A 92544-nucleotide genomic window follows, 5' to 3' on the forward strand; every position below is an offset into this window, starting at 1 on the left:
GTCACCCTCGCCCCGGAGCTGCCCGGCGGTCTGGACTCGGTGCGGATGCTCGCCGACCTCGGCGTGATCGCGGCCGTCGGCCACACCGACTCCGAATACGCGACCACGCTGGAGGCGATCGACGCCGGTGCGAGCGTCGCCACCCACCTGTTCAACGCCATGCCCGGCATCGCCCACCGCGCCCCGGGCCCGATCGTGGCGCTGCTGGAGGACGAGCGGGTCACCGTCGAGCTGATCAACGACGGCGTGCACCTGCACCCGTCCGTGCTCGACCTGGCCTACGGCACCGCCGGGGCGTCCCGGGTCGCCCTGATCACCGACGCCATGGGCGCGGCCGGCATGGGCGACGGCCGCTACCCGCTCGGCCCGCTCCAGGTCGAGGTCAGGGACGGCGTCGCGATGCTCCCGGACGGCAGTTCCATCGCGGGTTCCACCCTCACCCTGGACGTGGCGTTCAAGCGCTCGGTCACCGTCAACGGCCTGACGCTGGACCAGGCCGTCGAGTCGCTGTCCGCCACCCCGGCCCGCCTGCTGGGCCTCGCCGACTCGATCGGCTCGCTGGAGGCGGGCAAGCACGCCGACCTGGTCGTGCTCGACTCCGCGGGCTACGACCTGGTCGCCGTCATGCGCCGCGGCCGCTGGATCGCCGGAGCACAGCGCCTGGGGCGTGTCTCATAGTTCCCGCCGGGCGCGCGAATTCATGAAACACGCCCCGGCGCCCCGGCCCGGTTGACCGGCGGGGTGGCGGAGCCGCGGTCCGCGGCCTGCCGGTGTCCGCAGAGCTGTTGGAATCCCGGGTGGGTGCGCAGGAGTTCGGCGTACGGTCCGGTGGCGGCGGCCGTGCCGTCCGAGAGCATGACGACGGTGTCCGCCGCTTCGATGGTGGACATCCGGTGGGCGATGACGAGCAGGGCGCACTCCTTGCGGAGGCCGTGCAGGTTGACCGTCAGGGCGGCTTCGCTGGCGGGGTCGAGGTGGGCGGTCGGTTCGTCCATCAGCAGCAGGCGGGGGCGGGCCAGCACCGCTCGGGCGATGGCGATCCGCTGGCGTTCGCCACTGGACAGGCGTACCCCGCGTTCCCCGACCTCGGTGTCGAGCCCCGCCGTCAGGCCGTGCACCTTCTCGGTGAGGTTGACGAGGTCGAGGACCTCCCAGAGCCGGTCGTCGGTGACGTCCGGGGCGGCGTAGCAGAGGTTGTCCCGCAGGGTGCCGTGCAGGATCGGGCAGTCCTGTTCGACCCAGCCGAGGTGTGAGCGCCACTCCTTGAGGCCGAGGTCCGCGGCGGGCCGCCCGTCCAGGCGGATGCTGCCGCTCCACGGCTCGTAGAACCGGTTGATCAGGGCGAAGGCGGTCGACTTGCCGGCCCCGGACGGGCCGACCAGGGCCACGAGCGCGTGCGCGGGAACGGTGAGTGACAGCCCCCGGAGGACCGGTGCGTCGGGGCTGTAGCCGAACCGCAGATCGCGGATCTCCAGCGAAGCGGCCGACGGCGGGCCCTGGTCCGGCTGCCGACCCGGTGTGCTGCGGCCGGCCGTGGTGGCGCTGGTGCCGTCCTCGCCGGTGCTGTCCTCGCCGGTTCCGTCCTCGGTGGGGAGCGCGTAGACCTCGTGGATGCGTTCGTTGGAGCCCTTGGCCCTGTGCACCGAGGCGATGCCCGCCATCAGTTCGGTGACGGGCCCCGTGAGCTGGGTGGCGTACAGCAGCATCGCCACGAGGGCGCCGAGCGAGAGGGCGCCTTGGTCGATCCGGGCCGCACCGCCCAGCAGCACCAGGACGAAGGCGGCGTTGATGGCCAGTTGGGCCGTGGGGGCGATCACGGCCGTGAGCCGGGCGCTGCGCAGCGCGGCGTCGTAGGCGCGGTGGGCCAGTGTGTCGAGGTGGTCGATCTCCCGTTGTTCGGCACGGTTGGCCCGGACGGTCCGCAGGGCCGACAGGGCTCGTTCCAGTCCGGCCGAGATCGCTCCGACGGCGGTCTGCAACTCCGTCGACGAGCGGCCGACCTCCGCCGACAGCCGGTTGATCACGAGGCCGCACCCGAGGAGCACGCCCAGGACGAGCAGCATCAGGACCGGATCCAGCACGAACATGGCGACGACGCTCCCCAGGGCGACGCACAGGTTGGTGGCGATCTGGACGGAGACGTGCGTCAGCGCCTCGCGCAGGACGACCACGTCCGTCGAGGCGCGCGCCATGAGGTCGCCGACGCGCAGGCGGTCGAAGGTGTGCAACCGGACCCGCAGCAGGTGCGAGCTGAGCCTGGTGCGCATGCCCAGGACGAACCGCTCGCCCGTGCGCTCCAGCAGGAAGACGGCGAAGGCGCCGATCGACGCCTGGGCCAGCAGGAGCAGGACGAGGACGGTGACGGGCAGGAGGAGCGGTCGGTGCGCGGTGAGCGCGTCGACCACGCCCTTCGCGGCCAGGGGCTGCGCGACGCCCACGGTGGCGGCGATCAGGGTGAGGAGCAGGGCGGCGGCCAAGGGGCGCCGCTGCCCCCGGGTCAGGGCCCACAGCTGTCGCAGCATCGGGTGTGCGGCTCCGTTCCGTCCCCGTGGCCCGGGAGTCAGCCGGTCTCGACCAGCCCGGACGACCGGAGTTGTCCGGTCATCGCGGTGAGGTCCTGCTGTGCCTGGGCCGGGGCGATGCCGAAGTGGGCCGCGAACTCCTCGGCCACGTGGTCCAGGGTGCAGCCGTCCAGGAGGCGTTGCAGCGCGTAGGCGCCGGTCTGGTTGAGCTGCCAGTAGTGCCCGGTGCGCTGGTTCAGCAGGACGCGACGACGCTGGGCTTCAAGAAGCCGCGCTAGCCTCGGCCCTGCGCGACAGCGGTCCTGTCCGACAGCCCGCCAGCTCTGCTGGCGGGCTGTTCCGCTGTCGGGGGCTCGGGGCGGTTCCGGTGGCGGCGGCCGTGCCGGTCACAGCTCCGTCGGGTAGCCGCTCCGGGGAGGCTTGGCGCTGGCGAACTGCCGTCGGGGCGCGCGCGGGGGGCGGGAGGGGGACTCGCGGGACAGCGAACGCGGCGGTGTCCGGGCCGGGGTGGCGGTGGAGGCCTCGGGGCAGGCGGGCTGGCCGCGCAGGGCCTGGGTCTCGACGGCTTCGGCGAGACGCCGCAGGGCGGTCCGGACCTGTGAGCTCTGTTCGTCGCCGAGTGCCCCGAGGACCCGTTGCTCGATGGCCAGGCGCTTGGGCATGACGTCGTCGACGGCGGCCGCGCCGGCCTCGGTGATGGAGACCAGCGCGGCGCGCCGGTCCGCGGGGTTGACCGTCCGGACCACGAGGGCGCGCCGTTCCAGCTTGGCCAGCGCCTTGCTCAGCGCGGCTGGCGACCTTCCCATCGAGGTGGCGAGACGGCGCGCGATCGTCGGCTCGGTCGAGTGGCGGAGGTGGTAGAGCACGTCGAACTCCGACGAGCTGACGGCCGCCGCTTCGAACACAGGTTCAAGCAGGAACTCCAGCATCGCGTGTGCGTGCCGGAGGCCGCCGATGATCTCCATCGACGATAAGTCGAGGTCAGGACGGCTCTGCACCCACAGCTGCCATACCGCCTGCGTTTCATCCATTCGTGCACTTGCTCCAACTTGTTAACCGGTAACCTTTCAGTTACCGTGTGACACGTGGCCCGCTTCCAGCTGGGCAACCTGGGCACGCTCATCGGAGACTTGTCCGCTTTTGTGCTCTCTGTGTATGTGATCTGCTCATGTCACGTGAACCTGGACTGCGACATCCCGCCCGATAGCTTCTCGTCTCTGACGGAGCTGAGGAAAGTGTCACCATGGTCAACGCACATGTCCCCGTCACCCCGTTCCCTGGAGCGATTCCGGGATTGGGCTACCTCCGGCAGATAATACTGGACCGGAATAGCTCGGTGTCTAGCCGTTTGCGCGCGTCGGCGTCAAGGAGACCGGACCCGGCCGCTAGCCGGGCCGCGTCGCCCGGTACCGGGCCGAGAAAGTCGAGTTGACGCCGCGGCGGGTATGAACTCGCCGTACCGCTCGAACACTTCGAACGACCCGAGGCCGAACGCGTCCGGGTGGCCCGCTCCGCAGGGGCGGCCGCCGTGGCGGCTGCCGACGGGTTTCACCCTGCGCACCGAGGCCTGCTTCCCGTGCCCCGGCGCGCTGTTCACGGATCCGCCGCGGGCTGATCGCCCGTGGTTCGTCACCGAATTTCAGGACTTCTCCGGAGTTGGCGCCGCCAACCCCGAAAATCCGCATGGTCAGACTCCGGGAAAAGGTTTCCGCGCACTATGACCGATCGTTTGGGATTCAGCCTCACTCAATTGCGCTACTTCGTCGTTTCCGCCGAGATCGGCAACATATCGGAGGCGGCGGAGAAGCTGTGCGCCTCGCAGTCGACGGTCTCGTCGGCGATCATGCGGCTGGAGCGCCAGCTCGGTGTTCAGCTGTTGCTCCGTCACCATGCCCGCGGGGTCTCCCTGACGCCGAGCGGCCGCCACCTGGTGCGGGAGGCACGCGCGTTGCTGGGGCAGGCCAGCAGCCTCAAGGCGCAGGGCGATGCGCTGGCGGGCGACACCGCCGGTCAGCTCGACGTCGGGTTCTTCCTCCCGATCGCCCCGTTCCTGCTGCCCCTGGTCCACCGGATGGCCCGGGAGCGGCACGGGGCGCTGAAGCTGAACATCCACGAGGCGTCCGCGGACCGGTTGTTGGAGTTCCTCCAGGACGGCCGCTGCGAACTGGCGGTGACCTACGACTTCCTGTCGGGCGAGTCCAGGTTCCACCCGCTGGTCGAACTTCCGGTGCACGCCCTGCTGGCGGATGACGACCCGTTGGGCCTGGCCGGTCCGCTCACCCTGGACGAGCTGGCCGGTAGACCGCTGGTCGCCCTGAACGTCCCGACCGTGCTCCGCCACGTCGAGCGGATGTTCTCCCGCGCGGGCGTCCGCCTGCCGCGGGTCGTGACGACGACGAGCCCCGAGACACTGCGCGGCCTGGTGGCCGCCGGTGCGGGGTTCGCCCTGATGTATCAACGCGCCCGGACCGCAACGACGTTGGACGGGGGCAGGGTCCGCGAGGTGGAGCTGGTCGGAGACCTGCCGACCGCTTCCCTGGGCGCGGCCATGATGCCCGATCTGGCCATGAGCAGCCGCGGTAGGGCGTTCCTGGACGTGCTCGGATCCGCGGTCGCGGTCGGGGCGCGTCGGGCGCGGATCAGTACAGGTCAGCAGATAGCAGCGGGTTGAGGGAGAGTCGTGCTGGCGGTCATCTTTGCTGGTCAGGGAAGTCAGGAAAAGGGAATGGGGGGAGAGGTCTTCGAACGATATCCAGGGCTGGTCCATTTCGCCTCCGACGTGCTGGGGTACGACCTGGTCTCCTTGTGCACGGAGGACCCGGACGGTCTGCTGGGCCGTACGGAGTACACCCAGCCGGCGCTGTTCGTCGTCAACGCGCTGCGGACCTTCGAGCGGGTCCACCGCGAGGACCGGCCGGCGGACGTCTACCTGGGGCACAGCCTGGGCGAGTACAACGCCCTGCTCGCGGCCGGCGTCTTCGACTTCGAGACGGGGCTGCGGCTGGTCGCCAAACGCGGCGAACTGATGGCGGCGGCCTCCGGGGGCGGCATGACCGCGGTCATGAACACACCGCCCGCGCGACTGCTGGAGATCCTCGCGGAGGACGGCGTCGACGGCGTCGACATCGCCGGCCTCAACACCGGCTCGCAGGTGGTCATCGCGGGCACCCCGTCCGTCCTGGAGGCGGCGCACGCCTGCCTGGAGGGCCGGGAGATCCGCTTCGTACGGCTGAAGGTGAGCGCGCCGTTCCACTCCCGGTACATGGAGCCGGCCAGGGCGCGGTTCGCCGAGTTCCTGACGGAGTTCAGTTTCGCCGAACCCGGCACGCCCGTCGTCTCCAACGTCACGGGCCGGCCCTACGAGCCGGGGCAGGTGACGCGCATGCTCACGGAGCAACTGGTCGCCCCGGTGCGCTGGACCGACAGCGTCCGCGGGCTGCTCGACGACGACGCCGGGCTGGAATTCACCGAAATCGGGGGCCTGGCCCTCACTCACATGGTGTTCAAAATCAGGGCTGGAGTGTGACACATGACAACCACGACGGACACGATCCGGCAGTACCTGGAGGACCGTTTCCTCTTCGAGTTCGACGAGGTGATCACCCCGGACACCGACCTGTTCAAGGCGGGGGTCATCGACTCGTTCGGCTACGTCAGGATGATGAAGTTCCTGGAGTCCGAGTTCTCCGTCGAGATATCCCCGGAGGACATCCTCGTGAACGTCTTCGTCTCGCTCACCGCGATCGACGAATTCGTCACCAAGAAGATCTCCGCGAACTAGAAGGACACATCATGTGCGGGCTGGCTGGTTTCCTCTCGACCTCGCTGCACCCCGGTGCCACCGCCGAGGTCATCACCTCGATGTTGTCGAACATCCATCACCGCGGGCCGGACGAGGCGGGCTACTACCTGGACGACGGCATGGCCATGGGGGCGGTGCGGCTGGCCATCGTGGACCTCGCCGGTGGCTCGCAACCCATGTCCGACCCGTCCGGGCGCTACTGGATCTGCTTCAACGGCGAGATCTACAACCACATCGAACTCCGCGCGGAACTGGAGCGCCTCGGCCGCCCGTTCCGCACCGACCACTCCGACACCGAGGTCGTGCTCCAGGCCTGGATCCAGTGGGGGTCGGACTGCTTCGCCCGGTTCAACGGCGCCTTCGCGGTCGCCATCAGGGACGCGGCGACCGGTGACCTGGTGCTGGCCCGTGACCGCTACGGCAAGCGCCCGCTGTTCTACGCCGACGAGGGCGGGGACTTCCTGTTCGCGTCCGAGATGAAGGCGTTCCGCGCCTTCCCCGGCTTCCGTTTCGAGTTCGACCCGAGGGAGCTGGCCACCACCTACGCCGTGTGGACGCCGCTGCCCGACCGCACGCCGTTCCGGGGCGTGCGCCAGCTGCCGATGGGCTCCGTGCTGACCGTCAGCGGGGGCCGCCGCTCGCTGCGCCCCTACGAGGACCTCGACTTCGACGTGCCCGGCTTCGACGGCACCGAGGCCGAGGCGATCGACATGCTCCGGCAGACCCTGCGCACCAGCGTGGACCTGCGCCTGCGCTCCGACGTCGAGGTCGGCGTCTACCTCAGCGGCGGCCTGGACTCCTCGATCGTGACGAGGCTGGCCACCCAGCTCTCCCCGCACGAGGTCCGCACCTTCTCGGTGGCGTTCCAGGACAAGGCCTTCGACGAGTCCGACAGCCAGCGCCTGGTCGCCGAGCACCTGGGCACCCTGCACACCGCCGTCCCGATCACCAGCGAGGACATCACCGACAACTTCCCGAGCGCCGTGTACCACGCGGAGGTTCCGACCTTCCGCACCTCGTTCGTGCCGATGTTCCTGCTGTCCCGGCACGTCCGCGACGCCGGGATCAAGACCATCCTCAGCGGCGAGGGCGCCGACGAGGCGTTCCTCGGCTACTCGCTGTTCCGCGAGACCCTGCTGCGCGAGCGGTGGAACGGACTGTCCGACGGCGAGCGCCGCACCGGGCTGGCCGGCCTGCACCCGGAGCTGGAGCACTTCGGCTCCGCCCACCAGGCCCATCTGCTCGGCCTCTACCAGCAGTTCTCGGTGGAGCGGCTGCCGGGCCTGTTCTCCCACGAGATGCGGTACCAGAACGGGAAGTTCGCGGCCCGGCTGCTCGCCGACCGGTTCGACCCGTTCGCCGACCTGCTCGACCTCGTCGCCGGGACTCCCGGCTACCCGGACATGCCCGCGGTGCACAAGGCGCAGTGGCTGGAGTACAAGACGCTGCTGCCCGGATTCCTGCTGTCCACCCAGGGGGAGCGGGCCGCGCTGGCGCACAGCGTGGAGAACCGCTGCCCGTTCCTCGACCCGGCGGTGGTGCGCGCGGCCGCGTCGGTGAACCTGCGCTACGACGACGGCCGGATCGAGAAGGCCATCCTGAAGAAGGCGTTCCGCGCCGAACTCCCGGAGTGGACCACCAGCCGCCCCAAGCAGCCGTACCGCGCGCCGGGCAGCGCCGCCTTCAAGGACGGCCGCCCGGACTACCTCGAACTGCTGCTGTCCGACCGTGAGTTGGCCGGGATCGACTGCCTGGACGGGAAGTTCGCCCGCCGCCTGGTCGACAAGGTCATGACCTCGCCGGTGGAGGAGGTCAGCACCAAGGAGGACCAGACCTTCCTCTACCTGCTGACGACCGCCGTGCTCCACCAGCAGTTCGTGCGGGGCGGCGGTACGGCGCCGGCCGGCGCGTCGAGCGCCGTGCTGAACCTGCGGGTGACCGTGGACAACCGCCGTGCCGTGCAGCGAGTGGGGGAGAGCCGATGAGCACCGACGACATCGCGATCATCGGGCTGGCCCTGCGCTTCCCCGGCTCCGACACCCTGGTCGAGCTGTTCGACCACCTCGCGGCCGGGCGCTCGCTGATCACCGAGGTGCCCGCCGAACGGTGGTCCAAGGAACGCTACTTCGGCGATCCGCGCAGCGGCGAGGAGAAGACGTACAGCGTCTGGGCCGGGTTCGTCGAGGACGCCGACCGCTTCGACGCCGCCTTCTTCAACATCTCTCCGCGCGAGGCGGAGACGATGGACCCGCAGCAGCGGTTCGCGCTGGAACTGGCGTGGAAGGCCATCGAGGACGCGGGCTACCGGGCGGGCGAACTCGCGGGCAGCCGCACGGGCGTCTTCATGGGCCTGTGCCACGGCGACTACGCCGAGCTGATAGAACGCGACGACGTGCCGACCGACGCCTACTTCCCGACCGGCACGGCGTACTCGATCGTCGCCAACCGGCTGTCCTACTTCTTCGACTTCCACGGCCCCAGCATCGCCAACGACACCGCCTGCTCCAGCTCCCTGGTCTCGCTCTACGAGGCCGTCGCCGCCCTGCACAACGGCGACTGCGACCTGGCGCTGGCCGGCGGCGTGAACCTGTGCTGGTCGCCGAAGCTGTTCGTGGCGTTCAGCAAGGCGAGCATGCTCTCGCCCACCGGCCGCTCGCACGCCTTCGACCAGGACGCGGACGGCTTCGTCCGGGGTGAGGGCGGCGCCGTCCTGCTGCTCAAGCCGCTGGCCAGGGCGCTGGCGGACGGCGACCCCGTGCACGCGGTGATCAAGGGCGTCGGCACCAACCACGGCGGCAAGACCAACTCGCTGACCGTCACCAACCCGGCCGCCCAGGCCGCGCTGATCGAGGACGTCTACACCCGCGCCGGGGTCGCGCCCGGGACGGTGAGCTACATCGAGGCCCACGGGCCCGGCACGCCGGTCGGCGACCCGATCGAGATCGTCGGCCTCAAGCGCGCCTTCCAGAGCCTGCACGACGCCCACGGGACGGCACCACGGCCGGACAGCACCGGCATCGGCTCGATCAAGACCAACATCGGCCACCTCGAATCGGCCGCGGGCGTGGCCGGCGTGGTGAAGGTGATCGGCGCGATGGCCGCCGGGACCCTCCCGGCGACGGTCAACTTCCGGACCAGGAACCAGCTGATCGACCTGGACGGCAGCCCGTTCTACATCGTCGGCGACACCCGGCCGTGGCCGGGCGGCGACGGGGCGCCGCGCCGGGCGGGCGTCAGCTCGTTCGGGTTCGGCGGGACCAACGCGCACGTGCTGCTGGAGGAGCACGTCGGCGGGCCGGCGCGACACACCGATGAGCCGGGACCGTACGTCGTCCCGCTGTCGGCGAAGAACCTGGAGCGGCTGCGGGTGCTGGCCGGCGGGCTGCGGGACCACCTACTGGCACCGGAGACCGCGCTGCGGCCGCGCCAGTCGCTGGCCGACATCGCCCACACGCTCCAGGTCGGCCGCGAGCCGATGCGGGTCAGGGCCGTGTTCCTGGTCTCGGACCGGGAGCAGCTCGCGGCCGCGCTGGAGTCCGTCGCGGACGGCGAGGTGCGCAACCCCGCCGGGGCCGGGGCCGAACTGGTCGCGGCGGCGCAGGACTGGGCGAGCGGGGGCGGCGCCGACTGGCCCGGGCATCCCGGGGCGCGTCGCGTGCGGCTGCCGACCTACCCGTTCGCCCGGGACCGGCACTGGTACGTCACGCCACCGGCCGAGGCGCCGGGCGCCGCGCTGCTGCACCCGCTCGTCCACCGCAACACCTCCGACCTGGCGCAGCAGCGCTACACCTCCACGTTCACCGGGGCCGAGCCCTTCCTGGCCTCGCACCTGGTCCGCGGCCGGCGGGTGCTGCCCGCCGTCGCGTACCTGGAGATGGCGCGGGCCGCGGTGGAGCTCGCGGCGGCCCGGGAGGGGGCGGTCCGGCTGCGCGACCTCGCGTGGCTGCGGCCGATCGTCGTCGGCGAACCGGTCGACGTCGACCTCGCCCTGACACCGCGCGGGGACGCGATCGCGTTCGAGTTCCGGCTGGGCGAGACCGTCCACAGCACGGGCACCGCAGGACTGGTCACGCTGCCGGACCCACCGCCGCTGGACCTGGACGCCCTGCGCGCCGCCTGCCGCACCACCCGCGGCACCGACGAGGTCTACGCCGACTTCCGCGCCCAGGGCCTGGAGTACGGCCCGGCCATGCGCGCGCTGCGCGGGCTCCGGCTGGGGCGCGACGAGGCGATCGCCCGCATCCAGGCGACCGGCGCCGACGGCTGCGTGCTGCCGCCCAGCGTCCTGGACGCCGCCTTCCAGACCTCCGTGGTCCTGACGGGCGCCGGCGCCGGCCCAACCCTGCCCTTCACCCTCGACGAGCTCCAGGTGTACCGGCCCTGCCCGGCCGAGACCTGGGCGTGGGTCCGACGGAGCGCGGACTCCGGGGCGCTCGCCACCTTCGACATCGACCTGTGCGACCGCGACGGCGTGATCAGCGCCAGCCTGCGGGGGCTCGCCCAGCGCACCACCGACGCGGGCCCGCGCGTCGTCACGGCGACCACCCGGTGGACCGACCGGCCGCTGGACGCGGACGGCGGTGGCTCCCGCACCGCGCACCGCCTGACGCTGCCGGAGATCACCCGGGCGACCCCGGCCGACGGCGTCGACGCCGCGACGGAGCAGGTGTTCGCCGAGGTCCAGCAGGTGCTCGCGTCCTCTCCCAAGGCCGGGCACCGCTTCGTGGCCCTGGTCGACGCCCGGGTGCCGGCGCACTTCCACGCACCGCTGGCGGGCCTGTTCCGCACCGTCGCCCTGGAGAACCCGCTCGTCTCGGGCCGGGTCGTCCGGGTCGCCGGCCTGGACGCGGCCTCCGCCGAGCAGCTCGCGCGGATCGTGCGGGAGGAGTGCGCCGACGACTCCGCCGACACCGAGGTCCGCTACACCGCTGACGGCACCCGGCAGGTGCTGGAGCCCGTCGAGACGCGGCTCGACGCCGGACCGCAGGTGCCCGCACTGCGGGCCGGCGGCGTGTACTGGGTCACCGGCGGCCTGGGCGGCATCGGCCGGCACCTCGCCCGCTACCTGGGCCGCGCGGGGGCGACGGTCGTCCTGAGCGGGCGCTCCCCGGCGGGCTCGGTGGAGGCCCTGCGCGCGGAAGGGGTCGACGCCCACTACCTGCCGGTCGACGTCGCCGACGCCCGGGGCGTGCGCGCCGCGGTCGACACGATCGTGCGGGAGCACGGCTCGCTCGACGGCGTGGTGCACGCGGCCGGCGTGCTGCGCGACCAGTACCTGCTGCGCAAGGACCTCGCCGACGTCCGGCTGGTGACCGCGCCCAAGGTCCGCGGCACGCTCAACCTCGACGCCGCCACCCGGCACCTCGACCTGGAGTTCTTCGCGCTGTTCTCCTCGGTCGCCGGTGTCTACGGCAGCCCGGGGCAGTCCGACTACTCGGCGGCCAACGCCTTCCTGGACGCCTTCGCCCGGCACCGCCGGACGCTGGTCGACGCGGGCGAGCGCAGCGGCCGGACCGTCGCGATCAGCTGGCCGCTGTGGGCCGACGGCGGCATGGCGCTGGACGAGGTCACCCGCGAATCCCTGCGCCGCGAGCGCGGCTGGGAGGCCCTGCCCACCGAGGACGGGCTGCGCGCCTTCGGCCGGGCCCTGCTCGCCGACGCCCCCGCGCACCTCGTCGTCGCCTACGGCGCCAAGGCCACCCTGGCCGCGCGACGCCGGGCGGCCCCGGCCCCCGCGGCCCCGGCCACCGCCTCGTCCGCCACCGCTGCTCCGTCAGGCGGCGCGGGCGAGGGCGACCTGCTGCAGCGCACCGAGGAACTGCTCAGGGGGGTCGTCGCCGAGGTCCTGCGGCACGACCCGGAGCACATCGAGTCGGCCACCAACCTCATCGAGTACGGCATCGACTCGCTGAGCATCCTCGGGGTGACCGCCCAGTTGGAGAAGGTGTTCGGGCCGCTGTCCAAGACGATCTTCTTCGAGTACCTGAACATCGCCGAGGTGGCCGCGCACTTCGTGGAGACCCGGCGGGAGCAACTGGAGGCGGTACTGGGGGAGAGCGGGCAGGCCGAAACCCCGGCCGAAGAGCCGGAGGCCCCGGTGGTGCAGCCGGAAGCCCCTGCGGCACGGCCTGAGGCCCCGGCCACGCGGTTCGAGGCCCCGGCCGCCGCCGCCGTCACCGAGGTCCGCGAACCCGCGCGCGACGACCGGCACGACATCGCGATCATCGGCGTGTCCGGACGCTACCCCGGCGCCGACACGATGGACGAGCTGTGGGAGCTGCTGGAGAACGGCCGGCACACCTTCGAGGAGGTCCCCGCCGACCGCTGGGGCCACGAGGCCATCTACGACAGCGACCGGTCCGTCCACGGCAAGAGCGTGATCCGGACCGGGACCTTCCTCCGCGACCTCGACAAGTTCGACCCCCGCTACTTCCGCATCTCCAAGCGCGAGGCCGAGCAGATGTCCCCGGAGGTGCGGCTGTTCCTCCAGGCGGGCGTGGAGGCGCTGGAGGACGCCGGCTACTCGCGGCAGACCATCCACCGCCGCTACCAGGGCGACGTCGGCGTGCTCGTGGGGACGATGAGCAACCACTACAACCTGTACGGCTTCCAGAACAGCCTGACCCGGGGCGCGCCGCAGAGCGGCAGCTACACCGGGACGCTGCCCAACATGCTGTCCTACTTCTACGGCCTGACCGGGCCGTCGATCTTCCTGGACACCATGTGCTCCGCCTCGTCGACCTGCGTGCACCAGGCCGTGCAGATGCTGCGGGCCGGCGAGTGCCGGATGGTCGTCGCGGGCGGCGTCAACCTGATGCTGCACCCGTACAACCTGATCACCTCGTCGGAGGAGCACTTCACCACCGGTACCTCCGACGTGATCCGCAGCTTCGGCCACGGCGTGGACGGCACCATCCTCGGCGAGGGCGTCGGCGCGGTCGTGCTCAAACCGCTGGTCGACGCCGAGCGCGACGGCGACCACGTGTACGCCGTGATCAAGGGCACCGCCCTGTCCAACGCCGGGACGCGCAACGGCTTCACCGTGCCGAACCCGGGCATGCAGGCGGTCGCGATCCAGAAGGCCATCGCGGACGCCGGCGTCGACCCGAGGACGATCGGCTACGTCGAGGGCCACGGCTCCGGCACCGCGCTGGGCGACCCGATCGAGGTCCGCGCCCTGACGTCGGCGTTCCGCAAGTACACCGCGGACCGCCAGTTCTGCGCCCTCGGGTCCGTCAAGGCGAACATGGGGCACCTGCTCGCGGCGGCCGGCATGATCGGGCTGGCCAAGGTGCTGCTCCAACTGCGGCACGGCAAGCTGGCGCCCTCCCTGCACAGCACGGAACTCAACCCGGACATCGACTTCACCGACACGCCCTTCCAGGTGCAGCAGACGCTCGCCGACTGGCAGCCGATGGTCACCGTGGTGGACGGCCGTCAGATCACCCACCCCCGGCGGGCCGGCATCACCTCGATCGGCGCCGGCGGCATGAACTCGCACATCATCCTTGAGGAGTATCCGGAACGGCCGGTGCGCCGAGAGCCCTTCGGCGAGCAGCTGTTCGTGTTCTCGGCGATGAACGAGGCCGCGCTCGGGCGCTACCTGGCCATCTTCCGCGACCACCTCGCGGGGGCGCGGGAGGCCGACCTCCCCGACATCGCGTTCACCCTGCGGGTCGGAAAGAACGAACTGCCCCACCGCTGGGCGTTCGTGGCGGAGGATCGGCGGTCCGCGCTGGCGGCCGTCGACGGCTACCTGGCCGGGCGGCGGGAGCTGCCCGCGCACGAACTCGCCACGACCTGGGCCGCCGGCAAGACCGTCGACTGGGACCACCTGCCGACGGCACGCCGGGTGTCGCTGCCCGCCTACCCGTTCGAGAAGGTGCGCTGCTGGATCGAGCAGACCGACGGCGCGCCGTCCGTGCTGGCCCCGCTGGCGCTGCGCGAGCGGCTGCACCCCTTCCTGGGACGCAACGAATCCGACGTCCGGGGCCTGCGCTACGCCCTGGACGTCCACCTCACCGACCTGCTCGACTACGGCTACCGCCTGGCCAAGGCACCGACCATCGTGCCCACCTTCGCCGTGGACCTCGCGCTGGCCGCCGCGAAGGTCAGCGGGTTCGCCGCCGAGGCGTCGGTCCACGACCTGCGCGTACTGCGGCCGATCGACTGGTCCACGACCACGCGGCTCGTCACGGAGTTCGCCGACGGCCACGGCACCGTCCGGACCGGGGACGGCGCGGCGGCGGTCGAGTTCACCGTGCGCACCGCCACGGCGCCGTCCGGCCGGGTCGAGCTGGCCGGACTGCGGGAGGTCCTCACCCGGGAGTCGTTCCTGGCCGAACTGGCCGAGGGCGGGCTGGACTACAAACCGGCCTCGTGCGCGGTCGAGGGCGTGTTCCGCGCGCCGGACGGCCGGACGGTGCTGAGCATCGGCAGTCCCGCGTTCCAGCAGGACCACGTCCGGCGCAACGTCACCGTCGAGCCGTTCGTGCTCGCGGCGATCGCCCAGGGCGTGCAGTGGGAGGCCAAGCGCGCCGGGGCGCCGGACTGGACCTTGGTCGCGCTCAACCAGGTCGGGGAGATCCGGGTGCGGGCCGGTTCGCCGGTCACGCACGTGGTCCTCGGTGACGACCGGATCCTGCTGCTCGGGGGCGCGGGCGAGGTCGTCGGGGAGCTGGCCGGGGTGCGGCGCGGGGTCGAAGGGGTGGCGCCCGCCGACCGTCCGGCGCCGCGGGCCCGCCCCGTGCGGAGCGAGCGGGAGCCGGTCGTACCGGCTGCGCCCGCCGTGCCGGCGGTACCGGCCGTACCAGCGGTATCGGCGGTGTCGGGTGTCGTGGACGTGCTGCGCTCCATCGCCGCCGAGATCCTCAAGTTCGAGCCGGAGGAACTGGACCCCGGTACCGGCCTGGACGCCTTCGGCTTCGACTCCATCTCGCTGGTGACCTTCGCGAAGGAGATCCACGAGCGGTTCGGGGTCGTGGTCAGCCCGGCGGTGTTCTTCGACGTCAGCACGCTGGAGGCGCTGGGCGTCCACCTGGTCGACGAGCACGGTGCCACGGTGAGGGCCGAGGCAAAGGTCGAGGCCGAGGCAGCGGCAGAGGTCAAGGTCGTCGAGCCGCAGCCGCAGCCGCAGCCGCAGCTGGCGCCCCGGCCGGAGCCGGTTCGCGCCGAGGCCGACCCGCGCCAGCCGATCGCCGTCATCGGCGCGGCCGGGCGCTTCCCGGGCGCCCGCGACCTGGACGAGTACTGGGCGAACCTGCTGGCGGGCAAGGACTCCGTCACCGCCTTCCCGCTGCACCGGTACGACGAGGACCAGCGCAAGGCCATCGAGGCCCAGGACTTCCCCCAGCGGATCGGAGCCCTGGACGACATCGACGCCTTCGACGCGGGCTTCTTCCGCATCCTGCCGCGCGAGGCCGAACTGATGGACCCGCAGCACCGCCTCGTCCTGGAGACGGTCTGGCAGGCGCTGGAGGACAGCGCGTACCGGCCCGCCGACCTGCCGACCAACACGGGCGTGTTCATCGGCGTCACCGGCAACGACTACGCGACGCTGCTCGCCACGCTCGGCGTGCGGCCGGACGCCTTCACCTCGACCGGCACCACGCACTCGATCCTGGCCAACCGCATCTCGTACCTGCTCGACGTGCGCGGCCCGAGCGAGCCGATCGACACGGCCTGCTCCAGCTCGCTGGTGGCGGTGCACCGCGCGATCGAGGCGATCCGCTCCGGCACCTGCGACCTGGCCGTCGCGGGCGGGGTCAACGTGCTGCTCAGCACGGACACCTTCGTCAGCGCGCACCGCGCGGGCATGCTCAGCCCGGACGGCCTCTGCAAGACCTTCGACGCGGGCGCGAACGGCTACGTCCGGGGCGAGGGCGTCGGGGTGGTCGTGCTCAAGTCGCTGGCGGCGGCGGAGCGCGACGGTGACGCGATCCTCGGCGTGATCCGGGGCAGCGCGTACAACCACGGCGGCCGGGCCAACTCGCTGACCGCGCCGAACGCCGACGCCCAGGCCGAGCTGGTGACGGCCGCCGTCGGCGACCTCGACCCGGACACCATCGGCTACATCGAGACCCACGGCACCGGCACGGCCCTCGGCGATCCGGTGGAGGTCCGGGCGCTGCGCACCGCGTTCCGCCGGCTGGGCCGCAGCGACGACGGGGCGTGCGGCCTCGGTTCGGTCAAGACCAACATCGGCCACCTGGAGTCGGCTGCGGGCATCGCCGGGCTGTTGAAGGTGCTGCTCGCGCTCAAGCACGGCGTGCTGCCCGCGACCCAGCACCTCCAGGAGGTCAACCCGTACATCGAACTGGCCGGCGGCCCGTTCCACCTCGTGCGGGACAACGAGGCCTGGCCGCGCCCCCGCAGTGGTGACGGCGGCCCCGTGCCGAGGCGTGCCGGGGTGAGCAGCTTCGGGTTCGGCGGCGTCAACGCCCATGTGGTCGTCGAGGAGTACGTGCGCGGCGGCCGGGACGGGGAGGACGGCGACGGACCGGTCGCGGTGCCGCTGTCGGCCCGCACCGCCCGGCAGTTGACAGACCGGGCCCGGGACCTGCTGTCCCACCTGGAGTCCCCGGAGGCGGCGGAGGTCTCGCTGCGGTCCATCGCGTGGAGCCTCCAGGTCGGCCGCGAGGAGATGGCGGAGCGGGCCGGCTGGGTCGTCTCGTCCCGCGCCGAACTCGTCGACGCGCTACGGGCGTTCGTCACCACCGGCGAGCGCGGAGCCGAGCCGGAGCCGATCGGGCGCTGGGTCGGTGGAGGCACCGTCGACTGGCGCTCGTCGTCCGGCGGCGGCACGCCCCGGCGCGCGCAGCTGCCCGGATACCCGTTCGCCCGGGACCGGTTCTGGTTCCCCGGCGCCCGGCCGGAGAGCGGCACGACCCTGCTGACCGCCCGGTGGACGCCGATGCCCGCCGCCGCGACCGGCCGGTACGACCGGCACGTCGTCGTGCTGTGCGGGGTCGACGGCGAGGTGCCCGACGCGATCCGCCTCGACACGGCCAGGCAGCGGCCGGAGAGCCGGTTCCGGGACCTGTCGTGGCAGCTGCTGGAGACCGTCCGCGGCCTCGACGCCCGGGACGGCGGCACGCTCGTCCAGGTCGTCACGGCGGACCTCGCCCTGGCGGGCCTGCTGCGGACCGTCACCAAGGAGGACCCGCGGATCGTCGGCCAGGTCATCGCGGTCGAGGGTGCCGAGGGGCTCGACCTGGCCGCCGTCCTGGCGGAGAACGCCCGGGCGGCCGACGACCTCGTCCTGTACCGCGGCGGCGTCCGGCACACCCGCAGCTGGGCCCCGGCCGAACTCCCGGGCACGGCCTCCGGCCGGCCCTGGCGGGACGGCGGCGTGTACCTGATCACCGGCGGGGCCGGCGGAATCGGCGCCTCGACGGCCCGGCGCATCGCCGCCGACGTACGGCGGCCGACCATCGTGCTGGCCGGCCGCTCGCCGCAGAACGGCCGGATCGACCGCCTGCTCGCCGAGTTGCGGCAGGCTGGAGCGGTCGCGCGGTACGTGCGCGCCGACGTCTCCCGCTGGGAGGAGGTGCGGCACCTCGTCGCCGAGGCGGGCGGGATCACCGGCATCGTGCACGCCGCCGGTGTGGTGCGGGACTCGCTGCTCGCGGACAAGACCGCCGCGCAGTGGGACGAGGTCCTCGCGACCAAGGTGGACGGTCTCGTGCACCTCGACCGGGCCACCGGACACTGCCCGCTGGAGTTCGTGCTGACCTTCTCCTCGGGCGCCGCGATCACCGGCAACCCCGGGCAGTCCGACTACGCGACCGCCAACGCCTTCCTCGACGAGTTCGCCGCCGTGCGCAACGCGCGGGTCGCCGAGGGGCTGCGCCGCGGGCGCACCCTGTCCATCGCCTGGCCGCTGTGGGAGGACGGCGGCATGCAGGTCGGCGAGCGGACCCGGGCCTACCTGTGGGAGGACCGGGGGCTGGCGCCGATGCCCACGGAAGCCGGGCTCACGGCGCTGGTCGACGCCTGGAACGCGGGGGCGGACCAGGTGTGGGTGCACCACGGCGACCCGACGCGGGTGCCGACCGGAACACCGGCCCCGGCCGCCGCGCCGACAACTCCCGCGCCGACGGCTCCCGTTCCGGAGGCTCCCGTCCGTGGCGCCGACCCGAACGTCCTCGGCCACCTCCTCGCCCTGTTCGCCGAGGTCAGCGGGCTCGCCCCGGGCGCGGTCGACCCCGACCGCCCGCTGGTCGACATCGGCCTGGACTCGGTGATGGTCATCCAGCTCAACCGGGAGCTGGTGCGGACCTACCCCGAGGTCTCCTCGACGATCTTCTACGAGCACCCGACCCTGCGGGCCGTGGCCGGTCAACTCGCCGGCCTCCGGCGGGAACCGGCGCGCCCGCAGGCGGCCACGGCCGACCAGCCGGTGGCGGGCGACCAGCCGGCGGCGACTGCCGAACAGCGGGCCACCAGCGTTCGGCCGACCGCCGTCCCCGACCGGCCGGCGCCCGGCGCCGACGAGCCGATCGCGGTGATCGGGCTGAGCGGCCGCTACCCGGGCGCCGCCGACCTGGACGAGTTCTGGGAGAACCTCACGGCGGGCCGCGACTGCGTCCGCGAGGTGGACCGCTGGTCGCTGGACGGCTTCTTCGAGCCCGACCGCAACACGGCGGTGGCCACCGGCCGCAGCTACAGCAAGTGGGGCGGCTTCCTGGACGACTTCGCCGCGTTCGATCCCCGGTTCTTCGGCATCGCCCCGCGCGACGCCTACGCCATGGACCCGCAGGAGCGGCTGTTCGTGCAGGCGGCGTGGGAGGTGCTGGAGGACGCCGGGTACACGAGGGCGCGCCTCGCCGAGCGCCACGGCCACGGGGTCGGAGTGTTCGCGGGCGTCACCAAGGTCGGCCACGCCCGGCACGAGGTGGGCCAGCTGCCCTCGGGTGAACTCGTGGTGCCCGGCCTGTCGTTCGCCTCGCTGAGCGCCCGCGCCTCCTACCTGCTCGACCTGCGCGGGCCGAGCCTGACGATCGACACGATGTGCTCGGCGTCACTGACCGCGATCCACGAGGCGTGCGAACAACTCCGGCACGGCGACTGCGAGGTGGCGATCGCCGGCGGCGTGAACCTCTACGCGCACCCGCTGGACTACGTCGAGCTGTGCCGTTCCGGCATGCTCTCGCCCGACCAGCACTGCCGCAGCTTCGGCACCGGCGGCGCCGGTTTCGTGCCCGGTGAGGGCGTCGGGTGCGTGCTGCTCAAGCCGCTGTCCCGCGCGCTGGCCGACGGGGACCGCGTGCTCGCGGTGATCCGGGGCTCCAGCGTCAACCACGGCGGCCGCTCCACCGGTTACACCGTGCCGAGCCCGGTCGCCCAGGCCGACGTCGTCCGCCGGGCGCTGGACCGGGCCGGGGTCTCCGCCCGGCAGGTCGGCTACGTCGAGGCGCACGGCACCGGCACCGAACTGGGTGACCCGATCGAGATCACGGGCCTGACCAAGGCCTTCGAACAGGACACCGCGGACCGGCAGTTCTGCGCGATCGGTTCGGTGAAGTCCGGCATCGGCCACCTGGAGGCCGCGGCCGGGGTGGCCGGCCTGACCAAGGTCCTGCTCCAGCTCAAGCACCGGCAACTCGTACCGAGCCTGCACGCCGAACAGCTCAACCCGAACATCAGCTTCGAGCGGACCCCGTTCCGGGTCCAGCGCGAACTGAGCCCATGGCACTCCGACGGCCCGCGGATCGCGGCGGTGTCCTCCTTCGGTGCCGGCGGCTCGAACGCACACGTGATCGTCGAGGAGTATTCCGTGCAGCCCACCGACGGCGCGAACAACGGCGCCGAACAAGCCCGACAACCCCAACAGGCCGAACAGGCCGAACACGTCGTCGTCCTCTCCGCGAGGACTCCCGACCAGCTCACCGCGTCCGTCGACCGGCTGGCCGGATTCCTCGACCGCAACCCGGACACCGCCCTCGCCGACCTGGCCTTCACGCTCCAGGTCGGGCGGGAGGCGATGGCCGAGCGGTACGCGGTCGCCGTCTCGTCGACGGCGGAGCTGAGGGCGGCCCTGCGGGCCGGCCGGGGGCACCGGGGCACCGCCGGGGAATCCGGCGGACTGCTCGCCGAGATCGCCGGTGACGGCGACCTCCAGGAACTGCTGGTCCGGCAGTGGATCGCGGCCGGCAAGCTGTCCAAGCTCGCGGCGCTGTGGGCTGCCGGTACCGAGGTGGACTGGGAGCGCCTGCACCAGGGCGCGCCGCGCCGGGTGGTGTCGCTGCCGACGTACCCGTTCGCCAAGGAGCGGTTCTGGATCGGCGACCTGACCCGGCAGGCGCCGGCACCCGCGCTCGCGGTCGTACCCGAGCCCGTGCCGACGCCCGCGCAGATCGCGGCACCGATCGCGGCGCCGATCGTCCAACCCGCTGTCGCGCACAGGGGACTGGACGAGATCGTGCCCGCCGTGGTGCGGGAGAAGATCGCCCGCGCGCTGGCGATGGAGGTCGAGGAGGTCGAGGGCGGGCTGGCGTTCGCCGACTACGGCCTGGACTCGATCCTGGCGATCCGCGTGGTGGACCAGCTCAACGGCGCGCTGACGCTGGACCTGCCGACGAGCGTGGTCTTCGACTTCAGCACGGCCGACCGGCTGGCCGAGCACCTGCTCGCCGAGTACCGGGGCGTCATCGTCCACACGGAGGGAGCGACGGAGCCCGCCGACGAACGGGAGAGCGCCCCGCCACCGGTCGTGCGGCCCGTGCAGCCCGTGCAGTCCGTCCAGTCCGTGGCGGCCGGGCAGCCGCACAGCGGCACCGGGAGCGCGGAGCGCGGACCGATCGCGGTGATCGGCATGAGTGGCCGGTTCGCCGGCGCCGACTCGCTGGACGCCCTCTGGACGCACCTGGCCGACGGCGACGACCTGGTCACCGAGACGACCCGGTTCGACCTCGACGGCCTGAGCACCTGCACCCGGGGCGGCTTCCTCGACCGCATCGACGAGTTCGACGCGATGTTCTTCAACATCTCCGGCACCGAGGCCGCGGTGATGGACCCGCAGCAGCGGCTGCTGCTCGAAGAGTCCTGGAAGGCGTTGGAGGACGCGGGGTACGCGGGCCGGATGGGCCGACGGCGCTGCGGCGTCTACGTCGGCGCGTGGGCCGGGGACTACCAGGGGCTGCTGGACCAGGAGGCGCCGGCGCAGACCCTGTGGGGCAACATGACCTCGGTCATCCCGAGCCGGGTGTCGTACTTCCTCGACCTCAAGGGTCAGGCCATCGCCGTCGACACGTCGTGCTCCAGCTCGCTGGTGGCGATCGACCTGGCGTGCAAGGACCTGTGGTCCGGCGAGACCTCGATGGCGTTGGCGGGCGGGGTGTTCCTCCAGTCCACGCCGCGGCTGTACCGGCTCGCGGGCCGCGCCGGGATGCTGTCGCCGACCGGCCGCTGCCACACCTTCGACCACCGCGCGGACGGCTTCGTGCCCGGCGAGGGCGTCGGAGTCGTGGTGCTCAAGCGGCTCGCGGACGCGCTGGCCGACGGCGACCACGTCCACGGCGTGATCAGGGCCAGCGGCGTCAACCAGGACGGCGCCACCAACGGGATCACCGCGCCGAGTTCGGTGTCCCAGGAGAGCCTGCTCGGCGAGGTGTACGAGCGGTTCGGCGTCGACGTGGAGCGGATCGGACTCGTCGAGGCGCACGGCACCGGCACCAAGCTCGGCGACCCGATCGAGTTCCAGGCGCTGAACCGGGCGTTCCGCGCCCGCACCGACCGGGCGGAGTACTGCGCGGTCGGCTCGCTGAAGACGAACATCGGCCACACCCAGTTCGCGGCCGGCATCGCGGGCGTGCTGAAGGTGCTGCTGGCGCTCAAGCACCGGAAGATCCCCGCCTCGCTGCACTTCGAGACCGCCAACGAGGCGATCCCGCTGGCGGGTAGCCCGTTCTACCTGAGCACCCGCACCCACGACTGGGAGAGTCCCGCCGGGGTGCCGCGCTGCGGGGTGGTGAGCTCCTTCGGCGCCAGCGGGACCAACGCGCACGTGGTGATCGAGGAGGCCCCGCCCGTCGCGCGGACCGTCTCCGCACCGGGGGCGGACCACGTGGTGGTCCTGTCGGCGCGGACGGAGGAGCAACTCCTCGAACAGCGGCGCCGGTTGGCGCTCCACGTCCGGGCCCACACCTCGATCGACCTCGGCGACCTCGCCTACACGCTGGCCGTCGGCAGGGCGCGCTTCGCGCACCGGTTCGCCTGCGTGGTCCGTGACCGCGACGAGCTGATCCGGGTGCTGGACGGCACGACCCCGGCCCGGGTGCCCGACGACGACCGGGGGCCGGCCGAGGGCCGACGGATCCCGCTGCCGACCTACCCGTTCGCCCGCGACCGCCACTGGGCCGTGACCGGCGGAGACGGCGGTGGCGAGAGCGAGAGCGAGAGCGAGAGCGAGAGCGAGAGCGAGAGCGACGGCGTGACGCTGACCCGCACCGACGGCCTGCTGCGCGACCACGTGGTGCAGGGCCGCCACATCCTGCCCGCGGTCGCCTACCTCGAACTGGCCCGCAAGGCGCTGGGCGCCACCCGGGTGCGGATGCGCAACGTCACGTGGGTGCAGCCGCTGGAGGTCTCGGACACCCCGGTCGACGTCCGGGTCGAGGTGCGCGCGAGCGAGCAGGGCGGGCACCGGTTCGAGATCGGCACCGGCCCCACCGTGTGCTGCGAGGGCGGCATCGCGCCGTCCGACGCCCCGCGCCCGGCACCGGTCGACCTCGCCGCGCTGCGCGCGGACTGCCCGGAGACCGTGTCCGGCGAGCGGATCCACGAGGCCCTGGTGGCGATGGGCATCGACCACGGCCCGACCCTGCGGGCGATCCGGCAGGCGCACGTCGGCTCCGGTCTCGTCCTGGCCGAACTGGTCCTGCCCGGTTCGGCGGAGCCCGGACCGCTGACGCCCGCGATGCTGGACTCGGCGATCCAGGCGGCGGTCGCGCCCCACCTCACCGGCATGCGGGACACCGCCGTGCCGTTCGCCCTGGACCAGCTCGACCTGTTCGCCCCGTGCCCGGCGGCGATGTGGGCCGTGGTGCGCGGCGGCGCGGCCGGGCCGCTCGACAAGCTCGACATCGACCTGGTCGACGCCGCCGGCGAGATCTGCGTGCGGCTGACCGGCTACACCTCGCGCCGCACCGTCCAGAGCGAGCCCGCGCTGTACGCGCCCGTCTGGGACCCGATCACCGCGACCGACGCGCCCGTGCCCGCCGGCACCGACCGGGTCCTGGTCGTCGGCGGACCGTCACCGCTCGACGGCGCCCTGACCTGGCCGCTGCCGCCGGCCGCCTCCGTCGAGGAGGTGACCGCCGCACTGCGCGACCTCGGACCGGTCGACCACCTGGTCTGGACGGCGCCCGAGCCCAAGCTCGACCCCGTCGACGCCACCGGGTACACGGCCGCCCAGAACGACGGCGTCGTCGCGGCGTTCCGCCTGATCAAGGCGCTGATCGGAGCCGGGTACGACGCCCGGCCGCTGGGGATCACGCTGGTCACCACCCGCGCGCTCGCCACCCACGCCGACGACCCCGTCCAGCCGGCGCACGCCGGGCTGCACGGCCTGTTCGGGTCCCTGGGGCGCGAGTACGAGCAGTGGACCGTCCGGCGCGTCGACCTCGACGGCCCCGACTGGCCCGCCGACCTCACCGCCCTGCCCGCCCGGTCGCCCGAGGACGCCTGGGCCCGGCGGGCCGGCCAGTGGCTGGCCCGGCACTGGGCGCCGTGCGAGGCGCCCGCGAAACCGGTCTACCGCGAGGGCGGCGTCTACGTGGTGATCGGCGGCGCCGGCGGCCTGGGCACCGCCTGGACCCAGCACGTGGTGCGGCAGTACGGCGCGCACGTCACCTGGATCGGCCGCAGCGCACCCGACGCGGCCATCGAGGACCGGCTCCGCTCCGTCCAGGGGCGCGGCACCGTCCGCTACCTCAGCGCCGACGCCGGGGATCCGGCCGCGCTGCGCCGCGCCGTCGCCACGGTCAAGGAGCGCCACCCGCGGATCGACGGGGTCGTGCAGGCCGCGCTCGTGCTGCGGGACAGCACCTTCGCCAGGATGGACGAGGCCACCCTCCGGGCGGGACTGGCGGCCAAGGTCGACGTCACGACCGCGATGGCCGAGGTCTTCGACGGGGAGCAACTGGACTTCGCGGTGCTGCTGTCGTCGATGCAGTCCTTCACGACGGCGGCCGGCCAGGGCAACTACGCGGCCGGCTGCACCTTCAGCGACGCCTACGCGCACGCGCTCGGACAGCACTGGGACACCCCCGTCAGGGTCATGAACTGGGGGTGGTGGGGCAACCTCGGGAGCGTCACGTCCGAGTTCTACCGGGAGCGGCTGAGCCGGGTCGGCCTGGTGTCGATCGAGCCGCGCGAGGGGCTCGCCGCCCTGGACGCCCTGCTCGGCGGGGAGCAGCGGCAGCTGGCCTTCGTGAAGACCAACCAGCACAACACCCTGGCGAACTTCGACCGCGCCACCCAGGTCACCGTGCACGGCCGGACGCCGTCCCGGGTCCGCGGCGAGCTGCTGCTCGCGTCGGAGAGCGTGGACGGCCTGATGGACGAGGTCGTGCGGTGGCGCCGGACCGAGCGGGACCCGTGGCTGGCGAAGGTCCTGGCGGCCCAGCTGGCGACCGTCGACCACGCCGCGATCCTGCCGGTGTACGCCGACTGGCTGGAGCACGCCCGGCGGGCCACCGTCCCGGCCGGGCCGGCGGAAGGCGTGCTCGCGGAGACCGTGCTCGCGCAGTGGGACCGGCAGTGCGAGTCCTGGTCGGCCGACGCCGACCGCAAGGCCGAACTGCGGCTGGCCTCCGCCATGCTCCGGGCACTGCCGGACATCGTGACCGGCCGGACCAGGCCCACCGACGTCATGTTCCCGCGCGGTTCGGTGGAACTGGTGGAGGGCTGCTACCGGAACAACCACGTCGCGGACGTGTTCAACCGCGCCATGGCCGGCGCCGCCGTCGCCGTCGTGTCGGAGCGGCTGCGCCGCGAACCGGGCGCGCGGCTGCGGATCCTGGAGATCGGCGCCGGCACCGGCGGTACCAGCGTCGGGATGTTCGCCGCGCTCAAGCCGTACCAGGAGAGCATCGAGACGTACGTCTACACGGACCTCTCCAAGGCCTTCCTCAACCACGCCCGCGCCACCTACGGGCCGGGCGTGCCGTACCTGGACTGCCGGCTGCTCAACATCGAACGGCCGCTGGCCGGGCAGGACGTCGGCGAGGGCGGGTTCGACCTGGTGATCGCCGCCAACGTGCTGCACGCCACCAAGGACACCCGCAACACCCTGCGCAACGCCAAGGCCGCGATGCGGGCCGGCGGATGGCTGCTGCTGAACGAGCTGTCGGCCTTCGACCTGTTCAGCCACGTCACCTTCGGGCTGCTGGAAGGCTGGTGGCTGTTCGACGACCGCTCGCTGCGGATCCCCGGCTCGCCGGCGCTGTCGCCGGAGACCTGGCGGGACGTGCTGGCGGGGGAGGGCTTCGGGACGGTGGTGTTCCCGCTGTCGCAGGCGCTGCCGCTGGGGCAGCAGGTCATCGCGGCGGAGAGCGACGGGGTCGCCCGGCAGGTGGTCGGGGCCAGGCCGAAGGCCGTCACACGGCCGGCGGGCGGCGCCGCGAAGCGGCCGGTGCCTGCTGCGGTGCCTGCCGCCGTGCCGGCTCCGGTGCCTGCTGCGGTGCGTGCCGCCGTGCCGGCTCCGGTGCCTGCTGCGGCGCCTGCTGCCGTGGTGCCGACGCCCCGGCCGGAGCCCGCGCCCGCCCCGCTGGCCGTGCGCCCTGCTCCCGCTCCCACGCCGGCTCCCACGCCGGCCCCCGCTCCCGCCCCCACGCCGTCGACGCGCTCCGAGCTGTCCGCGCTCATCCTCGACAAGGCCGCGGCCGTCCTCGGCATCGCGGCCGAGCGGATCGACACCGCAGCCCCGCTCACCGACTACGGTCTGGACTCGATCCTGGTCCTCCAGCTCACCAACGCCCTGCGCGAGGAGTTCGGTGACGACGTCTCGGCCACCCTGCTCTTCGACGTCGAGACCGTCGACGGCCTGTGCGACCACTTCGCGCACTTCACGGGAACGGCGGATGCCCAGGCCGGCCCGGTGGGCGAGCGGTGGAACCTCTCGCGCGGCCAGCTGACCATGTACCGGGACCAGCAGCGCTCACCGGAGTCGACCGCCTACAACCTCCCGCTCCTCTTCGAGATCCACGGCGACCTGGACGAAGCCGCCCTGGAGCGGGCGATCCGCGCCCAGAGCGGCATCCACCCGGTGCTGAGCGCCGTCTTCGGCGAGCGGGACGGCGTGCCGTTCATGGACATCGACCCGGGCAGGGCGCCGTCCTTCGACCGGGTCGACCTCACGGCCACCAAGCGCGCCGCGCAACTGGCCGGGCTGCGGGACCTGGTGAACCTCCCGTTCGACCTGGCGACGGGCCCGCTGGTCCGTGCGCAGCTGGTCTCCCTCGCCGGGGGGCGGCGCCTGCTGCTGATCACCGCGCACCACATCCTGCTGGACGGCACGTCCACGGCGGTCCTGATCCGCACGCTCAAGGAGGCCTACCAGGGCCGGGGGAGCGTGAGCCGCGCCGACTACGGCGACTTCGTCGCCTGGGAGGAGGCGCTGCTCGCCGGCCCGCGCGCGCGGCAGCACCGGGACTACTGGCTGCGGGAGCTGGCAGGTCATCGACCGGCGCTCGCGCTGCCCTACGACCGGCCGTACGACCCCAAGCGGATGCCCCGGGTGGACGTGGCGACGGTCAAGCTGCCGCCGCCGCTGGCCGCCGCCCTGGCCGACGCGGCGCGGGAGCACCGGGTCAGCGTCGCCACCGTGCTGTTCGCGACGTACGTGCGGTTCCTGCACCGGCTGACCGGGCAGGACGACCTGGTCCTCGGCATGACCGCGGCCGCCCGCTACGAGGAGCGGTTCCAGGACGTCGTCGGCCAGTTCGCGAACTGCCTGCCGATCCGCTGCACGGCCGCCGGCGGCTTCCCCGAGCTGCTGAAGTCCTTGCAGCGCAAGGTGGTCGGCGGCATCGAGCACGGCGGCTACCCGCTGCTGGAGATCGCCCGCGCCGTGGGCGCGGACGACGAACCGCTGGTCCTGACCAACTTCCTGTTCCAGAACTTCGACGGCGCCGACCTGCTCACCAACGCGTCCCCGGCCGCCCCCGGCGAGTTGGACCTGCGCCTGTTCGACGACCTGCCGTACGCCGGGGAGTACGTCCTGTCCGCCGAGTCCTACCGGGAGGGCGAGGGGTTCAAGGTCTTCCTCAAGTACGACGCGAACGTCTTCGACGAGGCCACCGCGCGGCGGATGACCGATGAATGGCACGCGGTCATCCGCCAGGAGCTGGGCGTGCGCTGAGAAGCCGGCCGGTACCCGAGACGCCAGCGGGTACCTGAGAAGCCGGCCGGTACCTGAGAAGCCGGCCGATACCCGAGACGCTGGCCGATACCCGAGACGCTGGCCGATACCCGAGAAGCGGGGGGGCGGCGGGGGGGGGGGGGCCCCGGGTCGGGGGGGCCCGGGGGGGGAAGGGCCGGGTCGCCCCGCGGGGGCGCGCCCCCCCCCCCGCCCCGGGGCCCCCCCCCCCGCCCCCCCCCCCCCCCCCCGCCCCCCCCCCCCCCCCCGCGGCCCCCCCCCCCCCGCCCGCCCCCCCCCCGCCCGCCGCCCCCCCCCCGCTTCTCGGGTGCCCGTTCGTCGAACGGCGCGGTCAGACCAGGCTGGCGAGCACGGCCGGGTCGTACGGGACGGTCCGGGAGAGGTCGCCGCGCAGCGCCCTGGCGGCCCAGTCCGGGTTGGCCAGCAGGGTGCGGCCGACGGCGACGAGGTCGAACTCGTCGCGCTTGAGGCGGGCCAGCAGTTCGTCGATGCCGGTCACGCCGGCCCGGCTGGTGTAGCCCTGGGCGAACTCGCCCTCGCCGTACTGCTGGTCCAGGCCCACCGAGCCGACCGTGACGGCGGCCTTGCCGGTGAGCTTGCGCGCCCAGCCGGCCAGGTTGAGGTCGCTGCCGTCGAATTCGGGCTGCCAGTAGCGGCGGGTGGAGCCGTGGAACGCGTCGACCCCGGCGTCGGCCAGCGGGGTCAGCAACTGCTCCAGCTCGGCCGGGCTCTGCGCGATGCGGGCCCCGTAGTTGCCGATCTTCCACTGGGAGAGCCGGAAGAAGACCGGGAAGCCCGGGCTGACGACCGCGCGGATGGCCTGCACGATCTCGGCGCCGAAGCGGGCGCGGGAGGCCGTGTCGCCGCCGTAGCCGTCGGTGCGCCGGTTGGTGCCGTTCCACAGGAAGTCGTCGATCAGGTAGCCGTGCGCGCCGTGCAGTTCGACGCCGTCGAACCCGAGCCGCTCGGCGGTCACGGCGGCCTCGGTGAAGGCGGCCACCGTGTCGTCGATGTCCTGTTGGGTCATCGCCCGCCCGGTCGGGGCGCCGTCCAGGCCGAGCCCGGACGGGCCTTCGGCGGGCGGCTCCGTCCCGGCGCGCACGACCCCGGTGTGCCACAGCTGCGGGATGATCCTGCCGCCGGCCTCGTGCACCCGCCGCACCACGCGGGCCCAGCCGGCCAGCGCCCGTTCGCCGTGGAAGTGGGGCACGTGGTCGTACCCGTGGGCGGCGGCGCGGTCGATGTAGGTGCCCTCGGTGATGATCAGTCCGACCTGGTGGGCCGCCCGGCGGGCGTAGTACTCGGCCACCTCCTCGCCCGGCACGCCGCCGGGGGACTGCATCCTGGTCATCGGGGCCATCACGATGCGGTTGGGGACCGTCAGATCACCCACCACGAACGGCTCGTCCAGGCTGGCCATGGGTTCCTCCCGAGTTCTCGGCATTCATGGTGTGGACATCCCGTGTGCGTCCATTCCGCCACTCCGGTTCCGCCGCTCCGGCGAATCGTTTCCGGGCCGTGCGGAAAATGGTGTGGTCGGCCGCACCTCGGTAGCGCATGATTATCGACCCTGTTGATCGCGGCGTCCAGCCACTGCCGTCGTCGGCGCTGCATTGCCTGAGGCGATCCATTGCATCGAAACAATCATGTTGACCGTGTCCGGGAGATCACGGATAGTGGTGCAGGTGGTTCCGCGTCGCCTTCTGGGTCGCAACTGGAGAATTGATTCCCTTGCCGACCAGTGCCGCGGAAAGGAATTTCCCAGGAACGAAAGGTGGCGGAACCCAGGGTGAGCCAGAGTCGCCTTACCGCGCAGATTTCCACTGAACTGGACGGCAAGCGGGCCGTGGTCACCGGCGGCAGCCGCGGCATCGGCGCCGCGATCGTGCAGAACCTGCTCGACGCCGGCGCCACCGTCGTCACCTCCGCCCGCAAGGCCACCGAACACACCCCGTCCGCAGCCAAGTTCATCCAGGCCGACCTCAGTTCGCCGGCCGGGGTGCGGGCGTTCGCCGACGCCGCGCTGGACTCCCTCGGCGGGGTGGACATCGTGGTCAACAACGCCGGCGGCTGCCGCGCCTTCCAGACCGCGCTGGAAATCGAGAACGACTGGCAGTACACGGTCGACATCAATTTCCTGGCCGCCGTCCGGCTCAATGCCGCACTCGTGCCGGCCATGCGCACGGCCGGCGGCGGGGTCATCGTGCACCTCTCCTCCATCGCGACCATTTCCTCCTACCCGATGATCCTGCACTACGCCGCCGCGAAATCCGCGCTGGAGGTGTACAGCAAGGGGCTCGCGGTCGAGCTGGCGCCGGACGGAATCCGGGTGGTCGCGATCTCCCCGGGAAACGTGATGACTCCTGGGGCGGATGAGGCGCGCGACAAGATCGTCGACTATCTCGGCATGGAATCGGAGGGGGACTGGGCCGACGAGGTCCCGCTCGGGCGGATCGGCCAGACCCAGGACATCGCCGAGGCGGTCGGCTTCCTGGTCTCCCGGCGTGCCTCATGGATCACCGGAAGCAACCTCGTCATCGACGGCGGGAAGAGCGCGTCCCTGTGACCGCCCGCCAGGACTGGAAGGACTGACACGTTGACCGCGACAGAAGAAGGGCCGCGGGCCTATCCGTTCGGTCCGGCCGACCAGCTCAACGTGGACCCGAAGCTGGCCGAGGCCTGCGGCGAGCAGCCGGTGCTGCGGGTGAGCCTGCCCTACGGCGGCGACGCCTGGCTGGTCACCCGGCACGCCGACGTCAGGACGGTGCTGGCCGACCCCCGGTTCAGCCGGGCCGCCGCCGCGGGCGAGGACGTGCCCCGCATCGTCTCGGCCGGCCTGCCCCGCACCTCGATGCTGAGCATGGACCCGCCGGAGCACAGCCGGCTGCGGCGCCGGGTCGCCAACCCCTTCACCGTGCGCCGGGTCGAGGCGATGCGCCCGCGCGCCCAGCAGATCGTGGACGGCCTGCTCGACACCATGATCGCCACGGGCTCGCCCGCCGACCTGACCCAGATGCTGACCTGGCCGCTGCCGATCACGATGATCTGCGAACTGCTCGGCGTGCCCGTCGAGGACCGCGACCGGTTCAACGCCTGGGTGGACGGCCTGCTGATGCTCTCCGACCCGGCCCGCTCCGCGCGGGACCGCGGGCACCTCAACGACTACCTCGCCGGCCTGGTCGCCGAGCGCCGCGTCGAGCCCACCAGCGACCTGCTCGGCGAACTGGTCGCCGTGGAGGACGAGGAGAACCGGCTCACCGAGGAGGAGCTGGTCAGCCTCGGGGTCAGCCTGCTGTCCGCCGGCCAGGAGGCCACCGCCAACCAGATCGGCAACTTCGTCTACACGCTGCTGACCAGGCCCGAGCTCTGGCACGAGCTCGTCGCCGATCCCGGCCTGATCCCCGACGCCGTCGAGGAGCTCTCCCGGATCATCCCGATCAGCGCCACCGCCGGCTTCACCCGGATCGCCACCGAGGACGTGGAGCTGGGCGGGCAGACCGTCCGGGCCGGCGACGCGGTGGTCACCGAGTTCTCCCTGGCCAACCGGGACCCGGAGGTGTTCGACCGCCCCGAGGAGATCGACTTCCGCCGGAAGAACATCCCGCACGTCACCTTCGGACACGGCATCCACCACTGCCTCGGCGCGGCCCTGGCCAGGATGGAACTGCGCGTCGTGCTGGACACCCTGGTGCGCCGCCTGCCCGGCCTGCACCTCGCCGTGCCGGCCGACCAGGTGACCTGGCGGACGGAGCGGCTCATCCGCGGCGCGGACGCGCTGCCGGTCGCCTGGTGAGACGCCCGCCGGCCGGAACGACCGCCTGAGCGCCAGGCCTCGGCGATCGCTCCGGCCGCGGTCCAGTTCGCATTCCGACATCACCCGGACGCTACGGGAGGGCTCAGCATGGCCGAACCACCGGAGGAGATCACCACGGCCGTGCGTGATCCGGGCAAGGGACTCGCCGAGGTCATGGCGGCCATCATGGAGGGCTACGGTGACCGGCCCGCCCTCGGCGAACGCACCCGGGAGCCCTCGACCGGGCGCCTGCTGCCGGGCTTCGACACCGTCAGCTACCGCCAACTGTGGGCCCGCGTACGCGCCGTCGCCGGCGAGTGGCACCACCACCCGGACCACCCGCTGAGCGCGGGCGACCGGCTCTGCATCCTGGGCTTCACCAGCACCGACTACGCCACGCTCGACCTCGCGTGCATGCACGCGGGCGTGGTGGCCGTGCCGTTGCAGTCCAGCGCGCCGCTGTCCCAGCTGGTGCCGATCGTCGCGGAGACCGAGCCGCGCGCCCTCGCGGCGAGCATCGAGCGCCTGGACACCGCCGTCGAAGCCGTCCTCGGGGCGCCCTCGATCCGGCGCGTGATCGTGTTCGACCACCGCCCCGACGTCGCCGAGCACCGCGCCGCCTTCGAGTCCGCCCGGCGGCGCCTGGCCGAGGCCGGCCGCCCGGTGGCCGTCGACCCGCTGGCCGCGGTGATCGAGGCCGGGGCCGGCCTGCCGCCCGCGCCCCTGTTCGTCGCCGCCCCGGGCGAGGACCCGTTGGCGCTGCTCATCTACACCTCCGGGAGCACCGGCACCCCCAAGGGGGCCGTGTACCCCCAACGACTGGTCCGCACCGCGTGGAACGGCTTCAGCTACGGCGCGGAGGACACGCCCCCGGTCAGCGTCCACTACATGCCGCAGAGCCACCTCGCCGGTCAGTGGTCGCTGCTGGGCTCGCTCTCCCGGGGCGGCGTCGGCTACTTCACCGCCAGGAGCGACCTGTCCACCCTGCTCGACGACATCGCCCTGGTCCGCCCCACCGAGCTGACCATGGTCCCGCGCATCTGCGACCTGCTCTTCCAGCGGTACCGCAGCGAACTGGACCGGCGGGCCGGCGAACCCGGCGACGTCGACACGGCGGTCAGGACCGACCTGCGGGAGAACGTCCTGGGCGGGCGCGTCACCAAGGCCTTCTGCGGCACCGCCCCGCTCTCCGCCGAGGTGGCGGCCTTCGTCGAGTCCTGCCTGGGCTTCCACCTGTACACCGGCTACGGCTCCACCGAGGCCGGCGGGGTGCTGCTCGACTCGGTGGTGCAGCGCCCGCCGGTCATCGACTACAAGCTGGTCGACGTCCCGGAACTCGGCTACTTCCGGACCGACTCGCCGCACCCGCGCGGGGAACTGCTGCTCAAGACCGCCACCGCCATTCCCGGCTACTACAAGCGGCCCGAACTCACCGCCGAGATCTTCGACGCGGACGGCTACTACCGGACCGGCGACATCATGGCCGAGATCGGGCCGGACCGGCTGGTCTACGTCGACCGCACCAAGGATGTCCTGAAGCTCTCCCAGGGCGAGTTCGTGGCCGTCTCCCGCCTGGAGACCGCCTTCGTCGCCAGCCCCCTGATCCGGCAGGTCTTCGTGTACGGCAACAGCGAGCGCGCCTACCCGCTGGCCGTGGTGGTGCCCGCCCCGGAAGCGCTGGCCAGGGCCGGCGGGGACGCCGAGTCGCTCAAGCCGCTGCTCGTCGAGTCGCTCCAGCGGACGGCCAAGGAGGCCGAGCTCAACTCGTACGAGATCCCGCGCGACGTCCTGATCGAGACCGAACCCTTCAGCGCCGCGAACGGCCTGCTCGCCGACAGCCACAAACTGCTGCGCCCCCGGCTCAGGGAGCGCTACGGCGAGGCCCTGGAGCGGCTCTACGCCGAACTCGCCGACGGGCAGGACCGGCAGCTGCGCGAGCTGCGCCGGGCCGGGCCGCAGCGGCCGGTGCTGGAGACGGTCGGCCGGGCCGCCCAGGCGCTGCTGGGCTGCGCGGGCACCGACCTGAGCACCGACGCGCACTTCACCGACCTGGGCGGGGACTCGCTGTCCGCGCTGTCCTTCGCCGCCCTCATGACGGAGATCTTCCAGGTCGAGGTCCCGGTCGGGGTGGTGATCAGCCCGGCCAACGACCTGGCGCGGGTGGCGGGGTACATCGAGGAGCAGCGCCGCTCCGGGGCGAACCGGCCCACCGCCGCGTCCGTCCACGGCGAGCACGCCGCCGAGGCCCGCGCCGGCGACCTCACCCTGGACCGGTTCCTCGACGCGGCGACGCTCGCCGCCGCCCCGACGCTGCCCCGCCCCGACGGCGCCGTCCGCACCGTCCTGCTCACCGGGGCCACCGGCTACCTCGGCCGGTTCCTCTGTCTGGAATGGCTGGAGCGGCTGGCGCCCGCGGGCGGCAGGCTGGTCTGCGTCGTCCGCGCCGCCGACGCCGCCGTCGCGGCGCAGCGACTGGCGGCGGCCTTCGACAGCGGCGACCCCGAACTGCTGCGGCGGTACCGGGAGTTGGCGGACGGGGCGCTGGAGGTGCTGGCGGGCGACATCGGCGAGCCGCGGCTGGGCCTGGCCGAGGACACCTGGCAGCGGCTGGCCGACACCGTGGACCTGATCGTCCACCCCGCCGCCCTGGTCAACCACGTCCTGCCCTACGACCAGTTGTTCGGGCCCAATGTCGTCGGCACGGCCGAAGTGATCCGGCTGGCGCTCACCACCCGGCTCAAGCCCGTCACCTACGTGTCCACCGTCGCCGTGGTGGCCGGCGCCGCGACCGCGGCCCTCGACGAGGACGGCGACATCCGCGCCACCAGCCCGGTCCGGCACCTCGACCAGGGCTCCGGCGGCGGCGACGCGCACGGCTACGCGCACGGGTACGCGACCAGCAAGTGGGCCGGCGAGGTGCTGCTCCGCGAGGCCCACGACCTGTGCGGACTGCCGGTCGTCACCCTGCGGTCGGACATGATCCTCGCGCACGGCGGGTACCGGGGGCAGCTGAACGTGCCCGACGTGTTCACCCGCCTGCTGCTCAGCCTGCTCGCCACCGGCATCGCCCCGGGCTCCTTCTACCGCGGCGGCGGGCGCGCCCACTACGACGGCCTGCCGGTCGACTTCACCGCCGAGGCCGTCACCGCGCTGGGCGCCCGGGCCGCCGAGGGCTACCGGACTTTCAACGCGCTGAACCCGCACGACGACGGCGTCTCCCTGGACACCTTCGTCGACTGGCTGATCGAGGCCGGCCACCCGATCCGGCGGATCGACGACTACGACGACTGGCTCGCCCGGATCACCACCGCGCTGCGCACCCTGCCGGAGAAGCAGCGCCAGCACTCGCTGCTGCCCCTGCTGCACGCCTTCGCGCGGCCCGGGGAAGGCGTCCCCGGGTCGGCGGTCCCCGCCGACGGCTTCCGGGCCGCCGTGCGGGCCGCCAAGGTGGGCCCCGACCAGGACATCCCGCACCTGTCGGCGGCCCTCGTCCGCAAGTACGTCACCGACCTGCGCCACCTCGGTCTGCTTCCCCGCTGACCGCGACACCGCAGCACCAGCCCCGCATTCGACCCGACGGACACAGGAGTTCGGCATGGCACAGAGCATCGGCGAGACGGTCATCTCGGGTCTGCGGCGCCTGGAGGCGAACGACTTCGCCGGCTTCCGGGCGCTGTGCACCGAGAAGGCCACCGTGTGGCAGAACGACGGCAAGGACGAGCAGGCGATCGACGAGCGGCTCGTGCACTTCAAGGCCTTCGCCGCCGGTGTCGAGTCGCTGCGGTTCGAGGTCCTCCGCCAGTTCGAGAAGCCGGACGAGGTGCTCCAGCAGCACGTCATCCACCTGCTGTCGGCCGAGGGGGTCGTCCAGGAGGTCCCGACCGTCGTGTACTTCCGGTTCGAGGACGGCCTGATCGACCGGATCGAGGAGTTCGTCTACACCGTGCCGCAGGGCAGTACGGCCTGACGGACCGGCCGCCCGCGCGGCCCGGCAAGCGGGCCCGGCGAACGGCCGCCGACCGCCGGGGTGCTCCTGCTCAGCCGTCGGCACGCCCGGCGGTGGGCAGGAGCGGTGCCCGACCGTCAGGCGGGTGCCGCGGCGCGGGAGTCCCGGAGGCTGCGGCGGGCGGCGGCGGAGACGAGCAGGACCCAGAGCAGGCTCAGGCCGCCCAGGGCGTAGACGCCGCCGTGCAGGAAGGCGAGGTCGAGGTCCGCGGAGGCGGGCGGGGCCCAGCCGTCGGGGTCGACGAGGACGGGGGTGGTGGTGCCGACGGAGGACGATCCGGTGCAGCCTTCGCCCTGGTACTTGGGATGCGGCAGCGGCTTCCCGTCCGCGCGGCGGATCGCGCAGGACCAGCTGACCCGGCCGCTGCGGTCCTTGGAGCTGTGGGCCTCGGTGACGACCATCTCGATCCGCTCGCCGCGCTGCGCGAGCACCTCCGCCCGGACGATGGTGGTGGGCAGGGCCAGCAGCAGGACCCCGAGCAGGACACCCGGCCAGAGCACCCAGCCGGCGGCCCGCACCACCATCAGCCCGCCCAGCGAGGCGATGAGCACCAGCACGGCGAGGACCGTGAAGGGCGCGCTGTGGTCCGGGTCGACGGCGAGCACCATCAGGCCGACCATCAGCAGCGGGGCGAGCACCGCGACCAGGACCGCCGCTCGGCGGACGGTACGGGGCGACGTCGGCTTGTCCTTCCGGGGCTTCCGCTTGGCGGTCTTCGGCCGCTGGGCGGCGGCCGCTGCGCTCAGCGGTCGCTTCTGCTTCTTCCTGCCCTTTGCCATGTGGCCCCCGTTCGGTGGTGCGGGCGATGTGCTCGCGACAGTCTGACCGGCGGCCCGGAGGCGCGGAAGGCCGGGGGCCTGCCGGACCGGTCGGGCGGGCCCGTCACGGACGGCCGAGTCCGGCCTGTTCCAGGTCGAGGTCGCGCTGGAGGAGGCGCAGGGTGGTGTCGCTGATGAGGTGTTCCTCGTAGAGGCGGTGCAGCCGGGCGTTCTGCACGGTGATGACCTCGTGCCGGAGCTGGCGGTAGGCGGCGTCGGCGGTGGTGCCGTCGGGGGCCTCGGGGGTGCGGTCGAGGCGGGCGGCGAGGCCGCGCCGGACCCGGTCGATCGCGGTGTCGGGCATGACCTCCAGGGCGGCGAGGTGGTCGACGTGGTCGAGGGCGGCGCGGTTGAGGGTGTCGCGGGCGTCGTCCTCCTCGCGGGCGGTGTGCTCGGGTTCCAGGGCGAGCCCGGAGCGGTGGACCACGGCGGCGAGGGTCAGGCCCTGCACGACCAGGGTGAGGACGACCACGGCGGTGGTCAGCACCAGGACGAGCGGGCGCCCGGCGATCCGGTTGCCGTCCTCGGTGAGCAGCGGGATGGACAGGGCCGCCGCCAGCGGCATGACGCCCCGGGTGCCGGCCCAGGTGACGACCCCGGCGACCCGCCAGGACAGCCGGCCGCGGGCGGGCTTGACCCCGCGGGTCAGCGGCAGCGTCCACAGCACCCGGACGGCGATCAGCACGGCCGCCAGCGCGAGCGCCTGGAGCGGCCACCAGCCGGTGCCGGCCGGCAGGTCCCGGACCAGGGCGGGCAGTTGCAGGCCGACGATGCTGAACACGACGCTCTCCAGCAGGAACACCACCACCGCCGAGACGGCGTGCAGTTGGAGCCGGATGCGGGCGTCGGTGAGGCGGTGGCCGGAACGGCCGAGCAGGACGCCGGCGACCACGACCGAGGTCACCCCGGAGGTGTGCGCGGACTCCGCCAGCACGTACGCCGCGTACGGGGTGACCAGGGCTATCACGGTCTCCAGGACGGGGTCGGCGGTGCGGCGCCGGATCAGCCACACCAGGCCGGCCACGGCAGCGCCGACCAGGCTGCCGCCCCCGCCGAGCAGCAGCAGCTCGCCGCCCGCCGCGGGCAGGTCCACCGTGCCGCCCACGGCCACGGCGACCCCGACGGCGACCTTGAACAGCACCAGCGAGGTGGCGTCGTTGAACAGGCTCTCGGCCTGCACCAGCACCTGGACGCGCCCCGGCAGCGCCAGCCGCCGGCCGAGCGCGGTGACGGCCACCGGGTCGGTGCTGGACAGGACGGCCCCCAGCACGAACGCCATCGCGGGCGGCAGCCCGGCGACGGCGATGGCCACGAAGCCCACGGCGGCGGCGGAGGCGAAGACCAGGCCGAAGGAGAGGATCGTCACCGGGCGCCACACCGTGCGCAGGTCACGCAGCGACAGGTCCTCGGCGGAGGAGTAGAGCAGGGGCGGGAGCACCACCAGGGCGATGGCCTGCGGCGGCACGTGCAGCGCGGGCACACCGGGGACCATCGCGACCGCGAGGCCAACCAGGACCAGCAGGGAGGGCGCGGGCACCCGCAACCGCTGGGCGAAGGTGGCCACGCTCGTGGCCAGAACCACCAGAACCAGAACGATCCCCACGGCGTGCATCTGCGGAAACGACCCATCACGATCGGGGTCGCCGCCGCCCGAGCGCTGCAGTCGTCCCCCGAGCCGACCAGACTTCCCGGCACACCGCCGGTCATCTTATCGGGTCGTTTGCGCGGTCCGGCAGGGTGCCTGACCGGTCCTGCCCGGGCGCACGTCCGCCGGGCGGGGCCCGGGTCAGCAGCGCCCCCCGCCGAGCATGATCCGCGCGATCAGCTCCTGCCGACTGCCCACCCCGGTCTTGGTGAACACCGATTTCAGGTGGTCCTGCACCGTGTACGGCGTCATCGCGAGCAGCCGGGCCACGTCCCGGGTGTCGCTGCCGCGCACCAGCAGCAGCGCCACCTCCTGCTCACGGGCGGTCAGCCCGTACGCGGCCAGGTGGAGCGGCATCAGCTCGGCCGGTGAGGCGGGCGTGGCCACCACCGTCACCTCGTCCGCCGCCGCGCCGCCGCGCAGCGCCGATCCGTGCAGCAGGTACCAGCGTTCGTCCCGGGTGCGGACCCGCACCGGCGACTGCGGTGCGGCCAGCCCGTGCGCCGCCCGGCGGGCGTGCTCGGCGGCCATCGCCACGCAGGTCGGGATGGCGAGCGAGGTGGGGGAGGGGTCGGCCAGCCGGTCGAGCAGGTTCTCGGCCGGCCCGGACAGCGCCCGCAGCCGGTTGCCCCGGTCGAGCACCAGCACCGCCGGCCCCGCGTCCTCCCGGTCCGGCGCCCCCGCAGGAACGTGGCACGCCCGCAGCGCATTGCCCAGGTGGCGGGCGGCGGCGTCGGCGAGCTCGCGCTGGCGCCCCAGGTAGGGGCCGCGGTCCGGGGCCCGCATGAACGCCGCGCACCCCCACATCCCGCCCGCCGCGTCGAACACCGCCCGCAGTTCGTCCCCGAACCCGGCCGGTGCTATCTGCTCCCGGAACCGCACGCTCTCCTGCGGGCGCCCCCTGGTCACCCGGCTCAGCGTCTCCGCCTGCACCCCGCTGTGCCGGATCTTCGGGAAGGTCGCCAGGTCGTCCTCCCAGACCTCCAGCCTGACGGCGTGCTCGTAGGCCGTCAGGCTGAGGTCCTCGCTCTGCACCGAGTTCACCAGCCCGGTCGCCGGATCCGCCGTGTGCCAGCACACCGCGTCGAACTCCAGGACCGGGCGCAGCAGTTCATCCGCCCGCCGGAACACCTCCGGCGTCGTCAACCCCTCCCCGACGAGCTCCCGCATCCCCTCGATCGCCGACCGCGCCGCCGCCCCACGAGCCCCACGTAATCCCATGGCGGGAAGCTAACACGCTGTTCGTACCCCCACCTACGCGCCGATCGGCGGGGTGCGCCTCCTCCTCGCGGCGGTTCGGCGGCCCCCGGCGTCATCCTGACGTTCCGTCATCCCGGCCGGGGGATCGGCGGGCGCGGGGGTTCAGCCGGGCAGGGAGTCCATGAAGGAGCTGACCGAGAAGACGGCCTTGCCGGGGCCGGCCGGGCCGTAGCCGGGCGGGGAGGAGAGGCCGAACTCCTCCAGGGTGGCGCGGTAGGTCTGGAGCAGGCGGATGTGGTACTCCAGCGGGGCACCCTGGGGATTGGCCTTGCCGAGGGGCGTGGTGGGCTCGGGGCACCAGGTGGTGAAGCGGGGCACCACACCGTGGGACATGAAGAAGCGCAGGCCCTCCCGGGTGGAGGCGATGGCCTCGTCGACGGTGGTGAAGCCGAAGGGCTGCGCCATCTCGACCCCGGCGACGAAGTTGGGGATCACGTTCTCCGGGCCGAACACCTCGGTGGAGTCGAGGATGCGCCGGTGCCACTCGGCGCGGCCGACGTAGCGCTCCTTGCCGGGGCAGTACAGCTCGAACAGGCGCTCGTCCCAGACCTCGAAGTTGGGGTGGTAGATCCGCACGCCGTAGTCGTGGAAGCGCTGGACGTCCTCGCGCGGCAGGGCCTGGGCGACCACCTTGCCGATCCAGCGCCCGGGGAAGCGCTCCTCGATGGCCTTGGCGTACTGGCCGTAGAAGTCGGCCTCGTCCCGGCCGCCGACGTGGGAGGTGATGGCGCCGCCGGTGAGGGTGTACGCCCGGGAGGCGCGGGCGGTGTCGTGGCGGTCGATGAGCTCCAGCGCCTCCAGCACCTCCTCGACCGGCTTGACCCCGGTGTAGGGGCGGCCGGCGGCCTTGTGCTGGCGCCAGTTGTGGTTGATGTCGCAGTACTGGCACTCCTCCTTGGCGCCGAAGTACTGGCAGACCCGGAAGACCGTCAGGTAGATCAGGTAGCCCCACTGGATGGTCGGGGCGACCTCCATCACCGACTTCCCGTTGGCCAGGCTGTGCCGGTAGTAGTCCGGCATCGGGGGCAGGCCCACGTCGGCGATCCGCGCGCCGTCGAGGTACAGGCCGAGCGTGCCGTCCTCCCCGGCGCCGACCCGGTACGGAGAGTCCGGGTTGACCCGCACCGACACCACGGTGCGGCGCAGCCCGTACGGGCCGCCGGTGAGCACGACCTCCTCCGGCGGGCGGTTGAGCGCGGCCGCGCCGAGTTCGGGCAGGGTGCGGTGGTCGAAGGAGAAGATGAAGTACGACTTCGGCTTGACCTCGCCGCCCCCGTCGGCGCCGGTGTTGCCGCTGAGGGCGGACTCGTCGAAGGCCATGCCGCCGCGCAGCAGGTCCTCCTTGATCACGGCCTCCCGGGGCACCTCGGGGAAGCGTTCCATGAGGTCCTCGACCAGTGCGGTGCGGCTGGGGCCCTGGGTCTCCATGTGCTGGTACGTCCTTCCTGGCCCCGTTTCGTCACGGGGTCGTGGCCATTCTTCTCCCCCTTACACCGGCCGGTGCGGCGGACCGATGCATGGCGGGGGCGTGTTTCAAACGCCATACGCGCTCACGTTCACCTGATCGGGTGTAGGAGATCGTCCGGAACGTTTCCGAACCGACCTCGCGCCTACGGTGGTGAACCGAGCGAGACGGGGTCGCGTTCGACGACCGCCCGCGCCGTCGGTCAGGTGACGACCCGTCGGATCTTGCGATCCTTCATCAGAGTCAGAGGAGGCTCCATGCCCCTGTGCACCAGAGCGGGGACACCCTTCGAGCGCACCGCCGCCGGGGTGGTGGGGTCATGAGCTCCACGGCGATGGAGCGGATCCTGCGCGGACCGAGCGGCCTGGGCACCGCCGGCCTGTACCCGGTGCCGAGCGACGCCGCCCCGAGCGAGCCAGCGCCCGCTGCGCCCGCTGCCGCTGCGCCCAGTGCCCCCGCGTTCAGCGCCCCCACGATCAGTGCCCCCGCGCTGAACGGCCTTTCGCCCGACAGCCCTGCCCCGAGCGGTTCCAAGCCGAAGCCCGGCGACGCCATCCCGGGCCTCTACCACCACCCGGTGGCCGAGCCCGACCCGGTGCGGGTGGAGGAGCTGAGCCTCAGGATCAAGGACTGGGCGCTGGACGAGGTCGAGCTGTACCCGCCGGACTGGGAGAAGCAGTTCGACGGCTTCTCGACCGGCCGCTACATGGTGGCCTGCCACCCGGACGCGCCCAGCGTCGACCACCTGATGCTCGCCGCCCGCCTGATGGTCGCCGAGAACGCGGTCGACGACTGCTACTGCGAGGAGCACGGCGGCTCGCCGGTCGGCCTCGGCGGGCGCCTGCTGCTGGCGCACACCGCGCTCGACCCGCTGCACACCACCCCGGAGTACCACCCGGACTGGGAGGCCTCGCTGTACGAGGACGCCCCCCGCCGGGCGTACCGCTCCGCGATGGAGTACTTCACCCGCGCCTCCACGCCCTCCCAGTCGGACCGCTTCCGGCACGACATGGCCCGGTTGCACCTCGGGTACCTCGCCGAGGCGTCGTGGGCCGAGACCGAGCACGTCCCGCAGGTCTGGGAGTACCTGGCGATGCGCCAGTTCAACAACTTCCGCCCCTGCCCGACGATCACGGACACCGTCGGCGGCTACGAGCTGCCCGCCGAACTGCACGCGCTCCCCGCCATGCAACGCGTGATCGCCCTGGCCGGCAACGCCACCACCATCGTCAACGACCTGTACTCGTACACCAAGGAGCTGTCCATCCCCGGACTGCACCTGAACCTGCCCGTGGTGATCGCCGAACGCGAGGACCGCTCGCACCGGGACGGCTACCTCAAGGCGGTCGAGGTCCACAACGACCTGATGCACGCCTTCGAGGCCGAGGCGGCCGCGCTGGCCGCGGCCTGCCCCGTGCCGACCCTCGTACGGTTCCTGCGCGGCGTGTCCGCGTGGGTCGACGGCAACCACTTCTGGCACCAGACCAACTCCTTCCGCTACACCCTGCCCGACTTCTGGTAACCACCGTTTCCGGCAGCCGTCCCCCTTCCGTTGATCACCCGCTAGGAGCTGACGCATGTCCCTGACCGATGACATCACCACCCCCACCGACAAGGCCGCCATCCCCGGGCCGGCGACTCCCTACCAGGGCGACATCGCACGCTACTGGGACCACGAGGCCCGGCCGGTCAACCTTCGCCTCGGCGACGTGGACGGCCTCTACCACCACCACTACGGCATCGGCGACGTCGACCAGGCCGCCATCGGCGACCCGGCCGACAGCGAGCGCGAGAAGAAGGTGATCACCGAGCTGCACCGCCTGGAGTCCGCGCAGGCCGAACTGCTCCTCGACCACCTGGGCCCGATCCCGGCCGACGCCACCCTGGTGGACGCCGGCTGCGGCCGCGGCGGCTCGATGGTGATGGCCCACGAGCGCTTCGGCTGCCGGGTCCAGGGCGTCACGCTCTCCGCCAAGCAGGCCGAGTTCGGCAACAACCGGGCCCACGAGCTGGGCATCGGCGACTTCGTCCGCTCGCAGGTCTGCAACATGCTCGACATGCCGTTCGAGACCGGCCAGGTGGCGGGTTCGTGGAACAACGAATCCAGCATGTACGTCGACCTGTACGACCTGTTCGCCGAGCACTCCCGGATCCTCGCCGTCGGCGGCCGGTACGTGACCGTCACCGGCTGCTGGAACCCCGCCTACGGGCAGCCGTCCAAGTGGGTCTCGCAGATCAACGCGCACTTCGAGTGCAACATCCACTCCCGCCGGGAGTACCTGCGGGCCATGGCCGACAACCGCCTGGTGCCGCAGGCCGTCATCGACCTGACCCCCGCCACCCTGCCCTACTGGGAGCTGCGCGCCACCTCCTCGCTGGTCACCGGCATCGAGGAGGCGTTCATCAACTCCTACAAGGACGGCTCGTTCCAGTACGTCCTGATCGCGGCCGACCGGGTCTGACTGGTCTGACGGACCGGGTCGGGCCTGGTCCGGTCCGACCCGGGTGTGACGGTGGCCTCCCCGCAACTGCGGGGAGGCCACCGCCCTTCGGCCACCGCGCCGCGGCCCGTCGACCGCCCGGTCAGCGCCGGGTGAAGGTGAGGTGGGTGACGCCGCTCGGGCTGCTCACCGCCTCGGTGCGGAAGCGCTGCTCCAGGCCTTCGAGCCCGTCCCAGAGCCGCTCACCGCGGCCGAGGACGATCGGCACCACCACGACGTGCAGGTGGTCGATCAGGTCGGCCTCCAGGAAGGCGCGGACGGTGCTCGGGCCGCCGCCGATCCGGACGTCCTTCCCGTCGGCCGCCGCCCGGGCCCGGCGCAGCGCCTCCTCGGGCGTGGCGCCGACGAAGTGGAACGTCGTCCCGCCCGCCATCTCCAGCGTGGGGCGCGGGTGGTGGGTGAGCACGAGGACCGGGGTGCGGAACACCGGCTCCGGCCCCCACCAGCCCTTCCACTCGTGGTCCTCCCACGGGCCGCGCTGCGGGCCGAACTTGTTGCGCCCCATGATCTCCGCGCCGATGCCGTCGTCCCAGGTGCGGGCCATCGCGTCGTCGACGCCGGTGTCACCGCCCTCCTGGCCGAGCATCCGCCGAAAGGTCCGGGTCTGGAAGAACCAGCCGTGCAGCCGGTCGCCGGCGTGGCCGAACGGAGAGTCGAGGCTCTGCCCCTCGCCCGTTCCGTAGCCGTCGAGCGAGATCGAGAAGTTGTGGACGCGGACCAGGGACACGGGAGTTCCTCCGGTGTTCGGTGCTCCGGCGCGGACCGGCCGCGCCTGCTGGACGGCCCACGCTAACCCGGGCGGAAGCGGTAGAGCCGTCACGCTATTGTCGTGTCTTCTTCACCCGAAGCTCGCCCCGGTGGGCGATGCTTCGTCCGGCCGTCCGGGAGGGGCGGCCGGAGGCACATCCGACCCGGGGGGACAGTACCTGTGACCGTACGCCGCACCACGGCCGCCATCCTGGCGGCCGGCCTGCTCGCCGCCGCCGCGGCCCTGATACCGACGGCCGCCGACGCGGCGCAGGACGCGGCCGCGAGCGGCCCGGCGGACCTGCCGTTCGGCTCGGCCACCACCGTCGGCCTGCACAACACCTACGACCCGGCCGCCTACCCGTACCTCGCCCAGGGGCTCGACACCGGCACCGGGATGATCGAACTGGACGTCTGGACGGACATCGTCACCAAGGAGTGGAAGGTCAGCCACTCCAACCCGCTCGGCAACTCCAACAACTGCACCGCCGCCGGCACCCCGGCGCAGCTCTACAGCGGCGGCGCCAACAAGAACCTGGAGAACTGCCTCGACGACGTCCGGGTCTGGCTCGGCGCCCACCCGGGTGCCGGCCCGTTGGTGGTCAAGCTGGAGCTGAAGGCCGGCTTCTCCGCCAACCACGGCATGGGGCCGACGGAGCTGGACGCGCTGATCGCCGCCCACCTGGGATCGGCCGTGCTGCGCCCCGCCGACCTGCTCGCCAAGCCCGGCGGCGGCTCGTACGCCGACGTCGACGAGGCGGTGCGGGCCGGCAACTGGCCGAGCCGCGCGGCGCTGGCCGGGAAGGTCCTGCTGTACGCGATCCCGGGGACGGTCGAGGAGAGCAACCCCTTCGACACCCTGCACACCGACGTCGAGTACGGCCGCCACCTGCGCGACCTCGCCGCCGCCGGCCGGATCGGCGACGCCCAGCTGTTCCCCGCCGTGCACGGCGCCAAGGCCGGCGACCCGCGCAGCGCGTACACGGGCGCGGACGCCGGGATCCGGCCCTGGTTCGTGGTCTTCGACGGCGACGCCGCCACCTACGTCAACGGCGTCGACACCGCGTGGTACGACCGCTCGCACTACCTGCTGGTCATGACGGACGCGCACAACGTGGCGCCCGCCATCAGCGCCACCGACCCGACGGCCGACCAGGCCCGGGCCCGCACCGAGCAGCTGGCCCGGGCGCACGCCAGCATCGTCTCCAGCGACTGGCGCAAGCTCCCGGCCGTCCAGTCCCTGGCCCTGCCCCGGGGCTGACGCCGGTCGGCCGGACGCGCCACCGGGGCGGTGAACGCCCCGGTGGCGCACGCGCGTCCGGGCCCGGGCCGGGCCGGCTGTTTTCCAGGTCAAGTCCGTTGCGGGTACGTCGAGTTGACCCGAGATGAAGACTTGGTTCAGGGCTTTCGGCGGGCCGAAGGGGTCGCCATGCTGGTTGTCATGACCCGAACTCTACGCGCGTGGAAGTCCCGCGCCGCCGCCGTCACCGCCGTCGCCCTGATGACCCTCGCGCCCGCCGCGGTCGCCACCGAGGCGCAGGCCGCGGTGAGCGGCTCGGTGTGCCTGTCCGCGCTGCCGTCGCAGGCGCGCACGACACTCAACCTGATCGCCTCCAACGGGCCGTTCCCGTACAGCCAGGACGGGGTGGTGTTCCAGAACAAGGAGCACGTGCTGCCGGGCCAGTTCTACGGCTACTACCACGAGTACACCGTGGTGACGCCCGGCTCCCCGACCCGCGGCGCCCGCCGGATCGTCACCGGCCAGCGCACCCGCGAGGACTACTACACCGGCGACCACTACGCGACCTTCCGCCTGATCAACTTCGGCTGCTGACTCGCTGTTCACGCCCCCGGGGCCCCGGCGCGCCGCCCGCCGGGGCCCCGGCGGTGTCGCGCCACTGCCATGTCACACCTCGGTGGAGGCCCCGCCCGCAGTCCGCGCGGCCGCGCGCGATAGCGTCGCGGAACTGTCCGAGGAGCCCGACGGGGGCTCCGCCCCCTGGGAGGTTTCCGTGCCGCAGATCCTGGTCGACCACTCCGCCGATCTCGACCTCGACCACGCGGGCTTCGCCGAGGAGGTCCACCGGCTGATCGCCGAGGTGATCGACACCACCGTGGCGGACTGCAAGACGCTCTTCCGCCCGGCCGGGCGCCACGCCGTCGGTGACGGGGCGGGCGGGCGCGCGGTGGTGCTGGTGGAGATCAAGATTCTGGCCGGCCGCAGCACCGCGCAGCGCGCCGAGTTGACGGCCAGGGTGCTCGCCGCCCTGGAGGCCCGCCTCGACGTGCCCGCCGCGATCGGCGTGGAGGTCACCGAACTGGACCGCGAGACCTACCGCTTCGTCCACCACCCCGGCCGGTAGTACGCGGCCGGCGGGCCGGGGCGGCGGACATCGCCGCATCCGATGCCGCGGCACCCCGATCGGTGCCATGCTGACGCCATGACAGATCGGACCGGAACCACCCCGCCGTCTGACGAGCCGCAAGCCGGGCGGCGGCGACGGGAGTTGGCCGCCGCCACGGTGGGCTCGGTGGTCGAGTCCTTCGACTGGAACATCTACGCCGTCCTCGCTCCGTACTTCGCGGCGGACCTCTTCGGGCACGGGAAGGGCGGGGTCAGCGGCCTGCTCGGGGCGTACGCGACCTTCGCGGTCGGGTTCGTCGCCCGGCCGGTCGGCTCGTACCTGATCGGGCGACTCAGCGACACCCGGGGGCGGCGCTTCGCCCTGACCCTCGGCATGTCCGTGATCGCCGCCGCCAGCCTCGGCATCGCCGTGCTGCCGGACCAGCGGACGATCGGCGCCTGGGCGGCGGTCCTGGCCGTCGCCGCGCGGGTGGTGCAGGGGCTGGCCTTCGGCGGGGAGGCGCCCAGCGTCGCCGCGTACGTGACCGAGACGGCCCCGGCCCGGCACCGCTTCGCGTTCAGCTCGGTCTCCTACGGCGGGATCATCGTCGGCTCGCTGCTCTCCTACGGGGTGCTCGCGCTGCTGCTGCACACCCTCGGCACGTCCGGTGTCACTGACGGCGGTTGGCGCTGGGCCTTCGTGGTCGCGGCGCTGCTCGGGCTGGCCGCGGTCTGGGTGCGCCGGGCGGCCCCGGAGAGCGCGGAGTTCCGCCGGGCCCGGGCGGAGGCGACGGGCGGGCGCCCGCCGTTCCTGCGGCTGCTGCGCGAGCACCGCTGGGCGGTGCTCACCGTCTTCCTCAACACCCTGGGCGGGACGGTCGGTTACTACTTCGCCCTGGTCTACCTGCCGCAGTACGCCGCCGCCTACGGGGTGGTCGACCGGGAGGCGGCGACCTCCTTCATGACCGTGGTGCTCGCGGTGGTGCTGGCCACCATGCTGCTCACCGGCGCCGCCGCCGACCGCTTCGGCCTGCTGCCGGTGGCCCGGGCGGGGTTCGCGCTGCCGGTGCTGTTGGTCCCGGTCCTGCTCGTCGGGCTGCGGCAGGGCTGGCTGGCGTTCCAGGTCGTCGCCGTGCTGCTGGGGATGCTGGTGGCGACGGTGCTGGGGACGCTCAACGTCTTCACCGGCCTGCTGTTCCCGACGGAGGTCCGCGCCCTCGGCCTGGGCGTGGTCAACGCGGCCACCATCGCCGCGTTCGGCGGCTCCTTCCCACTGCTCGCCGAGTGGCTGCACGACCACCACCGCCTCGGTCTGATCCCCGGCTACGTCACCCTCTGCACGCTGGGCCCGGCACTCGGCCTCGTCACCGCCTTGCGGGTGCCGTCCTTCGCCGCCGCCGTGGGGGCCCCGGCGATCAAGGAGCGCGGCGGTCGGGTGCCGTTCCGAAGCGGCTGACGCTCGATCATCTTCTGTGGTTGAGTGGGACGGGAACGAACGTGCGGGAGGGCAGGGCATGGAGAACAACGGTCCGGACGGCTGGCTGACCGGAGTCCGGTTCGAGGAGGCGCCGCAGGTGGACCTGCGCACCGACCGCGCGCACCCCGCCCGGGTCTACGACTACCTGCTCGGCGGCAAGACCAACTTCCCGGTGGACCGCGAGGTCGGCGACCGCATCCTCGGGGAGTGGCCCGGCTCGCGCACCGCCACCGTCGCGGCCCGCGCGGTGATGCACCGGATGGTCCGCCGACTGGTCGAGGCGCACGGCGTCCGCCAGTTCCTGGACGTCGGCACCGGCATCCCCACCACGCCCAACCTGCACGAGGTCGTCCAGGCCGTCGACCCGTCCTGCCGGGTGGTGTACGTGGACAACGACCCGATCGTGCTCGCCCACTCGCGCGCGCTGCTCACCAGCACCCCCGAGGGCCGCACCGCCTACGTCGAGGGCGACCTGCGCGAGCCGGAGAGGTTCCTCGCCGATCCCGCGGTGGCCGCCACCCTGGACCTCGACCGGCCGATCGCGCTGACGCTGATCAACATCGTGCACTTCCTGTCCGACGAGGCCGCCCACCCGCCGGTCCGCACGTTGGTCGACGCGCTGCCCTCCGGCAGCTTCCTCGCGCTGACCGCCGGCACCGCCGACTCGATCCCCGAACTGGTCGCGGTCGGCTCCCGCCGCTACTCGGAGGCCGGCATCGAGAACCACCTGCGCCCCCGCGCGGGCGTGGAGCGCTTCTTCGCCGGGCTGGAACTGGACGACCCGGGCGTGGTGCTGATCAACCGCTGGCACCCGGAGCTGGGTGAGGGCCCGGTGCTCGGCGACCACGAGGTGGCGGCCTACGCGGGGCTGGGGCGCAAGCCGTAGGCTTCGCGGCTCGCGGCTCGCGGCTCGCGGCTCGCGGCTCGCGGCTCGCGGCTTCGCGTGCGAGGCCGGCGAGGGCGCCGGGTGCCGGCCTCGCCGGAGCGTGTCACCCCCTGTACGCGGATGCCCCGCGTGTGGTGACATAGCCATGCCAATTTCGGGGCTTCGCTCGGAATGTCACCGCGCCGGCCCCGGCTCCGTGGACGATCGAAGGGGAAGCCCATGCTGCTCCGTGTACTGGCCACGACCGGAATCGCCGCAACCCTGTTCGCCTCGCCGACCCTCGGCGCCGGCGCGCTCCCGACGCCGCCGGACCGGATCGTCATCGACGTCGCGACCGTCAACGGCTCCGGCTGCCCGGCGGGGACGGCCGCCGTGGCCGTCTCCCCGGACAACACCGCCTTCACCGTGACCTACAGCAGCTACCTCGCCCAGGTGGGGGTGGGCTCGAAGCCGACCGACTTCCGGAAGAACTGTCAGCTCAACCTGCGCGTGCACGTCCCCCAGGGCTTCACCTACGCGATCGCCTCCGCCGACTACCGCGGCTTCGCTCACCTGGAGAACGGCGCGACCGGCACCCAGCAGGCCAGCTACTACTTCCAGGGCGACCCCTCGACCGCCCAGCAGAGCCACCGCTTCAGCGGCCCCAAGGACGACAACTGGCAGGCGACCGACACCGTCGATGTCGCCGCCCTGGTTTTCGCCCCCTGCGGCGAGGAGCGCAACTTCAACATCAACACCGAACTGCGGGTCGGCGCCGGCAGCTCGGACCCGAACAGCACCACCAGCTTCATGACCATGGACTCGACGGACGGCAGCATCAACACCGTCTACCACCTCGCCTGGAAGCAGTGCCCCTGATCCCCGGAGCTTGATCCCTGCGTCCGGCCCCGGTGGAGTCCCCGACCTCCGCCGGGGCCGACGCACGCCCTCCGCCGTACCGGTGGTGACCGTCCGTCAAATCGGTCGTCTTTGCATGCACATGTCTGTACAGTGCTCCGGATCGACACCCCCACTCGGCAGGCGGAGCTCCATGACGATCGCACGCAGGTCCATCCTCAAGGGCACCTCCGCGGCCGGCGCCGCGCTGGTCGCGGGCGGTGCCGCCGCCCAGCCGGCCGCCGCGGCGGACCAGGAGGCGGGGCCCACCGCGAGCCCGCTGCTGCAGTCCACCCCGCACCGCGCCGGGGCGCCCAGCGTGAGCGGACTGCACCTCCAGTTCGGCACCGACCCGTCCGCCGAGATGACGGTCTCCTGGATCACCCCGCAGTCCGTGCGCCGCCCGCAGGTCCGGCTCGGCTCACCGGACGGCGGCCTCGGCCGGGTCGTCGAGGCGCAGACCCGCACCTACCGGGATGCGCTCGGCAAGGAGGAGGTGTACGTCCACCACGCCCGCCTCACCGGCCTGCGCTCCGGCACCACCTACCTCTACACCGCCGGTCACGACGGCGCCAGCCCCGAGCCGGGCTCCTTCACCACCGCCCCGCGCGGCCGCGCGCCCTTCACCTTCACCAGCTTCGGCGACCAGGCCACCCCCAACCTCCGCCGCCAGGTGGTCTTCCCCGACGGCATGCCGTCGCCGCTCGGCAAGTACCCGGTGTTCACCAGCAGCCAGGTCGGCACCCCGCACTCCGCGGACATCGTCGCCGCCGTCGAACGCGTCGGCCCGCTGTTCAACCTGGTCAACGGCGACCTCTGCTACGCCTCCTACAGCGGCCGGCACGGCCAGAGCCGCACGCTGACCTGGGCCGACTGGTTCATCAACAACAGCCGCTCGGCCCGGCTGCGCCCCTGGATGCCCTGCGCCGGAAACGGCGAGAACGAGGCCGGCAACGGCCCGATCGGCGCCCTCGGCTACCAGACCTACTTCGAACTGCCCGACTCCGCGGCCGCCGACGACGCGGAGACCCGGGGCATGTGGTACGCCTTCACGGTCGGCTCGGTGCGCTTCATCAGCCTGGCCAACGACGACGTGGCCATCCAGGACAGTGGCGACCACTATCTGCGCGGCTACTCCGGCGGCGCCCAACAGCGCTGGCTGGAGCGCGAGTTGAGGTCGGCGCGGAGCAGTCAGGCGGTCGACTGGATCGTGGTCTGCATGCACCACCCGATGATCTCCAGTTCGCAGCACGGCGCCGGCAGCGACCTCGGCATCCGCGAGGCCTGGGGCCCGCTGTTCGACGCCTACGGGGTCGACCTGGTGGTCAGCGGCCACGAGCACTACTACGAGCGCTCCCACCCCGTCCGCGGGACGCTTCCCAACGACACCCGCACCCCGGTGCCGTCCGGCACCGACCTGCACACGGTCGACACCAGCCGCGGCACCGTCCACATGGTCATCGGCGCCGGCGGCAACGCCGCCACCACCCAGGACGACCTGTTCGGGCAGCCGAAGGGCCGGGTGGTCGTCGCCCTGGAGGACGCGCCGCGCCCGCCGGCCCCGTACCGGCAGTCCGTGTGGCTCACCGAGGACGCCCCGTGGGCGGCCGTCCAGGACCGGCAGCACACCCACGGCTTCGCCGCCTTCGAGGTCGACCCCGGCGACCGGCGCGGCGGCCTGACCAGGATGCGGGTGACGTACTACACCTTCGACGGCCCGCACGGGGACCTCACCCCGGTCGACACCTTCACCCTGCAGCGGCCCCGCACCGACCGTCGTTAGCGGGCGGCGGTCCGGTGCGGGGCCGCTGCAGGTGGGTCAGTGCGGGAACAGACCGGTCAACGCCGGAACAGACCGGTCAACGCCGGAACAGGCCGGTCAACGCCCGCCACCAGCCGCGCCGTTGCGCCGGGATCCGGACGGCGGCCGGCGCCTCCTGCGCTGCCGGGGCGGGTTCCGGTGCGGCGGCGTCGTCGTCGGAAGTGTCGGAAGTGCCGGAAGTATCGGAAGTGCCGGAGGCACCGGCGGTGTCCTGGTCCGGGGCGTCGACCGGCGTGGAGTCGGGGTGCGGCTCGATCTCGCGCGGAGTGAACTCCACTGGCAGTTCCACCAGGTGCCGGGAGATCCAGGCGGAGGTCCAGGTCAACTCCTCCTCGGGCACGGCGAGTCGCAGGTCCGGCAGGAGGGTCAGCAGGATGTCGATCCCGGCCTCGGCGACGGAGCGCCCGATGTCCTGGCCGGGGCACTCGTGCGGGCCGGCGCCGAAGGAGAGGTGGGAGCGGTTGCCGTACAGCGGGGTGGCCAGATCGGGCCGGACGACCGGATCGACGTTGCCGGCCGCGAGCCCGAGCAGCAGCAGGTCGCCGGCCTTGATCTGCTGCCCGCCCAGCTCGGTGTCGGCGGTCGCCCAGCGGCCGGCCACCAGCGACATCGGCGGTGAGTCCCACAGCACCTGGTCCAGCGCCTCGCCCAGGGTCATCTGACCGCCGGACAGGTGGGCGCGGAACCGGGGGTCGGTGAGCACCATCTTCAGGGTGTCCGCGATCAGGTTGACGGTGGTCTCGTTCGCGGCGAGCAGCACCACCCGCAGGTGCTCCATCACCTCGTCGTCGGTCAGCCCGGCCGGGTGCTCCAGCAGCCAGGTGACCAGGTCGCCACCCGGGTCCTCGCGCTTGGCGGCCATCGTCCGGCGCAGGCTCGCCACCACGTACTCGTTGCTGGCGATGGCCGTCTCGGTGCCCTTCATGAGGTCCCGGGCGGCGTTCACCAGCTGCGGCCCGTACTCGTCGGGCATGCCGAGCAGCTGGGTCATGACGAGCATCGGCAGGTGCTCGGCGAACTGGGTGACCAGCTCGGCCCGGCCGGTCTGTCCGACCACCTGCACCAGCTCGGTGGTGAACCGCCGGACGTGGCGGCGCACGCCGCGCCGGTCGAAGCGGTTCAGGCCGTCCAGCACGGCGCCGCGCAGCCGCCGGTGCTCCTCGCCGTCCGCGAACACGCACAGCGGCTGCCAGGCGATCACCGGCATCAGCGGGGAGTCCATCGGGACGTCGCCGGCGCGGAACGCCGACCAGAGGCGGGAGTCGCGGGAGAACAGCGACGGCGAGCGCATCGCGGTGATGTTCGCGCCGTGGCCGAGGATCAGCCAGGCTGGGAGGTCCCCGTGCAGCAGGACCGGGGCCACCTCGCCGTGTTCGGCGCGCAGCTTCTCGTACAGGCCCGCCGGGTCGGCCTCGGCCTCCGGCCCGTACAGGCGCCGGACGCCGCCGGGGCCGAGCGGTTCGAGGGCACGCCCGTGGGCCGGGCAGCCGGGTGGCGGGGTGGGGGCGGCGTCATCGGGGAACGGGGTGCTCACGGGGTCTCCGGGGTCGGCAGGGTCGGCGAGGCGGACGGGTGGTTCGGGCTGACGGGCGCGCCGTCGGTCGGCGGGCCGGGGGGTGGGGCCGGGCACGGGCGGGCGGTCGTGAGCGGGCGGTCGTTACCGGGCGGGCGGGGCCGCGAGGTCGTACAGGTGCCGCATCAGGGTCATCAGGGTGTCCCGGCTGGACTCGCGGCTGCGCGCGTCGCAGGACACGATCGGCACCTCGGACGGCAGGTCGAGGGCGGCCCGCAGCTCGTCGACCGGGTGCGCTGGCGCCTCCGGGAAGCCGTTGACGGCCACCACGAAGGGCACGCCGCGGTCCTCCAGCCGCCCGATCACCTCGAAGCTGACCTCCAGCCGGCGGGTGTCCACCAGCACCACCGCGCCCAGGGCGCCCTCGAACAGGCCGTTCCAGAGGAACCAGAACCGCTCCTGCCCGGGGGTGCCGAACACGTACAGCACGAGCTCGTCGCTGATGCTGATCCGGCCGAAGTCCATCGCCACCGTGGTGGAGGTCTTGCGTTCGACCCCGGTGGGGTCGTCCACGCCGACCCCGGCCTGGGTCATGGTCTCCTCGGTGGTCAGCGGGCGGATCTCGCTGACCGAGCCGACCAGCGTCGTCTTGCCGACGCCGAAGCCGCCCACGATCACCACCTTGACCGCCATCGTGACGGAGTCCGGCAACAGGTCCGAGGCCGCTGGGCCCACCACGGTGTCAGAGCCTTTGAAGTCCATGGATCACCGCCTCCAACAGGGCGCGGTCGGGGAGTTCCGCCTTGGGGACGGCGGCGCGGGCCTCGATCCGCCCGTCGTCGAGCAGGTCCGCCAGCAGGACGGTGACGACGCTGGTGGGCAGTTCGAGGTAGGCGGAGACCTCAGCCACCGAGAGCGGCGAGCGGCACAGCCGCAGGATGGCCGCGTGCTCGGGCTGCATGGTGGGCGTCGGCTCCGTGCGGGAGGCGATCAGGGTGACCAGGTCGAAGACGCCCGGTCCGGACGGGCCGCTGCGGCCGCGGGTGATCACGTAGAGGCGGGCGGGGTCCGGGCCGTCCCACCCGTCCTGGTCGGCCGTCGTCATGTGCCCGCCTCGCTGTGCTCGTTCATGTGCCCACCCCGCGGTGCCGGGTCGGGCGGCTGCGGCCGCGGCCGGGCCGGCGCACCGGCCGCCGCGCCGGCCGGTTCACGCGACCACCTCGGGGTTGCGCGGGGGAGCGGCCAGGTGCTCGCCGATCCGGGCGACCAGGTCGCGCATCTGCTGGCCCACCAGCCCGGCGTCGACGCCCTCGTCGGCGAGCACCGCGAGGTACGCGCGGGAGGCGGCCGCCATCAGGTAGAAGAAGCCGCCGTCCACCTCGATCACCACCAGCCGCATCGAGCCGTCGCCGTGCGGGAACTCCTGCCCCACCGCCGCGGCCAGGCTCTGCAGCCCGGCGCAGGCGGCGGCGAGCCGGTCGGCGGTGTCCGGATCGGTGCCGTGCTGGGCGATCCGGAGGCCGTCGCCGGAGAGCACGACGATGTGGCGGACGCACGGCACGCTGTCTGCGAGGTCCTTGAGGATCCAGTCCATGTTGCTGCGGTGCGGAATCACTGCTCGCCCTTCCCTGCCGTCTCGTCACTGGTCTGACCGGCCGAACCCGCGGCCGGCCCATGGCCGTTGATCCCCTCGGTGAACGCCTCCAGCCAGAGGCCGGGCTGCACCGGCTCCTTGGCGTGGCGCCCTCCCGTCCCCGGGGTGGGGCGGGCGGTCGGGTGGCCGTACTGTCCGGCGGACCGGGCCGACCCGGCGTAGCCCCCCAGGGGGGTCGGCGGCCGGCGGCGCCGCTGGGGCAGGCCGTTGGCGGTGCGTTCGGTCACCACCACCTCGTCGTCCCCCGGGCCCGACCCGCTCGGCGCCCACGGGTTGGCCGACCCGAAGGACGGCCCCGCCACGCCGGCCGTCGCCGCCCGTGCCCCCCACGGCCGCGACGGGGCGGCCGACTTGGGCGGGTTCGCCGGGAGCGGCCGGGGGCCGGAGAACGCGCCGATCCCGTGCGCCCGCCCGGTCGGGGGCGCGGTGGTGACCAACTCCTGCGGCACCACCAGCACGATCCGGACGCCGCCGTAGGCGGAGCGGCGCAGCGAGATCTGGAAGCCGTACGCCTGGCACAGCCGGCCCACCACCGCGAAGCCCAGCCGGGGCGACTCGGTGAGGTCGTCCAGGTCCTTGGAGACCTGGGCCTCGCGCAGACTGCGCTCGGCACGGATCCGGGCCTCGTCGGTCAGGCCGAGGCCGCCGTCCTCGATCTCGATCGCTATACCGCTCTGCACCTCGGCGGCGCTCAGGTGCACATGGGTGTGCGGAGGCGAGTAGCGGGTCGCGTTGTCGAGCAGTTCGGCGACGGCGTGGATCAGCGGCTCGACGGCCGGGCCGATCACCGACACCTGGGCCACCGGGTGCAGGTCCACCCGCTGGTACTCCAGGATGCGCGACATGCCGCCGCGCAGCACGCTGTAGAGCGCCACCGGCCGGGTCCACTGGCGGCCGGGGCGGGCGCCGGACAGCACGGCGATGCTGTCGGCGAGGCGGCCGGTCAGCGCGTTGCCGTGGTCCAGGCGCAGCAGGTCGTCGAAGACCGCCGGGTCGTTGCCGTGCCGGTCCTCCATCTCGCGCAGGTCCTTGGCCTGCCGGTGGATGATCGCCTGCACCCGGCGGGCGATGTTGACGAAGGCCCGCTCGGCGGAGTCGCGCCGGCTCACCTCGTCGTCGACGGCGACGATGATCCCGCGCACCACCGACTCCAGCGCGCCCCGGAACTTCGGCGCCGCCAGCGGATCGCGCACCTGGTACGACCGGAACAGGCTGTCCATCGACGCGCCGTAACGAACCCGGGCCACCAGCCTCGGCAGCTCCTCCTTCGCCAGCCGCACCGCCTCGGCCTCCTGGCCGGCCAGTCGCCGCTGTAACTCGCCCACCTGCCGGGCGTGCTGCTCCCGCGACGCGGCCAGCGCACGCCCCCGGCGGGCCGACTCGGCGGCCACCACGGCCACCAGCACGGTGCCCGTAGCCCCGCACCAGAGCACCTCCGCGCGGACCCCGGCGGACACCACCGCCGCGGCGGCCGCCACGGCCGCCGCCATCACGGCGGTGGGCAGCAGCCAGCCGAGCAGGGGCGCGGACGGCCGTCTGGCGGGTGATGATCCAGCTCGAAGCATTCTCGGCATCCTCAAACGATCGGAACAGTACGGGGACGGGCGACGGCCGGCGCCGGAGGCATGGTGATGCAGCATAGCCAAGTTCAGGACATTCCTGACTGAAACTCAAGAATCCAGCTGTACAGCCGACTTGTCCTGCCGTGCCGGACATGCCGGACATCTCGCACACCAGTCTCAGCCCGGGCCGGCCGCCGTCCCGCCACCAGGCTTCTCGCCCCGCCCCGCCCGCACCGCCAACCCGCCCCGGATTCGCTCATGTGAAGGGTTTCTCCGCCAATTCGCCGATCCGGGAGCTGAGTTCGTGCTATGGCGCGCCCCCTGCGTCAACCCCGGCGAGGCCGATCACCCGCCCGGGGGACCGCCACCACCGGCGCACCGACGGGAAGTACCGGCCGGAGCCCGCATCCGTCTGCGCAGCTGCGGTGGCGGCTCCTAAGGTCATCGCATGAACGATCACGGCCGAACGGCGGACCAGTCGGCGGGTGACGCTCGGCGTGGCCGGCTGCCCGCGCCCATGCCCACGCCGGCTACCTCGCCGTCGCCCTCACCCTGGCCGCCGTCAGCCTGATCCGCCGGGACGCCTGAGCGCTGTCAGTGGGTCCGCCTAGGGTGATCCTCGGCAGACGAACCAGTCGAGCCAGGTGAACCAGGACAGCAGGAGGCCGTACGTGATCGTCGAGCGGATGCGGGTGCACCGGGAGCTGCTCCCCGAGGGCGGCCGCACGGGCTGGCCGTGGACGGTCCCGTGCGTGCGCGCCCTGCTCGGCACCGGCGTGGCGTTCCCCGCGCCGATCACCTTCCTGGTGGGGGAGAACGGCTCCGGCAAGTCCACCCTGGTCGAGGCCCTGGCCGAGGCCTACGGGGTGGACTCCTACGGCGGCCGCGCCGGGTCGCGCTACGCGGGCCCGCGCGAACCGAGCGTCCTCGGCGGGCTCCTGCGCCTCGACTACGGCGAGCGCGGGCGGGCGATGGCCGCCGGCCCGCGCTCGCGGCGGCGCGGCTTCTTCCTGCGGGCCGAGACCGCGATGCGGATGATGGCCGAGAAGCAGGGCCGGCCGGGTTACTGGGAGGAACGCACCGACCTGATGAGCCATGGCGAGGGCTTCCTGACGGTCTTCGAGTCGATGTTCCGCGAGCCGGGCCTGTACGTGCTGGACGAGCCGGAGGCGGCGCTCTCGTTCACCTCCACCCTCCGCCTGGTCGCCCTGCTGGACCAACTCGGCCGCACCGGCGCCCAGGTGGTCTGCGCCACCCACTCGCCGATCCTGGCCGCCACCCCCGGCGCGGCCGTCCTGGAGGTCGGCGAGCACGGCGTCCGGACGACCCGCTGGCAGGACCTGGAGCTCGTCGACCACTGGCGCCGCTACCTGGAACGCCCCGACGCCTACCTGCGCCACCTCACCGGCCCGGACTGAACCACCGGTGTCTCCGGCAACCGGACTGTCGGTGGCGGCTGCGATGATCCGCGCATGGACCTCGCCCACGCCCTCGACGGACTCGACGCCCACCCCTGGGCGTCCGTCTCGCACGCCTACGGACCAGCCGACGACCTGCCCGGCCTGCTGCGCGCGCTCACCGCCGGCGGCGAGCAGGCCGACGAGGCGCTCGCCGAGCTCTACTCGTGCATCCTCCACCAGGGCTCGGTGTACACCGCCAGCGCGGACGCCGTCCCCTATCTGGCCCGGATCGCGGCGGCCGGCTGTGAGGTGGCCGAAGTCCTGGGCCTGATCGGCGGGTTGGCCGAGAGTGAGGGCGGGTGCGCGGGCGAGTCGGCTCCCGTCCGGGCCGCTGTCGTCGACCAACTCCCGCTGCTGCTGCCGCTGCTGGCGGACGGGAGCGCCGCCGTCCGGCAGGCCGCCGCCTGGGCCGTCGGCCAGACCAGGGCCGTCGACCCCGCCCTGCCCGCGCTGCGCCACCGCTGGGCGAGCGAGACCGACCCCGTCGTACGCGGTGAACTCCTCACCGCCCTCGGCCGGTTGGACCGGTCCGGAGCGGCCACCGAGGCCGGGCCGCTGCTGGGCGAGGACACGCCGGCACCGCTGCGCCTGGCCGCCGTCCTCGCCGGGCTGGACGCGGGCGAGCCCTGGACCGGCGCCCACCACGCCGCCGTCCTCGCCCTGCTGCCCACCGACCCGATCGCCGCCGACCGGTACGACCTGGACCGCCGGGAGCCGTTGCGCGCGATCACCGAGGACCTGCTGCTGCGCGAGACGCCCGCCGACCGCGACGCCGCCTACGCCCTGCTCGACCGGGCCCTGCGCGACGAGCGCCCCGAGGTGCGGGCCGAGGCCGTCTGGGCGGCCGAGCACGCCTGCCAGCTGTCCCGCAGCGCGCCCCGGCGGCTGCTCCCGGCGCTCGCCCCGCTGGTCGCCGACCCCGCGGTGGTGCACCTGCTCGGCAGCCTCGGCCCGGCCGCCGCCGAGACCGCCCCGGGGCTGGCCGCCCTGGCCACACAGGCCGACGACGAGGACGGGGACGGGGCCGACGAAGGCGCCGCCGATCAGGCGCTGGCCGCGCTCGTCCTGGTCGCACCCCGGGCGGCGGCCCCGCTGCTCGCCAGCGCCCTGGACCGGCGCCCGCGCGCGCTGGACGCCGCCGCCGGCATGCGCGCCCCTGCCGACGCACCGTTCCCCTTCGACCCCGAGCTGCTCGCCGCCGTCCGCGCCCGGCTGACGGCCGAGCAGCTCGGCGGCAACGAGCACCACCAGCTGTTCCGCCTGCTGCGGCAGTGGGGCCGCGCGGCCGCCCCGGCCCTGCCCGAGCTGTGCGCGGTGCTGCCGCGCCACCCGGAGGCGGCCGCCGCCGTCGCGGCCGTCGCGGCGGGGGGCCCGGTGGCGGAGCGCGACCGCGCCGCCGCCGTGCTGCGGGAGGTGTCCGGTTCGGTCGCGGCGGCCCGGGCGCTGTACGACCTCACCGGCGATCCCGAGGCCTTGCTCGGGGCACTCGCCGACCGGCTCGCGGCCGGCCCGTACGCGGTCGCCGAGGCCGCCAGGGCCGCCGCCGACCTGGGCCCCGAGGCCCTCGCCCTGGCCCCCGCCCTGCGCGCCGCGCTGAGCGCCGCCGGCGTGCCCGACACCTCCCCGGTGCTGGACGCCGACCTGGCGGTGGCCGACGCGCTGTGGCGGATCGCCGGGGACGCGGCCGAGGTCGTCCCGATCCTGGACGGCGTCCTGCGGCGCGCCGATGACGGGGCGTGGTTCGACCGGACGGCCGTCCGCGCGGCCCGCGTCGCCGCCCTCCTCGGGCCGCCCGCCCGCTCACCGCCCGGCTCGACGGACTGCTCGCCGACCCGGTGAAGGCCCCGGCCGCCGTGCTGGCCCTCCTCGCGGTGGCCGACGGCGCAGCCCTCGACCGCGGCCGCCTGGCCGAGGCCGCCCTGGTCGCGGCCGAGACCGGGGCGGACCTCCAGGGCGCGGGCGAGGCGCTGGCGGCCCTGGGCGCCGCCGCCCTGGACGACGGGCGGCGCCGCCGCCTCGCCGACCTCGCCGGGCGCGACCGCCGGATCGTCGGCGGCCGCTTCGCGGGCGCCGCCATCCACGACGACGAGGGCCTGCGCGCCGTGCTGGCCGCTGTGGCCGGCTGAAACGCGAACGCGGTGCCGGCCACCCCACCCGGGGGAGGCCGGCACCGCGCCGGTGTCACACCGGCACCGGGCCGGTGCCGTGCGTCAGGGCAGCGGGATCCGCACGACCTGCGGGTCGTGGTCGCTCAGCTGGGTGCTGAACTCGCTGTTGATGTGCACGATGTCGTAGCTGTACGGCTTCGCCGCCAGCGCGCCGGAGATGAGGATGTGGTCCAGCACCTGGGAGTTGCCCTCGTACACGTAGGTGTAGCGCTCGGGCAGCGGCAGGGTGCGCGGCAGGTCGGTCAGCGAGCCGCCGGCGGTGAGGATGTCGGCGGTCTGCGAGAACTCGAAGTCGTTGAGGTCGCCGAGCACGATGACCGCCGCGTTCGGGTCCACCGCCAGGATCTGGTCGGTGAAGTTCTTCACCGCCGTCGCCTGGTTGTGGCGCTGGACCTCGGACGGGTGCGCGGGCGGCTGGTAGCGGCCGAACAGGGGCTGGTCGCCGCCCTTGGAGTTGAAGTGGTTGGCGATCACGAAGACGGGCTTGCCGTTCCAGCGGAATTCGCCGGCGAGCGGCTTGCGGCTGGCGTTGAACGCCGTGTTGGTCGGGTCGATCCGGCCGGGGGAGTAGGCGAGTTGGGGCGTGCCGCCGCTGTTGACCACCGAGTCGGCGGTGGTGGAGCCGGCGCCGGGGCGGTCGGTGAAGCTCAGGCCGCGGTCGGTGCGGAACAGGAACACCTGGCGGATGTTGCCGCCGGGCTGGCCGCCGTCCTGGCCGTCCACCGGGTCGAGCTGGCGGTAGGAGTAGGCCGGGCCGCCGGCCGCCGCGATGGCGGCGGTGAGCTTGGCGAGGGTCTGGTCGGGGGCGGTGGTGCCGTCGTCGGTGGGGCCGCTGTTGTCCTGGATCTCCTCCAGGGCGACGAGGTCGGGCGAGCGCAGGTTGGTGACGATGCCCGCCGCGAGGCCGTCGAACTTGCTCTGCGGGTCGGCGGGGGAGAGGTTCTCCACGTTGAAGGTGGCGGCGGCGAGCTGGCCGGCCGTCGGGGCGGCGGTGACCTCGGGGGCGAGGCCGCCGGAGGCGACCGTCGGGGTCGCGGTGACCTGGAGCTTGAAGTTTCCGAAGGAGTAGTCGAGCACGCCGACGGTCGCGCCGGTCAGGGTGTCGCCGACGTTGGCGGCGGGGGTGGGCGCGAGCGCGTTCGCCAGGGTCACCCGCTCCGGGTTGCCGTCGCCCGCTTGGAGCAGGATGCCGCCCCGGTTGGTGCGGGTGGTGCTGCCCGGGGGCACGACGGGGAGTTCGCCGTACTTGTTGCTGGGGCCGACCACGGCCGCGTTGTCGATCTCGACCCGCATGCCCTCCAGCGAGGCCCAGAAGTCGAGGCCGTCGGTGGCGGGTTGGTAGTTCCCGGCGGTCTCGACGTCCCCGCCGGTGGCGCTGGAGATCACCGCTGCCGGGGGCACCCGCCCGCCGGGGCCGACCAGGGTGGGCGCGGGCAGCGGCGCGTTGTGGGCGAGCACCGTGACGCTGGGCGCGGTGAGTTCGGTGATCGACAGGTTGGTGGTGCCGCCGCTGCCGCCCGGGCGGTACTGGCTGACGGTGGCGCTCACCGTGACCGAGTCGCCGACCGCGACGGTGGGCGCGCTGGCGGTGTAGACGTAGACGCCCTCACTGGTGCCGGGGTCGTTGTCGGGCTGCGGGTCCTGGTACCAGAAGCCGTTGGGCCCGACGGCGGTGACCACGCCGGGCACCGCGCCCACCGCGCTGCCGGCGAGCGGGGAGGTGCGGGCCGCGCCCTGGATGTCGTGTATTCGGGCGCCGGTGGTGGTGCCGCCGCCGGTGGACGCGGAGTTGCGCGGCGTCGGGGCGCCGATGGTGAAGTCCGCCGCGTTGTTGTCGGTGTCGGTGGCGCCGCCGCCGACGCGCAGGGCGGCGGTGGCGTTGGACAGGTTGCCGGTCGGCGAGCCCTCGGCGGAGCTGGCGCTCGACCCGTAGCCGACCAGGTCCTTCACCCCGGGCTGCGTCGCGCAGCCCGAACCGCAGGTCAGTGCCGTGCCGTTGGTGACCAGCGCGACCTTGCCGGAGGTCGCGGCCAGGTTGAGGGTCCCGGTGGCGTCCGGTGCGGGCAGCGCCGCGCCGGTCCCGGCCCCGGCGGCCTCCTGCACCAGGAGGAAGCGCCCCGGCGCGATCGTGCCGGACAGCGTGGTCCGCGACCAGGCCGTGCCGGCCGCCGAGGCGTACTGCACCGTCCAGCCGGTGACGGAGACCGGCGCGGTGCCGCGGTTGTACAGCTCGATGAAGTCGTTGGCGTACGGGGCACCGGAGTTGCCGCCCCCGCCGTACACCTGGCTGATCACCACATCGGGTGACGCCGCCTGGGCGACGCCGCCGGGCAGCGCCAGCAGCGCCCCCACCACGGCTGCGGCGGACGCCCCCGCCATCGCTCTGCGCCGGACTCGCTGGGTACTCCGCATGAGCTTCCTCCTGACGGCCGCGCGGGCCGGTGGCCCGGCGGTCTGAGCACGGACAAGAAAGTTCGGGCGCTGCGGTTCTAGCAACGCCACCCGATCCCTACCGTGCGCGGAGGGCGACGGCCAGATGTACGGCGGAAGAACGGTTCGCGGAGAGACAAGTGAGAGGCCGGGTTCCGGGCGGTCCGGCGGGACACGTGGTCAGTACCGGGGCCCGGGGCGGGGGTTGGAGGTGAGCGGGCCGCGAGCAGGCCCCGCCCCCGGGCGGCTGCTACCGGGCCCGGCTCAGGTCAGCCGCCCCGTCGCCACGAAGGGCCCGGCTCAGGCCAGCCGCAGCACCAGCTTGCCGGTGTTCTCCCCGCGGAACAGCATCCCGAGGACCTCCGGGAAGTCGTCCACCGTCCCCTCCACCACGTGCTCCTTGACCTTGATCCGGCCGTCCGCGATCCAGCCCGCGAGCTCCCGGGCCGCCTCCGGGTAGCGGCGCGCGTAGTCGAACACCACGAAGCCCTCCATCCGGGCCCGCCGCACCAGCAGTGACAGGTAGTTGGACGGGCCCTGCACGGCGGTCTCGGCGTTGTACTGGCTGATCGCCCCGCAGATCACCACCCGGGCGTGCATCGCGAGCCGGGTGAGCGCGGCGTCCAGGACGTCGCCGCCGACGTTGTCGAAGTACACGTCGATGCCGTCGGGCGCGTGGTCGCGGAGCGCCTTGCGGACGTCCTCGGAGCGGTAGTCGATCGCCGCGTCGAACTCCAGTTCCCCGGTGAGCAGCGCGCACTTCTCGGGGCCGCCCGCGATGCCGACCACCCGGCAGCCCTTGATCTTGGCGATCTGCCCGACCATGCTGCCGACGGCCCCGGCGGCGCCGGAGACCACCACGGTCTCGCCCTCCTTGAGCGCCCCGACGTCCAGCAGCCCGAAGTAGGCGGTCAGCCCGGGCATGCCGAGCGCGCCGAGGTAGGTCGATGGCGGCGCGAGCGCGGGGTCGACCTTCAGCGCGCCCTTGCCGTCCGAGACCACGTACTCCTGGACGCCGAAGCTCCCGACCAGGTGGTCGCCGACCCGGAACGTCGGGTGGTTGGACTCGACGACCTCCACCACGGACCCGGCCCGCATCACCTCGCCCAGCCCGACCGGCGGCAGGTAGGACGGCCGGTCGTCCAGCCACCCGCGCATCGCCGGGTCCAGCGACACGTACCGCGTCCGCCCCACGAACTCCCCGGGCCCGGCCGCCCCCACCGGCTCCGACCCGTGCGTCCAGTCCTCCGCCCGCACCTCCCCGACCGGCCGACGGGCGAGGCGGATCTGACGGTTGGTCGCGGTCATGACGTCTCCTGGGGGCGCGCGCGGGCCTGCACTGGACGCCCGAGTCTAAGCAAGCGCTTAGTCATCTGGCCAGTGCCCGCCTGGCGCGTCGTCGTCATCGGCCCGGCAGGTCGTAGGCGTCGAGGGGCGTCCGGGCCTCGTCGAACAGGGCCGGGCCGTCCTGGGCCACCGTCGGCCAGGCGCCCGACTGCGGGTTGAGCTCGACGAGCTGCTCGGTGGAGAGGGCGTAGACCACCCGGCCGAGGCCGGAGCGGACGATGCCGCCGGCGCACATGCCGCAGGGCTGGCAGCTGGTGTAGAGGGTGGTGCGGGCGGCGGCGTCCGGGTCGAGTTCGCGGGCCGCCCAGCGGGCGAGCTTCAGCTCCGGGTGGGCGGTGATGTCGTCGTCGCGCCGCACCGTGTTGTGGGCCTCGGCGAGGATCGCGCCGTCCGGGCCGGCCAGCAGGGAGCCGTACGGCGCGTCGCCCAGGGCGACCGCCCGGGCCGCGATGGCGATGGCGTGCCGCAGGAGGGCTTCGTCGGCCACGGTGATCACGATCGGTTCCTCCAGTGGGTGGCCACGGTGGTGAGCACCTGCCAGGCCGCGTGGGGCCGGCGGGTCTCCTCCGGATCGCCGTGGTAGGGGTCGAGGACGACGGTGTCCGCGCCGAGCAGCCGCAGCTGGTCGAGGTCGTCGAGGATCTGCTCGATGCTGCCGACCCCGGCGGGCCGTTCGGGGTCGTCGACCGGCGCCTCGGTCATCCGCAGGGCGATGCGGGGCGAGAACCCCGGCAGCGCGTGCTCCGCCAGGATCGAGCGCATCAGGGGCAGGGGGAGCCGCAGCGGGTGCCAGGCGTCGCCGTACCCGACCGCGCGCCGGATCGCCGCCGCGCTGTGGCCGCCGACCCAGACGGGCGTCGGGGCGCCGTGGCCCCCGGTCTCCGGACGCCATGCGTCCCGCAGGACGCCCAGGTACTCGTCGGTCAGCCGGCCGCGCGCGGCGAACGGCACGCCGAGCGCGTCGAACTCCTGCCGCGCCCAGCCGACCCCCACCCCGAGGACGAACCGGCCGTCGCTGAGCAGGCTGAGGTCGGTGGCCATCCGGGCCAGCAGCAGCGGATGCCGGTAGGGCAGGATGAGCACGCTCGTGCCCAGCCGCAGCGTGCTGGTGAGGCCGGCCAGCCAGGACAGCGTGGTGAACGGCTCGTAGAACGGCTCCGGGTACCGCACGGCCACGTCCGGGGTGACGGCCACGTGGTCCGACACCATGAGGAGGTCGAAGCCGAGCCCCTCCGTGGTCCGCGCCCATTCACGCAGCACGCCGGGATCGGTTCCGGGCCCGAAGTTCGGTACGTTGACGCCAAGTTGCATGGACCGAGGCTATCCCGGTGATCATGGCCAGCGGAACCGAATCCTCCCGGCGATGGCCCATCCACGCCGTGGTTCTGCCGGTAGAATCGCGGTATGGCCATGAATCTTGACGACGTCGACTGGCAGATCATCGGACAGCTGCAACAGGAGGCCCGGATCTCCCTCAGCGAGTTGGGGCGGCGGGTGAACCTCAGCTCGTCCGCCACCACGGAACGGGTGCGGAACCTGGAGGCGCTGGGCGTCATCACCGGCTACCACGCCGCGGTCGACCTGGCCAAGGTCGGCTACCCCGTGCTCGCCGTCGTCCGGCTGAAGTACCCGGGCAACCGCCACGAGCCGCTGCGCCGGCTGCTCGCCGAGCGCCGGGAGCTCCTGGAGTGCCTGCGCACCACCGGCGACGACTGCTACACCCTCAAGGTCGCCGCGACCTCCATGGAGCACCTGGAGACGCTCGTGGACGAGCTGGCCGGCTTCGGCAGCACGACCACGAGCGTCGTCTACAGCCAGACGCTGCCCACCCGCGGCCCCGACCGGCCCTGAGCCGCCGTGCCCCCGCTGTGCCCCACTGCGGTCGCCGGGTCGCCGGGTCGCCGGGTCGCGCGCAGCGGGGCGCAGCCGGACGCCGGGTCAGCCGCGCCCGGTCGAGGGCTGCCAGCCGAGGGCGGGGCCGAGGCGGGTGGCGAGGTCGGTGAGGATCTGCACGTAGTCCTGGTGGTCGAAGGTGAAGGGCAGGGCGAAGGCGACCTCGTCGACCTCCTGGTAGCCGGCGTGGGCGTGCAGCCGCTCGGCGATCTCCGCGGACGGGCCGACCAGGTCGGGCGCGAACACCATCCGGGCCGGGCCCTGCGGGGCGAGGGTGCGCGGGGCGCGGGCGAGGGCGTACGCCTGGTACTTGGCGCGCTGTTCGGGGGTGGCGCCGTCGGTGGGGATGACGACGAGGCCCTGGGAGACGCGGGCGCGCTCGCCGTCGGGGTGCTGGGCGCGGAAGGCGCGGATCTGGGTGCGCTGGATCTCGGCGAAGTCCTCGGACTCCCCGGGCTCCCCGGCCTTGACGATGCTGCTGGTGAGCAGGTTGAGCCCGTGTTCGCCGGCCCAGCGGGCGGAGCGCAGGCTGCCGGCGCCGTACCAGAGCCGGGAGGCGAGGCCGGGGGAGTGCGGCTGGACCCGGCGGGAGTACACCTCGATGCCCTCGGTGCCGGCGAAGTCGGAGGCGGGTTCGCCGCGGACGAGGCCGAGGAGGCGCTCGGCGCGGCCGGTCCCGAAGTCCTCGTGCTCGCCGGTGTCGGGGTAGAGCGCGCCGCGGACCCGGTCGTAGTGGGTGGGCGGGCCGACGCTGAACCCGGCGTTGAGACGGCCGCCGGAGAGGAGGTCGACGGTGGCGAGGTCCTCGGCGAGGCGCAGCGGGTTCTCCCAGCCGAGCGGGGTGACGGCGGTGCCGAGGTGGATGCGGCTGGTGCGCTGGGAGGCGGCGGCGAGGACGGCGACGGGGGAGGAGATCCCGTACTGGAGGTGGCGGTGGCGCAGCCAGGCGCTGTCGAAGCCGAGCTGCTCGCCGAGGGTGATGAGGTCGAGGGTGGACTCGTGGCCCCGGCGTGGGTCGGCTTCGTCGAACAGTCCGATGGTCAGGAAGCCGAGTTTCCGCAGCGGTCGTGGGGTCGGCGGCATGGTGGGTGGCTCCGGGTGGTGTGAGGCGGCCCCGGGAGGGCCGGGCGGGTGGTGCCCGTCGAACGTACGCAGGCGGTTCGCGTCCCCACAAGATCGGTGCCGGATAGGACATCGGCGCGCAACACGGCGCAATCCCGTTTCCACACGCACCCGGTACGGGCGCGGCGGGCCCCCTCCCCCGACGGGGCCCGCCGCGCGTCCGGGAGGGGTCAGCAGCTGCGCAGCTCCGGGCTCTGGTTGCGGATCTGGTTGTGCAGCGAGGTGAACTCGCGGTAGGCGTCGCCGTTCTCGGTGCCGGGGCGGAAGGCGCCGACGCGGTGGCAGTTGACGAAGGCGAGCTTGACGCCGAAGTGGTCCTCCAGGCTGCCGCGGATGGCGTTGCTGGCGAGCGCGCGCAGCAGCTGGGCGCGCTCCTCGTCGCTGGGCGTGGTGTTGTCGGTGGTGAACTCGTCCTCGGTGGCGCCGAGTTCGGTGCTGAGCCCGGCGACGACCTGGTAGGCGTAGGGGAGGGAGGCGCGGACGGTGTCGAGGAAGTCGGCCTGGTTGACCCGGCCGTGCTCGGCCTGGGCGAGGAGGGCGGGGGAGACGTCGAGCGACATGGGTGTCCTCTTTCGCGGAGTCTGGTTATCGAAGATGAAAACCATTGCAAGATGGACTGTCGGCGATGTCCGGACGCCCTGTCAAGTGCCCTCCCCCGAAGGGCTGACGGGCGGCGCCTCCCGGTCGGTCCTGATGACGAACAGGGCGATCAGCGCCGCGAGCACGGCGAAGGCCAGGCCCATGTCGAACGCCCTGGAGATGCCGTGCGCCAGCACCTCGGAGGAGTACGGCGCCGGCAGCTTTCCGCTGGCCCGGAACTGGGCCGCCTGCTGCGGGGTGGCCTGCCGCAGGAACGTGCCGACCTGTCGGCCGGCCTCGTTGCGGCCGGCCGCGCCGTAGACCGTGACCAGGATCGACAGGCCCAGCGAGCCGCCCACCTGCTGGGTGGTGTTGAGCATGCCGGTGGCCGCGCCGGTCTCGTGCGGGGCGACCCGGGAGACCACCGTCAGCGTGGCCGGGACGAAGATCGAGCCCATCCCGAGGCCGAACAGCAGGGTCGGGCCGAGGACCCCGGTCAGGTAGCCGCTGTGGGCGTCGAGCCGGGTGGACCAGAACGTCCCGCCCGCCACCAGCAACGAGCCCACCACCAGGAACGGTCTGCGCCCGTACCGCAGCTGGGTGCGGGCGGCGAACTGGGCGGCGGCGACGCTCGCGGCGCTGATCGGCAGGAAGGCGAGGCCGGCCCGCAGCGGGCTGAACCCGAGGACGTCCTGCACGAACAGGGTCATGAAGAAGAAGATGCTGAACATGGTCGCGGCCACGCAGAGCAGCAGCCCGTAGGCGCCGGAGCGGTTGCGGTCGCGGAACAGGCGCAGCGGGGTGATCGGCTGCGGCGCCCGCCGTTCGTGGAACAGGAAGGCCGCCAGCAGCAGCGCGGCGAGGCCGAACGAGGTGAGCGTCACGGGGTCGGTCCAGCCGTGGTCGGAGGCCCGGATGAAGCCGAAGACCAGCGAGACCATGCCCGCGGTGGCGGCGAACGCGCCGGTCAGGTCGAAGCGTCCGGGGTGCCGTTCGGACTCGTTGATGTAGAGCGGCGCCAGCAGCGCGATCGCGATGCCGATCGGCACGTTGACGAACAGCACCCACCGCCAGGACAGCCAGGAGGTCAGGATCCCGCCGGCGAGCAGGCCGACGGCGCCACCCGCCCCGGCGACGGCCGAGTACACGCCGAAGGCGCGGTTGCGGGCCGGGCCCTCCGGGAAGTTGGTCGCGATCAGGGCGAGCGCGGTCGGCGAGGCGATCGCCGCGCCCAGGCCCTGGAGTGCGCGCGCGGCCAGCAGCCAGCCGGAGGACTGCGCGACGCCGCCGAGCAGTGAGGCGAGGCTGAAGATCAGGACCCCGGCGACGAACACGCGCCGGCGTCCGAGGATGTCGCCCATCCGCCCGCCCAGCAGCAGGAGGCCGCCGAAGGCGAGGGTGTAGGCGTTGACGACCCAGGACAGGTCGGTGGTGTTGAACCTCAGCGCCTGCTGGATGTGCGGCAGGGCGATGTTCACGATCGTGACGTCGAGGACCACCATGAGCTGGGTGGCCGCGATGACGGTGAGGGCTGTCCCCGGGTGCTGGCCGCGTCGCGCGGGTGCGGGCGGCGCCGGGGCCAGGGCGCGCGAGGTGACCATGGCAGGTCCCCCAATGACTCGGGAGCGAATGACGGTGAGGGGGCGGGTCCGTCGAATGACACCGGCAGTATCCCCGGGGTATAGGGAACACAATCGTTCATTACCGACAACCGGCTGATTCCGGACCCGCACCACTCCGCCGGGCGTGGTGCGGCGGCGGGAAACCCGGGGCACGGCCCGCCGCGGTCGTGTCAGGATGCTCGGCATGTCTGCCCGTGCACTGAGCTTCGGCGCGATCGCGGAAGCCTACGAACGCTTCCGGCCGGGGTATCCCGACGAACTCTTCGACGTGGTGGCGGCGTACGCGGGCCGGCCGGTGCGGACCGCCCTGGAGATCGGTGCGGGCACCGGAAAGGCGACCCGGCTGTTCGCCGGGCACGGGGTCGACGTCACGGCGACGGAGCCCGACGCGGCGATGCTCGCCGAACTGCGCAGGACGGCACCCCCCAACGTGCGGACCGTCCGGGCCGCGTTCGAGGACCTGCGGCCGGGCGGGACGTACGGGCTGGTCTACGCGGCGGCGGCCCTGCACTGGACGCGCCCGGAGGGCCGGTGGTCGCGGGTGGCCGAACTGCTGGAGCCGGAGGGCGTGTTCGCCAACTTCGGCGGTCCGTTCCAGCCGGCCGACCCGGCCGTCGAGGAGGCCGTGCGGGCGGCCCGGGCGCCGTTCCTGGAGAGCGACGACGTCCCGTCCCCGGACGGGACCGCCCCCGAGGACGAACTACAGTGGCCAGGAACGGAGTTGGAGCGGTCCCGGCTGTTCCGTGACGTCCGGCAGTCCGTCATCCGGCGGCGCCTGACCGTGAGCGCCCCGGACTACCTCGGCCACCTGTCGACCATCTCGGCGTACCTCCAACTGCCGCCGCCGAGGCGGCGGCAGGCCTTCGACGCGATCGCTCGGGTGCTGCCCGAGACGGTCGAGGTCGCGGCCGACCTCACCGTCCATCTCGCGCGTCGGTGATCCGGGCGGCCGGGGCACCGGCTGTGACGTCGAACAGCGGCGCCCGGCCCGCCGCTGTCGCGGCCGGCCGGGGCGCCGTGGCGGAGGGGCGGGGGTCAGCCCTCCTGGGCGAGGCTCTTCATGTCCTCGTAGCTCATGCCGAGCTTGCTGAAGATCTCCTGCTGGGCCAGCGGCAGGCCGAGGGTCTTCAGCTCCTCGGCCTGGGCGGGGGTCAGGGGCTTGCCGGGGGTGAGCTCCGGGGTGGTCGGGGCGGGGCCGCCCTTGCCCCCGGCGGAGGCACCGGAGGTGAAGAGGGAGAGCGCCGCGCTCGTGATGTCGTCGCTGGTCAGCTTGACGGCGTCGGCGGGAGCCTGGACGGTCGGGGCGTTCTGGTTGAAGGCGAGCTTCACCGGGAAGTTGACGCCCGGTCCGGCCTTCGGCTCCAGCTGGGCGAGGTCGAAGGTGGCGGCGGAGAGCTTGCCGTCCTTCAGGTAGAGGTCGGCGCCGACCTTGTCCTCGCGTACGGTGCTCGGGACGGAGGTGGGGAGCTTCCCGAACTGCTCGGGGAACTTGGTGGCCAGCGGCTTGACGGCCTTCAGTAGTTCGTCGGCCAGCTGGCGGCCCGGGGCGCTCATCCAGATGTGCTCGGCGCCGTCCTTCTTGCCCTTGTCCTCGAAGGTGACGGTGTGGGACAGGACGTCCTTGAGGGAGTTGGTCAGCTGCTTGGCGGCCTCGGGGTCCAGCGAGGGCTTTCCGCTCGGGGAGGCCTTGGCACCGTCGGACTTCTTGGTCTCGTCGGCGAGCTGCTGGAGGTCGAAGGAGACCCACTTGCCGGCCAGCACGTCCTTGACCGGCTTCAGGTCGGCGGGCAGGTTGTCGCCGATGGCGTCGACCTGCGACGGGTCCTCGCCGACCAGCTTCACCAGGCCCTTGGCGTCGGCCCGCAGGAACGCCTTGGCGTCGACCTGGCGGTACTCCAGCAGTGCGGTGCCCTTCCGGTCGGAGAGCACGTAGGAGACGCGTACCGACTTGTCGAGCGTCAGGTCCTTCTCGGCGCCGGAGCCTTGTGCGTTCTTGAAGGAGTCGAGGTCCTTCAGGGGCTTGTCGGCGGCCACCGCGACGGAGAAGCTCAGCCCGGACAGGGCGTCGGCGCTCTTCTGGTCGATCTTGTCGCCGGTGGCCGCGCCGAAGGCGGTGATCTGCTCGGGGTGGCGTCCGCGGAGAACGTGAGGCCGGCGGCGGTGCCGTCGCCGACCTTGGTGAAGGCCTTGGACACCTTCTGAGCGGCCGAAAGCTGCTGGACGGTGCCGCAGGCGGCCAGGCCGGCGGCGAGCACGGATGCGGTGACGGCGACGGGAACGGTTCCGCGTGCGGCCCGACGAATGGCGGTGTTGATGGTGCGTCTCCTGTGGAGCGGGGCCTGACCACGTGGTCAGGCCGATCCCTCCCCAGTGGCGTCAAGCGCCACAGTGCTTACACATTTGATCACATCATCAACAAGAGGGTGGACGATTATTCCGGGGCCTCAGCCGCGGCCGAGGCGCAGCGCGGTGTCGATCAATGGCACATGGCTGAAGGCCTGTGGGAAGTTGCCGACCTGGCGCTTGAGTCGCGGATCCCATTCCTCCGCCAGGAGGCCGAGGTCGTTGCGGATGGACAGCAGCTTGTCGAACAGCTCGTGCGCTTCGTCGGTCCGGCCGATCATCGCCAGGGCGTCGGCCAGCCAGAACGAGCAGGCCAGGAACGCTCCTTCGTCGCCCGGCAGGCCGTCCACCCCGCCGCTGGTGGGGTAGCGCAGCACGAAGCCGTCCTCGGTGGACAGTTCGCGCTGGATCGCCTCGACGGTGCCGATGACGCGCTTGTCGTCCGGCGGCAGGAAGCCGACCTGGGGGATGAGCAGCAGGGAGGCGTCCAGCTCCTGCGAGCCGTAGGACTGGGTGAAGGTGTTGCGGTCCGGGTCGTAGCCGTGGGTGCAGACGTCCTCGTGGATGGTGTCGCGCAGGGCGCGCCAGCGCTCCAGCGGGCCCTCGCAGGCGGTCTGCTCCAGCAGTTGGACCGTCCGGTCGACGGCGACCCAGGCCATCACCTTGGAGTGGACGAAGTGCCGGCGCGGGCCGCGGACCTCCCAGATGCCCTCGTCCGGCTCCTGCCAGTGCTCCTCCAGCCAGGAGATCAGCCGCAGTTGCAGCAGGTGGGCGTGGTCGTTGCGGGCCAGACCGGTGTGCTGGGCGAGGTGCAGGGCCTCGACGACCTCGCCGTAGACGTCCAGCTGGAGCTGGCCGGCGGCGCCGTTGCCGATCCGGACGGGGCGCGAGTCCTCGTAGCCGGGCAGCCAGTCCAGTTCGGTCTCCACCAGCTCCCGTTCGCCGGCGATGCCGTACATGATCTGGAGGTTCTCCGGGTCGCCGGCGACGGCGCGCAGCAGCCACTCGCGCCAGGCCTTGGCCTCGTCGCGGTAGCCGGTGCGCAGCAGCGAGGAGAGCGTGATGGTGGCGTCGCGCAGCCAGGTGTAGCGGTAGTCCCAGTTGCGGACGCCGCCGATGTCCTCGGGCAGCGAGGTGGTGGGGGCGGCGACGATGCCGCCGGTGGGGGCGTAGGTGAGGCCCTTGAGGGTGATCAGGGAGCGGATCACGGCCTCGCGGTAGGGGCCCTGGTAGGTGCACTGGGCGGCCCAGTCGCGCCAGAACTCCTCGGTGGCGGCGAGTGCCTGCTCGGCGTCCGGCCGGTCGGGTGCGCCGAGGTGGGAGGCCTGCCAGGTCAGCGCGAAGGCGATCCGCTCGCCGGCGGTGACGGTGAAGTCGGCGTAGGTGGTGAGGTCGCGGCCGTAGGTCTCGGACTCGCCGTCCAGCCACACCGAGTCGGGCCCGGCCACGGCGACTGTGCGGTGGCCCCCGCCGGCCTGCTCGACCCGGTGCACCCAGGGCACGATGCGCCCGTACGAGAAGCGCATCCGCAGCGCCGAGCGCATCCGGACGGTGCCGGCGACGCCCTCGACGATGCGGATCAGCTGCGGGGCCGCGGTGCCGCGCGGCGGCATGAAGTCGATCACCCGGACGGTGCCGTCGGCGGTGTCCCACTCCTGTTCCAGGATCAGCGAGTCGCCCCGGTAACGCCGCCGGTGGGCGGGCGGGGCGTCACCGGGGGCGATCCGCCAGAAGCCGTGCTCGTCCGTGCCCAGCAGGCCGGCGAAGACGGCCGGGGAGTCGAAGCGGGGCAGGCACAGCCAGTCGACTGCGCCGTCCCTGCCGACCAGGGCGGCGGTCTGCATGTCGCCGATCAGCGCGTAGTCCTCGATACGGGCGGGCACGGGCGTTCTCCAGGGTGGTTCGTTGAACGGGTTCGATGAGCGGGTTCGATGAGCGGGGGGAGTGGGGCAGGGCGGTGCGGGGACTACTCCTTGAGCGAGCCGGAGTTGGCGCCGCGCACGAAGTGGCGCTGGAAGAGGAAGAACAGGATCGCCACCGGGAGGGTGGAGACCAGCGCTGCCGCCAGCTTGAGCGGGTACTGCGTCCCGGAGCCGAGGCCGCCGGCGACGAAGTGCGCCAGGCCGGTGGTCAGGGTGTCGTGGTCGCTGGACTGGGTGGAGACCAGGAAGTGCGTGAACTCGTTCCAGGAGCCCTGGAAGGAGAGCACGGTGAGCGTGATCAGCGAGGGTCGGGACATCGGCAGGACGACGGACCAGAAGATCCGGAACGTCCCGGCGCCGTCGATCCGCGCCGCCTCCTCGATCTCGCGCGGCACCGACTCGAAGAACTGCTTCATGATGAAGATCCCGGCGGCGTCGACCAGCAGCGGCAGGATCATGCCGCTGTAGCTGTCGAACATGCCGAAGCTCTTCAGCACCAGGAACTTCGGGATCAGCAGCACCACGCCCGGCACCGCCATCACGGCCAGCACGAAGGCGAACAGCAGCCGGCGGCCCGGGAACCTGATCCGGGCCAGCGCGTAGCCCGCCATCGAGTCGAACAGCACCCGGCCGGCCGTCACCAGGACGGTCACCAGCACGCTGTTGCCCAGCCAGCGCAGGAACGGGATGTTCTCCACGCCCTCCGCCAGGCCGAACAGCCGCCGGTAGGAGGCCAGGGTGCCGCCGTCGGGCAGTACCGACATCGGGTGGGCGGCCGCGTCCGGGTCGGTCTTGAAGCTGTTCGCCAGCTGCAGCAGGAACGGCAGCAGGTAGAGCAGCGCGAAGCCGAGCAGGACGGTGTACCCGAGGATCCGCACCGGCCGGGGGAAGCGCCCGAGGACCGGCTTGTCCACGGCGGGCTTGCGGTCAGCGTGCCGCACGACGGGCTCCCTTCAGGCTGCGGCGGGGCTTGCCGTCCCGCTCCCGCAGGACCCACCGCTGGACGGCGGTGAGCAGCAGGATCAGGCCGAGCAGGACGAACGCGATGGCGGCGCCCTGCCCGAAGTCGGCGTTGTCGAAGCCGGCCGAGTAGGACAGGTAGGCGGGGGTGAGGGTGGTGTTGCCGGGCGCGCCCTTGCCCATCACGTACACCTGGTCGAAGACCTGCCAGGTGGAGATCAGGCCGAGGGTCAGCACCAGGAACAGGACGGGTCGCAGGGCGGGCAGGGTGACGTGGCGCAGCAGCTGGCGGCGGTTGACGCCGTCGAGCGCGGCGGCCTCCTCCAGTTCGCGCGGGATGTCCTGGAGGGCGGCGAGGAAGATCAGCATGAAGGTGCCGGAGGTGGTCCACACCGCCATCAGGATCAACGTGCACATCGCGACCGAGGGCCCGGCGAACCACTCCGACCAGGACAGCCCGAGCGGGCCGCCCGTGCCCGGAGCGGGCTGGTCCAGGCCGAACCAGCCGAGCACCAGCCAGATCACCCCGCGCGGGTCGGCGAACCAGTTCGGCCCCTTGACCCCGAGCCAGCCCAGCATCCGGTTGACGGCGCCGCTGCCCTGGAAGAGGAACAGGAAGACCGTCGAGATCGCGATCGAGCTGGTGACGGACGGGAAGTAGAACACCGTGCGCAGGGCGCCCCGGCCGCGCAGCATCCGCTGGTTGACCATGACGGCGAGCACCAGCGCCAGCACCGTCTGCAGCGGCACTGTCAGCAGGACGTAGTACAGCGTGTTGCGCATCGAGGTGGCGAACAGCGTGCGGTCCAGGCCGTCCTCGGCGAACAGCCGGCGGTAGTTGTCCAGGCCGATGAAGTCCGCGCTGCCGCTGAACGGGTTGGACTGGCCGTCCCAGTGCAGCAGGCTGACCCACAGGGCCATCCCGATCGGCAGGACCATGAAGAGGCCGAGGACCAGGACCATGGGGCCGGCGAACAGCCAGCCCCATGCTCCCTCGCGCAGGCTGCGCCGGCGTATCGTGCCGGTGGAGCTGTTACTTGGCATTCTTGATGGCCTGCTCGCCGTTGCGCTGGAGGGTGGCCAGGATGGCCGCCGGGTCGCCCGTCTTCAGCGACTGGAGGTCGGTGTTGAACTGGGTGAGCACCTTGGTGAACCCGGCGATGGTGACCGGCGCCTGGGCGTTGGCGACGCCGTCGACCCAGGCCTTGGACTCGGGGTACTTCTGGGCGTAGGCGCTCAGCGCGCTGGTGCGCGAGGGCATCACGCCGAAGGCCTGGGCGAACTCCAGCTGCTGGTCGGCGGAGGCGAGGTGCTTGACCAGGTCGACCCCGGCCGCCTGGTGCTGGCTCTTGGCGGCGATGCCCCAGCAGTTGCTGAAGGCGAGGGTGCCGGGGCCGGCCGGGCCGGCGGGCAGCGGGAGCACCTTATACTGGACGTTCGGGTAGTCCTTGGCCATCGCGCCCTTGAGCCAGTTGCCCTCGATGGTCATCGCGGCCTTGCCCTTGCCGAGCGCCTCGCCGCCCCAGCCGGCGTCCACCTCGGCGACGTACTTGGCCGAGCCGGCCTTCATCATCGACTGCACGTACTCCAGCGCCTGCTTGTTGGCCGGGCTGTCGGCGGTCATCGCGGTCTGCTCGGGGTTGGTGATCCAGCCGCCGGCCTCCTTCAGCAGGGCGCCGAGCCGCTGGTAGTCGGGGGCGGTCACCAGGCCGGTCACGCCGTCCTTGGTGAGCTTGGCGGCGTCGTCGGAGAGCTGCTGCCAGCTGGTCGGGTAGTCGGCCTCGGTCAGGCCGGCCTGCTGCCACAGCGTGGTGTTGATCGCCAGGCCCAGGGTGGAGGTGTCCTTGGGCAGGCAGGTGAGCTTGCCGTCGTAGCTGAAGGCCTTGCGCAGCGGCTCGGAGAAGTCCGCGGCGTCCGGGATCTGGTCGCCGTAGGCGTACAGCGAGCCGCCCTTGGCGTAGTTCGCGAACTGGTCGGAGTTGACGTAGAAGAGGTCCGGCGGGTTGCCGCCGGCGAAGGCCTGGCCGAGCTGCTGGTTGATGTCGCTGGCGATCTGCACGGTGACGGTGTTGCCGGTCTTCTTGGCCCAGTCGGCCGTGGCGGCCTTGACCGCGGCCGTCTCGGACTCGCCGGAGGTGGCGATCAGCACCGTCAGGCTCTGGTTGCCGCCGGAGGACTGCTTGGCCGGTGAGTCGCCGAAGCCGCCGGAGGAGGAGCAGCCGGTGACGGCGCCGAGGGCGACGGCCGTGCAGACGGCTGCCGCGGCGAGGGTGCGGGAGGTGGCCATGCGGGATCTCCTTGCGAGGGTGGGTGGGGGGAGTGGGCGGAGATGGTTCGGGGGAGTGGCGGTCAGACGCTTTCGCGCAGGACCAGCTCCGGTTCCAGGAGCACGTGTTCGGTCGGCCGGTGGCGGTCGCCGAGGCGTTCCAGCAGCAGTCGCATGCACTCGCGGCCGACCGCGTCGAGCGGTTGGGCGAGGCTGGACAGCGACGGGAACAGCAGGGGGGCGACCGGCGAGTCGTCGAAGCCGATGACGGCCGCGTCCGGGCCGGGGGCGCGGCCGTCGCGGCGCAGCGCCTGGTACCAGCCGAGCGCCAGGGTGTCGCTGGCGGTCACGACCGCGGTCGCGCCGGTCGCGAGCAGCCGTTCGGCGGCCTCGGTGGCGCTCGCCTGGTCGTCCGGGCTCTCGGCCCGGCGGCCCCGGGCGGGCAGGCCCAGTTCGCGCATCGCGCTCTGCCAGCCGAGGGCGCGGTCGTCGCCGACGCCGGAGCCCTTCGGCCAGCCGAGGAAGCCGATCTTGCGGTGGCCGAGCCCGGCCAGGTGCCGGACGGCGGCCGAGGTCCCGGCGGAGCCGTCGACGTCGACCCAGTCGCCGACGTCCCGGCCGGACCAGGTGCGGCCGAAGGCGACGTAGGGGACGCCGCGTTCGTGCAGCCAGCCCTGGCGGCGGTCGCCGCGGTCGGTGCCGCTGAGTACGAAGCCGTCCGCGCCGTGCTCGTCGAGCAGCTGCTGGTAGCTGGTGAGTTCGTCGTCCCCGGGGGCGACGGCGAACAGCACCACCCGGTAGCCGGCCTGGTCGGCGGCCTCGGAGAGCGAGTGCAGGAACTGGTCCAGGACCGGGGTCGGGACGCCGGTGCTGCTGGAGCGGATGCCGTAGCCGATCAGCCGGCTGGCCCTGGTCTTGAGGGCCTGCGCGGCCCGGTGCGGGCGGTAGCCGAGCTCGTCGATCGCGCGCTGGACCCGCTCCAGCGTCTGCGGGCGCAGCAGCTCGGGCGAGTTGATCGCGTTGGACACCGTCTGACGGCCCACGCCGGCCCGGGCGGCGACCATTTCCAGGGTCGCGGCGGACCCTGTCCTGGGCCGGGGCGATGAGTGTGCATGCATGACGGCGATCCTAGGTTCTGTCTTCATTGACAAGATCTTGGAGCGTTCCAATACGGGGTTCCATCTTCCCCACCAGGGGGGTTAATGTCTTGGAACGCTCCAATGGCAGAAAGGTTGCGCCCGAGTGGAAGCAACTGTCAAGCCCCAAAACGAGGATGAAGAGACCATGTCAGCGATCGCCCTGCAGCCGTTCCTGCACGACGCCCAGCTCTCCGTGGCCGCCCCGAGCTTCTGTGCCTCGCGCCCGGACGGGCGGATCGGCGAAGGCGCGGACGGCTTCTACCACGGGGACCGGCGGATCCTCTCCCGCCTGGAGGCCGGCGTCGCCGGGATCCCCAACGCCCCCGTCGCCACCGCGCACGGCGAGGACGGGCGCACCACCTTCGTCACCGTGCTGCGCGGCATCGCCGAACTCACCCCCGACCCGGCCGTCACCCTGGAACGCCGCCGGGAGCTGCACCCCGGCCGCCTCGTCGAGCGGTACACCGTCCGCAACGCGGGCGACCTCACCGCCCGCCTGCGCCTGGACCTGCGCGCGGAGAGCGACTTCGCCGCGATGGACTCCGTCAAGGCCGGCCGCACCACCCAGGCCCTCACGCCCACCGCCAGCCCGAACGGCCTGCGCTGGAGCGAGGGCCCGCTCAGCGCCGCCCTCACCGTCGAGCCGGCGCCCGACCGCCTCGCCGCCGACACCGGTACCCTGGGCTTCGACCTCGAACTCGCCCCCGGCCAGAGCTGGCAGGCCGTCCTGGAGTGCACCGCCGAGCACCGCGACGGCGACCTCTTCCCCGCCCCGGCCGCCGACGCCGCCCCGTGGCGCACCCCCGGGATCACCGGCCGCGACCACCACCTCGCGCACTGGATCGCCCGCTCCCACCACGACCTGCGCGGCCTCCTGCTCACCGACCCGCTGGAGCCCGCCGACCACTTCCTCGGCGCCGGGGCCCCCTGGTTCCTCACCCTGTTCGGCCGCGACTCCCTGTGGGCGGCCCGGATGATGCTCCCGCTCGGCACCGAACTCGCCGCCGGCACGCTGCGCACCCTGGCCCGCCGCCAGGGCCGCGCCCTCGACCCGGCCACCGAGGAGCAGCCCGGCAAGATCCTCCACGAGGTCCGCCGCGACGAGCAGCACCTCGACAACGGCTCCCACCTGCCGCCCTGCTACTTCGGCACGGCCGACGCCACCCCGCTGTGGCTCACCCTGCTGCACGACGCCTGGCGCTGGGGCATGCCCGAGGACCAGGTCGAGGACCTGCTGCCGCACGCCGAGGCCGCCCTCGGCTGGCTGGCCGACCACGCCGACGCGGACGGCGACGGCTTCCTGGAGTACGTCGACAGCTCCGGCAAGGGGCTCTCCAACCAGGGCTGGAAGGACTCCTCCGACAGCATCCGCTTCCGCGACGGCCGGATCGCCGACGCCCCCATCGCGCTCAGCGAGGTCCAGGCCTACGCCTACGAGGCCGCCGTCGCCTCCGCCGCCCTGCTGGAGGCCTTCGGCCGGCCCGGCGCCGACCGCTGGCGGCAGTGGGCGGAGGAGCTGCGGCTGCGCTTCCGCGACCGGTTCTGGACCGAGGACGCGCACGGCCCGTACCCGGTGGTCGCCCTCGACGGAGGCAAGCGCAAGGTCGACTCGATCGCCTCCAACATGGGCCACCTGCTCGGCACCGGCCTGCTCGACCCGCAGGAGAGCGCCCTGGTGGCCGGCCGGCTCACCGCCCCCGGCATGGACAGCGGCTTCGGGCTGCGCACCCTGGACGCGGGTGCGGCCGGCTTCAACCCGCTCGGCTACCACACCGGTTCGGTCTGGCCGCACGACAGCGCCATCGCCGTCCACGGCCTCGCCCGCGCGGGGCTGCACGACGCCGCCGCGCCGCTGGCCGCGGGCCTGGTCCGGGCGGCGGCGGCCTTCGACCACCGCCTGCCCGAACTCTTCGGCGGCCACCCGCGCGCCGAGGTCGCCCGCCCCGTCCCCTACCCGGCCTCCTGCCGCCCGCAGGCCTGGGCCGCCGCCGCCTCCGTCCAGGTGGTGCAGGCACTGCTCGGCCTGGAGGCCGACGCCCCCAACCGGCGGCTCCGGGTGCGGGCCCAACTCCCGGCCGGCTACGAGTCGCTGACGTTCACCGGCCTGACGGTGGCCGGCCTGCCGATCGAGGTGTCCACCGACCACACCGGAGCCGTCGACCTGCGCGCCCCGGAGGGCTTCACCGTCACCACGGACCGCTGACGCCCACCCCGCCGGCCCGCCGCCGCGCCCGGCCCGGCCGGCGGGGAGCAGACCGTCCGGGCGCAGGTGCGGGCAGGGTCAGCCGCGTTGCACGGTGAACTGGTCCACAGCGGTGCCGTCCTCGGTGATCGAGCGCACCGCCATGCGGGCCGGCTTGCCGGCGGCGGCGGGCGTCACGTCGACCGCCACCAGGCAGTAACCGGTGTAACGGACCCTGGACCAGGTGACCTTGACGGTCTGGTTGTGGCCGGTCGGATCGGCGACCACCATCGGGACGGGGGAGTCGTTCTTCGTCTCGTGCCCGAGGTAGGTGTCGGCGACGGGGAAGGAGTAGACCCCGCCGCCACCGCCGCCCGCGACGACGTACGTGGTGCCGTCCTTCAGGGGATTGACGGTGTCTCCGGAGGCGACCTTGCGGGTGGGCTTGCCGGAGCGGATGGGGTCGGTCCGCTCGTAGACGTGGTTGTGGCCGCTGAGCACCAGGTCCACCTGGTACTTGTCGAACAGCGGGGCCCAGTCCTGCTGCGCGCCGAGTTCGGCTCCGTTGTCGTGGCAGGTGGAGTACGTGCACTGGTGCAGGTAGACGACGACGAAGTCGATAGTGGTGTCGGCGCGGAGCGCGGCGAGCCTGCTCTCCAGCCACTTCTTCTGCTTGCCCTTGGTGTAGTTCAGGTTGGCCGCGGTGTTGTAGCAGATGTCGTTGCCGTCGAGGCTGATCAGGCCGACGTTCTGGCAGCGCCAGGAGTAGATGCCGGTGGACTGGGCCCAGGCGTTGTCGGGCATCGTGAACCGGGCGCGGACGCCCCCGTAGCCGTCGGCCCCGTACCAGGCCTCCATCTCGTGGTTGCCGATCGCCATCATCCACGGGGTCCGGGAGGCGACGGGGTCGTTCTGCACGAAGAAGGAGTCCCACAGGCGGGCGTCGTAGGGGTCGCTGGTCTTGCCGCTGCCGCCGCTGTTGGCGTACGAGAGGTCGCCCATGTGGAGGTGGAAGGCGGGGTCGAGGCCGGCGATCAGGTTGGCGGTGGCGGCTGCGTTGTACCCGATGCCCTGGTCGCCGAAGGCGGTGAAGGTGAACCCGGCGCCGCGTCCGGGGGCGGGCGCGGTGCGGAAGCTCGCCACGTCGCCGAGCTGGGCGCGCTGCCCCGCGGGGTCGTAGCCCTGGTGGCCGACGACGTAGTAGTACGTGGTGTCCGGGATCAGCTGGTCCACCTGCGCGTGCAGGTAGTACTGGGTGACGGTGGTGGGCTTGACCAGGGGCTGGTCCTCGACCGGGTGCTGCCAGGACAGCTTGCTGACCAGGGTGCGGACCTCGGCGGCGATCGGGGAGCCGAAGTCGCCGGGCTGGAGGCCGATCCGGACGAAGGGGGCGGTCACCGCGCCCGGCACCTGCCAGGAGACGACGACCTGTTGGGAGGGATCGGCCCCGAAGGCCAGGTGCCGGCCGAAGGGGCGCAGCGCGGACCCGGCGGTCCGGTCGCTGCGGGGTGCGGGGAGGGTCGGGGTGTCGAGGGCGGTCGGGCGGGGGGCGGCCTGGGCGGCGCCGGGCAGCAGGAGGCTGCCCGCGGCGAAGGCGGCACCGCCCGCCGCGCTCACTCGCAGGAGGTCGCGCCGGGAGTGCCGTGTGGTCTCGGACATGACATTAAGTTAGGAAACATCACTAACCTTTGACAAGAGGGCGGACACGTGCGGATTCGGCCGCACCGCGCGCCAGTTGGGGGTGCTCGGACATCGAGGCGACGGTGCCCGGACATCGGGGCGGGGGCGCTCCCCGCCTCGGGAACGCCGCCACCTGCTCGGTTGCGGCCCGGCGGGAGGGACGTGAACGCGCGGGCCGATGTCCGGATAACCCACCGGGCCGTCCGTATCGCCCCTCGGTCCGGCCCGGTCCCCGCGCCTACGGTCGAGGCCATGAACGAACCCCTCAGCCCCGACGACCTCGCCGCCTACCACGAGAACGGCTTCCTCCTCGTCAAGAACCTGATCAGCCGACAGGAGGCGGCGGCGATGCGGGAGGAGTGCCACGCCCTGGCCGCCCGCCTCGACTCCGACGCCGACCCGACCTGGGCCAGCGCGCGCACCGTCGCGGGTGCGTCCGCCGGACGCACGGCCCTCAAGCACGCCCACGACGCGCAGTTCCACTCGGCGGCCTTCGCCCGGCTGCTGGTCGACCCCAGGTTCACGGACGTCGCGGCCGCACTGCTCGGCGGGCCCAACCTCCAGTTGCACCACACGAAGATGTTCATCAAGCCTCCGGAGACCGGCTCCCCCTTCCCGCTGCACCAGGACCACCCGTTCTTCCCGCACGCCCGGCACACCGTCGCGGCCGCGGTCTTCCACTTCGACGACGCCCCGGAGGAGAAGGGCTGCATCAGGGCCGTCCCCGGCAGCCACCGACAGGGCCCGCTGCCGCACGTCGAGGACGGCAGCTGGCACCTGCCGCCCGACACCTGGCGGCTCCAGGACGCCCGGCCGTGCCCGGCGGAGGCCGGCGACGTCCTGTTCTTCGGCTACCTCACCGTGCACGGTTCGGGGCTGAACACCTCCGACCAGGCCCGCACCACCTGGCTGGTACAGTTCCGGGACCCTGCGGACCGGCCCACCACGGACGATCACACCTGGTCCCTCGGTCAGGGCATGATGTTGCGGGGCGTCGACCCCACCGCGCGCAGGACGGACGGGGCGGGCGAGCCGAGATGACCGAACTGGCCCGGGCGGGCGCCGCCCTGCCCCTGCTCAACTCCGTGCGGCTGGGCACCACCCTCGCCGGACGACGGGTCGAGTTCGTGGACTGGGGGTTCTACCCGCCCGAGCCATGGCGCAACTACTGGCACAGCCACTCCTACTTCGAGTTCTGCTACGCCTACGCCGGGCGCGGGACGTTCCGGCTCGGCGCGCTGGAGCACCCGGTCGGAGCCGGCGAACTGTTCCTGGCCCGCCCCGGCGAGGTCCACGAGATCACCACCGACGCCCGGGACCCGCTCGGCATCGTCTTCTGGTCCTGGACGATGGTCCCCGAACGCGGTCCGCGCGGGGCCGCCGGGCCCGGCTCCCCGGAGACCGCCGCCCTGCTCGACGCCCTCGCGGCCGGCCCGCGCCAGGTCGTCCCGGCCGACGGAACCCCGCTGCCCCGGCTGTTGGCGACACTCGCCGAAGAGGCCGCGGCTCCGGGGCCGGCCAGCCCCGACCTGCTGGCCGCCCTCGGCCCCGCACTGGTCCTCACCTGCGCCCGCGTCGTCGCCGGCCTGCCCGCCGCCCCGCGCCCGACGCCCGTGCCGGGCGGGCGCGCGGCGGCGGCCGCCGCGCGGATGACCCGCTACCTGGACGACAACTTCGACCGCCCGGTACGGGTGCGGGACGTCGCCACCCAGGTCCACCTGAGCGAGCGCCACGCAGCACGGCTCTTCCAGCAGGAGACGGGGTGCACGATCATCGCCTACCTGACCCGCCGACGGCTGGACGTCGCCGCGCAGCGCCTGGCCGATCCCGCGCTGCGCCCGCTGTCCGTCGCGGCCGTCGCCCGCTCCTGCGGCTATGCGGACACCCGGCACTTCAGCACCGCGTTCCGGCGCTACTGGGGAGCGCTCCCGACGCAGGTGCGGGCCGGGGGCGGCACCACCCACGGCCCGTCCGCGGACCGCGGCGCGATCCGGTAGCCGATGGCCGACCACGCCGGGGGTGGGTGCGACCGGGTCGGGTGTGGCCGGGTCGGGTGTGGCCGGGGCCGGGCGTCGGTTCTTGGGCGGATCGGCCTATTCGGCCCCGCGAGCCGTGGCTGCGACGGCGACGGCCGCCCTACTGTGGGCGAATGACCGATCATCAGACTGCGCGGCCCTTCATGGGCCGGGCGGGCTACCTCGGGGCGGCCGCCGGCTTCGCCGTCTGCATGGCGGGCACCACCCTGCCCACTCCGCTGTACGGGCTGTACCAGGAGGAGATCGGCTTCTCCGAACTGATGGTGACGGTCGTGTTCGCCGTCTACGCCTTCGGCGTCATCGGCGTCCTGCTGCTCGTCGGCAACGTCTCCGACTCCGTCGGCCGCCGGCCCGTCCTGCTCGGCGGACTGGCGCTCGCGGCGTGCAGCGCCGTCGCCTTCCTGGCCGAAGGCGGCCTGCCGCTGCTGTGGCTGGGCCGCCTGCTGTCCGGCCTGTCCGCAGGCCTGTTCACCGGCACCGCCACCGCGTACGTGCTGGAGCTCGCCCCACCCGGACGCCAGGCCCGCGCGGGCTTCGTCGCGACCGCCGCCAACATCGGCGGCCTGGGCTGCGGACCGTTGCTGTCGGGACTGCTCGCCGAGTACACCCGCTACCCCCTGATCCTGCCGTTCGCCGTGCACCTGGTGCTGCTCGCCGCCTCCTTCGCGGTCACCTGGCTCCTGCCGGAGACCGTCACCGGCGCCCGCCCGCTGCGCACCGCCCGGCCGCGCCGGCCGTCCCTGCCGCCGGAGGTCCGCGGGGTGTTCGTCCCGGCCGGGATCGCCGCGTTCGCGGGCTTCTCCCTGCTGGGCGTCTTCACCTCGGTCAGCCCCGCCTTCCTCGCCCAGCGGCTGGACGTCCACAGCCCGGCCGTCGTCGGCCTGATCGTCTCCACGGCCTTCTTCGCCTCCACCCTCGGCCAGTTCCTGGTGCCCCGGCTGGGCGCCGCACGGGCGATCCCGATCGGCTGCCTGGTGCTCATCGCCGGGCTGGCGCTGCTGGCCGGCTCCCTCGCCTGGACGGCCCTTCCGCTGATGGTGCTCAGCGCCCTGGTGGGCGGCGCCGGCCAGGGCATGGGCCTGCGCGGTGCGGTCGGCGAGATCGCCGCCGCGGCTCCCGCCGAGCACCGCGGCGGCGTCCTGTCGGCGCTCTTCGTGGTCGCTTACTTCGGCATCTCGATCCCGGTCATCGGCATCGGCCTGCTCACCGGACCGATCGGCCTGGCGCACGCCGGCCTGGTCTTCACCGCCTGCATGGCCCTGCTCGCCGCCGCCTCCGCCGTCTACCTGCTGCGCCGGGACCGCGCCGCCTCCTGAACCGGCCGCGCCCCGGTGGCGCCCGCGCGCTGCCACGCGCTCTCGCGCAGCAGCCGCAGGCCGTTGAGGCCCACGATGACGGTCGAGCCCTCGTGGCCGAGGACACCGAGCGGCAGGGGCAGGGTGGCGACCAGGTCCCAGACGACCAGGCCGGAGATGAACACCGAGGCGATCACCAGGTTCTGGACCACCAGCCGCCGGGCCGCCCGGGACAGCGCGATCACCGTGGGGACGGTGGCGAGTTCGTCGCGGACGACGACCGCGTCGGCGGTCTCCAGCGCGAGGTCGGAGCCCGCCCGGCCCATGGCGATGCCGGTGTGGGCGGCGGCGAGGGCGGGGGCGTCGTTGACGCCGTCGCCGATCACCAGCACCTTGCGCCCGGCCCGCTCCTGCTCCTGGACGGCGGCGACCTTGTCCTGGGGGAGCAGCCCGGCGCGGACGTCGGTGATGCCGACCTCGGCGGCGAGGCGGGCGGCGGCGCGCGGGTTGTCGCCGGTCACCAGCACCGGAGCGGCGCCGGTCAGGGCGGCCAGGGCGGTGACGGTGGCGGCGGCGTCGGGGCGCAGGCGGTCGGCGATGCCGAGCACGCCGACCGGGACGCCGTCGCGCCCGACCAGGACGGCGGTGCGTCCGTCGCGCTCCAGCTCTTCGGCGACGGCCGCGGCGGTGGCCTCCGCCTCGGTGGAGGGCGCGTCGGCGGCGCCGTCGAGGAGCCGGGCGGGGGCGCCGACCGCGATGACGGCGCCGGAGACGGTGGCGGTCACCCCGATGCCGGGGGTGGAGGCGAAGCCCTCGGCGACCGGCAGGTCGAGGCCGCGCCGGCGGGCGGCGTCGACCACCGCGCGGGCCAGCGGGTGCTCGCTGGGGTGCTCGGCGGCGCCCGCCAGGGTCAGCAGTTCCTCCTCGTCCAGGCCGCTGCCGGTGAGGGGGCGGAGGTCGGTGATCCGGGGGGTGCCCTCGGTGAGGGTGCCGGTCTTGTCCAGCGCGACCGCGTCGACCTGCCCGAGCCGCTCCATCACGACGGCGGACTTCACCAGGACGCCGTGGCGGCCGGCGTTGGCGATCGCGGACAGCAGCGGCGGCATGGTGGCCAGCACCACCGCGCAGGGCGAGGCGACGATCATGAAGGTCATCGCCCGCAGCAGCGAGCCGGTCACGGCGGCCCCGAAGGCCAGCGGGACGAGGAAGACGGCGAGGGTCGCGAAGACCATGCCCAGGGAGTAGCGCTGCTCGACCTTCTCGATGAACAGCTGGGTGGGGGCCTTGGTCTCCGAGGCCTCCTCGACCATGGCGACGATCCGGGCGATCACCGAGTCGGACGCGTCGCGCTCGACCTGCACGCGCAGGGCGCCGGTGCCGTTCAGGGTGCCGGCGAAGACCTCGTCGCCCTGCTGCTTGGCGGCCGGCAGCGGCTCGCCGGTGATGGTGGCCTGGTCGACGTCGCTCGCGCCGTCCAGGACGCGGCCGTCGGCGCCGACGCGCTCACCGGGGCGGATCAGGAGGGTGTCGCCGACCACCAGGTCCTCGGTGGCGACGGTCTCCTCGCCGCCGTCGTCCAGCAGGCGGGTGGCGGTGGCGGGGGCGAGGTCGAGCAGGCCGCGCACCGAGTCCTGGGTGCGGGCGGTGGCCAGCGCCTCCAGCGCGCCCGAGGTGGCGAAGATGACGATCAGCAGCGCGCCGTCCATCACCTGCCCGATCGAGGCCGCACCGATCGCGGCGACGATCATCAGCAGGTCGACGTCGAGGGTCTTCTCGCGCAGTGACTGGAGGCCGGCCCAGCCGGGCTCCCAGCCGCCGGTGACGTAGGCGATCGCGTACAGCGGCCCCCAGGCCCAGGCGGGGGCGCCGGTCAGCTGGAGCGGCAGGGCGATCAGGAAGGCGACGGTCGCGGCGGCGGCCCAGCGGGCCTCGGCCAGCGCGAAGACGCGCGTACGGCGCCTGGGAGCGTCGCCGGCGCGCGGGGCCGCGGCGGACGGGCGCTCGGTGAGGGCTGTGGACATGGCTGTGGTGTTCCTCCACGCGGGCAGGGCGGGTCGACGTGTCGACCATACAGGAATACATGAACAGCTCTTCATTTATTCCCGCTGGAGTGGCCCTTTGTCCGGCACGACCGGCCGGGCAGGATCTAGTTGGCCCGCGCGGCCAGGCCCTGCGGCCAGTGGCGGTGGTACTGGTCGATCACGTAGTCGTGGCCGTGGAGCCAGCCGTCCGCAGCCGGGTGGGCGTCGGTGAGGTGGGGGTGGCCCGGCGGCAGGTCGGCGTGGACGTGGTCGAGCCTGGCGGGGTCGCGGGCGGGCCAGATCGCGGCGGCGGCGGTGGCGGCGAACAGGGCGATGACGCCGAGGGTGGCGGCCGTCACCGGGAGGCCTGCGCCGGCGGCGAGCCAGCCCGCGAGGGGGTAGGTGAGCAGCCAGCAGCTGTGCGAGAGGGAGAACTGGGCGGCGAAGGCGGCGGGCAGGTCCGCGTCGGCGGCGGAGCGACGGATCAGGCGCCCGCCCGGGGTGAGGACGGCGGAGCAGGCGGCGCCGATCGCCGCCCAGGACACCAGCAGCGCGGCCCAGGACCAGCCGCCCGGGGTCGCGGCGGTGACCGCGGCGACGGCGGCCAGGACCGCGGGGAGCGCGAAGGCGGCCGGGAGCATCACGGTGCGGTCGGAGAGCCGTCGCAGGAGCCGGGGCAGGAGCAGGGCGGCCAGCATGGAGCCGGCTCCGTAGGCGCCCAGGGCGAGCGAGACCGCGCCGGCCGGGCGGTGGAAGTGGTCGCGGACCGCGACGACGGTGTCGACGAAGACGATCGCCCCGGCGGCGGCGACGGCGAGGTCGAGCGCGAGCAGGGCCCGCAGGCGGGGGGTGGCCCAGAACAGCCGGGCGCCGAAGGTGGCCTGGGCGTGGACGCCGCCGGTCCGCTCGACGGGGGTGGGCTTGGGCAGGGCGACGGAGACGACCAGGGTGGCGGAGGCGAGGAAGCCTACGGTGGTGCCGGTGAACAGCCAGGTGTAGGGGACCAGGGCGAGCAGGCCGGCGGCGAGCGCGGGGCTGAACAGGGACTCCAGGTCGTAGGCGAGGCGGGACATCGACAGCGCCTGGGTGTAGTCCCGTTCGGCCGGCAGGACCTCGGGGATGGTGGCCTGGAAGGCCGGCGTGAAGGCGGCCGAGGCGGCCTGGAGGAGGAGGACCAGGACGTAGATCTGCCAGGCCTGGCTGACGAACGGCAGGGCGAGCGCGACCGCGGCGCGGGTGAGGTCCATCGCCACCAGCAGCGTTCGGCGCGGAATGCGGTCGGCGAGGGCGCCGACCGCCGGGGCGATGGCCACGTAGGCGACCATCTTGACGGCCAGCGCGGTGCCGAGGACCGCCGAGGCGTCGGCGCCGGCGAGGTCGTAGGCGAGCAGGCTCAGTGCCACGGTGGCCAGGCCGGTACCGACCAGGGCGATGACCTGGGCCGCGAACAGGTGGCGGTAGGTGCGGTTGCGCAGTGTGGACAGCATCGGCCCCGTCCCGGTCGGCGGCGTGGTGAGGCCGCACCATCGTAGCCAACATGTGCATACGTGTGCACGTGTTAGCTACGGCTGTGTGGCCCTCGCGGCCAGTTGGAACGGGTCAGTCGTGCGGGGGCAGGGAGCCGATCTGGTGGTCGGCGACGTTCAGCGCCTCGTCGACCAGGCGCCGAAGGTGCCCGTGGCGCAGCGAGTAGACGATGCGGCGCCCGTCCCTGCGCGTGGTGACCAGGCCCGCGAGGCGGAGCTTCGCGAGGTGCTGGCTGACGGAGGTGCGCGGGGCCCCGCACGCCTCGATGAGGGAGGTGACGTCGGCCTCGCCCGCGCCGAGCCGGTGGAGCAGCGCAAGCCGGGTGCGGTCCGCGAGCAGGGCGAGGACGGACGCGGCGACGTCCAGCCGCTCGCCGCCGCCCTGCCCCTGCTCCTGCTCCTGCGAACCGTGTGCAGCTGCCAGGTCGGTGCTTGCGCTCATGCGCTCATCGTAGGTCCGTCCGGGCCCGACGCGTGCACGCGTGCGCACATGACGGCCCCGCGCCCGGTTCAGCGGCCGGGGTCCCAGTGGGCTTCGAGGTGGCGGCTGCCGTCAGGGGCGGTGGCGGTCCGCCAGCTGGCCCGCATCCGCACCGCGCGGTGGGCGGCGCCGGTACCGCCGGAGGCGGTCGGGGCACCCACGGCCTGGAGCACGGAGCTGTCGAGGGGGCTGTCGGCGAGCCTGCGCACGATCGCGGACAGGGTCGCGGCGACGGAGCCGCGCGCCGGTGCGGCGAGCGCCGCGACGGGGAGGGGCGGGCGGCGGTGGAAGGCGCCGAGAACGGTCACGGGGACCTCACCTTCGTTGAGGAATCGTCCGACACGGCGGATCGACGGGTGTGGGCGGCTAAGGATGCTCCGGTGGTCGGTGACGGGGCGCTGGGCCCGCGTCAGCCGGGCGGGGACGAATCCGAGACTAGGCCGCGGACCCTCGGGGGGTGGGTGATCCTGACGCCCCCTTGACTGCGCGGGCGTCGTCACTGACGGTGTCCTGACGGCGCCCCTGTGCGCGGACGGCCTCCGGCCCGGACGATTGGGACGGAACGGGTTCGTTCACTAACATCGACAGTGACCCTGGATATAGGGAGCACGTCCGTTCATTACGGACAGCCGGTGAACGGGCGTGTCGAGAGGCGGAACCGGAACCGAAGAAGGTGCGCAGCCATGCCCGCTGAACCCGCAGTCGCACCCGGACCGGCGACGGGCGCCCCGCTCCGCAGGCGCGGCGAGGCGCTGGAGAACGCCATCTTCGAGGCCGCCCTCCAGCAGCTCACCGCCGACGGCTACGCCCGGCTCACCATGGAGGGTGTCGCCGCCGCCGCGCAGACCGGCAAGGCCGCGCTCTACCGGCGCTGGGCCTCCAAGGAGGAACTGGTCAAGGATGCGCTGCGCGCCTGCCTGCCCCCGGCCGGCCCGCCGCCCGACACCGGCGGTCTGCGCGGGGATCTGGTGGAGGTGGTGACCAGGTTGCGCGCGGTGATGCTCAGCGCCCCCGGGGCCGCCGTACGGGCGATCATGGGCGAGCTGGACCAGCAGCGGGCCCACACCTTCCTGGCGATCGTGCTGGAGCGGGTGGTGGAGCCCACCGCCGCGCTGATCGCCGAGGTGCTCGCCCGCGGTGCGACCCGGGGCGAGGTCCGCCCCGGGTCCGTCACCCCGCTGGTCACCGACGTCGTCCCGGCGTTGATGCTGTACCGGGTCAAGATGTGCGGCGGCGCGCCGGCGCAGCTCGACCCGGCGGAGATCGTCGACGAGGTGCTGCTGCCGATCGTCCGCCCGTGACGGGCGGTCAGGCCCCGCTGTGCCGGATCATCTCCTCGCGCTCGACCACCTTGACCCGCTCGCGCCCCTCGGCCTCGCCGAGCGCGCGCTCGTGCGCGTCGAGCTGCTGCCAGCCCTCCCAGGTGGTGTAGCGGACGCCCCGCCCGCGCAGGTGCTCGACGACCGCGTCCGGATCGGGCTCGACGGCGCCGGGGAGGCGGCCGCCGGCGTGGTCGTCCAGCAGGCAGGCGACGGTCTCGTTGGCGTCGCCCTTGGTGTGGCCGATCAGGCCGACCGGGCCGCGCTTGATCCAGCCGGTGACGTACGTGGCCGTCCGGTGGGAGTCGTCGCCGTCCAGGACGCGCCCGGCCTCGTGCGGGACGGTGCCCGACAGCGGGTCGAAGGGCAGCTTGGACAGCTCGTCCGAGTAGTAGCCGACCGCCCGGTAGACCGCCTGCACGTCCCAGTCGGTGAAGCGGCCGGTGCCGACGACGTTGCCGGTGCCGTCCAGCTCGGTGCGCTCGGTGCGCAGCCCGGCCACCTTGCCGTCCGCGCCGAGGACCTCCACCGGGGACTCGAAGAAGTGCAGGTAGACCCGGTGCGGGCGGTCGCCGACGTCGCGGATCGCCCACTTCTCCAGCGTCGCCGCGACCAGGTCGACGTGCTTGACGGCCCGGCGCTCGGCTATCGACCCGGCGTCGTACTCGATGTCCTCGGGGTCGACGATCACCTCGATCGTCGGGGAGTGGTCGAGTTCGCGCAGCTCCATCGGGCTGAACTTGGCCTGCGCCGGGCCCCGGCGCCCGAAGACGTGCACCTCGCGGGCCCGGTTGCGGCCCAGCCCGGCGTGGACGTTCGGGGGTATCTCGGTGGGCAGCAGCTCCTCGGCGGTCTTGGCGAGGATCCGGGCCACGTCCAGGGCGACGTTGCCGACGCCGAGGACGGCGACCTTCTCCGCCTCCAGCGGCCAGCTGCGCGGCACGTCCGGGTGGCCGTCGTACCAGGAGACGAAGTCGGCGGCGCCGTAGGAGCCGTCCAGGTCGATCCCGGGCAGGCCGAGCGCCCGGTCGGCCGTCGCGCCGGTGGCGAAGACCACGGCGTCGTAGAACCGGTGCAGGTCGTCGAGGGCGAGGTCGGAGGGGTAGTCGACGTTGCCGAACAGGCGGACCTGCGGCTTGTCGAGCACCTGGTGCAGGGCCGTCACGATGCCCTTGATCCTCGGGTGGTCCGGCGCGACGCCGTAGCGGATCAGGCCGAACGGGGCGGGCATCCGCTCGAACAGGTCGATCGAGACCCCGGGGGCCTGGGCGGCGTCGGACTTCAGCAGGGCGTCGGCGGCGTAGATGCCGGCAGGGCCGGCTCCGACGATCGCGACCCTGATCGGGCGGGGCATGGCGGGTGGTACCTCCGGTCGGGCGCAGCGGGGAGGCGGACGGGCGACCTTCGCAGCCAACCCGCCGGCCGCACGGAAGTGTAGTCGGTGCTGATCTATAAGGTCATAGGTCGGCTCTATGGCCAGGGGTCCGGCCCGCCCCGGCCCGCCCCGGCCCGGCCACCGGCCATGGAGCCGACCGTCAGCCCGCGTCGGACGGCGCCTGGACCGGGACGGCGGGCGCCGGCGCGGAGCCGGCCTCGGCGGCCCGGGCGGTGGAGGCCTCGAAGAAGCGCAGCAGCTCCACCGGGAACGGCAGCACCAGCGTCGAGTTCTTCTCCGCCGCGACCTCGACCACCGTCTGCAACAGCCGCAGCTGCATCGCCGCCGGGGTCTCGGACATCGTGACGGCGGCCTCGGCGAGCTTGGCGGCGGCCTGGAACTCGCCGTCCGCGGTGATGATCCGGGCCCGGCGCTCGCGGTCGGCCTCCGCCTGGCGGGCCATCGAGCGCTTCATCGAGTCGGGCAGGCTGACGTCCTTGATCTCCACCCGGTCGATGTGCACGCCCCACCCGGTGGCCGGGCTCTCCAGCATGACCTCCAGCCCCTGGTGCAGGTTCTCCCGGCCGGAGAGCAGGTCGTCCAGCTCGCTCTTGCCGATGATCGAGCGCAGCGAGGTCTGGGCGACCTGAAGCATCGCGAAGGAGTAGTTCTGGACGTCCACCGTGGCCTTGACCGGCTCGACGACGCGGAAGTACAGCACCGCGTCGACGCTGACGGAGACGTTGTCCTTGGTGATGCCCTCCTGGGCGGGCACCGGCATGGTGATGACCTGGACGTTGACCTTGCGCATCCGGTCGACCACCGGCACCAGCAGGGTGAGGCCCGGCTGGCGGACCTGGTCGCGCACCCTGCCGAGCCGGAACACCACGCCGCGCTCGTACTGCTGCACCACCCGCACACCGGTGATCAGCCAGAACAGCGCCAGCACGACGACGAGAACGACAATTGCCACGTTCGTCCGACCTTCCCCGTAGCGGCGCAGCCGGGCCGGGTCCGGAGCGGGCCCTGTCGCGCGGATGCGAGCCGCGCAGGACAGTATGCGCCCGGGCCGCAGGGATCGACAGCCGCGTGCGCCGGGATCCTGACGGGCCGTCCGCTCCGCCGGTGCGGTCGGGAGACGGGGCTGACCGGCGGCCGTCCGGGCCGTCCGCGATCGCGGACGGGGGGGGGGGGGGGGGGGGGGGGGGGGGGGGGCCCCGCCCCCCCCCCCCCCCCCCCCCCCCCCCCCACGACGGTGCGAGGCTTGCGTCGACAGACGACGTCGGACAGGAAGGTGGCGCGT

Annotated in this window: 63 protein-coding genes; 29 read left to right on the forward strand and 34 right to left on the reverse strand. The window is 73.2% G+C overall.

The window, feature by feature from the left end; translation table 11 throughout:
• A partial coding sequence (locus ACIPLC_RS18740) for an N-acetylglucosamine-6-phosphate deacetylase (protein ID WP_400474101.1) occupies window positions 1-678 on the forward strand: 678 nt, incomplete at its 5' end.
• 20 nt (window positions 679-698) lie between these two features.
• Here the strand turns inward: ACIPLC_RS18740 and ACIPLC_RS18745 are convergent.
• The 3 genes from ACIPLC_RS18745 to ACIPLC_RS18755 form a co-directional block, all read right to left on the reverse strand.
• The gene (locus ACIPLC_RS18745; RefSeq protein ID WP_400474102.1) at window positions 699-2522 is read right to left on the reverse strand and encodes an ABC transporter ATP-binding protein; all 1824 of its coding nucleotides are present in this window, start codon (window positions 2520-2522) and stop codon (window positions 699-701) included.
• A gap of 38 nt (window positions 2523-2560) precedes the next feature.
• Entirely contained in the window at window positions 2561-2764 is a 204-nt protein-coding gene (locus ACIPLC_RS18750) for a lasso peptide biosynthesis PqqD family chaperone (protein WP_400474206.1), read from the reverse strand.
• Between the two features lie 144 nt (window positions 2765-2908).
• Window positions 2909-3553, reverse strand: coding sequence for a MarR family winged helix-turn-helix transcriptional regulator (locus ACIPLC_RS18755; RefSeq protein ID WP_400474103.1), 645 nt, complete (start codon window positions 3551-3553; stop codon window positions 2909-2911).
• A gap of 686 nt (window positions 3554-4239) precedes the next feature.
• Here ACIPLC_RS18755 and ACIPLC_RS18760 point away from each other — a divergent pair.
• The 5 genes from ACIPLC_RS18760 to ACIPLC_RS18780 are packed head-to-tail and all read left to right on the forward strand — an operon-like array spanning window position 4240 to window position 27688.
• Window positions 4240-5193, forward strand: coding sequence for a LysR family transcriptional regulator (locus tag ACIPLC_RS18760; protein WP_400474104.1), 954 nt, complete (start codon window positions 4240-4242; stop codon window positions 5191-5193).
• Between the two features lie 9 nt (window positions 5194-5202).
• Window positions 5203-6048 (forward strand): ACP S-malonyltransferase, encoded by an 846-nt coding sequence (locus tag ACIPLC_RS18765; RefSeq protein ID WP_400474105.1) that lies wholly within the window; start codon window positions 5203-5205, stop codon window positions 6046-6048.
• Between the two features lie 3 nt (window positions 6049-6051).
• The gene (locus ACIPLC_RS18770; RefSeq protein ID WP_400474106.1) at window positions 6052-6303 is read left to right on the forward strand and encodes an acyl carrier protein; all 252 of its coding nucleotides are present in this window, start codon (window positions 6052-6054) and stop codon (window positions 6301-6303) included.
• Window positions 6304-6314: 11 nt separating this feature from the next.
• A complete protein-coding gene (asnB, locus tag ACIPLC_RS18775; protein WP_400474107.1) occupies window positions 6315-8309 on the forward strand; it encodes an asparagine synthase (glutamine-hydrolyzing) in 1995 nt (664 codons plus the stop codon).
• On the forward strand, window positions 8306-27688 hold the full coding sequence (locus ACIPLC_RS18780) for an SDR family NAD(P)-dependent oxidoreductase (protein WP_400474108.1): 19383 nt from the start codon (window positions 8306-8308) through the stop codon (window positions 27686-27688). The genes asnB and ACIPLC_RS18780 overlap by 4 nt, the downstream gene beginning before the upstream one ends.
• Before the next feature lie 349 nt (window positions 27689-28037).
• Here the strand turns inward: ACIPLC_RS18780 and ACIPLC_RS18785 are convergent, their stop codons facing one another.
• Window positions 28038-29126: an NADH:flavin oxidoreductase gene (locus ACIPLC_RS18785; protein WP_400474109.1), complete on the reverse strand. Its 1089-nt coding sequence runs from the start codon at window positions 29124-29126 to the stop codon at window positions 28038-28040.
• A gap of 369 nt (window positions 29127-29495) precedes the next feature.
• Between ACIPLC_RS18785 and ACIPLC_RS18790 the strand changes: the two genes are divergently transcribed.
• The 4 genes from ACIPLC_RS18790 (at window position 29496) to ACIPLC_RS18805 (ending at window position 35466) form a co-directional block, all read left to right on the forward strand.
• Complete coding sequence (locus ACIPLC_RS18790; RefSeq protein ID WP_400474110.1) at window positions 29496-30272, forward strand: SDR family oxidoreductase; 777 nt, start codon at window positions 29496-29498, stop codon at window positions 30270-30272.
• Between the two features lie 30 nt (window positions 30273-30302).
• Entirely contained in the window at window positions 30303-31499 is a 1197-nt protein-coding gene (locus tag ACIPLC_RS18795) for a cytochrome P450 (RefSeq protein WP_400474111.1), read from the forward strand.
• 108 nt (window positions 31500-31607) lie between these two features.
• Window positions 31608-35039: a carboxylic acid reductase gene (gene car, locus ACIPLC_RS18800; RefSeq protein ID WP_400474112.1), complete on the forward strand. Its 3432-nt coding sequence runs from the start codon at window positions 31608-31610 to the stop codon at window positions 35037-35039.
• Window positions 35040-35094: 55 nt separating this feature from the next.
• Entirely contained in the window at window positions 35095-35466 is a 372-nt protein-coding gene (locus ACIPLC_RS18805) for a nuclear transport factor 2 family protein (protein WP_400474113.1), read from the forward strand.
• Window positions 35467-35582: 116 nt separating this feature from the next.
• Here ACIPLC_RS18805 and ACIPLC_RS18810 read toward each other — a convergent pair whose 3' ends face one another.
• The 4 genes from ACIPLC_RS18810 to ACIPLC_RS18825 all read right to left on the reverse strand — a co-directional run bounded on the left by ACIPLC_RS18810 (window position 35583) and on the right by ACIPLC_RS18825 (window position 40656).
• Window positions 35583-36284, reverse strand: coding sequence for a hypothetical protein (locus ACIPLC_RS18810; protein WP_400474114.1), 702 nt, complete (start codon window positions 36282-36284; stop codon window positions 35583-35585).
• A 103-nt stretch (window positions 36285-36387) separates the two neighbouring features.
• Window positions 36388-37935, reverse strand: a complete 1548-nt coding sequence (locus ACIPLC_RS18815) for a Na+/H+ antiporter (RefSeq protein ID WP_400474115.1) — start codon at window positions 37933-37935, stop codon at window positions 36388-36390.
• Window positions 37936-38109: 174 nt separating this feature from the next.
• A complete protein-coding gene (locus tag ACIPLC_RS18820; protein ID WP_400474116.1) occupies window positions 38110-39138 on the reverse strand; it encodes a helix-turn-helix transcriptional regulator in 1029 nt (342 codons plus the stop codon).
• A 192-nt stretch (window positions 39139-39330) separates the two neighbouring features.
• Window positions 39331-40656, reverse strand: coding sequence for a radical SAM protein (locus tag ACIPLC_RS18825; protein ID WP_400474117.1), 1326 nt, complete (start codon window positions 40654-40656; stop codon window positions 39331-39333).
• A 356-nt stretch (window positions 40657-41012) separates the two neighbouring features.
• On the opposite strand from ACIPLC_RS18825, the gene ACIPLC_RS18830 reads away from it, so the two are divergent.
• Together ACIPLC_RS18830 and ACIPLC_RS18835 are read left to right on the forward strand one after the other, a co-directional pair.
• Window positions 41013-42215 carry a family 2 encapsulin nanocompartment cargo protein terpene cyclase gene (locus ACIPLC_RS18830; RefSeq protein ID WP_400474118.1) on the forward strand — a complete coding sequence of 401 codons (1203 nt, stop codon included), beginning with the start codon at window positions 41013-41015 and terminating at the stop codon, window positions 42213-42215.
• 55 nt (window positions 42216-42270) lie between these two features.
• Window positions 42271-43155 carry a geranyl diphosphate 2-C-methyltransferase gene (locus ACIPLC_RS18835; protein ID WP_400474119.1) on the forward strand — a complete coding sequence of 295 codons (885 nt, stop codon included), beginning with the start codon at window positions 42271-42273 and terminating at the stop codon, window positions 43153-43155.
• Between the two features lie 121 nt (window positions 43156-43276).
• Here the strand turns inward: ACIPLC_RS18835 and ACIPLC_RS18840 are convergent, their stop codons facing one another.
• Window positions 43277-43921, reverse strand: coding sequence for a dihydrofolate reductase family protein (locus ACIPLC_RS18840; RefSeq protein ID WP_400474120.1), 645 nt, complete (start codon window positions 43919-43921; stop codon window positions 43277-43279).
• A gap of 201 nt (window positions 43922-44122) precedes the next feature.
• On the opposite strand from ACIPLC_RS18840, the gene ACIPLC_RS18845 reads away from it, so the two are divergent.
• The 7 genes from ACIPLC_RS18845 to ACIPLC_RS18875 all read left to right on the forward strand — a co-directional run bounded on the left by ACIPLC_RS18845 (window position 44123) and on the right by ACIPLC_RS18875 (window position 51307).
• Window positions 44123-45202: a phosphatidylinositol-specific phospholipase C domain-containing protein gene (locus ACIPLC_RS18845; RefSeq protein ID WP_400474121.1), complete on the forward strand. Its 1080-nt coding sequence runs from the start codon at window positions 44123-44125 to the stop codon at window positions 45200-45202.
• A gap of 240 nt (window positions 45203-45442) precedes the next feature.
• A complete protein-coding gene (locus tag ACIPLC_RS18850; RefSeq protein ID WP_400474207.1) occupies window positions 45443-45775 on the forward strand; it encodes a ribonuclease domain-containing protein in 333 nt (110 codons plus the stop codon).
• Between the two features lie 178 nt (window positions 45776-45953).
• Entirely contained in the window at window positions 45954-46304 is a 351-nt protein-coding gene (locus ACIPLC_RS18855; RefSeq protein WP_400474122.1) for a 5-carboxymethyl-2-hydroxymuconate Delta-isomerase, read from the forward strand.
• A gap of 78 nt (window positions 46305-46382) precedes the next feature.
• Window positions 46383-47741: an MFS transporter gene (locus ACIPLC_RS18860; RefSeq protein WP_400474123.1), complete on the forward strand. Its 1359-nt coding sequence runs from the start codon at window positions 46383-46385 to the stop codon at window positions 47739-47741.
• 58 nt (window positions 47742-47799) lie between these two features.
• Entirely contained in the window at window positions 47800-48648 is an 849-nt protein-coding gene (locus ACIPLC_RS18865) for an SAM-dependent methyltransferase (RefSeq protein ID WP_400474124.1), read from the forward strand.
• A gap of 219 nt (window positions 48649-48867) precedes the next feature.
• On the forward strand, window positions 48868-49506 hold the full coding sequence (locus ACIPLC_RS18870; protein ID WP_400474125.1) for a DUF4360 domain-containing protein: 639 nt from the start codon (window positions 48868-48870) through the stop codon (window positions 49504-49506).
• A gap of 172 nt (window positions 49507-49678) precedes the next feature.
• Entirely contained in the window at window positions 49679-51307 is a 1629-nt protein-coding gene (locus ACIPLC_RS18875; RefSeq protein WP_400474126.1) for a purple acid phosphatase family protein, read from the forward strand.
• A 76-nt stretch (window positions 51308-51383) separates the two neighbouring features.
• Here the strand turns inward: ACIPLC_RS18875 and ACIPLC_RS18880 are convergent, their stop codons facing one another.
• From ACIPLC_RS18880 to ACIPLC_RS18900, 5 genes are all read right to left on the reverse strand, one after another.
• A complete protein-coding gene (locus tag ACIPLC_RS18880) occupies window positions 51384-52880 on the reverse strand; it encodes a cytochrome P450 (RefSeq protein WP_400474127.1) in 1497 nt (498 codons plus the stop codon).
• A 123-nt stretch (window positions 52881-53003) separates the two neighbouring features.
• A complete protein-coding gene (locus ACIPLC_RS18885; RefSeq protein ID WP_400474128.1) occupies window positions 53004-53621 on the reverse strand; it encodes a GTP-binding protein in 618 nt (205 codons plus the stop codon).
• On the reverse strand, window positions 53602-53964 hold the full coding sequence (locus ACIPLC_RS18890; RefSeq protein WP_400474129.1) for a DUF742 domain-containing protein: 363 nt from the start codon (window positions 53962-53964) through the stop codon (window positions 53602-53604). The genes ACIPLC_RS18885 and ACIPLC_RS18890 overlap by 20 nt, the downstream gene beginning before the upstream one ends.
• A gap of 102 nt (window positions 53965-54066) precedes the next feature.
• On the reverse strand, window positions 54067-54453 hold the full coding sequence (locus tag ACIPLC_RS18895; protein WP_400474130.1) for a roadblock/LC7 domain-containing protein: 387 nt from the start codon (window positions 54451-54453) through the stop codon (window positions 54067-54069).
• A gap of 17 nt (window positions 54454-54470) precedes the next feature.
• Window positions 54471-56078 carry a sensor histidine kinase gene (locus ACIPLC_RS18900; protein ID WP_400474131.1) on the reverse strand — a complete coding sequence of 536 codons (1608 nt, stop codon included), beginning with the start codon at window positions 56076-56078 and terminating at the stop codon, window positions 54471-54473.
• 668 nt (window positions 56079-56746) lie between these two features.
• On the opposite strand from ACIPLC_RS18900, the gene ACIPLC_RS18905 reads away from it, so the two are divergent.
• Genes ACIPLC_RS18905 through ACIPLC_RS18915 form a run of 3 tightly spaced genes read left to right on the forward strand, consistent with a single transcriptional unit; the run spans window position 56747 to window position 59661 of the window.
• Window positions 56747-57493, forward strand: a complete 747-nt coding sequence (locus ACIPLC_RS18905) for an AAA family ATPase (RefSeq protein WP_400474132.1) — start codon at window positions 56747-56749, stop codon at window positions 57491-57493.
• A gap of 54 nt (window positions 57494-57547) precedes the next feature.
• Window positions 57548-59374, forward strand: coding sequence for a HEAT repeat domain-containing protein (locus tag ACIPLC_RS18910; RefSeq protein WP_400474133.1), 1827 nt, complete (start codon window positions 57548-57550; stop codon window positions 59372-59374).
• A complete protein-coding gene (locus ACIPLC_RS18915) occupies window positions 59371-59661 on the forward strand; it encodes a hypothetical protein (protein WP_400474134.1) in 291 nt (96 codons plus the stop codon). The genes ACIPLC_RS18910 and ACIPLC_RS18915 overlap by 4 nt, the downstream gene beginning before the upstream one ends.
• Window positions 59662-59745: 84 nt before the next feature.
• Here ACIPLC_RS18915 and ACIPLC_RS18920 read toward each other — a convergent pair whose 3' ends face one another.
• The 4 genes from ACIPLC_RS18920 to ACIPLC_RS18935 all read right to left on the reverse strand — a co-directional run bounded on the left by ACIPLC_RS18920 (window position 59746) and on the right by ACIPLC_RS18935 (window position 64791).
• Window positions 59746-62115 (reverse strand): lamin tail domain-containing protein, encoded by a 2370-nt coding sequence (locus ACIPLC_RS18920; protein ID WP_400474135.1) that lies wholly within the window; start codon window positions 62113-62115, stop codon window positions 59746-59748.
• A 318-nt stretch (window positions 62116-62433) separates the two neighbouring features.
• Window positions 62434-63441, reverse strand: a complete 1008-nt coding sequence (locus ACIPLC_RS18925; RefSeq protein ID WP_400474136.1) for an NADP-dependent oxidoreductase — start codon at window positions 63439-63441, stop codon at window positions 62434-62436.
• Window positions 63442-63535: 94 nt separating this feature from the next.
• Window positions 63536-63976, reverse strand: coding sequence for a nucleoside deaminase (locus ACIPLC_RS18930; RefSeq protein WP_400474137.1), 441 nt, complete (start codon window positions 63974-63976; stop codon window positions 63536-63538).
• Window positions 63973-64791 carry an LLM class flavin-dependent oxidoreductase gene (locus ACIPLC_RS18935; RefSeq protein WP_400474138.1) on the reverse strand — a complete coding sequence of 273 codons (819 nt, stop codon included), beginning with the start codon at window positions 64789-64791 and terminating at the stop codon, window positions 63973-63975. The genes ACIPLC_RS18930 and ACIPLC_RS18935 overlap by 4 nt, the downstream gene beginning before the upstream one ends.
• 93 nt (window positions 64792-64884) lie before the next feature.
• On the opposite strand from ACIPLC_RS18935, the gene ACIPLC_RS18940 reads away from it, so the two are divergent.
• Window positions 64885-65331, forward strand: a complete 447-nt coding sequence (locus tag ACIPLC_RS18940; RefSeq protein ID WP_400474139.1) for an Lrp/AsnC family transcriptional regulator — start codon at window positions 64885-64887, stop codon at window positions 65329-65331.
• Window positions 65332-65418: 87 nt separating this feature from the next.
• Here the strand turns inward: ACIPLC_RS18940 and ACIPLC_RS18945 are convergent, their stop codons facing one another.
• The 3 genes from ACIPLC_RS18945 to ACIPLC_RS18955 all read right to left on the reverse strand — a co-directional run bounded on the left by ACIPLC_RS18945 (window position 65419) and on the right by ACIPLC_RS18955 (window position 68675).
• Window positions 65419-66456, reverse strand: a complete 1038-nt coding sequence (locus tag ACIPLC_RS18945) for an LLM class flavin-dependent oxidoreductase (RefSeq protein WP_400474140.1) — start codon at window positions 66454-66456, stop codon at window positions 65419-65421.
• A 209-nt stretch (window positions 66457-66665) separates the two neighbouring features.
• Window positions 66666-67055, reverse strand: coding sequence for an SCO5389 family protein (locus ACIPLC_RS18950; RefSeq protein ID WP_400474141.1), 390 nt, complete (start codon window positions 67053-67055; stop codon window positions 66666-66668).
• A gap of 81 nt (window positions 67056-67136) precedes the next feature.
• Window positions 67137-68675 (reverse strand): MFS transporter, encoded by a 1539-nt coding sequence (locus tag ACIPLC_RS18955; protein ID WP_400474142.1) that lies wholly within the window; start codon window positions 68673-68675, stop codon window positions 67137-67139.
• Window positions 68676-68880: 205 nt separating this feature from the next.
• On the opposite strand from ACIPLC_RS18955, the gene ACIPLC_RS18960 reads away from it, so the two are divergent.
• Window positions 68881-69636, forward strand: a complete 756-nt coding sequence (locus ACIPLC_RS18960; RefSeq protein ID WP_400474143.1) for a class I SAM-dependent methyltransferase — start codon at window positions 68881-68883, stop codon at window positions 69634-69636.
• A gap of 95 nt (window positions 69637-69731) precedes the next feature.
• Here ACIPLC_RS18960 and ACIPLC_RS18965 read toward each other — a convergent pair whose 3' ends face one another.
• From ACIPLC_RS18965 to ACIPLC_RS18990, 6 genes are all read right to left on the reverse strand, one after another.
• Window positions 69732-70730, reverse strand: coding sequence for a hypothetical protein (locus ACIPLC_RS18965; protein ID WP_400474144.1), 999 nt, complete (start codon window positions 70728-70730; stop codon window positions 69732-69734).
• 410 nt (window positions 70731-71140) lie between these two features.
• On the reverse strand, window positions 71141-72922 hold the full coding sequence (locus tag ACIPLC_RS18970; protein WP_400474145.1) for a glycoside hydrolase family 15 protein: 1782 nt from the start codon (window positions 72920-72922) through the stop codon (window positions 71141-71143).
• An 83-nt stretch (window positions 72923-73005) separates the two neighbouring features.
• Window positions 73006-73902, reverse strand: coding sequence for a carbohydrate ABC transporter permease (locus ACIPLC_RS18975; RefSeq protein ID WP_400474146.1), 897 nt, complete (start codon window positions 73900-73902; stop codon window positions 73006-73008).
• Window positions 73889-74965: a carbohydrate ABC transporter permease gene (locus tag ACIPLC_RS18980; protein WP_400474147.1), complete on the reverse strand. Its 1077-nt coding sequence runs from the start codon at window positions 74963-74965 to the stop codon at window positions 73889-73891. The genes ACIPLC_RS18975 and ACIPLC_RS18980 overlap by 14 nt, the downstream gene beginning before the upstream one ends.
• Window positions 74955-76208 (reverse strand): extracellular solute-binding protein, encoded by a 1254-nt coding sequence (locus ACIPLC_RS18985; protein ID WP_363589225.1) that lies wholly within the window; start codon window positions 76206-76208, stop codon window positions 74955-74957. Before ACIPLC_RS18985 ends, ACIPLC_RS18980 begins: the two co-directional genes overlap by 11 nt.
• Window positions 76209-76270: 62 nt before the next feature.
• Window positions 76271-77305: a LacI family DNA-binding transcriptional regulator gene (locus ACIPLC_RS18990; protein ID WP_400474148.1), complete on the reverse strand. Its 1035-nt coding sequence runs from the start codon at window positions 77303-77305 to the stop codon at window positions 76271-76273.
• 166 nt (window positions 77306-77471) lie between these two features.
• Between ACIPLC_RS18990 and ACIPLC_RS18995 the strand changes: the two genes are divergently transcribed.
• The gene (locus ACIPLC_RS18995) at window positions 77472-79529 is read left to right on the forward strand and encodes a glycogen debranching N-terminal domain-containing protein (protein WP_400474149.1); all 2058 of its coding nucleotides are present in this window, start codon (window positions 77472-77474) and stop codon (window positions 79527-79529) included.
• A gap of 78 nt (window positions 79530-79607) precedes the next feature.
• Here the strand turns inward: ACIPLC_RS18995 and ACIPLC_RS19000 are convergent, their stop codons facing one another.
• A complete protein-coding gene (locus ACIPLC_RS19000; RefSeq protein WP_400474150.1) occupies window positions 79608-81167 on the reverse strand; it encodes a purple acid phosphatase family protein in 1560 nt (519 codons plus the stop codon).
• A gap of 273 nt (window positions 81168-81440) precedes the next feature.
• On the opposite strand from ACIPLC_RS19000, the gene ACIPLC_RS19005 reads away from it, so the two are divergent.
• The 3 genes from ACIPLC_RS19005 (at window position 81441) to ACIPLC_RS19015 (ending at window position 84540) form a co-directional block, all read left to right on the forward strand.
• The gene (locus ACIPLC_RS19005; RefSeq protein ID WP_400474151.1) at window positions 81441-82229 is read left to right on the forward strand and encodes a phytanoyl-CoA dioxygenase family protein; all 789 of its coding nucleotides are present in this window, start codon (window positions 81441-81443) and stop codon (window positions 82227-82229) included.
• Window positions 82226-83185 (forward strand): AraC family transcriptional regulator, encoded by a 960-nt coding sequence (locus ACIPLC_RS19010; protein WP_400474152.1) that lies wholly within the window; start codon window positions 82226-82228, stop codon window positions 83183-83185. The genes ACIPLC_RS19005 and ACIPLC_RS19010 overlap by 4 nt, the downstream gene beginning before the upstream one ends.
• A gap of 152 nt (window positions 83186-83337) precedes the next feature.
• The gene (locus tag ACIPLC_RS19015; protein WP_400474153.1) at window positions 83338-84540 is read left to right on the forward strand and encodes an MFS transporter; all 1203 of its coding nucleotides are present in this window, start codon (window positions 83338-83340) and stop codon (window positions 84538-84540) included.
• Here the strand turns inward: ACIPLC_RS19015 and ACIPLC_RS19020 are convergent.
• The 4 genes from ACIPLC_RS19020 to ACIPLC_RS19035 form a co-directional block, all read right to left on the reverse strand.
• Entirely contained in the window at window positions 84507-86540 is a 2034-nt protein-coding gene (locus ACIPLC_RS19020; protein WP_400474154.1) for a heavy metal translocating P-type ATPase, read from the reverse strand. The genes ACIPLC_RS19015 and ACIPLC_RS19020 overlap by 34 nt on opposite strands.
• Window positions 86541-86665: 125 nt before the next feature.
• Window positions 86666-88027, reverse strand: coding sequence for an MFS transporter (locus tag ACIPLC_RS19025; RefSeq protein ID WP_400474155.1), 1362 nt, complete (start codon window positions 88025-88027; stop codon window positions 86666-86668).
• 112 nt (window positions 88028-88139) lie between these two features.
• Window positions 88140-88508: an ArsR/SmtB family transcription factor gene (locus ACIPLC_RS19030; RefSeq protein ID WP_400474156.1), complete on the reverse strand. Its 369-nt coding sequence runs from the start codon at window positions 88506-88508 to the stop codon at window positions 88140-88142.
• A 68-nt stretch (window positions 88509-88576) separates the two neighbouring features.
• A complete protein-coding gene (locus ACIPLC_RS19035; protein WP_400474157.1) occupies window positions 88577-88855 on the reverse strand; it encodes a hypothetical protein in 279 nt (92 codons plus the stop codon).
• Between the two features lie 375 nt (window positions 88856-89230).
• Here ACIPLC_RS19035 and ACIPLC_RS19040 point away from each other — a divergent pair, with 375 nt between their 5' ends.
• The gene (locus ACIPLC_RS19040) at window positions 89231-89848 is read left to right on the forward strand and encodes a TetR/AcrR family transcriptional regulator C-terminal ligand-binding domain-containing protein (protein ID WP_400474158.1); all 618 of its coding nucleotides are present in this window, start codon (window positions 89231-89233) and stop codon (window positions 89846-89848) included.
• Window positions 89849-89855: 7 nt separating this feature from the next.
• Here ACIPLC_RS19040 and ACIPLC_RS19045 read toward each other — a convergent pair whose 3' ends face one another.
• Window positions 89856-91220, reverse strand: a complete 1365-nt coding sequence (locus tag ACIPLC_RS19045; protein WP_400474159.1) for an FAD-dependent oxidoreductase — start codon at window positions 91218-91220, stop codon at window positions 89856-89858.
• 181 nt (window positions 91221-91401) lie between these two features.
• Window positions 91402-92214 (reverse strand): slipin family protein, encoded by an 813-nt coding sequence (locus tag ACIPLC_RS19050; RefSeq protein ID WP_400474160.1) that lies wholly within the window; start codon window positions 92212-92214, stop codon window positions 91402-91404.
• Window positions 92215-92544: the final 330 nt, after the last annotated feature.

The organism is Kitasatospora sp. NPDC086801, from assembly GCF_044745805.1.
Lineage (GTDB): Bacteria > Actinomycetota > Actinomycetes > Streptomycetales > Streptomycetaceae > Kitasatospora.

Excerpts from the sequence above, each read along its gene's own strand:
- ACIPLC_RS19010 (WP_400474152.1), top strand. The coding sequence starts at position 82,226 with ATGACCGAACTGGCCCGGGCGGGCGCCGCCCTGCCCCTGCTCAACTCC.
- ACIPLC_RS18960 (WP_400474143.1), top strand. The coding sequence starts at position 68,881 with ATGTCTGCCCGTGCACTGAGCTTCGGCGCGATCGCGGAAGCCTACGAA.
- ACIPLC_RS18785 (WP_400474109.1), bottom strand. The coding sequence starts at position 29,126 with ATGGCCAGCCTGGACGAGCCGTTCGTGGTGGGTGATCTGACGGTCCCC.
- ACIPLC_RS18860 (WP_400474123.1), top strand. The coding sequence starts at position 46,383 with ATGACAGATCGGACCGGAACCACCCCGCCGTCTGACGAGCCGCAAGCC.
- ACIPLC_RS18925 (WP_400474136.1), bottom strand. The coding sequence starts at position 63,441 with ATGACCGCGACCAACCGTCAGATCCGCCTCGCCCGTCGGCCGGTCGGG.
- ACIPLC_RS18770 (WP_400474106.1), top strand. The coding sequence starts at position 6,052 with ATGACAACCACGACGGACACGATCCGGCAGTACCTGGAGGACCGTTTC.
- ACIPLC_RS18810 (WP_400474114.1), bottom strand. The coding sequence starts at position 36,284 with ATGGCAAAGGGCAGGAAGAAGCAGAAGCGACCGCTGAGCGCAGCGGCC.
- ACIPLC_RS18900 (WP_400474131.1), bottom strand. The coding sequence starts at position 56,078 with ATGCTTCGAGCTGGATCATCACCCGCCAGACGGCCGTCCGCGCCCCTG.
- ACIPLC_RS18875 (WP_400474126.1), top strand. The coding sequence starts at position 49,679 with ATGACGATCGCACGCAGGTCCATCCTCAAGGGCACCTCCGCGGCCGGC.
- ACIPLC_RS18890 (WP_400474129.1), bottom strand. The coding sequence starts at position 53,964 with ATGACGACGGCCGACCAGGACGGGTGGGACGGCCCGGACCCCGCCCGC.
- ACIPLC_RS18865 (WP_400474124.1), top strand. The coding sequence starts at position 47,800 with ATGGAGAACAACGGTCCGGACGGCTGGCTGACCGGAGTCCGGTTCGAG.
- ACIPLC_RS19000 (WP_400474150.1), bottom strand. The coding sequence starts at position 81,167 with ATGTCCGAGACCACACGGCACTCCCGGCGCGACCTCCTGCGAGTGAGC.
- ACIPLC_RS18980 (WP_400474147.1), bottom strand. The coding sequence starts at position 74,965 with ATGCCAAGTAACAGCTCCACCGGCACGATACGCCGGCGCAGCCTGCGC.
- ACIPLC_RS18825 (WP_400474117.1), bottom strand. The coding sequence starts at position 40,656 with ATGGAGACCCAGGGCCCCAGCCGCACCGCACTGGTCGAGGACCTCATG.
- ACIPLC_RS18805 (WP_400474113.1), top strand. The coding sequence starts at position 35,095 with ATGGCACAGAGCATCGGCGAGACGGTCATCTCGGGTCTGCGGCGCCTG.
- ACIPLC_RS19040 (WP_400474158.1), top strand. The coding sequence starts at position 89,231 with ATGCCCGCTGAACCCGCAGTCGCACCCGGACCGGCGACGGGCGCCCCG.
- ACIPLC_RS18940 (WP_400474139.1), top strand. The coding sequence starts at position 64,885 with ATGGCCATGAATCTTGACGACGTCGACTGGCAGATCATCGGACAGCTG.
- ACIPLC_RS19025 (WP_400474155.1), bottom strand. The coding sequence starts at position 88,027 with ATGCTGTCCACACTGCGCAACCGCACCTACCGCCACCTGTTCGCGGCC.
- ACIPLC_RS18830 (WP_400474118.1), top strand. The coding sequence starts at position 41,013 with ATGAGCTCCACGGCGATGGAGCGGATCCTGCGCGGACCGAGCGGCCTG.
- ACIPLC_RS19030 (WP_400474156.1), bottom strand. The coding sequence starts at position 88,508 with ATGAGCGCAAGCACCGACCTGGCAGCTGCACACGGTTCGCAGGAGCAG.
- ACIPLC_RS18835 (WP_400474119.1), top strand. The coding sequence starts at position 42,271 with ATGTCCCTGACCGATGACATCACCACCCCCACCGACAAGGCCGCCATC.
- ACIPLC_RS18755 (WP_400474103.1), bottom strand. The coding sequence starts at position 3,553 with ATGGATGAAACGCAGGCGGTATGGCAGCTGTGGGTGCAGAGCCGTCCT.
- ACIPLC_RS19015 (WP_400474153.1), top strand. The coding sequence starts at position 83,338 with ATGACCGATCATCAGACTGCGCGGCCCTTCATGGGCCGGGCGGGCTAC.
- ACIPLC_RS18935 (WP_400474138.1), bottom strand. The coding sequence starts at position 64,791 with ATGCAACTTGGCGTCAACGTACCGAACTTCGGGCCCGGAACCGATCCC.
- ACIPLC_RS18815 (WP_400474115.1), bottom strand. The coding sequence starts at position 37,935 with ATGCACGCCGTGGGGATCGTTCTGGTTCTGGTGGTTCTGGCCACGAGC.
- ACIPLC_RS18985 (WP_363589225.1), bottom strand. The coding sequence starts at position 76,208 with ATGGCCACCTCCCGCACCCTCGCCGCGGCAGCCGTCTGCACGGCCGTC.
- ACIPLC_RS18820 (WP_400474116.1), bottom strand. The coding sequence starts at position 39,138 with ATGCGGGAGCTCGTCGGGGAGGGGTTGACGACGCCGGAGGTGTTCCGG.
- ACIPLC_RS18910 (WP_400474133.1), top strand. The coding sequence starts at position 57,548 with ATGGACCTCGCCCACGCCCTCGACGGACTCGACGCCCACCCCTGGGCG.
- ACIPLC_RS18895 (WP_400474130.1), bottom strand. The coding sequence starts at position 54,453 with ATGGACTGGATCCTCAAGGACCTCGCAGACAGCGTGCCGTGCGTCCGC.
- ACIPLC_RS19020 (WP_400474154.1), bottom strand. The coding sequence starts at position 86,540 with ATGTCCACAGCCCTCACCGAGCGCCCGTCCGCCGCGGCCCCGCGCGCC.
- ACIPLC_RS18920 (WP_400474135.1), bottom strand. The coding sequence starts at position 62,115 with ATGCGGAGTACCCAGCGAGTCCGGCGCAGAGCGATGGCGGGGGCGTCC.
- ACIPLC_RS18950 (WP_400474141.1), bottom strand. The coding sequence starts at position 67,055 with ATGTCGCTCGACGTCTCCCCCGCCCTCCTCGCCCAGGCCGAGCACGGC.
- ACIPLC_RS18995 (WP_400474149.1), top strand. The coding sequence starts at position 77,472 with ATGTCAGCGATCGCCCTGCAGCCGTTCCTGCACGACGCCCAGCTCTCC.
- ACIPLC_RS19045 (WP_400474159.1), bottom strand. The coding sequence starts at position 91,220 with ATGCCCCGCCCGATCAGGGTCGCGATCGTCGGAGCCGGCCCTGCCGGC.
- ACIPLC_RS18760 (WP_400474104.1), top strand. The coding sequence starts at position 4,240 with ATGACCGATCGTTTGGGATTCAGCCTCACTCAATTGCGCTACTTCGTC.
- ACIPLC_RS18780 (WP_400474108.1), top strand. The coding sequence starts at position 8,306 with ATGAGCACCGACGACATCGCGATCATCGGGCTGGCCCTGCGCTTCCCC.
- ACIPLC_RS19005 (WP_400474151.1), top strand. The coding sequence starts at position 81,441 with ATGAACGAACCCCTCAGCCCCGACGACCTCGCCGCCTACCACGAGAAC.
- ACIPLC_RS18990 (WP_400474148.1), bottom strand. The coding sequence starts at position 77,305 with ATGCATGCACACTCATCGCCCCGGCCCAGGACAGGGTCCGCCGCGACC.
- ACIPLC_RS18955 (WP_400474142.1), bottom strand. The coding sequence starts at position 68,675 with ATGGTCACCTCGCGCGCCCTGGCCCCGGCGCCGCCCGCACCCGCGCGA.
- car (WP_400474112.1), top strand. The coding sequence starts at position 31,608 with ATGGCCGAACCACCGGAGGAGATCACCACGGCCGTGCGTGATCCGGGC.
- ACIPLC_RS18745 (WP_400474102.1), bottom strand. The coding sequence starts at position 2,522 with ATGCTGCGACAGCTGTGGGCCCTGACCCGGGGGCAGCGGCGCCCCTTG.
- ACIPLC_RS18850 (WP_400474207.1), top strand. The coding sequence starts at position 45,443 with ATGACCCTCGCGCCCGCCGCGGTCGCCACCGAGGCGCAGGCCGCGGTG.
- ACIPLC_RS18870 (WP_400474125.1), top strand. The coding sequence starts at position 48,868 with ATGCTGCTCCGTGTACTGGCCACGACCGGAATCGCCGCAACCCTGTTC.
- ACIPLC_RS18945 (WP_400474140.1), bottom strand. The coding sequence starts at position 66,456 with ATGCCGCCGACCCCACGACCGCTGCGGAAACTCGGCTTCCTGACCATC.
- asnB (WP_400474107.1), top strand. The coding sequence starts at position 6,315 with ATGTGCGGGCTGGCTGGTTTCCTCTCGACCTCGCTGCACCCCGGTGCC.
- ACIPLC_RS18885 (WP_400474128.1), bottom strand. The coding sequence starts at position 53,621 with ATGGACTTCAAAGGCTCTGACACCGTGGTGGGCCCAGCGGCCTCGGAC.